General features: G+C 59.8%; 83 protein-coding genes and 1 tRNA gene (1 of these 84 running past the window's edge). 16 read left to right on the top strand and 68 right to left on the bottom strand.

The window, feature by feature from the left end; all coding sequences use genetic code 11:
• The 13 genes from lnt to VMY05_12045 all read right to left on the bottom strand — a co-directional run.
• Window positions 1-1,244, bottom strand: the 5' portion of a protein-coding gene (gene lnt, locus VMY05_12105; protein HUV31816.1) for an apolipoprotein N-acyltransferase. It extends 280 nt beyond the left edge of the window; the window shows 1,244 of its 1,524 coding nt (coding positions 1-1,244); the start codon lies at window positions 1,242-1,244; its stop codon lies off the left edge, out of view.
• A 79-nt stretch (window positions 1,245-1,323) separates the two neighbouring features.
• Complete coding sequence (gene gpmI / locus VMY05_12100) at window positions 1,324-2,883, bottom strand: 2,3-bisphosphoglycerate-independent phosphoglycerate mutase (protein HUV31815.1); 1,560 nt, start codon at window positions 2,881-2,883, stop codon at window positions 1,324-1,326.
• The gene (purM, locus tag VMY05_12095) at window positions 2,880-3,935 is read right to left on the bottom strand and encodes a phosphoribosylformylglycinamidine cyclo-ligase (GenBank protein HUV31814.1); all 1,056 of its coding nucleotides are present in this window, start codon (window positions 3,933-3,935) and stop codon (window positions 2,880-2,882) included. The genes gpmI and purM overlap by 4 nt, the downstream gene beginning before the upstream one ends.
• Window positions 3,936-4,058: 123 nt before the next feature.
• Window positions 4,059-5,057 carry an RluA family pseudouridine synthase gene (locus VMY05_12090; GenBank protein HUV31813.1) on the bottom strand — a complete coding sequence of 333 codons (999 nt, stop codon included), beginning with the start codon at window positions 5,055-5,057 and terminating at the stop codon, window positions 4,059-4,061.
• Window positions 5,057-5,788 carry a pyridoxine 5'-phosphate synthase gene (locus VMY05_12085; protein ID HUV31812.1) on the bottom strand — a complete coding sequence of 244 codons (732 nt, stop codon included), beginning with the start codon at window positions 5,786-5,788 and terminating at the stop codon, window positions 5,057-5,059. The genes VMY05_12090 and VMY05_12085 overlap by 1 nt, the downstream gene beginning before the upstream one ends.
• Window positions 5,789-5,855: 67 nt before the next feature.
• Window positions 5,856-6,665, bottom strand: coding sequence for a 16S rRNA (adenine(1518)-N(6)/adenine(1519)-N(6))-dimethyltransferase RsmA (gene rsmA, locus VMY05_12080; GenBank protein ID HUV31811.1), 810 nt, complete (start codon window positions 6,663-6,665; stop codon window positions 5,856-5,858).
• Between the two features lie 3 nt (window positions 6,666-6,668).
• On the bottom strand, window positions 6,669-7,445 hold the full coding sequence (locus VMY05_12075) for a TatD family hydrolase (GenBank protein HUV31810.1): 777 nt from the start codon (window positions 7,443-7,445) through the stop codon (window positions 6,669-6,671).
• Window positions 7,445-9,370, bottom strand: a complete 1,926-nt coding sequence (gene metG / locus VMY05_12070) for a methionine--tRNA ligase (GenBank protein ID HUV31809.1) — start codon at window positions 9,368-9,370, stop codon at window positions 7,445-7,447. Before metG ends, VMY05_12075 begins: the two co-directional genes overlap by 1 nt.
• Window positions 9,371-9,391: 21 nt before the next feature.
• Window positions 9,392-10,312, bottom strand: coding sequence for a regulatory iron-sulfur-containing complex subunit RicT (ricT, locus tag VMY05_12065; protein HUV31808.1), 921 nt, complete (start codon window positions 10,310-10,312; stop codon window positions 9,392-9,394).
• A gap of 31 nt (window positions 10,313-10,343) precedes the next feature.
• Complete coding sequence (locus VMY05_12060; GenBank protein HUV31807.1) at window positions 10,344-11,474, bottom strand: hypothetical protein; 1,131 nt, start codon at window positions 11,472-11,474, stop codon at window positions 10,344-10,346.
• Window positions 11,461-12,633, bottom strand: coding sequence for a peptidoglycan DD-metalloendopeptidase family protein (locus tag VMY05_12055; protein HUV31806.1), 1,173 nt, complete (start codon window positions 12,631-12,633; stop codon window positions 11,461-11,463). Before VMY05_12055 ends, VMY05_12060 begins: the two co-directional genes overlap by 14 nt.
• Before the next feature lie 4 nt (window positions 12,634-12,637).
• Window positions 12,638-13,495 (bottom strand): permease-like cell division protein FtsX, encoded by an 858-nt coding sequence (locus VMY05_12050; GenBank protein HUV31805.1) that lies wholly within the window; start codon window positions 13,493-13,495, stop codon window positions 12,638-12,640.
• The gene (locus VMY05_12045) at window positions 13,492-14,157 is read right to left on the bottom strand and encodes an ATP-binding cassette domain-containing protein (protein HUV31804.1); all 666 of its coding nucleotides are present in this window, start codon (window positions 14,155-14,157) and stop codon (window positions 13,492-13,494) included. Before VMY05_12045 ends, VMY05_12050 begins: the two co-directional genes overlap by 4 nt.
• 140 nt (window positions 14,158-14,297) lie before the next feature.
• Here VMY05_12045 and VMY05_12040 point away from each other — a divergent pair, with 140 nt between their 5' ends.
• Complete coding sequence (locus VMY05_12040; protein HUV31803.1) at window positions 14,298-15,236, top strand: YCF48-related protein; 939 nt, start codon at window positions 14,298-14,300, stop codon at window positions 15,234-15,236.
• Window positions 15,237-15,362: 126 nt separating this feature from the next.
• Here VMY05_12040 and rho read toward each other — a convergent pair whose 3' ends face one another.
• From rho to gatC, 19 genes are all read right to left on the bottom strand, one after another.
• On the bottom strand, window positions 15,363-16,610 hold the full coding sequence (gene rho, locus VMY05_12035) for a transcription termination factor Rho (GenBank protein HUV31802.1): 1,248 nt from the start codon (window positions 16,608-16,610) through the stop codon (window positions 15,363-15,365).
• 57 nt (window positions 16,611-16,667) lie between these two features.
• Entirely contained in the window at window positions 16,668-17,024 is a 357-nt protein-coding gene (gene rsfS / locus VMY05_12030; GenBank protein ID HUV31801.1) for a ribosome silencing factor, read from the bottom strand.
• Window positions 17,025-17,026: 2 nt separating this feature from the next.
• Window positions 17,027-17,560, bottom strand: coding sequence for a LytR C-terminal domain-containing protein (locus VMY05_12025; protein ID HUV31800.1), 534 nt, complete (start codon window positions 17,558-17,560; stop codon window positions 17,027-17,029).
• Between the two features lie 70 nt (window positions 17,561-17,630).
• Window positions 17,631-18,107: a hypothetical protein gene (locus tag VMY05_12020; GenBank protein HUV31799.1), complete on the bottom strand. Its 477-nt coding sequence runs from the start codon at window positions 18,105-18,107 to the stop codon at window positions 17,631-17,633.
• Window positions 18,108-18,257: 150 nt separating this feature from the next.
• Window positions 18,258-19,016, bottom strand: a complete 759-nt coding sequence (locus VMY05_12015) for an NTP transferase domain-containing protein (protein HUV31798.1) — start codon at window positions 19,014-19,016, stop codon at window positions 18,258-18,260.
• A 44-nt stretch (window positions 19,017-19,060) separates the two neighbouring features.
• Entirely contained in the window at window positions 19,061-19,414 is a 354-nt protein-coding gene (gene panD, locus VMY05_12010; GenBank protein HUV31797.1) for an aspartate 1-decarboxylase, read from the bottom strand.
• Between the two features lie 145 nt (window positions 19,415-19,559).
• A complete protein-coding gene (locus VMY05_12005; GenBank protein HUV31796.1) occupies window positions 19,560-20,036 on the bottom strand; it encodes an NUDIX domain-containing protein in 477 nt (158 codons plus the stop codon).
• 87 nt (window positions 20,037-20,123) lie between these two features.
• A complete protein-coding gene (gene panC / locus VMY05_12000) occupies window positions 20,124-20,969 on the bottom strand; it encodes a pantoate--beta-alanine ligase (protein HUV31795.1) in 846 nt (281 codons plus the stop codon).
• A gap of 17 nt (window positions 20,970-20,986) precedes the next feature.
• Window positions 20,987-22,174 carry a hypothetical protein gene (locus VMY05_11995; GenBank protein ID HUV31794.1) on the bottom strand — a complete coding sequence of 396 codons (1,188 nt, stop codon included), beginning with the start codon at window positions 22,172-22,174 and terminating at the stop codon, window positions 20,987-20,989.
• 35 nt (window positions 22,175-22,209) lie between these two features.
• Window positions 22,210-23,205, bottom strand: a complete 996-nt coding sequence (locus tag VMY05_11990) for a GTPase (GenBank protein ID HUV31793.1) — start codon at window positions 23,203-23,205, stop codon at window positions 22,210-22,212.
• A gap of 74 nt (window positions 23,206-23,279) precedes the next feature.
• Window positions 23,280-24,434 (bottom strand): DegT/DnrJ/EryC1/StrS family aminotransferase, encoded by a 1,155-nt coding sequence (locus VMY05_11985; GenBank protein HUV31792.1) that lies wholly within the window; start codon window positions 24,432-24,434, stop codon window positions 23,280-23,282.
• Complete coding sequence (locus VMY05_11980) at window positions 24,424-25,482, bottom strand: glycosyltransferase family 4 protein (protein HUV31791.1); 1,059 nt, start codon at window positions 25,480-25,482, stop codon at window positions 24,424-24,426. Before VMY05_11980 ends, VMY05_11985 begins: the two co-directional genes overlap by 11 nt.
• 42 nt (window positions 25,483-25,524) lie before the next feature.
• Window positions 25,525-26,631, bottom strand: coding sequence for a DegT/DnrJ/EryC1/StrS family aminotransferase (locus VMY05_11975; GenBank protein ID HUV31790.1), 1,107 nt, complete (start codon window positions 26,629-26,631; stop codon window positions 25,525-25,527).
• Window positions 26,632-26,640: 9 nt separating this feature from the next.
• Window positions 26,641-27,399: an N-acetyltransferase gene (locus VMY05_11970; protein ID HUV31789.1), complete on the bottom strand. Its 759-nt coding sequence runs from the start codon at window positions 27,397-27,399 to the stop codon at window positions 26,641-26,643.
• 86 nt (window positions 27,400-27,485) lie between these two features.
• A complete protein-coding gene (locus tag VMY05_11965; GenBank protein HUV31788.1) occupies window positions 27,486-28,700 on the bottom strand; it encodes a Wzz/FepE/Etk N-terminal domain-containing protein in 1,215 nt (404 codons plus the stop codon).
• Window positions 28,697-30,037: an SLBB domain-containing protein gene (locus tag VMY05_11960; protein ID HUV31787.1), complete on the bottom strand. Its 1,341-nt coding sequence runs from the start codon at window positions 30,035-30,037 to the stop codon at window positions 28,697-28,699. The genes VMY05_11965 and VMY05_11960 overlap by 4 nt, the downstream gene beginning before the upstream one ends.
• Window positions 30,038-30,194: 157 nt before the next feature.
• The gene (locus VMY05_11955) at window positions 30,195-31,901 is read right to left on the bottom strand and encodes a CTP synthase (GenBank protein HUV31786.1); all 1,707 of its coding nucleotides are present in this window, start codon (window positions 31,899-31,901) and stop codon (window positions 30,195-30,197) included.
• 9 nt (window positions 31,902-31,910) lie between these two features.
• On the bottom strand, window positions 31,911-32,657 hold the full coding sequence (gene kdsB / locus VMY05_11950; GenBank protein HUV31785.1) for a 3-deoxy-manno-octulosonate cytidylyltransferase: 747 nt from the start codon (window positions 32,655-32,657) through the stop codon (window positions 31,911-31,913).
• The gene (gene gatC / locus VMY05_11945) at window positions 32,654-32,941 is read right to left on the bottom strand and encodes an Asp-tRNA(Asn)/Glu-tRNA(Gln) amidotransferase subunit GatC (protein HUV31784.1); all 288 of its coding nucleotides are present in this window, start codon (window positions 32,939-32,941) and stop codon (window positions 32,654-32,656) included. Before gatC ends, kdsB begins: the two co-directional genes overlap by 4 nt.
• Window positions 32,942-33,064: 123 nt before the next feature.
• On the opposite strand from gatC, the gene VMY05_11940 reads away from it, so the two are divergent.
• Genes VMY05_11940 through VMY05_11930 form a run of 3 tightly spaced genes read left to right on the top strand, consistent with a single transcriptional unit; the run spans window position 33,065 to window position 36,453 of the window.
• The gene (locus VMY05_11940) at window positions 33,065-34,465 is read left to right on the top strand and encodes a hypothetical protein (GenBank protein ID HUV31783.1); all 1,401 of its coding nucleotides are present in this window, start codon (window positions 33,065-33,067) and stop codon (window positions 34,463-34,465) included.
• A gap of 12 nt (window positions 34,466-34,477) precedes the next feature.
• Window positions 34,478-35,884 carry a sigma-54 dependent transcriptional regulator gene (locus VMY05_11935; protein ID HUV31782.1) on the top strand — a complete coding sequence of 469 codons (1,407 nt, stop codon included), beginning with the start codon at window positions 34,478-34,480 and terminating at the stop codon, window positions 35,882-35,884.
• A gap of 23 nt (window positions 35,885-35,907) precedes the next feature.
• Window positions 35,908-36,453 carry a GAF domain-containing protein gene (locus VMY05_11930; GenBank protein ID HUV31781.1) on the top strand — a complete coding sequence of 182 codons (546 nt, stop codon included), beginning with the start codon at window positions 35,908-35,910 and terminating at the stop codon, window positions 36,451-36,453.
• A gap of 12 nt (window positions 36,454-36,465) precedes the next feature.
• On the opposite strand, the gene mltG is transcribed toward VMY05_11930, so the two are convergent.
• Window positions 36,466-37,467, bottom strand: a complete 1,002-nt coding sequence (gene mltG / locus VMY05_11925) for an endolytic transglycosylase MltG (GenBank protein ID HUV31780.1) — start codon at window positions 37,465-37,467, stop codon at window positions 36,466-36,468.
• A 27-nt stretch (window positions 37,468-37,494) separates the two neighbouring features.
• Complete coding sequence (gene ruvX / locus VMY05_11920; GenBank protein ID HUV31779.1) at window positions 37,495-37,950, bottom strand: Holliday junction resolvase RuvX; 456 nt, start codon at window positions 37,948-37,950, stop codon at window positions 37,495-37,497.
• A 181-nt stretch (window positions 37,951-38,131) separates the two neighbouring features.
• Here ruvX and VMY05_11915 point away from each other — a divergent pair, with 181 nt between their 5' ends.
• Entirely contained in the window at window positions 38,132-38,938 is an 807-nt protein-coding gene (locus tag VMY05_11915; protein ID HUV31778.1) for a DUF4097 family beta strand repeat-containing protein, read from the top strand.
• Between the two features lie 76 nt (window positions 38,939-39,014).
• Here VMY05_11915 and VMY05_11910 read toward each other — a convergent pair whose 3' ends face one another.
• The 11 genes from VMY05_11910 to tilS form a co-directional block, all read right to left on the bottom strand.
• Entirely contained in the window at window positions 39,015-40,274 is a 1,260-nt protein-coding gene (locus VMY05_11910; GenBank protein HUV31777.1) for an asparagine synthetase B, read from the bottom strand.
• A 36-nt stretch (window positions 40,275-40,310) separates the two neighbouring features.
• Complete coding sequence (locus VMY05_11905; protein HUV31776.1) at window positions 40,311-41,675, bottom strand: replication-associated recombination protein A; 1,365 nt, start codon at window positions 41,673-41,675, stop codon at window positions 40,311-40,313.
• A gap of 141 nt (window positions 41,676-41,816) precedes the next feature.
• The gene (hemW, locus tag VMY05_11900) at window positions 41,817-42,956 is read right to left on the bottom strand and encodes a radical SAM family heme chaperone HemW (GenBank protein ID HUV31775.1); all 1,140 of its coding nucleotides are present in this window, start codon (window positions 42,954-42,956) and stop codon (window positions 41,817-41,819) included.
• Window positions 42,956-43,681 carry a signal peptidase I gene (lepB, locus tag VMY05_11895; GenBank protein ID HUV31774.1) on the bottom strand — a complete coding sequence of 242 codons (726 nt, stop codon included), beginning with the start codon at window positions 43,679-43,681 and terminating at the stop codon, window positions 42,956-42,958. The genes hemW and lepB overlap by 1 nt, the downstream gene beginning before the upstream one ends.
• 151 nt (window positions 43,682-43,832) lie before the next feature.
• Complete coding sequence (gene lepA, locus VMY05_11890; GenBank protein HUV31773.1) at window positions 43,833-45,638, bottom strand: translation elongation factor 4; 1,806 nt, start codon at window positions 45,636-45,638, stop codon at window positions 43,833-43,835.
• A 120-nt stretch (window positions 45,639-45,758) separates the two neighbouring features.
• Window positions 45,759-46,520 carry a diadenylate cyclase CdaA gene (cdaA, locus tag VMY05_11885; protein ID HUV31772.1) on the bottom strand — a complete coding sequence of 254 codons (762 nt, stop codon included), beginning with the start codon at window positions 46,518-46,520 and terminating at the stop codon, window positions 45,759-45,761.
• Window positions 46,517-47,398 (bottom strand): dihydropteroate synthase, encoded by an 882-nt coding sequence (gene folP, locus VMY05_11880; protein ID HUV31771.1) that lies wholly within the window; start codon window positions 47,396-47,398, stop codon window positions 46,517-46,519. The genes cdaA and folP overlap by 4 nt, the downstream gene beginning before the upstream one ends.
• Window positions 47,399-47,467: 69 nt before the next feature.
• The gene (folE, locus tag VMY05_11875) at window positions 47,468-48,034 is read right to left on the bottom strand and encodes a GTP cyclohydrolase I FolE (GenBank protein ID HUV31770.1); all 567 of its coding nucleotides are present in this window, start codon (window positions 48,032-48,034) and stop codon (window positions 47,468-47,470) included.
• 3 nt (window positions 48,035-48,037) lie between these two features.
• Entirely contained in the window at window positions 48,038-49,990 is a 1,953-nt protein-coding gene (gene ftsH, locus VMY05_11870) for an ATP-dependent zinc metalloprotease FtsH (GenBank protein ID HUV31769.1), read from the bottom strand.
• Between the two features lie 96 nt (window positions 49,991-50,086).
• Entirely contained in the window at window positions 50,087-50,629 is a 543-nt protein-coding gene (gene hpt, locus VMY05_11865) for a hypoxanthine phosphoribosyltransferase (protein HUV31768.1), read from the bottom strand.
• The gene (tilS, locus tag VMY05_11860) at window positions 50,595-51,998 is read right to left on the bottom strand and encodes a tRNA lysidine(34) synthetase TilS (GenBank protein ID HUV31767.1); all 1,404 of its coding nucleotides are present in this window, start codon (window positions 51,996-51,998) and stop codon (window positions 50,595-50,597) included. Before tilS ends, hpt begins: the two co-directional genes overlap by 35 nt.
• A gap of 204 nt (window positions 51,999-52,202) precedes the next feature.
• Here tilS and VMY05_11855 point away from each other — a divergent pair, with 204 nt between their 5' ends.
• The 3 genes from VMY05_11855 to VMY05_11845 all read left to right on the top strand — a co-directional run bounded on the left by VMY05_11855 (window position 52,203) and on the right by VMY05_11845 (window position 55,929).
• Window positions 52,203-52,745 (top strand): hypothetical protein, encoded by a 543-nt coding sequence (locus tag VMY05_11855; GenBank protein ID HUV31766.1) that lies wholly within the window; start codon window positions 52,203-52,205, stop codon window positions 52,743-52,745.
• A 176-nt stretch (window positions 52,746-52,921) separates the two neighbouring features.
• On the top strand, window positions 52,922-55,174 hold the full coding sequence (gene purL / locus VMY05_11850; protein HUV31765.1) for a phosphoribosylformylglycinamidine synthase subunit PurL: 2,253 nt from the start codon (window positions 52,922-52,924) through the stop codon (window positions 55,172-55,174).
• 35 nt (window positions 55,175-55,209) lie between these two features.
• Window positions 55,210-55,929 carry a UDP-2,3-diacylglucosamine diphosphatase gene (locus tag VMY05_11845; GenBank protein HUV31764.1) on the top strand — a complete coding sequence of 240 codons (720 nt, stop codon included), beginning with the start codon at window positions 55,210-55,212 and terminating at the stop codon, window positions 55,927-55,929.
• A gap of 18 nt (window positions 55,930-55,947) precedes the next feature.
• Here VMY05_11845 and VMY05_11840 read toward each other — a convergent pair whose 3' ends face one another.
• Window positions 55,948-56,925: a site-specific DNA-methyltransferase gene (locus VMY05_11840; protein ID HUV31763.1), complete on the bottom strand. Its 978-nt coding sequence runs from the start codon at window positions 56,923-56,925 to the stop codon at window positions 55,948-55,950.
• A 143-nt stretch (window positions 56,926-57,068) separates the two neighbouring features.
• Here VMY05_11840 and prxU point away from each other — a divergent pair, with 143 nt between their 5' ends.
• Window positions 57,069-57,773 carry a thioredoxin-dependent peroxiredoxin gene (gene prxU / locus VMY05_11835; GenBank protein ID HUV31762.1) on the top strand — a complete coding sequence of 235 codons (705 nt, stop codon included), beginning with the start codon at window positions 57,069-57,071 and terminating at the stop codon, window positions 57,771-57,773.
• 38 nt (window positions 57,774-57,811) lie between these two features.
• On the opposite strand, the gene VMY05_11830 is transcribed toward prxU, so the two are convergent.
• The 10 genes from VMY05_11830 to VMY05_11785 form a co-directional block, all read right to left on the bottom strand.
• The gene (locus VMY05_11830) at window positions 57,812-59,437 is read right to left on the bottom strand and encodes an aconitase/3-isopropylmalate dehydratase large subunit family protein (GenBank protein HUV31761.1); all 1,626 of its coding nucleotides are present in this window, start codon (window positions 59,435-59,437) and stop codon (window positions 57,812-57,814) included.
• Entirely contained in the window at window positions 59,434-59,922 is a 489-nt protein-coding gene (locus VMY05_11825; GenBank protein ID HUV31760.1) for an HIT domain-containing protein, read from the bottom strand. The genes VMY05_11830 and VMY05_11825 overlap by 4 nt, the downstream gene beginning before the upstream one ends.
• Before the next feature lie 318 nt (window positions 59,923-60,240).
• Complete coding sequence (locus VMY05_11820; protein ID HUV31759.1) at window positions 60,241-61,968, bottom strand: DUF885 domain-containing protein; 1,728 nt, start codon at window positions 61,966-61,968, stop codon at window positions 60,241-60,243.
• Between the two features lie 63 nt (window positions 61,969-62,031).
• Complete coding sequence (gene rlmD / locus VMY05_11815; protein ID HUV31758.1) at window positions 62,032-63,390, bottom strand: 23S rRNA (uracil(1939)-C(5))-methyltransferase RlmD; 1,359 nt, start codon at window positions 63,388-63,390, stop codon at window positions 62,032-62,034.
• On the bottom strand, window positions 63,390-64,307 hold the full coding sequence (locus VMY05_11810; protein HUV31757.1) for a cation diffusion facilitator family transporter: 918 nt from the start codon (window positions 64,305-64,307) through the stop codon (window positions 63,390-63,392). The genes rlmD and VMY05_11810 overlap by 1 nt, the downstream gene beginning before the upstream one ends.
• Window positions 64,308-64,395: 88 nt before the next feature.
• Window positions 64,396-65,064 (bottom strand): YqaA family protein, encoded by a 669-nt coding sequence (locus VMY05_11805; protein HUV31756.1) that lies wholly within the window; start codon window positions 65,062-65,064, stop codon window positions 64,396-64,398.
• A gap of 30 nt (window positions 65,065-65,094) precedes the next feature.
• Window positions 65,095-66,408, bottom strand: coding sequence for a hemolysin family protein (locus VMY05_11800; GenBank protein ID HUV31755.1), 1,314 nt, complete (start codon window positions 66,406-66,408; stop codon window positions 65,095-65,097).
• A 59-nt stretch (window positions 66,409-66,467) separates the two neighbouring features.
• Window positions 66,468-67,331, bottom strand: a complete 864-nt coding sequence (locus VMY05_11795; protein HUV31754.1) for a zinc metalloprotease HtpX — start codon at window positions 67,329-67,331, stop codon at window positions 66,468-66,470.
• A gap of 64 nt (window positions 67,332-67,395) precedes the next feature.
• Window positions 67,396-69,561, bottom strand: coding sequence for a cation:dicarboxylase symporter family transporter (locus VMY05_11790; GenBank protein HUV31753.1), 2,166 nt, complete (start codon window positions 69,559-69,561; stop codon window positions 67,396-67,398).
• Between the two features lie 371 nt (window positions 69,562-69,932).
• A complete protein-coding gene (locus VMY05_11785; GenBank protein HUV31752.1) occupies window positions 69,933-70,961 on the bottom strand; it encodes a potassium channel protein in 1,029 nt (342 codons plus the stop codon).
• 150 nt (window positions 70,962-71,111) lie between these two features.
• Here VMY05_11785 and VMY05_11780 point away from each other — a divergent pair, with 150 nt between their 5' ends.
• The 6 genes from VMY05_11780 to VMY05_11755 all read left to right on the top strand — a co-directional run bounded on the left by VMY05_11780 (window position 71,112) and on the right by VMY05_11755 (window position 80,871).
• Window positions 71,112-71,501, top strand: coding sequence for a VanZ family protein (locus VMY05_11780; GenBank protein ID HUV31751.1), 390 nt, complete (start codon window positions 71,112-71,114; stop codon window positions 71,499-71,501).
• A gap of 436 nt (window positions 71,502-71,937) precedes the next feature.
• A complete protein-coding gene (locus tag VMY05_11775) occupies window positions 71,938-77,103 on the top strand; it encodes a DUF4397 domain-containing protein (GenBank protein HUV31750.1) in 5,166 nt (1,721 codons plus the stop codon).
• Window positions 77,104-77,169: 66 nt separating this feature from the next.
• Window positions 77,170-78,234, top strand: coding sequence for a T9SS type A sorting domain-containing protein (locus tag VMY05_11770; protein ID HUV31749.1), 1,065 nt, complete (start codon window positions 77,170-77,172; stop codon window positions 78,232-78,234).
• 181 nt (window positions 78,235-78,415) lie between these two features.
• Entirely contained in the window at window positions 78,416-79,435 is a 1,020-nt protein-coding gene (locus VMY05_11765; GenBank protein ID HUV31748.1) for a protein phosphatase 2C domain-containing protein, read from the top strand.
• Window positions 79,436-79,501: 66 nt separating this feature from the next.
• Window positions 79,502-79,575, top strand: a tRNA-Arg gene (locus VMY05_11760).
• A gap of 441 nt (window positions 79,576-80,016) precedes the next feature.
• Window positions 80,017-80,871, top strand: coding sequence for a Dam family site-specific DNA-(adenine-N6)-methyltransferase (locus tag VMY05_11755; protein HUV31747.1), 855 nt, complete (start codon window positions 80,017-80,019; stop codon window positions 80,869-80,871).
• Here VMY05_11755 and VMY05_11750 read toward each other — a convergent pair whose 3' ends face one another.
• Window positions 80,872-81,438, bottom strand: coding sequence for a hypothetical protein (locus VMY05_11750; GenBank protein HUV31746.1), 567 nt, complete (start codon window positions 81,436-81,438; stop codon window positions 80,872-80,874).
• 333 nt (window positions 81,439-81,771) lie between these two features.
• On the opposite strand from VMY05_11750, the gene VMY05_11745 reads away from it, so the two are divergent.
• Window positions 81,772-82,764: a hypothetical protein gene (locus VMY05_11745; GenBank protein ID HUV31745.1), complete on the top strand. Its 993-nt coding sequence runs from the start codon at window positions 81,772-81,774 to the stop codon at window positions 82,762-82,764.
• A 173-nt stretch (window positions 82,765-82,937) separates the two neighbouring features.
• Here the strand turns inward: VMY05_11745 and VMY05_11740 are convergent, their stop codons facing one another.
• The 11 genes from VMY05_11740 to VMY05_11690 form a co-directional block, all read right to left on the bottom strand.
• Window positions 82,938-83,708, bottom strand: coding sequence for a fibrobacter succinogenes major paralogous domain-containing protein (locus VMY05_11740; GenBank protein ID HUV31744.1), 771 nt, complete (start codon window positions 83,706-83,708; stop codon window positions 82,938-82,940).
• 551 nt (window positions 83,709-84,259) lie between these two features.
• Window positions 84,260-85,609, bottom strand: coding sequence for a cohesin domain-containing protein (locus tag VMY05_11735; protein ID HUV31743.1), 1,350 nt, complete (start codon window positions 85,607-85,609; stop codon window positions 84,260-84,262).
• 93 nt (window positions 85,610-85,702) lie between these two features.
• Window positions 85,703-90,721 (bottom strand): cohesin domain-containing protein, encoded by a 5,019-nt coding sequence (locus tag VMY05_11730; GenBank protein ID HUV31742.1) that lies wholly within the window; start codon window positions 90,719-90,721, stop codon window positions 85,703-85,705.
• Window positions 90,722-91,920: 1,199 nt separating this feature from the next.
• On the bottom strand, window positions 91,921-92,442 hold the full coding sequence (locus VMY05_11725) for a fibronectin type III domain-containing protein (protein HUV31741.1): 522 nt from the start codon (window positions 92,440-92,442) through the stop codon (window positions 91,921-91,923).
• Window positions 92,443-92,771: 329 nt separating this feature from the next.
• Window positions 92,772-96,014: a M14 family zinc carboxypeptidase gene (locus VMY05_11720; protein ID HUV31740.1), complete on the bottom strand. Its 3,243-nt coding sequence runs from the start codon at window positions 96,012-96,014 to the stop codon at window positions 92,772-92,774.
• A 137-nt stretch (window positions 96,015-96,151) separates the two neighbouring features.
• The gene (locus VMY05_11715) at window positions 96,152-97,345 is read right to left on the bottom strand and encodes a diaminopropionate ammonia-lyase (protein HUV31739.1); all 1,194 of its coding nucleotides are present in this window, start codon (window positions 97,343-97,345) and stop codon (window positions 96,152-96,154) included.
• A gap of 225 nt (window positions 97,346-97,570) precedes the next feature.
• Entirely contained in the window at window positions 97,571-102,955 is a 5,385-nt protein-coding gene (locus VMY05_11710) for a dockerin type I domain-containing protein (GenBank protein HUV31738.1), read from the bottom strand.
• Window positions 102,956-103,632: 677 nt separating this feature from the next.
• Window positions 103,633-106,023 (bottom strand): C10 family peptidase, encoded by a 2,391-nt coding sequence (locus VMY05_11705; protein HUV31737.1) that lies wholly within the window; start codon window positions 106,021-106,023, stop codon window positions 103,633-103,635.
• Window positions 106,024-106,481: 458 nt separating this feature from the next.
• Entirely contained in the window at window positions 106,482-110,150 is a 3,669-nt protein-coding gene (locus VMY05_11700) for a hypothetical protein (protein ID HUV31736.1), read from the bottom strand.
• Window positions 110,151-111,874: 1,724 nt separating this feature from the next.
• Window positions 111,875-112,891 (bottom strand): peptidoglycan-binding domain-containing protein, encoded by a 1,017-nt coding sequence (locus tag VMY05_11695; protein ID HUV31735.1) that lies wholly within the window; start codon window positions 112,889-112,891, stop codon window positions 111,875-111,877.
• Between the two features lie 588 nt (window positions 112,892-113,479).
• The gene (locus tag VMY05_11690) at window positions 113,480-114,916 is read right to left on the bottom strand and encodes a catalase (protein HUV31734.1); all 1,437 of its coding nucleotides are present in this window, start codon (window positions 114,914-114,916) and stop codon (window positions 113,480-113,482) included.
• Between the last annotated feature and the right edge of the window lie 427 nt (window positions 114,917-115,343).

The following is a 115,343-nucleotide window of genomic DNA, read 5'->3' as shown; positions in this document are numbered from 1 at the left end:
AGGAGAATGCGCGAATGCATGTAGACGCCCACCGAGTGGCCGAACCAGGTGTCGTTGGTGATACCGACGATGAAGTCCGCGCCCTTGCGGATAGCCTCACGGGCGTAATTGGGGAATGTTGATTCGAAGCAGATCAGCACGGCGTAACGGGCGTCCGGTAGCTCGTACAGGACCAGCGAATCGCCGGGGTGGAAATCGGACCACCATTGCACGTCGTAGGTTTCGATGAACGTCAGGTACTTCGACAGGACCTCCCTGCGAAGAAACGGCAGGTAGCTCTGGTACGGTACCTGTTCGGAAAACGGCACCAGCCTCACCTTGTCATACCGGGCTTCCATGTAGCCTTCGGGATTGAACTGGTAGCAGGAGTTGTAGTGCCGCGGTTCACGGCCGACCATCGAGGCGCCCAGCGCCCCGACCAGATGATATGCTCCCGTGGCGCGGGCCGTGGCGCCGACCACCTGCCGGTCGCTCGGGCTGTGAGAGAGGTACGACGGCGCCGCCGTCTCCGGCCAGATGTAGAGCTTTACGGCGCTGTCACCGATCGACCGGGCAAGGGAATCATAAAGCTGAAGGCTGTAATCCTCGTTGGCCCTCGCCCATTTCTCATGCAGCGGCACCGACCCCTGCAGCACGGCAACCTTGAACGTGCCCGCGACCGGGTACGGCGGCATGACGGCCCAGCCGTAAGCCACCAGCAACAGGACGACCGCCCCCGATATCAAGCCGCACGTGATCCGCCGTTCGCCCGACAGCCCCCGGCGAAACACCTGCCACAGCAGGACGTTCACTGTCACGATGAGAAACGACAGGCCGTGCACTGATATGATCGAGACGATCTGCAACACGTACAGGTAGTCCGCCTGCGAATAACCCAGATCCGACCAGGGAAAGGCAAACTGCGAAAGCGTCCGGAAAAACTCCATGCCGACCCAGAGGAAAGGCAGAGCAATAGCTCCATAAAGCGGCCGCCGGTGGTGCAGGCGGTTGAAAATCACCAGCACGGCCGTATAGTAAAAGGAGACGATGACGACGGCAGCCGCGGTGCCGGGCGGAGTCACCAGCGCCACCCAGTACAGGGAGAAGGCATTGAAGATAAAGGCGAAGAAGTAGGCGGCGGTGAAGGCCGGTCGTCCCCTCAGTCGGGCGATTATCACTACGGGACGAACCAGCGAGAACCAGGCCAGGAATCCCAGGTGGCCGGGATAGAACGAGAGCGAAAGGAGAAAGGCCCAGACGGTCAGTTCGAAACGCCGCTTACGGATCTCAATGTCGGGCGGAACAAGGAGACGGGCTATATATCGAAAAAGACTCAGCAGACGACTAACCTCGCACGATTAATGACGTCCCGGTCATCTCCGTCGGTATGTCAATGCCGACGATGTCGAGTATGGTGGGAGCAATGTCGGCCAGGATCCCCTTCTCGCGAAGCCTGACCGGGTCCGGGCCGAATCGTTTCCGCAACTGCCCGGCGGGGTCGTACAGGATACAGGGCACCGGGTTGGTGGTGTGAGCCGTCCACGGCCCTCCGGTCTCAGGGTCAATCATCTGCTCGGCGTTGCCGTGGTCGGCCGTGATAATGGCCACACCGTTCTGGCGCTTCACCTCCTTGAGGAGCCGCCCCACTCCGGCGTCGACGGCTTCTACGGCTCTTTTGGCCGCCTCGAAGACGCCGGTATGACCGACCATGTCACAATTGGCGTAGTTGAGCAGCACGAACGCGTAATCGTTGGAACTCATTCTCCGAATGGCGTTGTCGGTTACCTCATCCAACGACATCTCCGGTTGCATGTCATATGTCGGTATCATGGGTGAGGCGATCATGTCCCGGTCTTCACCCTTGAACGGGGCTTCGACACCACCGTTGAAGAAGAAGGTGATGTGTGCGTATTTCTCCGTCTCGGCGGTGCGCAGTTGTCTCAGGCCGCGGTTGGACAGCACTTCCCCCAAAATGCTGCTGAGCGCCATGGAGTGAAAAGCCACCTTGGCCTCGTACATCCGCTTGTCGAAGTTGGTCATGGTGATCAGTTCGGCGTCGGGAATGCGGTAGTGGATATAGCCCTTAATCTCATGACCGCAGAGGAAATAGGCCAGTTGGCGCATCCGGTCGGCCCGGAAGTTGAACATGATCGCCACGTCACGGTCGTTCAGCCGGCCGACTTCCGGATTACCGTGGTCAATAACCAGCGGCACGATGAATTCATCCGTTACCTGCTTGGCGTACGAGGCCCGAATAGCCTCGACCGGATCTTCGAACTTCTCCCCCTGGCCATAGACAATCGCGCGGTATGCGCGGTCAGTTCGATCCCATCGCCGGTCGCGGTCCATTCCGTAGTAGCGCCCGCCGATGGTCGCCACTTTGCCGAGTCCGATTTCGCCGAACTTGCGCAGGACCTCGGCCATGTGGAACTGGCCCGACGTCGGCGGCGTATCACGACCGTCGGTGAAGGCGTGCAGAAAGACGTCACTGACGTTCTTCTGCCGGGCCAGTTCAACCAGGGCGTACAGGTGATTCAACGATGAATGCACGTTGCCGTCGGAGACAAGCCCGAACAAGTGCACGGCGCGGCCTTCCTCGGCGGCACGCTCCATGGCGGCGCTGAGAACGTCATTGCTGAAGAATTCGCCGGTCTCGATGGCCTTGTCGATGCGGGTTATGTCCTGATACACGATGCGCCCGCCGCCCAGGTTGAGATGCCCCACCTCGCTGTTGCCCATCTGCCCTTCCGGAAGGCCGACCGCCGGCCCTGAACCCTCGAGAACGGCGAACGGCGAGGACATGAGGAGTTCGTCGTATACCGGCGTATGCGCTGCGGCCACCGCGTTGTCAGGAGTGGCCTGACGCAGGCCCCAGCCGTCCATTATCACGAGCAGCACCATCATGGTTTCACCAGCCTGACCTTATCGTCACCGGTGACGATCCGGCCAATGGGGAAAGCGGTCGCTCCGGCGGCGAACACGGCCGCCTTAATCTTATCGGCATCCCGGGCGGCAGCCACAAGTATGAACCCGATGCCCATGTTGAACACGGAATACATTTCGTCAAGGGATACGTTGCCGGCCCGCATGAGAAACTCGAACACCGGCGGCACCGGCCAGCCGTCCCTGACGATCTCGGCCGACAGGCCGTCGGGGATAACCCGTCTCAGGTTGCCGGGAATGCCTCCGCCCGTGATGTGCGCCATGCCGTGAACGTCGACCAAATCCAGCAGGGGATGAATGACACCGGCGTAGCAGGTATGCACCTTCATGAGCGCCTCGGCCACGCTCGCGCCGAGTTCATCCACGACATCATCCGGTTTCAGGCCGGCAACGTCAAAGACGATCTTGCGAGCCAGGGTGTACCCGTTGGTGTGCAGACCGTTGGAGGGCAGGCCGATGCACACGTCTCCCTCGGCGATCGTCGCACCGCTGACGATCTTTTTCTCGTCCACCACGCCGACGATGAACCCGGCCAGGTCGTACTCGTTGAGCCGGTAGAAGCCGGGCATCTCCGCCGTCTCGCCGCCGAGCAGGGCCACGCCGTTGGCCTGGCAGCCCCGGCTGAGACCTTCAACCACCTTCGTAACTATGCTCGGCTCCAGCCTGCCGGTGGCGATGTAGTCAAGGAAGAACAAAGCCCGGGCACCGTGCACCAGAATATCGTTGACGCAATGGTTGACCAGATCCTCGCCGACCGTGTCGTGCCTGCCGGTCATGAAGGCCAGCTTCAGCTTGGTGCCCACGCCGTCGGCCGAGGAGACAAGAACCGGCGACGCAAGGCCGGCAAGGTCCGGTTTGAAGAAACCGCCGAAGGCGCCGATTTCCGAAAGGACCCCGGCCCCAAACGTCTTGCGCGCCAGCGCCTTTATCCTCTCGACGGCATCCTGACCGGCTTTCAGGTCAACTCCCGCCTTGGCGTAATCCAGTTTATCGTTGGCATGGGAATCAGACACAGGGCCAATGTATCCGCCCCGGACGGATATGTCAACAGCCGCTCGACGGGAGCGCCCGGAAAGTCGACTACGGAGACGGCGCATTCAACCGGGCGACAGTCCGGCCTATCGGCAAAGGCTGAATCAGCGCCCTCTTTCGTCGAGCAGGCGCAGAACGACCTGAATATCTTCCGGCGGTTCCGAATCGAACTGTAACGCTTCGCCGGTGGACGGGTGGACAAACTCCAGCCTCCGGGCGTGCAGCGCCTGGCGGCCAAGCAGGGACAGAATCTCCCTGGCCAGAGGTCGCTCCGGGCCGAAAATTCCTCGGTGCCATTTTTGCCGCCCCCCGTAATCCGGATCACCCAGAACCGGATGTCCGAGATGAGAAAAATGAACGCGAATCTGGTGAGTCCGCCCCGTTTGCAGCAGCACATCAAGGAGATCGTAGGAACGGAATCGCTCTGTCACCGTGTAACCAGTCACGGCCGGGCGGCTGTGCCGGTCGGTGACGGACATCTTCCTGCGGTCGCGGACGGAACGCCCCACCGGCAGATCAATAGTCCCGCTGTCCTTGCGCATATGGCCGCACACCACCGCCAGGTAGGTCCGCCTGAGCTCCCTTGACTGGATAGCCTGTTGCAGCGAGGCATAGGCGTGGTCGTTGCGGGCTACCACCAGCAGTCCCGACGTGTTCTTGTCCAGCCGGTGCACTATACCCGGACGATCCGCACCGGGGGCACCGGCCAGCCGGCCGAAATGGTAGGCCAGCGCGTTTGCCAGCGTTCCGGTATAATTCCCGGCTGCCGGATGTGTCACCAGGCCCGGCGGCTTGTTGACCACCAGGAGGTGTTCGTCTTCGAAGACAATGTCCAGCGGGATATTCTCGGGCACCAGCGTCGTGGGTTCCGGAGGGGGTACAGTCAACTCGACAACCTCTCCCCCCGTCAGCTTGTGCTTCTTGTCAACCGCCTGCCCGTTGACAGACACGCCGCCGTCTACAATAAGCTTCTGAATCCGTGTGCGGGAGAGCGCGAGATCGGGATGCTCAGCGAGGTACCGGTCAAGGCGCTGAGGACCTAATTCCCCCGGGACGACGATGCGCAGGCGCTCGCAATCCGGCGGGTTTGACGGGTAAGACATCACGCCGGCAGCGATCGCGGTCCGATCAGGCGGAGCATATCACGGACTGCCCGGTCGAACCCGCACAGAACGGCCCGTGAGACGATGGCATGACCCACCACGAAATCGTCGATCAGGTTTAGTTCGCGCAACGGTGACACGTTGTTATAGCCGACACCACGTGCGGCGTGAACGGGCAATCCGGCCTTAGCAGCAGCCTGAGCGGCCCGATCGATTCGGTCAAGCTCCTGCTGAGCCTCTTCGAGCGTCCGCGCCTGGGTGAAACCGCCGCAGTTTAGCATCACGACCGTGGCCCCCGCCCGGGCCGCTCCCCGCACGGCATCCGCATCCGGCTCGACGAAAAAGCAGACGCCGATACCGACCCCCTTGAGCCGAAGCGCAATGTCGCTGAAATCCACCATCGGGTTGTCGAAATCGATACCGGCCACCGGTGTGTCGGTGTCCGCGTAGTCGGCGACCAGGCTGACCATGGACGGCTTGACTTCGAGCGCCTTCTCGACGTTTTCATCCACCGGGGCCATTTCAATCGTCAGTCTGGTCTTCACGGCCTCGCGAAGCATGTACAGGTCACGATCACGGATGTACCTGCGATCGCGCCGAAGCTGGACCGCCAGGCCGTTCGCGCCCGCGAGTTCCGCCAGCACCGCCGCCTGCACCGGATCCGGCTCCATGAGCTTTCGGGCGTCGCGAAGAGCCCCCACCTGGTCAAGGCTTACCGTCAAGAGTGCCATCATGTCTCCCAGAGTGTCATCCCGGCCAACGAAACTTCGGTGCCGGCAGTACGGCACCACTACGAATCTACTCCACTGGCAGTATGTTATGCGCGACCAGATACCGAGTCAATTGCAAAAATTGGGCGATCGACAGTTCCTCGGCACGACAGGTAGCCGGCAGTGACAGGTCCGACAATACCTGCTTCGCGATCTCGGCAGAGCCGATGACGTCCGGCACCAGATTGTTTACGAGCAGCTTGCGCCTGTGCCCAAAGGAAGCCCGCACGACCCGACTCACCAGCGAAAGGTCGATATCGACGGTCGTGGCGATCGGCAGCAGCTCGATAACGGTGGACGAGACGCGCGGCACCGGCCTGAAGCTGTCGGGCGGAACGTCAAAACGGCGCTCCACCTTGAAATGAAGCTGCGTGCAGATCGCCAGGGGTGACCAGTCCCGCGTGTGCGGTCCGGCGGCTATACGCGCACCCAGTTCTCTCTGCACCATCAGGACGGCCCGGACCAGCCGCCGGCGATAGATAATACACCAGTCGAGCACGGGCGTGGTGATGTTGTACGGGAGGTTGCCGACCAGGGAAAACGTGGGCAGGGACGTCTCGTCCGGCTCGAAGGTGAGGAAATCCGCGTTGACGATCTCGACGTTGGGCAGACGCCCCACGAGCTTGTGAAGGTAGCCAATGAGATCGCGGTCGAATTCCACGGCGACCAGCCGGGCTCCGGTTTCGGCCAGGGGGCGGGTCAGCGCACCGCGTCCGGGGCCGACCTCGACCAGCCGCGTGTCCGGGCCGCACTGCAACAGATCAAGGATACTCTGGATTACGTGCGGCGATCTAAGAAAATGCTGGCCCAGTCGCTTCTTGGGACGATAAGCCGCCACCGCTTACCCCTCGAATGTCTCGCCAAGACGAAACAGTTTGCGGCACACCCGGTCAGTGACGCGCGCCACCTCCGTTCGGCTCACGTTCTGCAGTTCGGCCAGCTTCTCGCAAACGAACGAAACGTACGCGGGCTGATTCGGTTTGCCCCGGTACGGCTCAGGCGTCAGAAACGGTGAATCGGTTTCCATGATCATTCTGTCGAGCGGCACCTTGGCCGCCATCCGGGCCATACGCGAGTTTCTGTAGGTTATGGTGCCGCCCACGGATACCACGAACCCGAGGTCACATACGGTGCCGGCGTCCCGGGCGTCACCGGGGAAACAGTGAAAGACCCCCCCGGCCAGCCGCCCGGCATACTCACGGACGATTGCCACCGTCTCCGCGAAGGCGTTGCGCGTGTGAATGACTACGGGAAGGCGCAGTTCGGCCGCCAGCTCCAGCTGGCGGCGAAAAACCCGCTCCTGGACCGGACGGGGTGAGAGGTCGCGATAGTAATCGAGGCCGATCTCTCCGATGCCCACCACCTTTTCGGATTCCGACAGTTCCCTGAGTTCTGTCACGGTCTCGTCGTCGAACGTGCGGGCATCGTGCGGGTGGATACCGACGGTTGCGTACACCGACGTATGTTTCTCGGCAATCTGCACGGCGCGGCGGGACGAGTCCAGGTCGACGCCGATCGTGATCAGGGTATGCACGCCTGCCCTCTCGGCCTCGTCAATCACTGCGTCGCGGCGGCCGTCATATGCGTCAAAATCGAGATGACAGTGAGAATCGATCATCAACTGACCCTGGCGCCGGGCGGCAGGTCACTCTCAGGCACAATCAGCGCGAGACGCTCCCCCTTGGTGGCCGCCAGCAGCATCCCGTTCGATTCGATACCGCGGATGACCGCCGGCTTCAGGTTGGTGACGACGATGATCTTCATGCCCGTGATCTTGTCCGGACTGTAGAACTGGGCTATCCCGGCCACAATCTGCCGTTGCTCGTCACCAAGGTTGATCTGCAGTTTGAGCAGCCGGTCGGCGCCCTTGACCGGTTCGGCCTTCAGGACCTCGGCCACCTGCAACTCCAGCCGGGCAAACTCTGAAATGTCCACCAGGTTGTCCTGAGCCTGGTCGTCCGAGTTACCACGTGCGGCTTTCATGCCGTCCGCGACTCGCGCGTCAAGCCTCGGGAACACGGGTTTGTCAACCGACACCGCGGCGCCGGCCTGGAGCTCGAAGAACCGCTGCGCGTCCTCGAGGCTCAGCGTGCCGTCGTCCAGCGACAGGATTGCCCGAACCTCCTTCATCTTCCGGGGCATGATGGGGTACAGAATGATGGAGACAATTCGAATGACTTCGCAACACGCATAGAGAACACCGCCAAGCTGTTCCCGCTTGCCGTCGCGGGCGAGCACCCACGGAGCGGTGTCATTGAAGAACTTGTTGGCGGCCCGCACCAGGCTTATCCCCTCCGCGACGGCGTGACTCAGGCGGAAGTGCTTGATATGCTCGTAGGCGGCACCGGGGGCGCGCTCGGCCCGCTGCATCAGTTCATCGAGCCCGTCAATCTCCCGACATGGGCCGGGCAGCCGGCCGTCGAAATTCGCCGTAATCATCTTGCCCACGCGGGAGACGAGATTGCCCAGGTCGTTCGCCAGGTCGGCATTGTACTGGGTGACGAAGCGGCTGGCCTGAATATCGCCGTCGATGCCGAACGGGTACTGCGTCAGCAGCAGGTACCGCGTTCCGTCCGGGCCGAACCGGGCCGCCATGTCGTTGGGGTCGATGGTATTGCCGAGCGTCTTGGACATCCGGGTACCGTCGACGGTGAAGAACCCGTGAAGGAAAATGGTGTCGGGCAGCTTAAGGCCGACCGCCAGCAGCATGGCCGGCCAGTACAGGCAGTGGAACTTGAGGATATCCTTGGCCATCAGGTGAACAATCTCACTGTTGTTCCACCACTTGTCGAACGACTTTTCGTCGTCGGCATATCCGATGGCCGAGATGTAGTTGGACAGGGCATCCACCCAGACGTAGGCCACCTGGCTGGGATCAAACGATAGAGGGACACCCCATTTGACCCTCTCACGGGAAAGCGAGAAATCGGGCAGGCCCTGGTCGATCAGCCCCAGCACTTCGCGGCGGCGCTCTTCGGGAAGAATGCGCAGCTCGCCGGACTCGATCTTCTCGCGTATACTCTTGGCGAAGGCGGTGAGACGAAAGAAGTAGTTCTTTTCCCTGATTTTCTCGGGCGCACGCCCGTGATCGGGACACTTCCCGTCGACCAGTTCCTTCTCCGTTATGAACTTTTCACAGCCGGAGCAGTACAGACCTTCGTAGTAGCCGGAGTACACGACCTCCTGGCCGTCGTCGGTCCTGGCGTTCCGCATGGCGTCGAGTATTTTCCGAACGGCCTGCAAGTGACGCTCGGAGGTGGTACGAATGAAGTAGTCGCACTCGACGTCAAGATTCTTCCACGCGGACTTGAACGTTTCCACCGTTCGATCACAGAAGGCGATTTCCGACATTCCGGCGGCTTCGGCCGCCTCGGCAACGTTCGAGCCGTGCTCGTCGGTGCCGGTCAAAAAGAAAGCCTGGCGGCCGGCGAGGCGGTAAAAGCGCGCCAGAAGGTCCGCCGCAATCGAGGTGTACGCATGCCCGATATGCGGGCGATCATTGACGTAATAGATCGGAGTGGTTATGTAAATCGGCTTGGGCACGGTGCTGCTCCCGGATAGTCATCAACTGTTGACGTCTTCACTTTCGTCGAGTTCATCGGCACTAATGCCGCTTTCTTCAGCGTCGTCCCGATAGCGGCCCGTTGAACCGCCCCGGTCCGGACGAGCCGCCGGCGTCCCTTCCTCCTCGACGCCGAGGATATCGTCGGCACCCACGCGGAACTGCACACGTTCGTCATCGACTACCACGGCCTCATCGGTGAACACGTCGAGCCGGTCGATCGTGCCGGTACCCTTGCGCGACCTGATCCGCGTTCCCACGGACGGGAACATCTGCCTGACCGCGGCGTACTGCTCCGCCTCGTAGCGCAGGCAGCACAGCAGCCTTCCGCAGTTGCCGGAGATCTTGGCCGGGTTAAGCGAGAGATCCTGCTCGCGGGCGTGCTGGGTGGAAATCGGCGCAAATTCGCGGATATGGGAATTACAGCACTGCTGCAATCCGCAGATACCCAGGCCGCCGATCCGCCGCGCCTCGTCGCGGACGCCGATCTGGCGCAACTCGATGCGTGTTCTGTACCGCGCCGCCAGATCGCGCACCAGGGCTCTGAAGTCCACCCGGTGGTCGGCCGTGAAATAGAACGTGATCTTGCTGCCGTCAAACTGGTACTCCACATCGACAATCTTCATCGTCAGACCGTGCTTCTTGGCCAGCCTGACGATCTCCACCTTACATTCGACCTCCCGGCGCCGCAGGTCCTCGTGTCGCGCCCTGTCCTCCGGGCCTGCCGGACGAAGAATCGACCGCGGCCTTGCCGCCCCGGTGAAATTGATGTCAACCTCGATCTTTTTCGAAAGGACACCCACGTCTTCGCCCTGTTCCGCCTGTATAACGACCATGTCGGACGGTTTGAGCGAGTGGTAGTACGTGTTGTAGAAGTACTCTTTTCGCGATCCCTTGAACTCTATCAGATACAATTCCGCCATCGAGGTCCTTTTCCTTCGCGCCGGCTCCCGGTTAACCGGCTACCGGTATACGTGACTTGAGAGTAAGCACCAATGCGGCCAGCGCCGTTTGAATATGCACATTGAGGTACAGATCGGCAAGGGCATTTTTGACTGCGGCCGTCATGTGCACGGCAAGCTGCGTGCGTTCAAAGAAACGGGCGATCTTTATCAGTTCCGACGCGAAGTCAATATTGACCAACGCGTCGCCGTCGCCGGTAGCGGCGTAGTATGCACAGTCGCGAAGCAACGACTGCCAGAGCACGAGAAGCTCCTCTGCGGCGGAGCGATCATTCGGACTGATCAGTTTGGTCAACAGCGCGATGGCGGCCGGCCTGGTCTCCGTGAAAAGCGACCTGAACAAGAGAAAGCCGACCGCCCTGCGAGAACTGTCCGGCTCATCGGTATCATCGGTCATGGCAATGGCCTTACCGATGTTGCCCTGGGACAACCGCACGACCAGCCGGGCGCGATCCTCACGGGTGCCGTACTTCGACGCCAGATAGGCCACGGCGGCGGATTCGCTGATTCCGTCAAGGCGGACCTTCTGCGCCCGCGACTGAATGGTGGCCAGGAGCGTGTCCGGCCTGGTCGCCGTCAAAATGATCACCGTGTTGCTCGACGGCTCCTCGATGAGCTTGAGCAGGGCGTCCGCCGAGGAGGCTTTCATCTTCTCCATCCGATAAAACAGCACCACCCGGGTGATCCCCTCTCCCCCCTTGAGCGACAGCGCCTTCTTGATATCGCGCGCCATCCTGATGGGGATACTGGTCGGAGAGGGCGACAGGACTATCCTGAAGGGTTCCTCGCGCTTCTCCTGGAGCACCTCGCCGGTCAACTCAATCATCTCGTCGCTGCTCTTGTGCGAACGGATAGGCAGGGCGAAATAGAGCCCCTCGAAATTCAGTGCGAAAATGTTCCGGCAGTGTCGACACCGCGCGCAGGGGGTCACCAGCCCGGACTCGCCGTCACCGGCCGGTTCGAGGCAATTGAGAAGAGCCGCAAAGGAAACGGCAAGCGGCCAGTGGCCCAGCCCGTCGGGCCCGTAAAAAAGATAGGTGGAGGCGACCCGCCCCGCACTGAACGAACGCGACAGGATCGACCACGCCCTGGGTTGAATCTTTACGGGATCAAAGTGATTCAAAGCGAATCCACTTCACCGGATCCTGCGGCTCACTGCCTTTTCGGATCTCAAACTTCACCAGACCGTCACCGGCGGCAGTGCCAACGCTGGCCTGCCCCTGAACGTGCTGCCCCTGTGAGACCAGCACCGTGCCCAGGCCGGCATAGGTCGTGTAGTACTGATTATCGTGATTGATAATAACGAAATTTCCGTATCCGCGCAAATCACCGGCGTAGGCAACCGTCCCGGCGGCCACCGCCCGAACGGAATTACCCGGCCGGCCCCTGAGCGTGATCCCCGGTGAGAACGATCTCAGGCGTGACACCGGATCCACCGAGGCACCGAACTGGGCCACGATTCTCCCCCCGCAGGGTGGCGGAAGCTGCCCCTTGAGAGTGGCAAAAAGCGATCTGCCCGCCGACGCCTCGCCGCCGCTCACGGCCCGTTGCCGATCTCGTTCCAGGCGGGCAACGAGGGCTTCCATTTCCTCGGCCGCCTTTTGAAGGGTCAGGATTCGGTCCGCCTCCTCCCGGGATTTCCGCTGCAGGCGGTCAAGGTCACGCTGCTGCTTGCTCCGCTGGCTTTTTTCGAGCGCAACCGATGTCTCCTTGCTCTTTTTCAGCTTCGAGACAGTGCGGCTTCGCCCGCTCAACTCGGTCAACTCCCCGCTCGTCCGGGCCAGCAGAGTCTCGGCCTGAGTGACGTTCTGCGACTCAAACCCGGCCAGCGCCGTCAGGTAGACGACCTGACGGGCTTTTTCAAGCTCCGTGTTGGGAAGCTCGGGCAGAAGGGCGGTACGACCGGAAGCGGCAAAATAGAACTGACGCAGGCTGCCCAGGTAACGTCGGTGGAGGCGATCCAGCATGTTCTCCCGCTCCTGCAACTCCGCCTCGCCGCTCTGAATGTCGCTCTGAAGCTGACCCAGTTCAGAGTTGAGTCGACCGATGATCTTGCCATCCGAAGAAATCTTTTGATCGTACTCGGTGATCTTCCGCGAAACCTGTAACTGCTCGCCGTGCAGCGAGTCGAGCCGCTGTTGGCCGTTCTTGACCTCGGCCTTGATCTGCTCCATCTCGTTGCGCTGGAGGAGAATATCCCCCTTCTCGTGGTCCCCCCGGCCGGGTGCGGCCAGCAGACAGACGGCTGTCACAGCCAGAAAGATCGGCAGCAGCGTTTTCATGGTTTCACTTCAACAACTTTCGAACGCCCAGATACCCGCTCAGGCTCCCCAGCAGGGCGATGATCAGACAATAGATGACGACCTCGTCTCCGGCGGGAAACACCAGTTCAAACTGCGTGAAGACAACCTTCCCGCGTCCATAGAAGATTAGCGCCCATCCCGCGGCCGCCGAGAGACCGGCCAGCAGGAAACCTTCGAGCACAAAAGGAAACGCGATGAACAACCTGCCGGCCCCCAGCAGGAGCATCTGGCGGAATCCGACCGCTTTGGTCCGCGCCATCAGGCGGATGTTGTTGGCCGAACTTATCAGGGTCGTCAGGATAATCAGGGCACCCAGGGCCAGCCCGATCCTGAGGATAAGGGACCTGGTGGTTTCCGCTTTCTCCAGCCAATGGCGGCTGTACTGGATCTCACCGCTGCCGGTAAGACGGGCCAGTTCCGTTTCCAGGGTAGCCATGTCCTGCGTGTTCAGATACATCGGTTCTATGGTCAGGACAAACGAACGCGGCAGCGGGTTGGCGGAGTCGTAGCCCACCAACAGATCGATACCAACCAGTCGAGCCAGTTCATCGCGCGCGCTTTCCTTGGAAACGTAGTCCGCCGCGCTTACTTCCTCCAGAGACATTATCGACCGGCTCAGCCCGGTAATTGAAGAGTCAGCCACCCCCTCGTCGAGAAAAACCTCCATCCGAATCTCCGATAACAGGTCGCGGTAAAAGCGGTCGGAGGTCACGCTGGCGATCCAGAACAGGTCGAACAGGAGAAAGAGCAGCAGCAACGACAGAAGCGAGCCCAGCGCGGTGCCGGGATAACGCCTGAGATTCCGCGCCAGTTCGGTCAGTACGCGCGCGATCCGTGTCATACGAGCGCCCCGTCGGAAATCCGGTAATAGTCGGTATTGGGCATCTTCTGACCGGGAGTCTCTGACACCAGAATAACCATCGACCGTCCGGATACGGATACTCTGACCAGAAACTCGAAAACGCGCAGAAACGTTTTGGGATCAAGTCCCGCCGACGGTTCATCGATAATCATGAGCGGCTGGTTGGCCACCGACGCCCGTGCAAACTGCACCAGGGAGTTCTCGACTCGAGTCAGGGAGCCGGGCAGTTCGCCGGCCTGTTTGAGCAACGAGAACTCGGCCAGCATTTTGCGAAGCCGCTCCCGTTGAACCTTCTTGCGCTCTCCGGCTATGACCATCGGCAGGGTGATGTTTTCAGATACGGTAAGAGTGGGCGCCAGTCCGAACTGTCCACCAACGCCGCCGATCTGGCGCCGGACCCTCCTGATGAGACGGTTCTTCGCCGGCCGCAGTTCCCGGTCGAACAGCCTGACGGTGCCGCTTTCGGCGAAACGCAGGCCGATCAGGAGTTCAGCCAGGAGCGTCTTGCCGGCGCCGGCCGCGCCCGTAATGACCGCCGACCGTTCCGCCGGAAGCACGAAATTGAGGTCACGGAAAACCATGCCGCCGCGATCATTTCTGACAGCCACGTCGATCAACTCTACAAGAGGCGGTTTATCCATGATCAGCTGTTCACAACTATGGGTGCTCGATTGACTTCGATCTTCCCGACGTGTATCTTGGCGCCACGTTATACAAATCAAGAACTTCTGCCGGATTTGAGTGTAAGAAACCATGAGATTCAGGACAATCTAAAAACACCATGAAAACCACCGGTACCTTTATCCTCATCCTTTTCCTGGCCCGTTCCGCCGGGTTTGCCCAGGGCTGGGAGGCAGTCGAGTTCCCCCTCCGCGAAAACATCACCGGGGCGTCGTTCGTACATCCGGACACCGGCCATCTGGTCACCAACGGCGGCAAGCATGCGCGCACGTTCGACGCCGGCGCCACCTGGTGGGGCCTGCAGATAACCGCCGGTGAGCCGCTCGAGGACGTCTACTTTCTCGACGGCATGGCAGGCTACGTCTGCGGGCGCAAGGGGGCCATTCACATGACTCGTGACGGCGGAGAGCACTGGCAGAACATCTCCTGGCCGGATACGGCTGCGACCCTGGTCAGCATGTGCATGATGGACAAATGGACCGGCGTGACAACAGGGCTATATCCGACGAAAGACATTCCGTTCGGGGGAATTGCCCTGCGGACAACGGACGGCGGACACACCTGGAGACCGTTGAGCCTCTCGGGGCAGGCGTACGGGGACCTCTTGAACCTCCCGGGTGACGCCCTGTACTGCGCCTCCATGGGTTACCTGAACGTCAGCAGGGACAAGGGCAAGAGCTGGCAGTCCGAGAAAATCGGTGACGGCAGACCGGGACGCGCACTGGCGCTTTCGGGAAAGAACGGCGTTATGATCGGCAATCACGGAATGTGCGCCTACACCGAAGACAGCGCGAAAACCTGGCATCCCGTCGACCTCGGAGACGATGAACGCCACTTCACCTGCGTGGTCATGGTAAACGACACGGTCGGATACATCGGCGGGACCAAAACCAGCCTTTTCACGACTACCGACGGCGGGCACACGTGGCAGCAGGAACTGATGGCCAAGTCCTTCCACGTCCTTGACCTGACGCTTGTTGGAGACTGGCTGTGGGCGGTCGGCACCGAAGGCGGGATTATCCGCAAAAAAGTCAGGTAGCACGGGCGGGCAGCCCGGGCACCGCCGGTCGGGCACCGCGATCCCTCGCGAGACCGCCTGAGGGCACCAGGCGGCGGCAGAGTCAGTTTGCTCTGGGGCACCGGCCCGCAGGCCGTCGGGACCGGATCAATCCTTCATCGAGGCAAGGAACTTGGCGTTGTCCTTGGTCTTTCTCAGCCGGTCGATAAGGAACTCCATCGCTTCCATGGGATTCATTTCGGCCAGGAACTTGCGCAGGATCCAGACCTTGCTCAGCGTCTCTTCGGAAAGCAGCAACTCCTCTTTACGCGTGGAGGACCGATTGATGTCCATGGCCGGGAATATCCGCCGGTCAGCCAGCCGCCGATCGAGCACCATCTCCATGTTGCCGGTGCCCTTGAACTCTTCGAAAATCACCTCGTCCATCCTGGACCCGGTTTCGATAAGAGCCGTAGCGACGATCGTGAGCGAGCCGCCCTCCTCGATGTTGCGCGCCGCGCCGAAAAACCGCTTGGGCATGTGCAGGGCGTTGGAATCAACACCGCCGGAGAGGATCTTGCCGGAGTGCGGGACCACGGCGTTATGGGCTCGGGCCAGCCGGGTGATGGAATCAAGGAGAATAACGACGTCGTGCTTGTGCTCGGTAAGCCGCTTCGCCTTTTCCAGCACCATCTTGGCCACCTGAACGTGCCGCTCGGCGGGCTCATCGAAGGTCGACGAGATGACCTCACCGCGGACCGACCGCCGCATGTCCGTAACCTCCTCCGGGCGCTCGTCGATCAGCAGAACGATCAGCTTTACCTTCGAATGGTTCGTCGTGATAGCCTGGGCGATTTTCTGCAAAATGATCGTTTTGCCCGCCTTCGGCGGCGACGTGATAAGCGCCCTCTGACCCTTGCCGATCGGACACATGAGGTCGATTATCCGCGTCGTCAACTCCTCAGTGGCAGTCTCAGCAAGGAACTGATCCTCGGGATACAACGGAGTCAGGTTGTCAAAAAGCGTCTTGTGCTTGGCCACCTCGGGATCTTCAAAATTGACCGCCTCAATCTTCAGCAGGGCGAAGTACCGCTCGTTGTCCTTGGGCGGGCGCACCTGTCCGGAGACGGTGTCACCGGTGCGCAGGTCGAACCGCTTGATCTGCGACGGCGAGACGTAGATGTCGTCCTGACCGGGAAGGTAATTGTAGTCGGGCGACCGGAGAAAACCGTAGCCTTCATCCATTATCTCCAGCACGCCTTCGGCGAAGATCACCCCTTCCTGGTTGGAGGCACTCTCCATGACCTTGTAGATGAGCTCCGACTTGCGCAGCCCTGAGACACCCGGTATGTCCAGACCCTCGGCAATCTTGAGCAGTTCGGCAATGGTTTTGGATTTCAGTTCTGCAATCTCCATAAGCTCCCTCGCACGTTATGTCACTCCTTCGTTCATTATCCTCGTCAGGTCTTCCACTCACTCGTCGGTCAGCTGTTCCACCGGCGCGTCCCCCCAGAGCTTCTCGAGCGCGTAGAACTGCCGGGTGGGTTCATGGAAGACGTGCACGACCACGTCGATATAGTCAAGCAGAACCCAGTTGCCCTCTTTCATGCCCTCACGGTAGTGCGGTTTGAAGCCGGCTATGGCAAGCCCGTCGTAGATGGCTTTGGCGATGGCCTTGACCTGAACGTCCACCTCTCCGGAAGCAATGACAAAGTAATCGCATACAGACGAAAGGGTTTTGAGTTTGAGGATCCTGACGTCAAAGCCTTTTTTCTCAAGAGCCAGTCGGCCGGCCATGCGGGCAAGGGCAAGGGGGGACTGCTTTTTCAAGTCTAGTCTACAATCTCCTCTTCTGACAGTCCGGCCAGCGTCAGGCGCCCGTAATCCGTGCCCAGCACCAGCGTGACCGATACGTGATCACGGTTGTTCTCAAGTGGATGGTAGCGGACCTGCCCGGGGGGCAGGCCGAGCCTACGGGCAAGCAGGCCGGCCACTGTCAGGTCCTCCTGGCGCGAGACAACGATCGATTGGCCAATCTTGCGCAGGTCGAAGTTCTCGCGAGCCACCACTTCTATCTCAAGATCCGGATCGCCATACCCGTTGAGCCTCTCGGCAACGAGCGCAAGCACGCCCGGATCATCCGTACCGTTGACAATTTGCAGCCGCGCGGTGTACTTCGGCACCGGCATGGTCCCGGAGACACCCGTGCTCAGCCGTACACCGAACGATATCAGGTAGGCCGATGCCGCTATCAGGATTACGGCCAGAACCGCCTCGATCCGGTAGCGGCGGGCCAGGTCACGGAGGGTTTTTCCCGCTCGCAGGCAGCGGAACCGGAATTCAGTCAGCATTGCAGATACAAACATGCAAAAAACTACTGGCAGGATAACGAATTAGCAATTTCTTTTTATGCGAAAATACTTAGTCGATACAATTTCAGTATCGAGGCGCCAAACCGCGCCACGACTGTATCCCCGGGTGAAAATAGGGGGAGAAGAGCCCGCCATATCGCTGGACGGCCAGCGATAGTCGAAACTTCTCTGAAGGATGGAAATCAAGCGCGAATCCAGGCAGCAGAGTTGCGCTTCGGTCGCGCGACCCCCACAATGCTCCCGGGTCGTGGAGAATGCCGATATTAATCGACAGCGAGAGTGTGGGTGACAGTTCGTAGAACATCGAGGAATTAAGCATACCCAACGAGCCCGACGCGTTCCCGCCCGAGAAAAAGGATATGGAATAACTGTGCGACCACGACATGCGCGATGCATCCAGCAGCGAAAACGGCGTGGGGGAGGGTCGCTGGCCCAGGGGTTCTTCCGAAACCGCCTGCCTGACCTCGGCAACGTCAGCGTGCTGTGCCACGGCGGCACACGCAAAAGCCGACACCGCCAGTATTACAAGCGCTTTTCTCATAGTGCCATCATACCTCTATAATTTAATCTACGCCTGTGCAATCGTCCCGTCAACCCAAATTATAGGACGGCTTCTTCAATAGTATCGGATAGCTCCACGGTTGCCTATACATTGTAACGCCCGAGGGGCCGGTCGGGTTGAGAAAAATGTTCAGTCGGAGAGCCTGGCGTCGAAGATTCGGGCAAGATTTTGCAGTTCCTCGACGGAGTTGATGCCTTCCGCCTCGTCGGGATTGCTCACGGGCACTACATGTACCGCTAACCCTTTGTCGTGTAATATCTTAATTACGTCCGTCAAGTAGTATTCGCGCTGCACGTTGTCATTGCGGATCTCGTCCAGAGCTTCGAACAGCCTGCGGTTGTCAAAGCAGAAAATCCCCGTGTTTACTTCCCTGATGCTGCGAATGTCCTCGGAGGCATCCTTGTACTCGATGATCGCTTCCAGCCGGTCGCTGTCGCCGTGCCTGACAATCCGGCCGTACTGTTTGGGATCTGCCGGTATGGCCGAGAGGCACGTAGCGGTAGCATGGCAAGCCTCGTGCTGGTCCAACAGCCCCCGGATCGACCGGCCGGACAGGAAGGGCACATCACCAACGGTTACGAACGTGGTACCCTCGAAATCGCCGAGAAGCTCACCTGTCTTTTTCACCGCGTCGCCGGTCCCGAGCTGCCGCCGCTGCCAGACAAACTGGACCGGGTATCCGGCCAGAGCGGCCCTGACCTGCTCCCCCTCGTGTCCGATGACAACGATGATCCGGTCGAACTGCGTCTGTACCAGCGTGTCAAGTAAGATAGCGATCATCGGCCGACCTTTGATGGTGTGCAGGACCTTGGGAAGGTCGGACTTCATCCGTTTGCCTTTGCCTGCGGCCAGGACGACGGCGGCTTTCCTTGTCAGCGGGGCATTCATGAGAATTTTGCGGGCCGTGGTTCCCTGGACGTCGTCGGGTAAACTCAGCGGTCGGTCGGCTTATTATTCCCGTCGACGTGGACGATCACGGGCTTGAATCCGCTCGCTTCACTCTTGTCGACAAGCCCGTAGGCGATGATGATTACGAGGTCCCCCCTGTCCCCCTTGCGGGCAGCCGCTCCGTTCAGAGCTACCGTCCCGCTGCCGGGTTCCGCCTCCAGAACGTACGTCTCGAAACGCTCTCCATTGGTGACGTTGGCCACCAATACCTTCTCGTACGGTACAAGGTCCGCCCGTTTGATAAGGTCGGCATCGATGGAAATAGATCCGACGTAGTCCCGGTTACAATCAGTGATTGTCACCCGGTGGATTTTCGATTTGCAGACTGAGATAAGCATGTCGTTACGCTAACCCGTCACAAAGTCCAGAACACCAGCCGAATATAACACTTTCCGTGACCCCGTCAACCCCCGGCCGCGAGTCCGAACCGGATGTACCGTGTAACTCTAAACGCCCCACAGGGTTCCCACTCGGGAGCGATTTTCAGGGCCGGATCTCGACCCAGTTGCGGGCCGGATATATCTCCAGTTCCGCGCTGACATCCTCGACAGCCCTGGCCAGGTTCTTCCAACTCACCCGGAGTTTCGCACGCCTGGGCGGGAGCCACTCATACTCGCTGTTTTCAGGTGACAGCCTGACGGCCGAATCGGCAGGGACAACGGCTACGATCAGCGGCAATATCCAGATACGATCGAACTCCGGCTCGTAGAACTGTACAACGTACTCGGTGGCCCAGATGGCGGTCGGGCTCAGTCCGGTCTCTTCCTTGAGTTCGCGAACGACGACCTGCGCCACCTTCTCATCGCCCTGCTTGCCGCCGCTCAGAAATCCCCAGTACCCGCCGTAGGATTCGCGCTCCGCCCTCTTGAGCACCAGGAACTTCCAGCCGTCGGCGTCATTCCTGACGACGGCGACGTTTACTCCCGGTGAGTCTATGCCAATGTTCGCCTTTGACGTCATGCCTTGCTCCCGACGAGTGTCAATTCGCGGGTAATCTATACGAGAATGCAGAATCGTCAAGCGGAAAAAGCAGCAGGCGCGGCGCCGTCATATCAGTTTCATGTTGTCGATCAAGCGCACCCCGCGGACCCGCACGGCCAGCGAACAGATCGCGCCCCGACCAATCGTCCTGAGTGGCTCGAGGCTGGAAAAGTCGGTGAAGGCGATGTAATCAATCGCACCGGAAGGACAGGCGGCCGTTATCACGGCGCGCATTTCCTTTTCGATCAGACGGGCGGATGTCACGCCGCTTCTGACCAACTCGCGGGCCGACGTGAGCGCGTAGTACAGACACAGCGCCTCGCGCCGGCCGGCCTCGTCGAAATACCTGTTGCGGGAAGACATCGCCAGGCCGTCGCGTTCCCGCACGGTCGGCGCGATAATGTACTTGATCGGGTAGCCCAGGTCGCGCGTCATGCGACGGAGCACCACCGCCTGCTGGTAGTCCTTCATGCCGAACACGGCCACGTCGGGACGCGTGATATTGAACAGCTTGGCCACAATCGTAGTCACGCCTCTGAAGTGCGTCGGCCGCGAGGCTCCCTCCAGCGTCCGGGTCAGCTGGTCCACCGTCACCCAGGTCTGGTAATCGGCCGGGTAGATCTCCGAGGCTGCGGGGACAAAGACAATATCGCCGCCGGCGGCCCGGATCCTGCGCGGATCTCCCTTCTCATCGCGCGGGTATCGGCTCAGGTCGTCGCCGCGCTCAAACTGGGTCGGGTTGACAAAGATGGTGGTGATAACCACGTCGGCGGCCTTTTTCGCCCGCCGAATCAGCGAAAGGTGCCCCTCGTGCAAAGACCCCATGGTGGGCACCAGCCCGATAGTCCTGCCCTCGGCGGCCAGCCCTCGGGCGACTCGCTGCATTCGCTTGACGAAACGGATGGTTTGCATGAGGGGAAGCCTGAAACCTATGAGGGACTGCCGTTGTCCGACGTGCCGGGGTGCACGTCCGTTTCCACAACCTCGGGGTTGACGTGCTCATCCGTGAAGAAGAGCGGGTCTTCGTCGGCAATACTGTACTGGTCCTTGATGTACCGCAACGCCACGTACCCGCGAGCCTGCGCCGCCGCGACTATCGCCAGCAGGTACCCCGCCACGGTCGCGAAGACGAGAAACAGCATGACCGCCATCAGGTAGCTCACCGCCTGATCGGAACCGTCCCAGCGCCACCGAAGAACCGAAATGCCGAACGGGACTCCCGGGAAGACGTTGAGCAGCTCCCGAACGAGGTCTTCCCTGACCGGAAGGTGACCGAGGCCGGACCTGACCAGCCGCTCCAGGGCGTCGCCTCCGCCGAGCGAACTGGCCCAGACCATGAACTGCACCGCCCGGTAACAGAAATAGGCATAGAGGAAGCTGCACACCTTGGCCGCCACGAAAGAGTAGGCCGTGTACCCGGCCCAGCGGAAGGGTTGGCGGATGACAGTCGAGAAAGTCTCGAGGATGGCTGCAAACGTTTCACCCTCACGTTCGGCCGCCGCCACCGCCGGCAGAAGAAGGATGGTCAGCGTGAAGACGAAGATGATAAAAACCGAAAACAGGGCCACAATGAAGTTCGGCACGACAAACAGGAGCGTGTACAGCCACTGACCGATCAACGGAATGCGGCTGACCAGCCCGAGCAGGAAAAACAACAGGACAATAAAGGCCACGAAAAGGACGATGGTCAACTCGGACAGGAACAGTTGGCGGAAGCGGACCAGGGCAAAGCGAACGGCGCCCCGCGCCGAGAAAAACCGGTTACCGCGCACCGCTTCCACATTGATGGACGCTACCGCGAAAAAGCCGAGCATCAGCGCAAACAGCGACAGCGTAACGCCGACCAGGAAGCATATTCGTGCCGCCGGGCCGTTGAACGCAAAGTCAACGAACGGAAAGAGACCGTAGGCCGAGAATGCGATCCCCAGCGGCTCGCCGTCTATAAGAAAGGCCAGGTAGTAGAACAGGTCATAGACGAGCAGCGCCGCGACCAGAAAGACCGTCATGGAAAAAATCTGCTTGGCCGAGAGCGCCCGGGCGGGAGCCCAGAGGACATCGTGGAAGTTAAAACGCGGTGCCCGTTCCATCAGGGTAATTTTGGCCGCAGGTTCCGGCAATGTCAAGTCCTATTTGACCCATTGGATGCGACAGGTCAGATATGGAACTCGACTATATCTCCGTCGGAAAGCCGATAATCCCTGTGCACGCGCTGACCGTCGAATTTGCCGACACCCCAGACCTTGGCGAACTTCAGGCGCTGGGCAAAATCCTTGTGTATGCTCAGGGCGGCGTCCTCGACCGTTCCCCCTATCGGGAGTATAACCGGATTCACGAGTTCCGCCTCTTTGCCCACCTGCTTGGTGTAGATGCGGATGATGCCGAGCGCCTCAAACATCCCGCGACGCAGCGCCTGCAGGGACTCATCATCGATTATCGAAGTGGCGAACATGGCGAATCCCGGGAACCGACCGGCCAGAAACGCCCGCTTTTCCCCCGACTCGTCCTCGTAGGCCTTGTGAGCGATGAAAATCGTCTTCTTGGCACAGAAGCGGGGGTCTTCCGGCTGTTCCTCGACCCGCGGGCGAAGAAGTATGCGCTTCTCTTCCAGCTGTCGCAACACCGTGCTCAGATTGTCGTTCATGGCCGGATTAGAGAGGTCGCATACCAGGGCCACCAGGTCAGCGTTGCGCACCAGGTTGCTCATGTAGTTCTCATACAGATCGTGAGAAATGGGAGGAGTGTCAATCAACTGTATCTGAACCGTCTCAAACGTCATCATCGCGGCGAGCGGCTCGCGCGTCGCATACGGGTAATCCGTAACCAGCGGCGTGGCGTTGGTCAGAACGTCGACCAGGGAAGATTTGCCGCAGTTGGGCGGTCCGATCAACACGATCTGCCCGGCCCCCTCGCTGGGGATATAATCGTGCGCTGGCGCCTGATGCGCGCCGTGTTGTCTGTCCCCTCCTTCGATCTGCTTCTTCAGCTTGGCTATTTTGGCTTTCAGGTCGGCCTGGAGTTTGTCGGTGCCCTTGTGTTTGGGCATGATTTTCAACAACTCCTGGGCCAGCCTGAGCCTTTCCCTCGGGTCCTTCTCGGCACGGAACTCGCGCTCCAGCTCGTAATACTGTGGCGGAAGGTTTGCCGGCATAGACAATTTATACAAAATTTTGCCGGTGCAGACAACAGGCACCGGCAGATGCGGGTGAAGAATGCCCCGGCTTCCTACCGGGCGTGCGTCATCACGATTTCGGCGATGCTGTCGCAGATATAATCAACCTGCGCCATTTTCAATCCGGGGTACATCGGCAGCGACACCACGCAGCGCCCGGCCCGGGCCGCATTGGGCCACCGACGCTCACTCAGGCCGCGTCGCCGATAAAAGGAAAAGGCGAAAACCGGCCGGTAGTGCACGCCGCACTCTACGCCGCGCCGGGCCATCAGCGCGATGAATCGGTTGCGGTCGATGCTCAGACGAGACAGATGCAGCCGAATAATGAACAGATGCCAGGCGTGGCTCACCCAGGACACCGGTCGCGGCAGGGCCAGGTAGTCGCCTAAGGCGTCAAGATTTCTGACGTAGCGACCGGCAATAGCCGTCCGTCTGGCCTGGTTCCTGCCAAACTCCGCCATCTGCCCGAGTCCGATGGCTGCGTGCACGTCCGACAGATTGGCCTTGAACCCGAGATCGCTGACGTCGTACTCCCACCGCCGCTTCAACCGCCGTTGGTAGGCCCCGGCACTCAAGCCGTGCAGGGAAAGCAGCCTGATCCGCTCCACGAATGACTTCGAGCGCGAGGCCACCATGCCGCCCTCTCCGCAGGTGAGGTTCTTGGTGGCTTGAAAGGAGAAAACCACAGCATCAGCCAGCCTGGCCATGGACTTCCCACGGTAGACGGCACCGAAGGAGTGCGCCGAATCGGCCAGGAGAGAAACCGCATGCTGCCTGGCCAGGCGGCGAAGTTGCCTGTAATCGGCCGGGTAGCCTGCGATGTCCACCGGCAGAATACAGGCAGTGCGCTTTGATATTTTCCCGGCCACGTCCCGGGGATCGATATTGAGCGTTTCGGGGTCGATGTCTGCAAAGACCGGCGTGCCTCCGCTGCGCAGGATTGCCTCCACCGTGGCGATAAACGTGAACGGCGAGGTGATGACTTCTCTGCCCCCGACTCCGGCCGTCTTGAGACTCAGAGTCAATCCGGCCGTCGCCGAACTCAGCGCGGCCGTATACGGAACACCCAGGTATGACGCCGCCGCCTTTTCAAACTCCCTGACCTTGGGACCGGTTGTCAGCCATCCCGACGACAGCGTGTCAGTGACTTCCCTGATAGCCCTCCTGGAGAGGGTGAGATCGTAAAGCGGAATGCGCTCAGCTTTCATCGATTAACCGTTCATAAAGGGAGGACATCATGTCAAGCGATTTTTCCCAGGGATATTTTGCTCGCGCGAACTCGAAGGCGGCGCCACCCAGCCGCTGCCGCCGCTGAGCGTCCCGGGACAACTCGACTATCGCGAGGGCCAGCCGATCGACATCACCGGCGGGAACGAGAATACCGGTGTGGTCGTGGCGGACCACCTCGGGAACACCACCGACGTCGGACGCGATCACGGGACGACCGCAGGCTGCCGCCTCAAGCGCCGCAACGCCAAACGATTCCCTGCGAGACGGCATGACCATGAAATGGTGTCCTTCCAGAAACCGGCCCACTTCATCAGGCTCCAGGTGGCCGACAAAGCTCACCCGGTCCTCAAGATTGCAGGAGCGGACCAGCCGTTTGAGGTGCGGGGTCATACGGCCCGATCCGGCTATCGACAGGCGGACGTTCGGAATTTCGGTGACTACCTCTGCCATGGCCTTCAGGAGAATGTCCGGTCCCGAGACCCGACGGTGGGATTTCATAAAGCAGATTCGTATCGTATCATCGGCCGGAAACGCCGGAGGCTTCTCCCCCACCGTGACACCGAACGGGATGACCGTTATCTTCTCGGCAGCCTCCGGCACAAGATGGACGGCCCTTCGCTTGAGGTACTCACTGGTGGCGCTGATCCATGCCGCCCGGCGCAGCACTTTTCGGACCAACGGACGCAGGAACCAGCGGGGGGCACCTGCCTCCACGTCCGTGCCCCACACCGATACCAGTGTCGGCGCGTGCCGTGCGGCAAGACCCCAGAGACCGAACCCGGTCGCGTAATGAACGTGGACGAGATCAGGACCGAAGTCCCGGGCTTCCCGTGCCGCCGCGCCCGCGCACAACAGGTAAGAGCGCCTACCGGCGCGTCGATGAATGACGGTCTCGACGCCCGGTAGAGCTCGCCCGCCCAACGAGATGAGCTTCACCCGGAAACCGCGCGAGGCCATCCCTTCGACCCAGCGCCTCGTGTGAATCGATTCGGCCCATCCGAAGACAACTACTCGCCCTGCTGCCAAGAGTGATTCTCCCCCGATAACCGGGATTCCCGAAATGGTTGCCTAAGCCAGTGCCCGCCGCACGGCATCGATTACCTCGGACTGTTCCTCGGCCGTCAACTCCGGATAGATCGGCAGGGAGAAAACCTCCGAGGCGGCCCGGCTGGACACCGGAAACTCGTCCGGTTTGTATCCCAGCGAGGCAAAGCAGGTCTGGGCGTGAAAGGCCACCGGGTAGTAGACACAGTAGCCGATACCGGCTTTCTTGAGCGCCGCCACGACCTGATCCCGCCTGGTCGAGGCCAGTGTGTACTGGTTGTAGATGTGGAAAGTGGCATACTCCCTGACCGCGGGCGTCACCAGGTCCGGCACATCGGCAAACGCTTCGTCATACCGCCTCGCGTGCTCGCGACGTATCTGCGACCACTGGCGAAGGTACGGCAGTTTCACGAGCAGGACCGCCGCCTGCATTGTATCCAGCCGGGAGTTGTAGCCGATAAACTGGTGGTAGTATTTTGGGTTCTCTCCATGGGCGCGCAGCGACCGGCACAGCGTCTCATGTTCCGGCGTCTTCGTGACGATCATACCGGCATCGCCGTCCGCGCCGAGATTCTTGGTGGGATAGAACGAGAAGCAACCGAAATCCCCGATGGACCCGGCCGGACGCCCCTTGTACTCGGCACCAATCGCCTGTGCAGCGTCCTCGATCACCTTAAGGTCGTGCCTCGCGGCTACTTCCATGACGGCGTCCATGTCGGCCGGCTGGCCGAACAGGTGAACGGGGATGATGGCCCTGGTCCGATCCGTCACCACCTGCTCGATCAGCGTTACGTCAAGGTTGTACGTGTCCGGCTCAATGTCCACAAACACCGGAGTGGCGCCGACGCGCGCGATTACACTCGCCGTCGAGAAAAACGAAAAATCGGTCGTGATCACTTCATCACCGGGTCCCACACCCGCCGCCCGCAGGGCGATCATGAGGGCATCGGTCCCCGAGGCCACGCCGATTCCGTGGTCCACCTTGCACAAACGGGCGATTTCACTCTCCAGGTGCGTGACTTCCGGGCCAAGGATAAACCTGGAGTGCGCCAGCACGTCGAGCACCGCCCGGTCGAGTTCAGGCTTCAAGTATGAGTACTGCCTGGTCAGATCCAATAGAGGTACAGCCATAATCCTGCCTCAGTCCTCCCACCCCTGGTTTTCCAGCAACTGTTCAGCCGGCACATCGCGCAGCACCCTGGCCGGGATTCCGGCGACGATTCTTCCGGCCGGCGCGTCCTTCGTAACCACCGCCCCGGCCGCCACGAGACCATCTTCATGGACGGTCAGGCCGGGCAGGACGGTCACGTTGGTGCCGATACGACCCCCCTTACGGACCGTCACCCCCTTGAAATGCTTGAAGCGTCTCTCGGTGCGTCCGACAAAGTTGTCGTTGGACGTAGCGGCGCAGGGAGCGACAAACACCCGGTCGGCCAGTTCAGAGTAGGCCGTGATGTAGACGTTGGTTTCCAGCTTTACGTATCGTCCGATCTTACAGTGGTTCTCAATCGCCACGCCTCGGCCGACTATCGAGAAATCCCCAACCGTGACGTTTTCTCGAACGGTCGACAGGTCAGCAACCAGGACGTTCTTCCCGATCTCGCATCCCCGGTAGACAATGGCACCGGTACCGATTATACCGTTATCGCCGACCAGGGTTGGCGGCAATTCCCGATCCTCAGTGACCGCCGAGATAACGGCCCGCATCGGACGCTTACCGATCACGGCGCCGTCGTCGATGCGGACGTTGTTGCCGATGACCGTATCCTCGTGGATGACCACGTGGCTTCCGATCCGGCAGCCGGCGCCGATCGTGACGGCGTCCCCGATGTGGCAGAATTCACCACACCTGGTGTCAGGACCCAGGCTGGCGGTTGGTGATATAACGGACGTTTCCATTTGAAGACCTCATTTGCAGGTCCGGACCGACCATCGGTTGGTTACGCCGTCGCCACCGGCCGGGGACAGTTCCTGCGACCGCATGGTTACGGCGTCCGGTCCCTGGATGCTCGACGGACGCCGGGCAGCCACCCCAGGTAGGCATCGACAAACCGCAGCCCCCGCGCGTAATCATCGGGCCGGGTCTGCCGCAACCGTTCGAGGTAGGCCAGAAAGGACGCGAGCAGAAGGGCCAGAACGAACACCACGCCGGTGCTGCCCAACACGATCAAGGTCCGCTGCGGACGGCTGCGTATCTCCGGCACGGTCGCCCGGTCAAGGACGGATAGCGGCGTCGATTTGGCACTCTCCTGAATCTTGGCCTGTTCATACAGTTCCAGCAGCGCCTTGTGCACCGTCTCACTCACTTCGACGCGACCCAGGAGGGACTCATATGTTCCCCTCAGGCCCGGAATCGCAGCCAGGGGCAAGGAGAAGTAGGAGCTGTCACTGCCGCCGTATTCCAGCGTTTCGAGCTGGCGAACGATGCTGCGCCGGCGCTTCCTGAGGTCGACCAGTTGCGGGTTATCTGAGCCCAGCACCTCGTCGACCAGGCCGATCTCGATATCCACTCTTGCCAGTTCGACCTTCAACTCCGCCGCCTGATCGATCGCCAGCCGGGTTTGCTCATCGAAATCCAGCGCCCGGTTCTCGATCTGAAACTGCTCCAGCTCGCGCCGCGTTTCGTCCAGTTGTGTCCTGACCTCAGCCAGCCGGGCCTCGATGAATTCCCGGCTCCGCCGGGCGCGCTGAGAGACAATTCGCTGGTGCAGGGAGTTCAGTTCGTCGACAAAAGCGTTGGCGATGGTGGCGGCCGATTCGGGATCTCGATCCTCGACCCTAATGCCCACCAGACCTTCCTCGGTCACTCGGAAGCGGGCATGCCTGAGCAATTGCTCGTTCGCCTCGTACATACTTCCCGCCCCGTAGCGGGCCTTAAGGTCAAAGCGCTCAATAATGGCGGACGTAACGGCCCGGCTTTTGAGCAGCCGGGCGTACATGTCGGACGGCGTAACCATGACCGGTAACTCGATGCCGCCGGTAATTGAAGCGATGTCGGTCAGATTCTTCGACGCCGTAACCGGCGCCATCATTTCCCGGGACGGGAACACCAGCGCAGTAGCCTCGTACCACGCCGGGAGAAACAAGGACACGACAGCCGAGACAATCGCACCTGCGAGCACGAGCGTGATAATCAGGACGCGCCGGGCCGCCAGCACTTCGAGGAACAACCAGAGGTTGGTTGACGAATTCTGATTCACGGCCGATCCTCCGAACACCTGACCACCACTTCGTCGCCGTCCCGGACCGCCGACTGGAGAGAAATCCGGCCGGTCACTTCTGCGACGCGATCGAAAAGATGCACCGTGCAGAGTTCCGCCCGACCGGTGGTGCCGCCGGCGCTGCCGATGTAGTAGGAAGCGGCCTTGCCTGAACGATACTCGTACAACCCGGGATAGCGCACTTCTCCGCTCACTTTCACGTAGCCAAGCCGAACCGGGACGAAGACCGAGTCGGACGGCCTGAGCATAACGGCACCGGCATCGACATCAGCCTCCGCAGCCGGCGAAAGCGGGTAGCGCGCGGCTTCACGCCGGCTCCAAACGTCCGGTTCCGCCTTGCGGAAGATGGTCACGCGGGAGAGATTCGCCCGTTTTGCCGCGCCACCACCCAGGGTCAAAAGATCGGAGAGACTCATACCGTCACGGTACGGATACCGCCCGACCCTGGCCACGGCACCAACGAGTATGACATCCCCGGCTCGTGCCCCTGCCGAACCGGTCGGGACCATAATGAAATCGCCGGGGCGGATGCTGCCCGGCATCAGCGGATTTCGCCCGGAGTCATTGACAAGGTAACTGGAACCGACGTCGGCGTCGGCCAGCGGGCCGCCCGCCAGAGCCAGCAGTTGATCAAGGCTTTCGCCGCCGATAAGCTCGATTTCCCGAGGGTTGCTGACAGCCCCGAGCACGTGCACCACCGTCGTCGAACGGGGCGGGACGATAACGTGAAGACCGGCATACAGGCAGGGATCGGCTCCGGGATCACCCGTCATGACCGCTTGATCAAGATCGACGGGCACCTCCCGGCGCGGACTGACGAACCGAAGCCGTCTGGCTGAACCTCCGGGCGCGATGCCGCCGGCGGAGTCAATGATATCTGATACCCTTTGCGACAGGTACGCGCGGTACCGGCCCGGCCGGTTCACCGCTCCTGAGACCCGGATCACCACCGGATACGGATCGCTCACCGAGACAGCCGCCTCGCCGGTGTTATATACCCGCGCCATGGCCTGAGTCAAGAGGCCGCGCGCCTCACTCAGCGTGCGGTCCGCAAGATCTACCACGCCCAGATTCTGGTCAACGATCCGGCTCTCTGCATCAACCGCCAACTGCAGAGGGGGTAGCTGAGTGCCGATGAACGTCACTCGCAACAGTTCGCCCGGCCTGATTAAATACATGTCCGGGTCAATCGGCTCATCGTAGAACTGCTCACCCCGAGCCTGCCAGACAGTATCCCGCTCGAGTCTGGCTTCTGATTCGGTGCCCAGGTCAAAGGTCGGCCTCGTGACCAGGAGAAAAAGTGCAAGTGACAACATATGCATTTGCGGAACCGCCGCTTTCAGCCTTGAAACGGATTCGAACGATAACGAAAAGGCCGCGCGCTGTCAACAGGTAACACCGCTTCGTTCGCCTTGAATTGATTGCGCGGTAAGAAGATAGCCGCCAAGGACAATCGCCCCGACTGAATCTCTGTCATTGATCTAAACCGCCGGCTTCTTTGCGCGCAGCGGCGGACACGTCAGCGGAACGATCCCTCCCGGCTGATGCCCGCTGCTGTTTGCCTTCGCCGTGCATCACGGCGGCCCTGACGAATTCCCTGAACAGCGGATGTGGCTTGGTGGGCCGCGATTTCAACTCCGGGTGAAACTGCACGGCGACAAACCAGGGGTGACCCGGCACCTCGACTATCTCGACCAGGCGCGTGTCCGGAGACACGCCGGCGATCACCAAGCCGTTGTCCTCCAGCATCTCCCGGTAGGCGTTGTTAAGCTCATAGCGGTGGCGATGTCGCTCGGATATGTCTTTGGTGCCGTAAGCCTCCAGGGAACGGGTGCCGTCAGCGATGCGGCATGGGTACTTGCCGAGTCGCATGGTTCCACCAAGTTCGGCCACACCCTCCTGATCCGCCATCAGGTGAATCACCGGATGCTTCAGGTCACGGTAGAACTCGTAGCTGTGGGCGTCCTTCAGGTTGCAGACGTTCCGGGCGAATTCGATTACGGCGCACTGCATCCCGAGACAAATCCCAAGGAAGGGGATCCTCTTCTCCCTGACGTAGCGGATGGCCTCGATCTTGCCCTCCACTCCGCGCTCGCCGAAACCGCCCGGGATCAACAGGCCGTTGACATCGTGAAGGAACTTCTCCGCCCCGCCTTTCTTGATCTCCTCGGAACTGACCCAGACCAGGATGACCTCGGCCTCGCTGGCGACGCCGGCGTGAACGAAGGCCTCGATGATCGACTTGTAGGCATCCTTCAGATTCACGTACTTGCCGCAGATACCGATCTTGATCCGCCGGCGCGGATTCTTGATCTTCTCCACGATTCCTTCCCACTCCCTCAGGTCAGGTTCGGGAAGATCCCAACCGAAATGCCCCACGACGATGTCGTCGAGCTTCTGCTCGTGGAACTCCAGCGGCACCTCGTACACCGTCGACACGTCACGCGCGGCAATCACGGAACGAGCCGGCACCGAGCAGAACAGGCTGATCTTCTGACGGAGTGAGTCGGTAATCGACGTTGCCGAGCGGCACAGAAGTATGTTCGGTTGAATACCGATCTCGCGGAGCGCCTTGACCGAGTGCTGGGTCGGCTTGGTCTTGAACTCTCCGGCGGTCGGAATGTACGGGACCAGCGTCACGTGGACGTACAGGACGTTGCCGGTGCCCTCTTCCAGGCCGATTTGACGGATCGCCTCCAGAAACGGCAAAGATTCGATATCTCCCACCGTGCCGCCGATCTCCGCAATTATCACGTCCGGCCTGTCCGCCGACCGGCTGGGATTCCTGATCCGAACCTTTATTTCCTCCGTCACGTGAGGAATAACCTGGACCGTCGCTCCGAGGTAGTCGCCCCGGCGCTCCCGAGTAATGATAGTATGGTAGATCTGCCCGGTCGTGACGTTGTTCCCCTTCTCGAGCGACTGGTCGAGGAAACGTTCGTAGTGACCCAGGTCGAGATCGGTCTCGGAACCGTCGTCAAGAACAAACACTTCGCCGTGCTGAAAAGGATTCATGGTTCCCGGGTCAACGTTGAGATAGGGATCGAGCTTGATGTTCTGGACCTTCAGACCCCGCCGCTGCAGCAGAAGACCCAGCGAGGCAGCCGCAATCCCTTTGCCCAGCGACGAAACCACTCCGCCGGTGACGAAGACGTACTTGGTACTGCCGCTTTCAGACATACAGGATCCTTACTTATATAAGACAGTCAGCTTTTTCACGTCTTCCGGTCGATCCACCGATACGGAACGCATTGCGGTCTTGAACACCCGTATCCTGCCACCGCGCTCGAGGATCCGCAACTGCTCGAGCGATTCAGCCCTTTCAAGGGCCGTGCGCCTGGACCGGGCGAAAGCGCGCAGGGCCGCCCGCCTGAAGAAATAGACGCCGATATGCGCGTAGAACCCGAACTGCCCGGCCCGCCGGCGGCCATCGGCCCCCTGCAGATAGGGAAGCGGATATCGTGAGAACCACAGCGCCTCACCCGTTTCGGAGATAATTACCTTGACCAGGCCGGGATTGAACAACTCATCATCCGTCTCAATCCGCCGGGCCAGAGTCGCGACCGGGATCGCAGGATGTTCGTTCATCCGGTCAATGACCCGGTTCAGGACGGCGTGTTTCAAACCCAGATTGTCCGCCTGAACGTTGATGATCAGCTTTCCGCCCAGCACTTCCGCGACCTCGGCCACCCTGTCTGTGCCGGTCCGGTGCCGGGCTGAGGTTCTCATGACCTCGGCACCGAACGCCTCAGCCGCCTGATGTACCTCGCGATCGTCAGTGGCCACGACGAGGCGGTCGATCCGACTGCAACGACGAACCTCGCGCCAAACCCAGTAGAGAAGCGGCTTGCCCCGGAAAGGATAGAGCACCTTGCCGGAAAACCGCGTCGATCTCAATCGAGCCGGGATAACCGCCAGCACGCCCGGTTTTTTCATCCGATAACCCTGGGAACCCGGAAATACTCGCCGTCTTGATCCGGAGCACTGGCCAGCGCCTTCTCGCGCAGAAGAGACGGGCACACTTCGTCCTCGCGGTGCACGGGCCTCATACCGGCAGGCCGATCCTGCAACTCTATGCCCTCGGTGTCCACGGACCGGAGCTGATCGATGTATTCAAGGATAACTGAAAGCTCACGGCTGAACTGCGCGACCTCTTCCGGGGACAGATGAAGCCGCGCCAGGCGGGCTACGTGTTCCACCTGCTTACTTGAGATTGGCATGGATAAAGATATGGCCCCTGCCGATGGCCGTCAAGGTTAAATCAGGTTCGGTATTGCGAGACAATCTCCAAACATGCTAAAGAGCCGCCGGTATAGACCGATTATAGAAACAGGTGTCTCAATGTGAAACAGGAGCGCGAGATCGACATCAGCGGACCGCAATTGCACGCCGCGGCAACGTTGCCGCGGCGCGAAAACCAGAAACCGTCCGAGCCTGTATCTCAAGCCGGCCTGCCGGCTCGTATTGAAAGTCTGCTTCTGGGACTGCACCTCCGTGGCCGGCTGACGCCCGGCGACCGGGAGTTGCTCAACTGCCTTACCGACGAAACCTCCACGTGCTTCCTGTTCCATAACGGTCGTTTCTCGCATCCCGACGGCCTGAACGTCCTTCCACTCCGGGAGGCAGAGACTACGCTCAATTCAGGTTCCACGGCCACGTTCTGGCACCGAGTCCGCTCCGAGGAACCGTGGAGTGCCAGTGGATACCACGTTTACACGGCCGTTCTGGATCCCGCCGTGCCGAGCCCGATCGTGCTCGGCCTGGTGTGTTCTGAAGCCGCGCCTCGAGATCGCCGGTACCAGAGGCCTTTCGGTGACCTTGTTTTCCGGTTCCGGAAAGCCGGTATGCGTGCCGGCATGCTTATTCCCGGACTGGACGCAGCCCTTGCCGGGGCGACTCCGATCATGGTCGTCGACCGCGACTCCGGACAAGTAATGGCCGCCAACGAACCGCTTTGCAGTCTCCTGAAGCGAGTGGCCGCGCAACTGGTGGACATGGAGTACAGTGAACTCAAGCGCGACCTGTCCAGGGCCTTCCCCGACCTGTCGTTTCGGCTCGATAACATCGGCCACGGCTCCGTCAGCCTCACTCTGGTCTCGCTGCAGCGGCGCACGACGGATGCGGGTCAGCAGGACCGGTCCCTTTTCGATTTCTTTATCCACCGCATGCGCGGCAAGATAGCCGCAGTCACGTCCGCCGCGTGGCATCTGGACAGTCTGCACGTGGACCACCGATCCCGCGAGTTTTCCGATCTGCCTCGCATCGTCCGCACGGAAACGGCGGAACTCGACAGGTACCTGACCCGGATGAGTCTGCTGTCCGATTTTCAGAAACTGAAGAAGTGCCGGCTCGCGCCGGCAGACGAGCTGGAGCGGGCGGTGGGACTGGTAAGATCCCGGCTGGCACGGGAAAGCTCTATTGAAATAGCCACGCCGGCGGCACCGGCCACGGTCGTCGCCCCGGCGCAGGCGCTCACGTTTTTCTTTGAGGCCCTCATCCGCTCGCACCTTGGAGGAATGAGCCGCCCAACCCGGACGACCATCACCTGTTCCGGTTCGGCGGCCGTGCGCTCAATCACCATTTGCTGCGAGACAACCCCGATCGGACCGGGGAGCTCCCTTGAACCTCATTCGCACTGGAAGAAATTTACCACCCGCCTGGCGGACCTGATGAGTATCAGCGTGTCACACCAGGGCGGGGCCGGTGATCACAGGCTGGTAACCACGGCCGAGATCCCCTGCTGAAGAGCAAACGATATGGATTCCAAAACAGGCAACACCAATATCGAGATCCTGGTCATCGATGACGACGGTCCGCCGCGGAAGGCACTGGCCGGACTTCTCACCGGTCCGCACCACCGTGTCCACGAAGCCGTTTCGACGGCTGAAGGCACGAGCGTCGTCAAAGGGATAACGCCCGATGTCATTCTCGCCGGTATTCGCGGGCGCAGCGCCCCCGGGCCTGAGATAGTCAGAGAAATCAGGGAAAGCTATCCGGGCAGCGAGCTCATTCTGCTGGCGGCACCGGAATCGGTCGACGCCGCCGAGGACGCCGTCCGCGACGGAGCTTTTGGCTACCTCGTACAACCGTGTTCGGATGATCAGGTGCTGCTGACAGTACGAAAGGCCGTGCAGTTGAGGCTGATGCGGCGCGAACTCACGGTTCTTCGCGAACACGTGGCCATGTCATACGGCTTCGACAACATCATCGGCATCTCCAAACAGATTACGCAGTTGAAGGAGACAGCACGGCGCATCGCCGCGACCGACATCACCATTCTGATCACCGGGCCCTCGGGCACCGGCAAGGAACTGTTCGCGCGCGCCATCCACCACCACTCCGACCGCCGGGACAAGAGGTTCGTCACCGCAGACTGCGCGGCCATTCCCGAATCGCTGCTGGAGTCAGGGCTTTTCGGTTGCGTTGCGGGTTCTCACGCGTCGGCGAAACCCGGCAGGCCGGGATTGCTGGAGGAGGCCGACGGCGGAACGCTCTTTCTGGACGAGGTCGGTCGCATACCGGCATCGGTGCAGGCAAAGCTCCTGTGCTTCCTGTCCGATTCGGAAGTCCGCCCCCTCGGTGCGTCGACATCCAGGCGGGTTGACGTTCGCGTCGTGGCCGCAACCAGTCATGACCTAGCCAAAATGGTTGCCGACGGGGAGCTTCTCCAGGACCTGTACTACCGGCTGAGCGTCATACCGCTGAATCTTCCCACCCTGGCCGAACGGGCCGAGGATATCGAAATCCTCATCGACTACCTGGTGCGGAAGATCTGCCGGGAGACCGACAGGCAGCCGGTAGCCGTCAGCCGGCCGGCCGTTGACCGACTGAGGAGTCACACCTGGCCCGGCAACGTGCGCGAGCTGGAAAACACGCTCAGGCGAGGCATCGCCCTTTGCAGCGGCGGCGAACTGAGCGTTGACGATATCTCCTTCGTCTCCGCCGGTCGCGAACCGGCCGGTGAGGAACCGGGACCGGCGCGAAGGTCGCTCCACCTGAAAGGTCACCTGATGGACAGCAGCCAGCGATCCGTCATTGTCAATGCCCTTAACGACAACAACTGGAACTACACGAGGACCGCCACCGAACTCGGAATCGGCCGCACCACGCTCTGGCGCAAAATACGGAAGTACGATCTCAGGCGGGAACTGGTCAGCCACTGAACGCCGTCGGCGCGGGAGTCAAAATGATCGACAGTCGACACAGGCACGACCCCGACCGCATGTCGTCGAATCGCGGGGCCTCGTGGTCCGTGAACCTCGATGCCTGGCTTCCGGACAGGATTGACCTGCCGGACATGTTCGTCCTGGTTACCCGCAAGCTGCAGCAGATGTACCCCATCACGCGAGGGCTGTTAGCGGTTCGTGAGTCCGGCGGAACGAGGTTTATCGCCACGGCCAGCTTCAGCCCCAGGAGAACCCGCAAGAACCTCTCACTTCGCCTGCCGTCCGCGTCGTCGCTGTTCGAGAAAGTTGCCGAGGGAGGCGTGACATACACCGAAAGCTGCCGCGAGTTCTTCAGCGGTAACCCGTTTGAACGAAACCTCCTGCTCGGAGGTGACACCCGCTCTTTTGTCCTGCAGCCGCTCAAGCACGAGGGCACGGTCGTCGGCATCATCGGGTACAGTTCGGACGAGCCGACGGCCTTCACGCTGTTCGAAGACGGCCTGCTTGACCGGGTCGCCGCACGGTTTGCGGCCAGAATTACCGCGACAATTCCCACTTCTGCATAACGCCCGGTGCTTCTACTTCCCCCCCTGCTGTCGCATGGAACGCCGGATCTCGTTGCGCGCGTTTATATGTTCCCTGTTGGTACGCGAGAACCGGTGCCCTCCAGTACCGTCGGCGACAAAGTAGTAATAGTCGGTGCTGTCGGGATGGAGAGCCGCGCGCAACGACGCCAGGCCGGGAGAGTTGATGGGCGTGGGCGGCAGCCCCGGTCTGCGATAAGTGTTATACGGCGTGCTTGCGCGGAGGTCTTTCGTCGTCAGGGGCCGGTCAAGTCCCCCCAGGCCGTAGATTACCGTGGGATCGGCGTCGAGTTTCGTCCCTTGTCGCAGCCGGTTGTGGTAGACGGACGCGATCAGCGGCTTTTCCTCGTCCAGCCCGGCCTCGGCCTCGATTATCGAGGCCAGTATGACAATTTCATCCCGGCTCAGACCGTTGTGGACGGAATCGGACCAGATCGTATCGCACTGGGAACGGAACATCGCCACCATGTCCTGCACCATCTCCTGGGTCGTGCTGCCCCACGCAAAGAAGTACGTCTCGGGAAACAGGTAACCCTCGAGATACGGCAGGTCCAGCGAGGCGAGAAAGACCGAATCCCGGTTCAGGTCCAGCACTGCGGCCGAGTCCGCCTGCGCCTGATCAGCCAGGATCGAAGCGACTTTCCATATCGGCGCTCCCTCCGCGACAGTCACCCGGACCCGCAGAAAGTCGGCCCCGGCCAGCCGGTCAAGCACCGAACGGCAGGAATTGCCGCCCTTGAAGTCATACCGCCCCGGCGTCAGCCGGCGATCGACACCGCGCAGCCTGGCCGGATAACGCAGCATGATTCGTGACCGCACCACGCCCCGTTCGAGCAATCGCCCGGCCACCTCCGTGAAGTCGTCACCGGGTTCGATGACGATTGATACCGTTCTGTCGCCGAGGTCAACCGTTCCGTAATACGCATACAGGACGTATCCGGCGGCCGCGACCAGAAGAATCAGGATGACGAGCAGGCCACGCTTAACAACAGACATAGCACCGCTCCCGCCCGTGATGACAGCTCATGATTGCGACCTCCCATGGGACTGATCGGGTTGCTCATCGAGAAACCGCTGGAGAATCACAACAGCTGCAAGGCGATCAATCAGTTTCTTGTTCCTGCCGGCCTGTTTGCCGTGAGCGTGTATGATAGAAACGGCCTCGCGCGAACTGTGTCCTTCATCGACCCGGTAGATCGGACCGCCGTACTCGGCCGCAAGGCGCTTTATAAAGGCATCGACCTCGCGGCATTTGTCGCTTTTTTCCCCGGAGTCATGCAGCGGATAACCGAACACGAGGCCGTCCGGCGAGTATTCGCTGATCACTGCCGACAGCTTTTTCAGGGCATCGGCGGCTGATTTCACCTCAAGGGTTGTCAGCGGCGAGGCGATCAGACCGGTCGGGTCGCTCTTGGCCAGACCGATTCGACGCGCCCCGTAGTCGATGCCCAGGTATGTGCGGTTCTCCCGGCTCGCCATACCTGTAAACTAAGCACGTGAAATGTTCAAGTCAAAAAGAAACACCGGTCGCTCCGGCCCGGTGTCATCGGCAACCTTTCCGGCATCGACGCGTACTACCAACCAGAGCAGGAGGAACCCATGCGGACGGCACACCGCTCATCACGAAGCGCGGTGTGACTATCGCGAGGAGAAAAACTATATGAAATGTCTGTGCAAACTTTTCATCCCGCCGGCAGTAGTCGCCCTGGCCCTTGGCGTAAGCGCAGGGACAGGGGATGACGATCGGATTGTCAAGACGTACGAAGGCATAACGGCCATTGACCTGCAAACCGTCAGCGGCGACTGCATCGTAAAGAAGGGAAATACCGACCGTGTTGAGGTCGAACTGGAACACTCATACTCGCCGCGCGGATCCTTTGAGCCCACATTTCGTGAGCGCGGCGACGTGCTCAAACTAACCGAGGTGATGCGCAGATCCAACAGCGGCTCGTCAACCTGGGTGCTGACCGTGCCGGACGATACGCGCATCGAATTCTCCTCCGCCTCGGGAAACTTCACCGTGGAGAACCTGACCGGTGACTTCTCGGTCGGTGTCGCCTCCGGCGACATCGACATCAGGGATTGCGGGGGAGTTTTCGATCTCAGCACCGCGTCCGGTGATGTCGACGTTTCGAACGTATCCATTGCGGAACCCAGCTCATTTTCGTCGGCGTCGGGCAGCGTAAGAGTCAAACTCGCGGACACGCCCGAGTCCGACGTTTCCCTGGGCTCGGCCAGCGGAAGGGCAAGCCTGGACTACAACGGAAACCCGGTAAAAGGATACTTCGAGTTCGTCGCCAAGGTCCGCCATGGGCGAATCGTCTCTCCGTTCGATTTCGACGACGAAGAGACTTATCGGCGGCGGGGCGATCGTGACGAGTACGTCAGGAAGTCCTTCAGCCGGGGCGGCGATTCACCGGTGATTGAGATCAGGACCGCTTCAGGCAGGGCGACATTGAGAGAATAACGTACGCCCGGGCGTGCACCCGGGACCGGCAGATCAACGGTGAAGCCGGCGGCGATCCGCCCGCTTCGGCCGGAGGTTACGTCTTGCGTTCCTTCTGCTTGGCCGCGGGAAACAGCACGTTATTGAGGATCAGGCGGTAGCCGGGTGAATCCTTGTGCAACGACAGATCCGTCGGCGGGTCGTGCACCATATGCTGGTAGTCCTCGGGATCGTGCCCGGAGAGAAAAGTGAAAGTGCCTCGCCCGACGTTGCCGTGGATGTAGCGGACCTCATCGAAATTGTCCGGCTGAGCCAGGGCAATCACGTGCTTTTTCACCAGCGACTTTCTGAATCCCGTTACCTGCCCCATGAATCCGTTGATCGTACTGACGTGGTCCTGTGTCAGCATGGTGGGAACGGGATCGAGTTTGGCGGAGAATTCAAAGAGGAAGAAAAAATCCTGCTGCGGCGTCGGAAAACGGACCAGGCGGTCCGGGTAGGTATCGATATCGGACCGGCGGTAAACCATGGGATCAATAGAAACCTCAAAATTCTCAAAGGCGAAGGTCCTGCCGTAATCCAGCCGTGACTGACAGCCGGGATCGGGCGGGTCGCCATCGAACTCTCCCGGGACAATGTCCACACCGTCGGCGGCAAGGGCCATGTCCATCGTCTCCGGCGCGGAGCACATCGAGAACAGGAACCCCCCGCGACGCACGTAATCATAAATAGTCTTGGCGACGTCCCGTTTGAGGTGAGACACCTTATCGTAGCCGAGCTTGCGGGCCATCTCCTCGTTGGCCCGGACGTCCGCCTGGTACCATAGCTGGTTGCGGAAGGCAGCGTAGAACTTGCCGTACTGACCCGAGAAATCCTCGTGGTGGCAGTGCAGCCAGTCGTATTCCTCGAGAACGCCGGAGAGTACCTCTTCGTCCCAGACGATATCGTAGTCGATTTCGGCATACGTCAGCGCCAGCGTCACCGCGTCATCCCACGGCTGAAGCGAGGGCGGAGAGTAGACTGCAATCGAAGGCGCTTTCTCCAGTTCGACCCGCTCCATGTTCTCGACCTCGATTTGCCGGTAAATATCGGCCACCTGTCCCGAGGTCACCTTGATTGCCCTGACGCCCATGAGCAGGCAGACGTCTGACGCTTCGGGTGAGTAGTCGATGAGAAATGAACCGTTGCGGTAGTTGAGAAGCCACTCGGCCTTGTGTCCCTTCTCCAGCGACTTGTAAACCACCCCGTAGGCCTTGAGGTGATCGGTCTGGGAACTGTCCATGGGAACCAGGAGCGAAGCACCGCTGGCAACAAGCGGCAGGACCAGCAACCAGATGGCAACTTGAAACGTTCGCATATGCTACCTGTTAAACCCTCGGCCGAACGAGCCGGTTCAGCCTTTCTTCCTGCGCGGGGCCGCAGACGACTCCCCGGCCCGACGACGGAACTCGCGGAACTTCTTCAGATACTCACTGATCTTTGCCTCGCGCCCGGCCGCGCCCGGGTGATAGTACTGCCGTCCTGCCAGTTCTTCGGGAAAATACTCCTGGTCAGTCAGGGCGCCTTCGTATTCATGAGCGTACTTATAGCCCTTACCGTAGTTTAGGGCCTTCATCAACGCGGTCGGCGCGTTGCGAATCCACAGCGGCACCGGCAGCGATCCACTCGCGGCGGCATCTTCCCTGGCCCGGTCGAAAGCCGTGTAGACAGCGTTTGACTTCGGCGCACAGGCCAGGTAGACGACCAGCTCCGCAATCGCCAGATCGCCTTCAGGTGAGCCCAGGTAGTGATAGGTGTCGCGGACGCTGATAGCCAGAGTCAGGGCAAACGGGTCGGCCAGGCCCACGTCTTCGGCGGCAAAGCGCACCAGCCGCCGCACGATGTACAGCGGGTCCTCCCCGGATTCGAGCATCCTGGCCAGCCAGTACAAGCCGGCATCCGGGTCGCCTCCGCGAATTGTCTTGTGCAGCGCCGAGATGATATTGTAGTGCTCCTCGCCCCCCTTGTCGTAAAGCAGGGAAGTCTTCAGGCTGACCTGACTGACGGTTTCGGTCGTAATGGTACCGCCCTTACCCACGAACGCCGCGCTCGCTTCCAGCAGCGACAGCGCCCGCCGCGCGTCACCATCGGCCGCAGCGGCAATGGCGGTCAACGCATTCTCCTCGAGCGTCAGCTTCGTTGAGGCCAGACCTCTTTCACCGTCGGCCAGCGCCCGCCGGACAACACCGGCGATATCGTTCTCGGACAGCCGCTCGAGCACGTAGACCCGCATCCGCGACAACAGGGCGCTGTTGACTTCGAAGGACGGGTTTTCGGTCGTGGCGCCGACGAGAACGATGTCGCCCCGCTCGACGTACGGAAGAAAGGCGTCCTGCTGAGCTTTGTTGAAACGATGAATCTCATCGATGAAGACGTAGGTTCGCCGCCCCGACATCCGGTAGTAACTGCCCGCCTTGGTCAGCACTTCCTTGACCTCCTTGATGCCCGAGGCAACGGCGGAAAACGGCACGAACTGGCCTCTGGTCATATTCGCAAAAAGGCGCGCCAGGGTCGTCTTGCCCGATCCCGGCGGCCCCCAGAAGATGACCGACGGTACCTTGTCCTCCTCGATGGCCTTTCGCAGCGGCGTCCCGGGGCCGACAATTTTCTGCTGACCGACAAACTCGTCAAACGAACGCGGCCGGACGCGGTCAGCCAGCGGGGCTACGGAAGGACGATCCGCCTGAGTATCGGCCTTGTCTTCGTCAAAGAAATCCATACCGGGTCAATATAACAGGAAGTGCCTGGTGTACAATCACAAATGGCCGGCCGGGAAGGCGCTCCCGCCGTATGCCCACCGGCGCGACGGACGCCCCGACGGGTTCCCAACGGATTTCACATGGTGTCGCGCTGGCAGGGATCACCTGATCAGCCGGCGCGTGATTTCATCCGCGACCAGTATGCCATCGTCCGACAGCCGCAGACTGCCCCGGTCGGGAATGAGATGGCCGGATTCGACAAACATGTCATACTGAGTGCGATCGAGGCGTTCCTCCAGGGAGTGGCCGAACCGCTGCCTGAACCGCCGGCGATTGATCCCTCGCGCCGTGCGCAGGCTGAGCATGATCGTTTCGAGCATGCGCTGCTCCGTGCCCGATTCGTCCACTACCAGCGGGCGACGGCCGCGCGCCAGTGAATCGATATAATCCGTCACGCTGCGCCTGTTGGCAAACCGACGGCCCTGTATGAAAGAATGCGCCGACGGTCCCAGGCCCAGGTAATCGTCGCCGGTCCAGTATCGGAGATTGTGCTTGCACTCGCAGCCCGGTTTTGCAAACGAGGAGACCTCGTACCGTTCGTATCCGGCGTCTCGCAGGGTCTCCGTTACCGCCCGGTAATGCGCCGTGGTCAATTCGTCACCCGGCACCGTCAGTCTGCCCACGCGGACATCCTCCTGCAGGGGCGTTCCATCCTCAACGGTCAACTGGTAAAATGAGATATGCGGCGGGTCCAGATCGACAAGCTGGTCCAGATCGGCCGACAGCAGTTTGGACGTCTGGTGAGGAATGCCGAACAGGAGATCGACGCCGTAGTTCTCGAAGGCAAGCGTGTTGGCCAGGTAAATCGCCCTGTGACAGTCGTCGGGACTGTGCCTTCGATCCAGCAGATGCAACAGGCGAGGATTGAATGACTGAACGCCGAATGTCGGCCGGTTGACGCCCAGGTCCTTCAGGCCGGCCAGCAACTCCGGGATGACAAACTCAGGATTGTTCTCAAACGAGAACTCGACCTGCGGCGACACGTGAAACACTGACTTCACCTGCCGGAGCCATGTTCCGAACAACTCCAGGGAAGTCAGCGAAGGTGTTCCGCCGCCGACGTAAATAGTGGCCACCTCATGGTCGGACGTGCCGGACTGCACTGCAGCCAGTTCGGTCTCGATTCGCAACGCCTCGTAGAAGCGGCTCTCCAGGGCCGGATCATGCAATTCCTTGTAGAAGTCGCAGTAGAGACACCGGTTGTGACAAAATGGAAAGTGCAGGTAAAGGCCAAGCGACATTACAGCGCCGTAGCGAGCCGATCCCAGCGGATGTGAGTGGGGAAGCCCACCAGGATATGACCCATCCACTGCACGGCATCGATAATGTACGGAAACCCCCAGCCGGGGGGATCAGGATCCGGTTGCCAGGACCAGTACACGAAGACGGCTTTGCCCTTGATGTTTTCCTCCGGCACCCCGCCCCAGAAGCGGCTGTCGCGGCTGTCATCGCGATTATCGCCGACGACGAAGTAGTGCCCGGGCGGGACAGTATAGGGGCCGAAGTTGTCCCGGAACGACAGATCGCCCGGGATAATCCGCCTGTCGATGTGCTTGGAGAGCGGGGGAATCGCTGCAATCTCGCCGTCAACGTACAGCACCTTGTCCGCGATCTCGACCGTCCGGCCCGGCATCGCCACAATCCGCTTGATGAAATCCTTGTTCGGATTGTTGGGATACTTAAAGACGATGATGTCCCCGACCTTCGGCCCGCTACCGTACTGGTAGGCCAGCTTGTTGACAAAGATGTAATCGCCGACCTGCAGGGCGTCCTCCATCGACGCGGAATTGACGCGGTAGGCCGAGACAACGAAGATTCTCAGGAGGATCGCGGCCACCAGCGCAATTACGGCGGTCTCGACGTACTCCCGCCAGAGCGGCTTGCACTCCTTCTTCTGAAGGATTCTCCGAGTCTCGCGCTGAGTCTCGGCCTGCTTGATGTCCTGGATCAGGAAATCCTCTTCCATACCTTAAGGGTTATCGGTTTTCTCCCACATTTCTTTAACATACGGGAATCGCATCACGAGCTAAATATATGTGAGAATGACATATAGCGCAAAGAAGAAAGCCGCCGCACGCCGCGGCCGTGGATTCTGCCCGCCCCGGCCGGCACCGACTCTACCGTTCAACCTCAAGCGCCGCCAGGAACGCCTCCTGGGGAATCTCCACCCTGCCCACCTGTTTCATCCGCTTCTTGCCCTCTTTCTGTCTCTCCAGCAGCTTGCGCTTCCGGGTGACGTCTCCTCCGTAACACTTGGCAGTCACGTTTTTTCGAAGCGGCCGTATGGTGGAGCGGCTGATAATGCGGCTGCCTATCGCCGCCTGGATCACGACTTCGAACATCTGGCGCGGAATCAGCTTGCGGAGCTTCTCGCTGACGTTCATTCCCCAGCGGTACGCCTTTTCCCTGTGGACGATCACGGAAAGGGCGTCAACCGGGTCACCGTTGATCAGGATATCGAGCCTGGTCAGATCGGCCCGCTGGTAGTAGGGCAGCCCGTAATCAAAGGAGGCGTAACCGCGCGAAATGGATTTCAGCCGGTCGTAGAAATCAAAGATCACCTCCGCCAGCGGAAAGGCATAATGAATGCTGACGCGGCTGACGGAGAGGTACTCGGTGCTTTGGTACCGGCCGCGGCGTTCGGTGCCCAGACGCAGGATCGGCCCGATGTAGTCGGTCGGCGCGATGATCTGCGCATCGACGTACGGTTCCTCAATATGATCGATGTCACCGACGCGCGGCATCCTGGCCGGATTGTCGACCACGACCAGGTCGCCGCCGGTCGTGAGAACCCGATACTCAACGTTGGGCACGGTGTTGATGATGGCCTGGTCGTATTCGCGGGCCAGCCGCTCCGTGACAATCTCCATGTGCAGCAGACCGAGGAATCCCACCCGGAACCCGAATCCCAGCGCCGACGAAGTCTCGGGGGCGAAACTCAGCGACGAATCGTTGAGCTTGAGCTTTTCCAGGGCCTCTCTCAGGACGGAGAAATCTTCAGCCACGGCCGGGTACAGACCGGAGAAAACCATAGGCTTGACGTGGACAAACCCCTTAAGAGGCCCGCGGGCGGGGCGGGACGCGGTGGTTATGGTGTCGCCCACCCTGGTGTCGGAGACATCCTTGATCGAAGCGAAGAAATACCCCACCTCGCCGGCACGAAGCTCCGGCCGAGGGAACGCCGCCAGGCGCAGAAAGCCTACCTCGTCCACCTCGTGGATTCTGTTGTGTGAGAAAAACCGGATTCGGTCCCCTTTGCGCAGTACCCCGTTCACGACTTTCACGAACGGCATGGCGCCGCGGTAGCTGTCGAACACCGAGTCGAAGACCATCGCCTGAAGCGGCGCGTTGGGACTGCCGTAGGGAGGCGGAAAGACCGTAACAATGGCCGCAAGCAATTCATCCACACCGGTGCCCTCCTTGGCCGAACACAACAGGACCTCGTCCGGCCGGCAGCCCAGAAGCCCGACCAGTTCCGCTCTCACCTTCTCGGGATCGGCGTTCGGCAGATCGATCTTGTTGATGACCGGCAGGACTGCCAGATTGTTGTCCAGGGCCAGAAAAAGATTGGAAAGGGTCTGCGCTTCGATGCCCTGGGCGGCGTCAACCACCAAGATCGCCCCCTCGCACGCCGCCAGCGCCCGGCTGACCTCGTACGTGAAATCAACGTGACCGGGAGTGTCAATCAGGTTGAACTGGTAAAGGGTACCGTCTTCGGCGGCATAGTCCATCCTGATAGCATGGGCCTTGATGGTAATCCCGCGCTCCTGTTCGAGGTCCATCGAATCAAGCACCTGATCCCTCATCTGCCGTTGAGTGAGGGTGTGGGTTCGCTGCAGGAGCCTGTCGGCCAGCGTGGACTTGCCGTGGTCGATGTGCGCGATTATCGAGAAGTCCCTGATCCTGCTAATATCGTAGGTCATCGTAGGTCCACCCCCGCCTGCGGCCCGCCGACGGCAGGTCGGGCCCGGCTACGGGATTTCCGCTTTCGAAGTCAACGGGTAAGACTGTTTGGTTCGGCAAGACATTCGCAGGCACGGGGGTCACTTCTTGAGGTACGCGGTGAATACGTCCTTGAATTCAGCCTTGCTGATATTCGACTCGAGCATGCCCTCATGAGCTATTGATACCTGTGACGTCTCTTCCGAAACCACCACCACCACGGCGTCCGAAACCTCCGAAACGCCGATTGCAGCCTTGTGACGCATACCAAAGAGCTTGCGATAACGCGGGTTGGTCGTCAACGGCAGCGAAGCGGCGGCGGCCACAATGAAATCTCCGGAGATGATCACGGCTCCGTCATGAAGCGGCGTGTAGGGCGTGAACAACGTGACGAGCAGTTCCGAGGACAATTCCGCGTTCATCTCTTTGCCGGTTTCGGCGAAATTCCGCAGCCCGGTCCGTCGCTCGATAACGATCAACCCGCCGTAGCGCAACTCCGACAGCCTCAGGGCGGCCCGGGTTACCTCCACCAGTATCTTCTTGCGTTCAATGGTCACGAGCACGCGCAGCAGCCGGTTCTGACCGATGTGAGCCAAAGCCCCGCGCAGTTCCGGCTGGAACACGATCACCAGGACGATAAACCCCACCGTGGCCAGATTCGAAAACAGCCAGGTGAGCCCCTCCAGTTGGAACCAGTACGAGAAGAAGGCGATACCGGCTATCAGGGACAGGCCGATGATAATCTGTGCCGACCGAGTACCTTTGGTCAGCTTGAGGACCTGGTAAATGATGAAGGACACGATAAGGATATCGATGATATCCTTGAATCCAAACCTCAGGAAGTCATACTGCACGGCACTCACCGATTATCTCCAATAGCCTGAACCACCTTCAGCGCCACCACCGTCTGCCCGACATCGTGCACCCTGACAATATCGGCACCGTGAGCTACCGCGGCCAGAGCGCTCGCCACCGACCCGCCCAGGCGCTGGTCGGGCTCGCTGCCGGCCGGATGCAGCATCCCAAGGAACGATTTTCGCGACGTTCCCACGGCCAGCGGCAGCCCGTGACGCTTGAACCGGCCGAGATGCCTGAGTATATCCACGTTGTCGGACAACCGCTTGCCGAAGCCGATCCCGGGATCGAGAATAAGCCTGGCGGCGTCTATTCCGGATCGCCGGCAGTGCTCGATCCGCTCTTCGAAGAAGGCGTCGATCTCACGAACGCAGTCGACATAGACCGGGTCTTTCTGCATGTCCCTGGGTGTGCCGAGCATGTGCATCAGTATCACCGGCACGCCTTCGGCGGCCACGACCGCAGCCATCGCCGGGTCGAACCGCAGGGCCGAAACATCGTTTACGATATCGGCACCGGCCCGGATGGCGGCCCGGGCGGTCGAGGCGTGATAGCTGTCTACGGATATCGCTACCGGTGACTGTCGGCGCAGGGCTTCGATGACGGGGACGATGCGTGCCTGCTCCTGCTCATCACCGACCGGATCGGCGCCGGGGCGGGTTGATTCTCCGCCGACGTCGATGATGTCGGCACCCTGTCCGACCATCTCCAGGGCATGCCGGACGGCAACCTCCTTCCGCAGGTAGCGGCCGCCGTCGGAAAACGAGTCCGGGGTGACGTTAAGGACACCCATGACGAGCGGCCGGCTCAGAGGCAGTTCCCGGCCGCCGGCCAGCCCGATCGCGTCCGTGTATTCTTCTCGTCTGGTGATGTTCTCCCTCTGCATGTCGAAACACTGACTTATAGTAGCGCATTGGCGACGGAAAAAGCAAGAGGGAATCGCAGCCGCCGAGCGTCAGCCCTGACGCTCGATAAGGCTCAGCGCCTCGGCCCGGGTGGGAGCACGTCGCATCATGCCCCGGATGGCCGAGGTGACGATCTTGCTGCCGGGTTTCTTCAGACCCCGCATGGTCAGGCACAGGTGTTCCGCCTCCACCACGATCAGCACGCCCTTGGGCTGGACGGCCTCAATGATCGAATCAGCGATCTGGCTGGTCATGCGCTCCTGCACCTGCAGCCGGCGCGAGAGAATCTCCACCACCCTGACCATGTTGGAGAACCCGACCATCATGTCGGTCTGCGGGATGTACGCGATGTGGACTTTGCCGAAGAACGGCAGCAGGTGGTGTTCGCAGAGCGAAAAAAACGAGATGTCCTTCAGGATGATCATCTCGTCTTTGTTCTTGGTCGTATACTTCCGCAGCTCGACGGCCGGGTCCTGGTGCATCCCGGCCAGTACCTCTTCAAAGTATTCGGCGATTCGTTCGGGCGTCCTCAGGAGGCCTTCGCGGCCGGGATCCTCGCCCATGCCTTCCAGCATGAGGCGGGCGCCCTGGATGATCTTTTCGCGATTAAAACCCACCGGCTACTTGGTTGGAGTTGGCACTGATTCCGGTGTCGGTTCCGACTCGCCGGACGCCTTTCCAATTATCTCGTCGACCTCACGGCCGTCGATTATTTCCTTCTCGAGCAGGGCCGAGGCCAGTTTGTGCAGCTTATCCAGGTGCTCGGTCAGGATGCGCCGCGCTGTGTCTTCGGCGGTCACGATGAACCTCTTTATCTCCTGGTCGATTACGACCGAGGTTGCCTCGGAAAAGTGGTCGCGATGTCCGAATTCACGGCCTAAGAAGATGTGCTCTTCTGATTTGCCGAAGGTCACCGGGCCGACCTTATCGGACATTCCCCAGTTGCAGACCATCTTGCGCGCCAGCTTGGTGGCGCGCTCCAAGTCGTTGCCGGCACCGGTATCGAGCTGGTTGAACACCAGCAACTCGGCCACCCGGCCGCCCATCAGGACGGCCAGCGTAGCCTCGAGATAATCTCTGGAATGGGTGTGACGCTCGTCAACCGGCAGCGACTGGGTGACACCCAGGGCCAGGCCGCGAGGGATAATCGTCACCTTGTGAATCGGGTCAGCTTTCGGCAGGAACTTGGCCACCAGCGTGTGCCCCCCTTCATGGAAGGCGATGATTTTCTTTTCCTCCTCCGCGATAACCAGGGAGCGCCGTTCGGAACCCATCATCACCTTGTCCTTGGCGTTCTCGAAATCCTCCATCGTCACCTCGTCCTGGTCGTGCCGGGAGGCCAGCAGCGCCGCCTCGTTGACCATGTTGGCCAAGTCGGCTCCGGACATGCCGGGTGTCCCGCGGGCCAGCACCGAGGCATCGACACTGTCCGCGGTCTTGATCTTGTGCATATGGACCACGAGAATTCCTTCACGTCCCTTCACGTCCGGAGTGGGGACGACGATCTGCCGGTCAAAGCGACCCGGGCGAAGCAGGGCCGGGTCGAGCACGTCGGGCCGGTTGGTGGCGGCGATCAGAATCACACCCTCATTGGATTCAAACCCGTCCATCTCGACGAGAAGCTGGTTAAGGGTCTGTTCGCGTTCGTCGTGGCCGCCGCCGAGGCCGGCGCCACGGTGGCGTCCCACCGCATCTATCTCGTCGATGAAAATAATGCACGGAGCGTTCTTTTTCCCCTGGTCGAACAGGTCACGGACCCGGCTGGCGCCGACGCCGACAAACATCTCCACGAAATCGGAGCCGGACATTGAAAAGAACGGGACGTCTGCTTCACCGGCTACGGCCCGCGCCAGAAGCGTCTTGCCGGTTCCGGGAGGACCGAGCAACAGGGCACCTTTGGGGATCTTCCCCCCCAGCCTCTGGAACTTGCCGGGCTCCTTGAGAAACTCGATAATCTCCTTGAGTTCTTCCTTGGCCTCGTCAGCGCCGGCGACGTCGTTAAACGTAACCTTGGGCCGCTCATCGGTCAGTAGCTTGGCCTTACTCTTGCCGAAGGAGAACAGCCCCTTGGGACCGGCGCCCCCCTGCATCTGCCGCAGGAAAAAGAGCCAGATAAACACGAGCAGGATCCACGGGGCAATCGTGAGCAGCACCTGGTAGAAGTTGATACTCTCTTCTTCCGCGACGATCTTGGCGCCGCTCTTTTCCAGCCGGTTGACCAGGTCGTAGTTCAGGTCTGCAAACGGAATGCGCGAGTCAAAACCGCCGAAAGCCCGGTTGTTCCGGCTCGAGGCGAACACGCGCGGTTCCTTGAGCTTGCCCCGAACCCGTCGCTCGGTGAAAGTCACCTCGGCAACGTTGTTGCTCTCTATCTCCTGAACGAACTCCGAGTACGTGATCGTCGTAACGTCCTCTTTCGAGCCGGAATAGTAAGCGTAGACGATGAAGATCGTGGCGAAAAGGATCAGCCAGAATATGGTCGACCGTCCCGGACCCCGCCACCGAGGCGGTTCTTTCGACCTGTCACCACGTCCCGGGCCGGGGCCTGGCTTGCGATTTCCCTGATTGCTCAACGTTCGTTCCTTCCGTCCGGCGTCCTGGTTCCGGTTCTATTCGTTATACCCGAACAGCGCCCCGTAATTCACTATATCGGTAACTTCAATCATACCTTAGCCGTCGACGACGCGACCGATGAACGGAAGGTTCCGATATTGCTGAGCGTTATCCATCCCGTAGCCGATTACAAACTCGTTACCGATCGTAAACCCTTTGTACTTAATGCTCAGCTTCGTACGATGGGAAGCCGGTTTATCCAGCAGTGTAACAATCTCCACGGAGGCCGGTTCCTGCGATCGGATTCTCTCGAGAATGCGCGACACCGTTCGGCCGGTATCCACGACGCCTTCGACAAGCAGCACGTGACGGCCTTTCAGAACAACCGAAAGCGTACCGCCAAGCGTAAGCGTTTCACCACGGCGGGTCCCCTGCCGGTAGGAGGCGGCGTGTATGAACTCGAGCTCAATCGGTATCGTCACCTGTCGCATCAAATCAGCAACGAATACCGCGGCTCCCTTGAGCACACCCACGAGGACGGGCTGCTTCCCGGCGTAATCAGCCGATATCTGCGTCCCCAGTTGTTCTATGCGCCGGGCAATCCGGTCCTGATCGAGAAGGACCTCACACGGCCGCGGCCGCATTGTTTTTTCTGACATGGCACTCAACCGTAAGCACCTTTCTGGTTGTCTTGTCAATCTTTACCCGGTCGGCTATCTCGAATCCGACCAGCCAGATGATTCCGTCCCGGTCACACAACAACGGGACCTCGTCCCTAAGTACCCTCGGGACCTTCCTGTCCGTCAGGTAGTTGCTTACTTTCTTGCTGCCTCTCAGCCCGAGCGGTCGAAACCGGTCGCCCGGCCGGATACTTCTCAACACCAGAGGCGGCCTCACTTTGTCCCAGTCGACGGTCACTGACCGGGACTGCCGCGCGGCCCGAACCAACTCGGTGCCGCCATCGCTGACTCGGCTGCGAAACCGCACGCGCGGATATTCCAGCGGCACGCTTTTTCCCGGCGGCAAGGATTCACGAAAGCCGCGGGCAGCCTTTCTGTACAGCACCAGCCGGTCGTCCGTTTTGACCGCATGGAGACCGCCGGGCACGGACATGGCTTTGCGGTCCTCCTCGCACAGCCGGTCAAGCCGCCGTATCGTCTCCCGACCCGCGGTCAGCGACCGCGCCGAAAGTGCTTTGAGGCAACGTCTTAACAGCCTTTTACGGACCCACGTATCATAACCGCAAAAACGGGGTAAATCAAGGGCTAATTTCCCGCCCGGGGATACGTGAACGACCTTTCGGACCGCTTTTGTAACGAGAGGCTCGAGAAACTGCTCTTCGGAAGCAACAATCTCCGAAAGACCCAGCAACGCCGAGTCCGCCCGGGGGTTCACGCGGCGGCGAATCTCCGGCAGAAGACGGTTACGAATGTAATTGCGAGAGAACTCAAGGTCTCGATTGCTCAAATCCTCGCAATAGCTCTGCTTGATTCTCCTGAGGTAGGTTAAGATCTCCGCCCTCGTCAGGTCGTATAACGGGCGGATGATTTTGCCTCGGGCGGCCGGAATGCCGGCCAGTCCGCTGCGGCCGGTCCCGCGAAGCAGGCGGAACAGGACGGTCTCCACCCGGTCGTCAATCTGGTGACCCAGCGCGATGCGGTCATGGCCGTCCCGCTCGGCCAACTGTTCGAACACGCCGTAACGAAACTCCCGCGCCGTCTCTTCCAGACCCGTCCTGGAGGATTTTGCCAGGGCCGGCACGTCGCCGGCGACGATGGTCAGATCAATACGATATCGTTCGCAGAGTTTTTGACAGAACTCTTCCTCTTTTCGGGCGGCCCTCGGGCGGATCCGATGGTTGACGTACACGGCTGCCAGCGAGAGCCGCTGCTCCGTCCGCAATCGGAGCAGAAGGCGCAACAGGGCGACCGAGTCCGGCCCGCCGGAGAGGGCCACGAGAACAGAATCTCCCCGGCCGATCATGTGGTAGTCCCGGACGGTCCGTCTAACCTTTTGCAGAATCGTCATAACGTGTAATCTAACGGCATTATACGAGGGAGGGAACATAATTCTTGCGTCCCTTGAAGACCGGTGGAGCGTCGACCGCACCAAATCAAACCTTGACAAAACTGACCAGTTTAGTATAATTCTTGTAGCCCATCGCTTAAGACCCTACATCACCGAACCGTGCTGTCCGGTCCGTCCGGACAGTTGAATTTGAAGGAGGTACGGATGAGAATCGTGCTTATCCTGTTGACTGTGCTCTGTGCACAGGCCGTCGCCGGTTCGGCTCAATCACAGGTGGACCCATGGGTGGACGAATGCGGTACACTTGTCCACTCACTGGACTTTGTGCTGTTTCAACCGGCCGGGAGCTCTTCGAGGTATCACCTTGACGACTACGGCAGCTACACGGTTGGTGACAGCGTACGGGTGACCGGCCAGTTGAATTCGGTGTGCGATCTGGTCATCCTCTGGATGCAGGCGTCGGGCTGTATCGAAAGCAACACCATCGCCGACTGGGACTGCGGCGGCTGCTGTATCGGCACGAAGGGGAACATTGACGGCGACCCGGACGACTTGCAGGACATCGGGGACCTGACGGTCCTGATCGACTTCCTGTTCATATCTCACACTCCGCTTATCTGTCCGGAGGAGGCGGACTTCGACTCCGACGGCGTCGTGGACATCGGCGACCTGACGTGGTATATCCGTTGCATGTTTATGCTCCCGCCGGGCGGGTGCGAGTTCCCGCCGTGCCCCGTCTCCGATTGACCACGCCCCAGACGGTGCCGGAGCAAATACCGCGCGCTGAGGCCTTCCGCGTCTGAGGCTCTGTAGCTGAGCCGTCGGTCCCCCGGATGCTGAGCCGGGCCGACGGCAGGCGCACTCCCTTGTTGACCCCACCGACCGGCGGCCCTATATTCGGGCTTTCAGACAAGAGAGGTCCCATGGCGCAATCGTTCACCCAGCCGAAAGTCACGCCCGAACTGGTCAGAGATCACGGTCTTTCACCCGAAGAATACGAACGGATAAAGGAGATTCTCGGCCGCGATCCGAACTACACGGAGCTTGGTGTCTTCAGTGTCATGTGGTCGGAACACTGCTCGTACAAGAATTCCATCGCGTTGCTCAAGACCCTGCCCCGGGAGAGCGAGTCCGTTCTGGCGGGTGCCGGCGAGGAGAACGCCGGCGCCATCGACATCGGTGACGGCCTGGCGGTGGTGTTCAAGATAGAATCGCACAACCATCCGTCGGCCATCGAACCCTACCAGGGGGCGGCTACCGGCGTCGGCGGCATTCTCCGAGACATTTTCACCATGGGGGCCCGTCCCATTGCCGCTCTCAACTCGCTTCGTTTCGGCTCGCCCGAGAATCCGAGAGTGCGCTACCTGGTCGACGGGGTGGTGCGCGGGATCGGAGACTACGGCAATTCTTTCGGGGTACCCACCGTCGCCGGTGAGGTGTTCTTTGACGACGCATACACGGCCAATCCGCTGATCAACGCCATGGCCGTCGGCATTGTCAAGCACGGTGGTCTGGCCACGGCCACGGCGTCCGGCGAAGGCAACCCCGTCATGATCGTCGGTTCGAAAACCGGCCGCGACGGCATTCACGGCGCCACGTTCGCGTCGGAAGAACTCAGCGCGGCATCCCAGGAAAGACGCCCTGCCGTGCAGATAGGCGACCCCTTCACCGAGAAGCTGCTCCTGGAGGCCACTCTGGAAATCATCGAGCGCGACCTGATTGTCGGTATCCAGGACATGGGAGCCGCCGGCCTGACCTGCTCGTCCTCGGAAATGTCGGCCAAGGGCAAGGCCGGCGTTGAAATACACGTTGACCGCGTGCCGCTCCGCGAAACCGGCATGACGCCGTATGAAGTGCTTCTTTCGGAATCTCAGGAACGAATGCTGGTATGCGTCAAGAAAGGCAACGAGGACGAGGTTCGCCGCATATTCACCAAATGGGACCTGGATTCGACTATCATCGGCCACGTCACCTCGGACGGCCTGATGACCGTCAAGCTGGACGGCCGGATAGTCTCGCAGATACCGTCCGATTGCCTTGTCCTGGGCGGCGGGGCCCCGGTTTACCATCGCGAGACAAAACGACCGGCTTACATCGATGATCTGGCCTCTCTGGACCTCGACGACTGTTCTCTCGAACGCGACTGGGATGAGACCCTGCTGGCCATGCTTGCCTCTCCCAACCTCTGCCACAAGGGTTGGGTGTTCGACCAGTATGATTCCATGGTGCGCACCAACACCGTGGTCGGGCCGGGTTCCGATGCCGCGGTGCTGCGCCTGCGGAAGACCGACAAGGCGCTGGCCATGACGACCGACTGCAACGGTCGCTACTGTTACCTCAATCCGCGGCTGGGGGCCCGGATCGCGGTGGCCGAGGCCGCCCGCAACATCGTCTGCTCCGGGGGACGCCCGCTGGCCATCACCAACTGCCTGAATTTCGGCAACCCGTACAAGCCGGAAATTTACTACACTTTCGCCGAGGCGGTCCGGGGTATGGGTGAAGCCTGCCGCATTTTTGACACTCCCGTCACGGGCGGTAACGTGTCGTTTTACAACGAAGATCCGGAGCGAGCGGTATTCCCGACACCGGTAATCGGTATGATCGGGCTCGTCGAAAGCCGGTCGCATATCACCACGCAGTGGTTCAAAGATCCGGGTGACGTCATTGTACTGATCGGCGAGAACCGGGAGGACCTCGGGGCCTCGGAATACCTGCACACCGTCTGCGGCCAGACACGAGGTCCCGTCCCCTCTATCGATCTGCAGGCCGAAAGGAAGATGCAGGCAACGCTGCTTGCAGCCGTTCAGGCTGGGCTGGTCAAGTCGGCCCACGACGTCAGCGACGGCGGCCTGGCCGTCGCCCTGGCCGAATCCTGCATCTCAGACCGCGAGCATCCGGTCGGCGCCACGGTCGAACTGGACCGCTCACTGCGGGCCGACTGCCTGCTTTTTGGTGAAACGCAGTCCCGGGTTATACTGACCGTTGCCGCGGACAAGGCCGCGCGACTGCTGGCCCTGTTTGACGAGGCGGCCGTGGCGTGCTCCTGCATCGGGACGGTGGGCGGACAGCGCCTGAAAATCGCCGGGCTGATCGACCTGCCGCTGGCCGCCCTGGTGGAGGCATACTACGAGGCCATGCATCGCACCATGGAGAGGGTTGAACAGGTGACAGAGTGATTCAGGTCGCTTGATCGGGAGAACTGATCTCACCCATGCCGTTGTACATATTCTCCGACGCCCATCTCGGTTCGGCCTCGCCGGACAAGGAAGCCGAGAAAGTCGCCCGCATTGCCGCCCTGCTGGATATCGTGCGGCGTGACGGTGACCGGCTGGTCGTGCTCGGCGACCTCTTCGACTTCTGGTTCGAATACAAGCACGCCGTTCCGAAAGACCACTACGAAGTGCTGTTCATGCTGGATCAACTGATCCGGGCGGGCATCCAGGTCGATTACGTCAGCGGCAATCACGATTTCTGGATAGACGACTTCTTCGAAAAGCAACTGAAGATCCGCGTTCACCGGGACTTTCTTGACCTCGTGTACGGCGGCCGCCGCGTGCACCTGATCCACGGCGATGGCCTGGCCCCGGCTGATCGCGGCTATCGACTTCTCAAAAGGGTTCTTCGCAACCGGCTGAACATCTGGCTGTACCGCAAGCTCCCGCCCGACTGGGCATTCGGGCTGGCCGGGTTCGTTTCCGGTTCCTCGCGCGATTACACGGCCAGCCGCGATCACACTTTTGCACCGGACTACGAGGCCTACGCCAGAGACAAGATCGGTTCCGGTTTCGACGTCGTGGTGATAGGGCACCTCCACATCCCCGTGTACAGCACCATCGACAGCGGCACTTACGTCAACACGGGCGATTTCATCAACCACTTCAGCTACGCCAGGCTGGACGAGGAAGGCATAACGCTGGAATATCTGCCCTAGGTGCCTGGGGCACCGGGTTCAAACCGTCTCGACTCGATCCCGACGCGGGCCGGATTGGGCGCAGGCGGCCGCGATCTCCCGGGCGAACGGATCCTCCCGCTGCCAGCCGGTCTTGCCTGTCTGCCGGAAACGCTCCAGCCGGCGAATAGTGATCTCCGCGTACACCGGGTCAATGTCGCACGTTATACAACGTCGTCCCGTGCGTTCACCGGCCAGCAGGGTAGTTCCGGCGTGCGAGAAGAAATCGACCACGGCATCTCCCTCGGAGGACGAGGCCAGCAGTATTCGCTCGACCGCCTTTAGCGGTTTCTGAGCCGGACAACCGGGAACGTTTTCCTCCATGCGGTAGAACACCTGCTGGATGTCAACCCAGACGTTGCCGGGGCGGATAGTGCGGGACTTCGACCTCTCCAGGTTTTCTCTCATGCGCCCGTCGACTGTCTTGTAATACCCGCGCAGGATTTTCGGGATGTCCGTGTACTGAACGTGAAATTCCGGTTCGCCGAGAGTGTAGTAAAGGAGCTCCTGCCTGACGGCCATCCAGTTCCCGGCCGTTCCGTAGCCGCGCTGGTTTCGCATGGTAACAAGGGATCGCGAGACGAAATCCGTCCGTGCCATCATGTCCATAAACCGGGGCAGCGGCTGGAAGTGATTCTTCTGGTCGGCACCGACCCACACGTACAGGGCCGCGTTGTCGTCCAGCGCCCGCCGCGTGTTGGCCACCCATCGGCGGCAGAACCGGATATACTCTGCGACGGTGCGCCGTGGTCCCAGCGCGAGGTTGTACGGCGGGTCCTGAACGGCCAGTCTTGCCTTCGGATGGCCGCGCGCCAGTTTCCTGATGAACCCGGCATCGCCGCCATCCCCGCACCCCACGGTGTGGTGTCCCTGCGGATCATGCCAAATCTCACCTGCCCTGAGCCTGCAATACGGGAGCAACCTGTCCGCGTCGCCCTGCCCGCCGTGCTCGTTGCGCCTGCGCTGCCGCCGCTCCATTACACCATTCTACCAGCCTGCTCTCCGGCATCAACTAAAACTCGTTGACCGGCTTGTTGACTTGGCACCGATTTGTGCCCTACATTTGCACGTTCAATTCACCAGCGGCTGAATCAACACATATCTGCGAGAGAGGAAGAACCATGGCGGAAACTCTCGGGTGCGCCCGGCCCACCGGAACGCTGGTCGGACAGAGAACTGAGACGTCAAACCCTGAAGCAGTTACAAACAAGGAGGTCCCCGAAATGTCAGTACGCGTGGGACAAAAAGCACCGGACTTTGAAGCCCCGGCTTTCCACCAGGGAAAATTCACCACCGTCAAGCTGTCCGATTCGCTCGGACACTGGACGATGCTGTGTTTTTACCCCGGAGATTTCACGTTCGTCTGACCGACGGAATTAGCGACGGTCGCCGCTTCTCAGAAAACGCTGAACGGTCTGGACGCCAGGGTCCTGGCCTGCTCGGTGGACTCGACGTTCGTGCACAAGGTCTGGAATGCTGAAGAGTTGAGCAAAATGGTGGACGGTGGTTTTCCGTACCCCATGCTTTCCGACGCCGGCGGACACCTAGGACGCACTTACGGCGTCTATGACGAAAAGGCCGGTGTCAACATGCGCGGGCGCTTCATCATCGACCCCGACGGGGTCATCCAGGCGATGGAGATCCTCACGCCGCCGGTCGGGCGCAACATTGCAGAGACGATTCGCCAGTTGCAGGCCTTCCAGCACGTCAGAGAGACCAAGGGTGCCGAAGCTACTCCGGCTGAGTGGCTCCCCGGCAAACCCACGCTCAAGGTCGGCCCGAATCTCGTTGGAAAGGTGTGGGAGATCTGGAAACCGGCCGGTTAACCGCGGTCTGATCCGGATCAGCCGCCCGCGCCGTCGATCTACTTCATGTAGCGGGTGGGGTCGGTAATCTCGGCGTTGAGCGCCGAGGCGGCCAGGGTGGCTGCCGAACAAAGGTACAGCTCGGCCTCGTTCGACCCCAGGTGCCCGAGCAGGTGCGAATTGGTGGTAGCCAGGCAGCGCTCGCGTGGAGCCAGCAGAGCGTGCGGCATCCCCTGGCAGGGGCAATTGCTGGAACTCATTACGACCGCACCCGCCTCGGCCAGCACCCGAATCAACCCCTTCTTGAGAGCCTCGAGATACACCGATCGCGATCCGGGGATGACTATCATCCGGCAGTCCGCGTGCACCTGCTTGCCCTTGAGAATGTCAGCGGCCGCCCTGAGTTCGTCGAACCTTCCTGAGGCACACGAGCCCAGGATCACCTGGTGTACGGCCAGTCCCTCGAGTTCAGCCGCCGGCCTGACCCGCGCCGCGCCGCCCGGTCCGGCTACCTGCGGCAACAGTTGATCGACATTGATCTGGTACATCTCCTCGTACTCGGCATCCTTGTCAGGAATGACCGGCGTGGAACGACCGGCCGCCCGGCCGGCCAGGTATCGCCGGGTAGTGGCATCATAGGGGCACAGGGCCGCAACCGCGGCCATCTCGACGGAAAGGTTGGCCAGAGTGAACCGCTCGCTGATCGTCATCTGCGAGACCACTGATCCTGCATACTCGATCGCCTTCTCCTGCGCACCGGCACTGCCCAGACGACCAATGATCGACAGAACGATATCCTTGGCGTACACCCCTCTATAACGGCGACCGCCGACAATGATCTTGACCGTCGCCGGAACCTGCATGGCGTGTCCGCCGGTCGCCCATAACCCGGCCATGGCGGCATCATCGATATCGGCGGCAAAGGCTCCGAGACAGCCGTATGACAACGCCTGACCGCCGGTCCCCAGGGCCAGCAGACCGGGCAGGATATGCCCCTTTTCGACCACCACCTGATGGCTGGACCCGTCCTGCAGATCGTAAAAGTTCCTGATACCCTGACGCTTGACGAATTCGCGAACCGCCCTGTGATCGACCGCCCGATCACGATGACCGTCAGACTGGCCAAAACCGAGCGTGATTACAATCTTGTTAGGATTCCACACGTAGTCCACGCCGCGGGAGCGAAACGCCTTCAGCGCCCCCACCGAACTGCCGTGCAACACCGCTATATCCGGCTCCACGTCGAGCCATTCTCCCGCGGCCACATTCTCACGGCCCGCCGCCCGGGCCAGGATTTTCTGGGCCATGGTGCGTTTCCCGTAAAGCGAGGCGGCGTGGACGTTCAGCCGGGAGCCGGGGAAGTTTAACTCCAACTGTTCCAGCTTGAGAAAGGCCGGCTTCTCCCGAAACCCGTACCGCCGCCGCCAGTTGTAAAACGCGGCCTTGGATATGCCCAGCTCCAGCCCGGCTTTCTCATCGTCCCCGTACCGCTCCCAGAGGTTGCGGATCTCCTGTTCCGAAAACTTGGGCAGCGAGTACTTGGGGATATTCTTCTTGCGCCGCCAGTAAGCCACCAGGTACGCCGGTACGCCGCCCAGGCGTTCGCCGATTCTCTCATCGGTCTTGTACAGCTTCTGCAACTGCAGCAGCTCGGCCTTGGTCGGAATCTTGCGACGCCTTTTCATAGCCGGTCAAACTCCGCCCTGATTTTCTCATACACCAGTTCGAGAGGCACCGAGACGACGTGAGTCTTGCCGATCACGGGCATGAAATTCGTGTCGCCCGACCAACGGGGCACGACGTGCATGTGCAGGTGACCGGGAATCCCGGCGCCGGCGCAGCGACCGAGGTTCATGCCAAGATTGAGTGCATTGGGCTTGAGAGCTTTCTTGATTACCGCGACGGTCCTGCGCGTCAGATCGAAGAACTCCGTCGACTCCCGGGAGGTCAGGCGTTCCAGTTGGCCGATGTGGCGCTTTGGGACCACCATGGCGTGACCCGCATTGTACGGGAACTTGTTGAGGATGACAAAGGCCGTCTCGCCACGGTGAAGAATCAGGTTCTTAAATGAATCCTTCGCCTCGACGCGGTTGCAGAAAACACAGCCCTTCTCTTTTTCTGTAAGAATGAACGCCGATCGCCAGGGCGCCCAGAGCTTCTCATCCGCCATAGCGGTTAAGTATACGTCGGTTCGACGGCGCGCGAAAGCAAAATCCTGGCGCACCTGCTATCCCCGTACCGGAAAGACGGTTGCCGGTTCGCAGCCTGTTACAGTAGGTTTGGGCGGAACCCGATCATGCTCCGATGAGCCCAAGCGACTCAACCATAAGCTCTTACAATCGTGAATTGCCGGACCGCCCGAAGAAACTTCAGTCGATTGACCGCCAACAGGTACCAACAAATGTCTTCACGTCTCGGTTCGGACGCAGCCTGCTGCAGGAAATAAAGTGGCCGGGGCAGATATGCGGTGTGGTCGGACCGGCGCGGCCTACGGCACCGGTTCCAGGTTCATGATCTCCCACATCATCGCGGGAGGGATCGATCCCTCGGCCAGCAGGGCATCATAGAAGTCACGTTCGTCAAACGAGCCGGGATCGTTCGCCTCGGCGGCGGCTCGCAGCCGTTCGATCTCCGTCTTGCCCATCAGGTAGGACATCCATATGGTCGGCGTAAGAGTGTACTTGCGAATCGACGTGCGGATATATTCCTTTTCCGACTCCGTTTCGGCCTCGAGCACATCGGTCATCCAGTCGACGCACTCCTGGTAGGTGAACTGTTCGGTGTGCAGCTTGACATCGGCCACGATTCGGGCTGCACGAAAGACAATCCCTCCGAGTATCGCGAGCCACTGGGCCGGGTCTTCGTCCCCGTACAAACCGGCGTTGTACATCATTTCTTCACAGTAGAGGGCCCAGCCCTCGATCATCATGTAGTTGCGCTGCCACCGGCGGACCTCGCTTTCGTGGCGGCCGGCAATCTGCATCTGGAGATGATGGCCCGGGAACGCCTCATGCACCACCGATCCTTTGAAACCGCGCCGATGTACGTATCGGTACAGTGCCTCGAGTTGCTTGCGGTCCAGAGCCTCGGGGACGGGGCGAATGTAAAAGTACCCCTGCTGGCTGGTGTCGAAGGGACCCGCCGGCAGGTAGGCGATGCCGGGAATCATCGACCGCATGAACGGCGGCGTTTCGACAACTGAAACGTCCGCGATGTCCTCCGGCACGTTTAGGAGATCAGTCATCTGGACGAACAGCTTGATCTGGTTGGTTTCCCACTGATAGTAGTCGAGAACGTCCTGCCGGGTAAAGCTGGCCGGCACAAAAACGGAATCCTGGCCGTTCTGGTGGTACTGTTCCACGTACATTTCATATTCGTCGTAGGCACGCTTTGCCTCGTCGAGCAGCGCCTCCCCCACCCGCAACAGCGAGTCGGAGTCAATCGTCAAGAAATACTCATGGCTGAGCTTGTAATCGAAGTTCCCCTTCCCGATCGCGAAAGCCGTTCCCGAACCGGCCTCGAGCCGGGACACGAATTCCAGATAGTCGTTCATGGCCTCGCGGGCCTTGGTGGAGACCCGTGAGATCTCGTCGGCCCGGTCCGGAAAGGCGCTCATCAGTTGGGACGCCACCTGCCGGTAGAATTCCATCCCGGACTCGAGGGCTGTGGTAGCCGCGTCCACCCAGACTCGGGGAGGAGCTTTGACATTCTTCCGAGCCGTGCTGAAAAGCCCCGGCACCGCCTCCATCCGCGAGAGGATGGAATACAGCTTCTCGGACAGGGGAGCGTGCTGAGACAGCATAAGAAAGTACACGCCGTTGACCGCTTCTCCGACGTACAACTGGGGAGACTTCTTGTGCCATTCGATCTGTTTGAGATCCTGCAGTGCGATATCGACGTTGGACTTTATCAGTTTGTAATCGACCTGCTGCGCCGGCGTGAACCGGGTGTTGCGAAACCTGTACAGCTGTTGCTCATAGTCGTTGAGCTTTTTGATCATGCTCTTGACGGAGGAGGAGGAATAGTCGGCCAGGCGATGGTCGTACGAGTGGATACCCATTTCGGTGGCCCTCACGGGGTAGAACGACTGGAGAGTTTCCAGGATTTCGTGGGCCAACTGCTCGAACGTCTGATTCTTTCCGGCCGCCGGGCCCGGCGGAGTAACCGCCATCAAAACAACCGAAAGCGCCAGGCCGATGGTAAATCTGCGAAGCATGAATCCTCCTTGACCTTATGAATCGGCCAAAGTACCACATTTCCTTATGCCGTGCAAGTTGTCCTATCTACGATAAAAGAGGGCGACAAGTTCGATATGCTTGGTATGAGGGAACATATCTACGGGAACGACACGGGGCAGGCGGTATCCGGCATCGGCGATCAGCCGAGCGTCGCGGGCAAAGGTCGCCGGATTGCAGGAAATATACAGCAGCTTGGCGGGGGCCAGGGCCAGAATTCCCGCAAGAGCTTTCCGATGGAGGCCGGCCCGAGGCGGATCGACAACGACGATATTGTACGATTCCTGCCCAACGGCGCCCGAGGCCAGCACGTCTTTCACGCTGCCGTGAATGAAGGTAATATTGGCGATTGAATTGGCGGCCGCGTTCCGACGGGCAAGTTCTACCGCCTCACCGACCAGTTCCACTCCCACCGCCTCGCGGACCTGGCCGGCCAGGAGCATGCCGATAGTTCCCGTACCGCAGTACAGGTCGAGCAGCCGGTCGCCCGGCTCGGCGGCAAGCAGACGGGAGGCCGTCGTGAAAAGCGTCTCGGCCTGCGCCGTGTTGGTCTGGAAGAAGGTGCCGGCCTCGATCCGAAAGCGCAGACCGCCGATCTCTTCCTCAATGCAGCCGGGCCCGTAGAGAACGCTTTCAACCTCACCGGTCGCCACGTTCGACTTCTGACCGTTCTGATTATGCACGATGGTGGTGACCTCGGGGAACTCCCCGGTTAACGACGCGACGAGCCGCTGGCCGGCCGGGATGTCGCCATAATTGGTGACAATGTTGACCAGGACCTGGCCGGTGCGTTTGCCTTCACGGATCACCAGAAAGCGCATGAACCCGATGTGCCGCCGGACGTCATAGACGGATATCCCCTCGTCGGCTACAAAGCGCCGCACCCGGTCGACCAGGCGGTTCGAAAGCTGAGACTGCAGGTGACATTCGTGCAGGTCAAAAATCTCATCGAAACGGCCGCGCCGATGCAGCCCCAGCGTAAAGCCGCCGTCAGGCGTGGCGTGAAACGAGAACTCCATCTTGTTGCGGTAGTGAAAGAGGTCCGGCGAACCGACGGCATCGGCTACGTCTACCGAACCCAGGACGGCCAGCCGCTCCAGGCAGGCGACAACTTGTCGTTTCTTATAGTCGAGCTGATGATCGTAGGTAAGGTCCTGCCAAGCGCAGCCGCCGCATAGGCCAAAATGGGAGCACACCGGCGTGATGCGGGCGTCGCTCGCTCGCACCACTTCGTGCACGATCGCCTGGCTATAACGTGGTCTGGAGCGCACGATCTCGGCCAGCACGGTCTCCCCGGGAAGGCCGCCGTCGCAGAAGACAACCTTTCCGTTCAGATGCCCCACCGACCGCCCGTCGGAGGCGAGGTCCGCGATTTCCAGTTGGACAAGCTTTTTATCCGGCATTACTCGTGCTGATTGTTGTCGTGCCGACAGAGCAGTTCGGGCCGGGCGCATACGTCTCTTTCGATCTGTATGGTGCCATGCCCGATGCCGAAGCGCTCCTGCAGCATGCCACTGGTCTGCTCTATTATGCCCGGCCCCCGATGAAAATCCTCCTCGTTCAGGCAGACGTGACACGAGAGAGCTACCTCGTGTGACGAGAGGGACCAGATGTGCAGGTCGTGCACGTCGCGGACACAGGGAACGTTCAGGATTGCCCGGTGAACGGCGTCGAAGTCGATGCCCGGCGGCACCGCCTCCAGGAAGACCCACACCGCCTCCTTTATCACCAGGTACGAGGACCAGAGAATCATCAGGCCGATCAGCGCCGACAGGACGGCGTCTATCACCACCCACCCGGTCAGCTGGATGATCACGGCGCCGATCACGACGGCCACTGAGGACACCGTGTCGTAGGCCATGTGCAGAAAGGCGGTCCGCATGTTGAGCGACTTTCCCCTCTCCGACGAGAGGAACCAGACCGAAAAGACGTTGCCCAGCAGACCGACCACCGCAACGGTAACGAACAGCCCCGGATGGCTGATCGCCTGCGGACTGCGCAGGCGCCCGTAGGCCGCAATGAAGATGAAGACGGCGATAACGACCAGGGCCATGGCGGAGATCAACGCCGTCATGACCTCGAGGCGCTTGTAACCGTACGTGGAACGTTTGGTCGCCGGCAGCTCCGACCCCTTGACGCCAAGCCAGGCCAGAACAAGGGCGGCAACGTCAGACAGGTTGTGCACGGCATCGGCCAGGAGAGCCAGGTATCCCGTGAGCAGCCCGCCGACGAACTCGGCTGCCGTAATCCCGGTGTTAAGCAGGATCGTCCAGGCCAGCTTCCTGGCCGACAGGCCGGTAGGTGCATAATTGCGTTCCACAAATCAATATAGCGCCCCGCAACCGGCGACGGTACGTCAAAATCTCGGGTATGCTCTTTGCACTGAGGGGAAAGGCGCGACGGCGAGGTCAGTCGCCGCGCAGGAAGCCCAGCGACATGAATCCGAGCACCAGCAGGACAACGAAGGCGACCGCCAGGAGGTTGAAATACTTGTCGATGAAGCTCCGGATACGCTCGCCGTATTTATCGAACAGTATGCCGATCAGCCCGGCCACGATGAAGAAACGGAGCGACCGGCTGATGGCCGAAGCCGCAACAAATACGGCGAAACTCATTTTGAAAAAGCCGGCCGCGATGGTGAAGACCTTGTACGGCACCGGCGTAAAACCGGCAATACCAACCGCCCAGGCACCCACCCTCGCCCCCCAGATTTCCTTCTCGTTAAACCAGTACATAGCTGTTTGCAGCAACTGGTCGGCATCGACCCCCGACAGCCAGGCCGCCAGACTCAGCAGCTTGTGACCGATGAGATCAAAGGCGGCGAAGCCGATGAGGTAACCGAGCATGCCGCCGATCAGCGATCCGACCGAGCAGACCAGGGCAAACCGCGCCCATCTCTTATGGGCACCCATGCACAGGGCGATCAGGAGCGCATCGGGCGGCACCGGGAAAAAAGAGGCCTCGGCGGCTGAGAGAATGAAGAGCGCCGACTGGCCGTGGCGGGAAGTGCCCCAGCTTAACACCCAGTCGTACAGGCGGCGGCTCCACCTGAACGGCGCTTGCAGAACGGCTATCATCGTTGCGGTACCAGTCTCCCACCAAGGCGTCTAATTGTCCTTAGTATCGGCCACTTTTTCGAGTTTCAACCGGAGAATCCGGTTCTCATCCTTGGCCAGCACGGTCAGCCTGACATCGGCGATCTGAACGGACTCATGCTTGCCCGGGAAGCGGCCAACCGTATCAATAAACAACCCGGCCAGCGTCTCCGCCGCGTCCTCGGGCAGGCGGCTGTCAAGCACCTCGTTGATATCTCCCGGCCAGACCGTGCCGCTGGCATAGGCGATCGCGTCCGAGTGTTTCACTATCGGCGCGGCTTCAGCGTCGTACTCGTCGCGGATCTCGCCAACAAGCTCCTCCAGTATATCCTCGAGGGTGATAATACCGAAGGTGCCGCCGAACTCATCGAGCACCAAGGCGATATGGTTCTTGCCCTTCTGAAAATCTTTCAGCAGCGTGGGCAGCAGCATTGAATCCGGCACAAAGAGCGGTTTGCGCAATAACCGCCTGAGAGAAAAGCCCTCCGCCCTGGTATCCACGCCGATGAGATCCTTGGCGTAGATCACACCGATTACCTTGTCTATCGTGCCGTCAAAAACCGGGTACCGGCTGAACCCGTGTTTTACGATGGCCTTTACCATGGCTTCCGGATCAACGCCGATATCGAAGCCGACCACGTCGGCGCGCGGCTTCATGGCACGGCGAACCGTCGAATCAGAAAACTCGAACAGGGAACGAACGAACTCCTGCTCCGTCTGGTCGAAAACACCCGTCTCCTTACCTTCGACGAGCATCAGATTAATCTCGTCCTCGGTCACGCCTCTTTCCGTATGGGCTCGCCTGATCCCGAACAGGCGGACCAGGAGGACTGAGACCGTGGCCAGAAACCGGGAGAAAAACGACGTCAGTCGAACGAACACCGTGATAGGCCCGGAGACGTACCGGGCAAACCGTTCGGGAAAGGAGAGGGCCACGTACTTGGGCACGAGTTCCCCAAGTATGACCGAAAGGCCGGTAATGGCGAGAACGACCAGCACCACGGACAGCGGCTTGGCAGCCTGGCTAATGATTTCGATCGACGAAGCCGCAAGACACACTCTGAGCTTCTCGACGACAGTGACGCCGCTGAAAACTCCAAGCAGAGCCCCCACCAGCGTGATTCCCACCTGGACGGTGGCCAGGAAGCGCTCCGGATTCTGGTATAACCGAACCGCCCTGGTAGCCCCCATCTTGCCGCGCTGTGCTTTTTGCAGGAGTCTGCTTCTGCGACTGGCAATTACGGAGAATTCCGAGAGGGCAAAAAAACCGTTGGCCAGCACCAGGGCGAGAATGGCCAGCAGCTCTATTAACAGGCGACTATCCATTCCCGGCAAGCGCCTTTCGTTCGGGCAACGGGATGTCGGAGCCGTCGGCTGTCTCAGTGTCAGACATAGTACTGGTACGGTGCCTGCTGGGCCAATTCCTTAAGCCTGGCGATTCGCTTTTCCACCGGCGGGTGAGTCGAGAACATGACGGCCAATCCTCTGCCGGAAAGCGGGTTGGCAATCATCAAATGCGCCGTGGCGGGGCGCGCATCAAGGTTCAACCGAATCGGTGAGCGATGAAGCTTCTGCAGGGCCGAGGCCAGCCCCTCGTACTTGCCCGTAAGGCGGCCGCTTGCGGCGTCCGCTTTGTACTCCCGCTGTCGAGAGATGGCCATCTGCAGGACAAGAGCCGCCAGCGGCGCAACTATCGCGGTCACCAAAAGACCGATCCCGCCGCCGCGGTTGCCCTCGCGGCTGTAACCCCCGAAAATGGCACCGAACCTCGCAATCGATGCAAGAATGCCAATGGCACCGGCAAAGGTCGCCGCCACCGTCCCGATCAACATATCCCGGTTGCGGATATGGGCAAACTCGTGCCCGATTACACCTTCCAGTTCATCTTCGCTGAGCAGTTCCAGCAGACCCTCTGTAACGGCCACGGCTGCATGCTCGGGATTCCGGCCGGTGGCGAACGCGTTGGGAGCCCGGGTGGGAACCACGTATACGCGCGGCTCCGGCAGCGCGGCCTGCGTCACCACCCGCTTGACCACGCGCAGAAGGCGCGGTTGATCGCTTTCATGAACCCGGACGGCCCGATACATACGCAGGACCATCCGGTCAGAGTACCAGTAGGTGATGAAATTCATGGCGGCGGCGAGCAGAAAGGCCAAATACAGACCGTTTCGCCCCCCGATGAAGAAGCCTGCTGCCATGAACAGAACCATCAGCCCCGCCATGAGCATTGCAACCTTCAGTCCATTCATACGCTCACACGACCTCGTGCCATCTGACTACTGTACGATCCGCATGCCAACCTGGTTTTGCCGACTACCGGGTTTTCTTGCGTTTGGTTCTCCCGAATGAAGTCACTTCCTCACGGGAGAACTTGTCTTTTGCTTCCGGTATCTCTTCGTCCCCCGGCTCGGGCGGTTTGTGCCCGTTGCGGAATTTCTCACCGCGGCGCGATCTGGGTCGGCCATACTGGGCACCGGCCTCTTTCTCCTCACTTTCCGGCACGGCCGAACCGACCCCTTCGGGTATGGACGGCTGTTCCGTCTCACCGACGGTCTCACTCTCCGGGGCGGATGCCTCGGTCTCCTCCCGGTCCCCGGGAGGCCCGGCGGCCTCGCGTGACGATGTCTGCTCGTCGCCCGGCGGTTCCGGACTTGTCAGAGGCACCGGCTGCGTTTCCGGCTCGGCGTGCGATTCACCGCCCGTTTCAAAACCTTCGGAGCCTTCGATGTCATCCCGCTCGGAAACTCTTTTGAGTTCCCGGGCGATGGTTTCGGGGCTGAGCCTTCCGCTCCTGCCTGAACCGGTGTCGTCTGTCGGACCACGGTCCGGCTGCCGGCCGTGCGAGCCGGCTGATGCTCCGTGGGTGCGGTCACCCCGGTGACGGCCGCCGCGCGCCGAGCCTCTCTCCGGGCGGTCGCCGTGATCACGTGCGCCGGCGACTCTTGCATCCGCTTTATCGCCGGTCAATGGGCTGTCGGCGGGACCCGTGACGTCCATATCCAACTTCGGCGTGTGTACCGGCGACATATCAAACGGGGACCGGCTTTCCTGCCGGCTTGGCTTCTCCTGGGACGCCGGGGCCCGAGTTCCCGAGGCCACCCCGGGGGCCGTTTTGCCCGCCGGACGAGACCTTCCCCTGCGCTCCTCCGGGCGGTGCTCTCTGGCCCGCCGAGGCTCGCGTTGATCGGTCCTTCGGCGAACAGGGGCGGGTGCCTCGCCGCGTCCGCGACCGGCAGGTCGCCGCGGCCGCATGGGCGGGCGCTCCCTTTCACGGGTGTGCGTAACACGAGCCGTTTTGAACTCGAAGGACTCAGCGATAACGACCGCGACGACGGAATCGGACCAGACGTTCACCGCACCCCTGAGACGATCAACCAGCCAGTCGACCAGCAGCACCATGGCCAGGCCCGCGGCCGCTCCCGCCGGCAAGCCCAGGACGGAGATCTGCGTCAGAACGATGGCCGGTACGGCGTAAGGCAGGCCGACCTTCCCGACCGCCAGCAGCAGGGGCAGGATGACTATGCCGGCATACTGAAAAAGTGACAATTCGAACCCGGAGGCCTGGGCCAGAAAAACCGTCGCCACTACCGTGCACAACGCCGTGGCGCCAACGTTGAGCACGGGGCCCAACGGGGCCACGAGCGCGCCCGCCCGGCTGTCCAGGGTTTGCCTCGAGGCCAGGCCGAGGTGTGTGAACGGCAGCACGGCCAATGAGGAGGAAGCCCCGAACGAAGAGACAACGGCCGGTGCCATAGAACCGAACAGCCTGATTACAGGCTGTTTTCCGAACAGCTTAGCTGTCAGAGGGAGGATTATCACGGCCAGAATCAGCAGAGCCAGCACGACGGCCAGCAGATAACCCGCGGCCGCCTGGACAATCATGTTTATGGCCGGTTGTGACTGCCCGCTGCCCGGGAGCAGGCTGGCCATCGAGATACGCGTCACCTCGTCCCTGGCTATCATTGAGCCCACCAGGGAGAACATGCCGAGCGGTGCTGCATACAGGAGTCCTCGCAGCACTTTGGTCAGCGCCTGATCGGCCTGACCCAGGAAATTGGTCATCGTCCTGGCCCTGCTGCCAAAGGCGCTCAGGGCACTGCCGAAGAGCAGGCTGAACACCACCAGGCCGATGTAACTCCAGGCCGGCAGATGCAGAACCCCCGCCGGGGACCAATCCCGGTACAGATCACTAAAGACCCTCGCCGCGCCCTCACCGGGGCGAAGAACCTCAACCGTGGCCAGCCCGATGCCGGCCGCCACAAGGCCAATAACGGCGAAATACAAAATGGCTTTGCCCGTGACCGCGGATACTTTCTGCCGATTCCCCATCTGAAATACGCGAACCACTATAGTCGTCAGCAGCAGCGGCAGGATTGCCACCGTAAGAGCGTCGATAAACAGGTCGCCCAGGAAGCCTATTGCCTCCATAAACCGCGGCACCCATACCCCGAGCAGGCCGCCGAGAACTACTCCAACCAAGATTCCCGGCACTACCCATCTGTTTGTTTTTCCTGACATTCCAGTCTCATATGTTGCGGTCCGCCCAAAAATACTCAGACCGGCCACTGGGGACGGACCAATACTCGTCTTTGCTTACCTATCTACTACAACAGTCCTGCAGATACATTTCTCGGGCCGGTTGTTCGGATTTAGTATTTGTCCCTTACCACCAGCGCCGCTCTGACGGCATGAAGCCGGCGGATCGATTCAAAAACAGCCTAACTATATAACATAGACCCCGCCCGGCCCGACGGCAAGGCCTTTTTGCCCCCGCCCACGTAACTGACGGCAGAATTGGCATATCAGCAGGCTAACCGACCGCGCTGGAAAGGCTTACTTGCACAGAAACATCAGCCGCGCAAGTCGCGGCTCAACCTCTCCAGGTGCTCCGTGTGGCCCAGCAGCACGAGCACGTCACCCGCGTTCAGAACCGTATCCGGACCCGGATTCACGCTCATCTTCTGTCCGCGCTGCCTTATCCCGATGATCGTGACCCCGTACTCCTTCTTCAGTGAAGACTCCATCAATGAGCGGCCGGACAGTTCCGACTCCTCCGGAATCACGAGTTCCTCAACGAGCAGCCCCTCATCACCCAGCGCGGTCATTTGCATGAAGTCCACGACGTTGGGCTGCAAGGCGGCCTTGGCCATGCGCATGCCGCCGAGTATGTGCGGTATGACGACGCTGTCCGCACCGGCCCGCTTGAGCTTCTTCTCCCCTTCCTCGAAGTCGGCCCGCGCAATGATGTTCAGATCGGGTTGCATCTGTCGTGCGGTGAGAGTCAGGTAAACGTTCTGAGCTTCGTTCGGCAGGGTCGATATGAGCGTGCGCGCCCGCGCAATTGACGCCGCCGTCAGAACGTCCTCGTCGGTGGCATCCCCCTGCACGAACAGGTGGCCGTCCGAAACGAGTTGCGCGATTCCGCCGGGATGGTTCTCGAGAACAACGAACGGCACCCGCTTAAGGGCAAACTCCCTGGCCACCTGCCGGCCGACCCGGCCGTAACCGGCGATGATAAAGTGACCGGACAGCTTCCTGAGCTTGGCTTCCATTTTCCTCCTCACGACCAGTTCCTTGAACTGCCCTTCGAGCACAAGTTGAGCGATGAAGGACACCGTTGCCCCGGCCACAATGACGCCTACAAAGATGAGACCTATGGCAAACAGCTTCCCCGCCGGATGCAACGGGCTTACCTCACCGAAACCGACCGTCGAGAGAGTGATAACGGTCATATAGAGAGCATCCAGCGGCTGCATCCGCTCCAGCACGACAAACCCCAGGGACCCGCTCACTACCAGCACGAGCCCGGTCACGGCGGCCAGGCCCAGTTTGCGCAAGGGGCTAAGTCCGCCGGCAATATCGTACTGCGACCCATTCATATCCGAAGTGCTACTTAACAGGAATCGCGCCCGGCAACCACTTAAAAACTTAGCCGTCGGCGGCCGGTGCAACGCAGTGTTTTGAGCTTGACTCCGGGACTCGCCAGCCTTAGGGATACCCTGGAATATCACGCCAGCACGGGATGCGTAATGCTCAGAAAGTTTGTCCTGTACCATTCTCCGGCCATACTGTGTGCCGGAGCCATTATCGTGCTGTCCTCGATTCGGAATCTGCCCGCGCCGGAACTCGAAGTCGTCGCCGTGGACAAGATTGCGCATTTCCTCGAATACGCAGTCTTTGCCTTTCTCCTGTACCGATCGTTTTCCCATCTCGGCTCGGCCGTTACGGCCGGTCCGGCCGCCCTGCTGGCCCTGCTGGTGGCCGCCGCCTTTGCATCCCTGGACGAGTACTACCAGCAGTTCATACCGGGCCGGTCTGCCGACCCGTACGACCTGGTCGCGGACCTGCTCGGGACGGTGGTTGTCCTGGCTTATCTGTTTCTCCGGCAACGAGCTACCACCCCCCGCTCCAGTCCGTAGCTGTGCGCATTTAGTACAAGCCTGAGCCCGCATAAAGCCTTGACAACGGCGGAGAATCCCGTATATTCAGCGTGGTTGATAAGGGGAAAAAGCAAGACTTGCACCGTTTACTGCAAAGCCTCTTCTACTCCCTTTTCTTGGTCTAACATAACCGGCGCAGGCTGTGCGCGGGCATGGTTGAATAACGCTGGAGGATAATCTGTTGATCAAGCGAGACCCGGGAGGACCGGCAAGCCTTCGCAGGCAGGAAATACCGGTCTCGGTGTCGCGGCGTTCCCCGCGTCCGGTTCCTGACGGGTGTCGCTGTTACTCGTGCGGGACGGCCCACTACCGCCTGGGCAGGCCGTTCGCCTCACTTCGGTGCCAATCCACCACGTGAAGAAATATAGATGTTAGAAATAGAAACTGTAAGATCTATAAGAAGGAGTAGAGCCGAATGAAACGAGTAGTAGCATTTATCGGTCTGTTTACGGTGCTTCTCTCGTCCGGTCTGGCTTATGGTCAGACCACCGAAGTGACGCTCGATGCCGTGACCGGCCTTCACGGTCCCGACACCCTGCTGGCGGGAGAGGAACACTGGTTCGCATTTCGTTTCACCAGCCTAAACAGTTGGACCAACTACAACATCACCAACGGCTGGCGCGTCTTTTCAGATGATGGTGCGCAGTGGACATACCCTTACGCGGACACCACTTACGACACTACTATCAGCCTGATTTCGTACCCTCCTCCGGTCACTGAGACTATCGTCGACACCATTATCGCTCAGTCCAAGGTCGATCCGGCTTTCAAGGCCATGTTCGATCAGTTCTTTATCAATGAGTTTAACCTCGGCGGTATGGATGTGGACACCATCGGCATCGGTGGCGTTGCTCTGTCCGAAGACGGAGGTCTCCCTGACAATTCCAGCAACGTGGGCTTCTTTATACCGATCCAGAGCCGGAAGGCGGACCACGGAAAGCATATCTGCATCGATTCGTCCTGGTACGAACCCGGCGGCACCTGGAAATGGGCACCGCTGACCAAGTTATTCCCTCAGATTGCCCCGGACTGGTCGGGCCAGCAGTGCTATACCGTGTTCGACCCGGATTACGTGCCCCCGAAAATACTGGAGGTCAGCACCGCCGTGCTGGATTTCAGCGCGGTCGAGGGCGGCGCGGATCCGGCCGGCAAGTCGTTTGACGTCTCCGAGGCCGGCGACGCGATCATCCCCTATACCGCGACCAAGACGGAAGCCTGGGTTGGTCTGACGAACGCGTCCGGGTCGACCCCCGCGACGGTGACCGTTGACATAGACATCACCGGCCTGGCACCGGGACTCTATAAGGATACGGTCGTCGTATCTTCGGCAGAGGCGGACAACCCACCGCAAAAAGTGGCCATCAACCTCGATGTGACACCGTCACTCAAATACCTCCAGGTGTCAAAGGATACGTTGAAGTTCACGGCCATTGCCGGCGACGCCAATCCGCCGACTCAACCGGTGCTGGTAATCGAGCAAGGCGGGGCCACAATTGACTATGCCGCCACGACGACCGCCTCATGGATAACCGTGGACCAGACGGGCCCGACGACACCGAGCGTGGTCACCATCGGAGTTGATGCCTCCGGCCTTTCGGCGGCCACAGAGCCGTACGAAGACTCCGTCAAGGTGGAAGGTCCGGCGGAGAACTCTCCGCTGTGGGTTCACGTGCTTTTGACCGTTGAAGCACCCCAGTTTGCGCGGCTGCAGCTTATTCACAACGCGGCCGATCCGCCGGCCGCCACAGGATTAGACCTGTACGTCAATGACAACCTTGTCACCGCGAGCTTCGCCTTCCGAAGCGCTACTCCGTTTATCGACGTCCGCGCCGGGATCGAGATCAACCTCGAGTTGAATGCGGGACCCCTTTCGGTGTTCAGCTACCCCGTTACGCTCACTCCGGACGTGGCATACGTGGCGGTCTTCAACGGTGTTGTGCCGCCGGCTACCGGATTCCTGCCGAACCCGGACGGCCGTGATATCACGCTTACCGTGTTCACTAAGGACAACGCCCGGGAAATCGGCAGCATTACCGGAGTGACCGACCTGTTCGTGCTGCACGGTATCACGGACGCGCCGACCGTGGACATCCTGGTACGCGACGGCGTGCCGCTGGTCGAGGACCTGGCCTACGGCGACATGACCGATTACCTGAACGTGGGGAGCTCCAATTACATACTTGACATTACCCCCGGCGATGACAACGCAACCGTGCTGGCCTCCTACGAGGCCGACCTGACCGGTCTCGGCGGCGGCGCGGCAGTGGTTTTCGCCTCCGGTTTCACCGATCCTGAGCAGAACAACGACGGCCCGTCGGCCGGCCTGTTCGCGGCCCTGCCGAACGGTACCGTCATCGAATTCCCGCAACTCATCGAGTTTGTTGTTGATCCGGACACCGTCAGAGTCAGCACTCAGGAAGAGATCCCACCGCCGGTGCCGCAGTCATTCGACGTGGCGGTCACTGACGGCAGTGAGGTGGTGTTCGACATCTCGACGGCCGATTCCTGGATCGTCCTGCCCGATGTCACGCAGTACACAACTCCGGCTAAGATCTACTTCAGCATCAACGTAACCGGAATGCCGCTTGGCGAGTACATCGGCTCCATCCTGGTCTCGGAAACGATCTTCGGGGGTGCGGCCGCTCCGGCCGGGGCCGACGACATCGAGCCCGTGACGGTGTACGTGAAGCTGACCATCGAGGACAGGCCGAAGGTGCTCGTGGCGCTTCCCAACTCACTCTCCTTTACGGCCAATGAAGGCGACGTGTCGGTGCCGACCCAGACGTTCGACGTCAGCGAGGAATTGGACGCCGCCATACCGTACGCCGCCGGCACGGATGCCTGGTGGATTGTCCTGACCGATGCCACCGGCACGACTCCCGGACAGGTCACGGTCGGAATCAACCTGATACTGGACGACGTGGAGCGCTACAAGGACGGTCTGGCCCCCGGGACGTTTCTCGACTCTGTCCGTGTAACTTCCACCGAGGCCGATGACACGGCCTGGGTAAAGGTCAGCCTCGAGATCACCCCGTGCCCCGAGCTGGTACTGGACGACGTGGAGCGCTACTTTGAGATCTTCGAGGATTCGACCGTGACCTTCAACGCCACGGTCAACCTGACCAGTTCCGGAGCGGAGTTGTACTGGAACGTCTTGTACCCGGGCTATTTCATCCTTCCCGAGAGCACCGGGACCACGCCGTCGGCCGTATCGTTGTCCTACAGCCGGATGTTCCCGGACGAGGGCGAATACGAAGATACGCTGACGTTCATGTCGGTGGTGGTGGGTGGCAGCACCTGCGCATCGGAAGCCAAGTTTATTGTGAAGGTCAAAGTCAGCCCTCCGCCGAGCGCCGATACGCTGATCGTGGAGAGCCGTTCGGTCCGTCCGGGCGGCAAGGTGACCGTTCCGGTCATTTTCACCAACGACTGTAACCTGTACGGTATGTCGGCCTGGCTGACCTGGCCGACCTTTGACACCGATCCGCCGATATTCCATCTGGATTCGATTTCATACGAGGAGTCGGTCCTGGGCGGGTTCGGCCTGGCGCAGACCTTCTCCAACGTCGAGGGCCTGGCCAACTTTTCGGCCGATGTCGGCACCGGCGCCCCGCTGGAGCCCGGTTCGCTGCGGAACTGGCTGAACCTTCACTTCTCCGTGTCCTGCGACGCACTGCCCGGTGACTACGCGCTTGAGTTTACATATCTGGATACCGGCCTGTACTTCCAGCGCAACTGCGGCGAGGGGATCGAGACGGAGATACCGGAAGTCATCAACGGTGCCATCACCGTTGACACCTCGGCCATATACTTCTGCGGCTGGGTGGTTAATTCGACGGACGGTTCGTCAATCGGAGGCGCCACCATCGAGATGTGGACCCCGGGCGAGTTCCCGTTCACGGTCCCGTTAAGATCAACGGCCTCGGGCGAAATAGGCTCGTTTGCCTTCTCTGACTTCACCGAGTGCCAGTTTGACCTCTGGGCCTACAAGGACGGGTATTACCCAAGCAAGGTCGAAGGCCTGAACTGCTCGACCGACAAAGGCGTGAAGATCGAACTGGATCCGACGGATGAACCGTTCGAGACACCGTTCTCCAACTTCTATTACTGCGGCGCCAATACGTACCTTGGCGGGGCGATGCCGGTCGGCTCGATCGTGGAGGTCCGCCTTGGCGACGGCCTGCTGGTCGGGCACGTGCCCGTCACCGTACAAGGCAGCTATGGTTCCATGCCGGTGTACGGGGCCACGCCCACCGGTGATCCCGGTGCCGAGGCAGGCGATACTCTTTACTTCTTCGTCAACGACATCGAGGCCGTCACTCCTAACGTGGTGACCTATCCTTTCGGGGATAAACTTGAGATCGAGGTCTGCCTGACGGTTGGCCTGACGGAGACCAAGGTGTGCGAACTGGTCGAGGGCTGGAACCTCGTCAGTTGGAACGTTGACACCGAGTCCGACGGCATAGGCGACGTCCTCGGCCCGTACTGGGACTCCATCGACGTCGTGATAGGCTTTGAGCAGGGCGGCCTGATCTTTGATCCGCTGCTGCCGATGTTCTCGACCCTCTGGGAGGTCGACCACCTGAGCGGCTACTGGATCAGGATTAAGGACGGCTCCTCGCTGACGCTGTCGATTGAGGGCTTCAAAGTAGCCACCAACGCGCCTATCGACGTGACCACCGGGTGGAACCTCGTCAGTTACCTGCCCGAAGAGAATCTCGCCCCGGCGACCGCGCTGGCCAACATTGTTGACAATATCGAGTTCGTCTACGGTTTCCCGACCGGCGGCGATATCGAGATCTGGGAGCCGGCAGGCGGTTACAACGGCCTGACGGCTATGGCTCCCTGCGCCGCTTATTGGGTGAAGGTTAACGACAACGCCACCCTGAGGTACCCGGGCGGTGACGTAACCGGTCCGTTCGCCACTCCCGGCGAGCAGCGCGGAAGCCGCGGCACCGTGGCGGCCAAAGCGCCGTCCGACATCCAACTGTCGACCAACTGGGTAAACCTGTACTCGCCCGACCTGAAGCTTGACGGCCGGACGGTCGGTACCGGCTCAGTGGTGACCGCGCACGCCGCTTCGGACGGCAGCAAGGTGGGCAGCTTCACGCTGGCCGCCGACGGCCACTTCGGCTTCATGCCGGTCTATGCGGGTGACGGCACTCCGCTGAACGCCGGACAGTCGTTCTACCTGGAAGTCAACGGCGTCGAGACGAAGGAGTTGTTCGAGTGGACGGGCAACGGTGCGCGTATCGAGGTCGTGAACCTGTCGGCCAAGGCCGGTTCCGACGGTCAGGTGCCGACAACATACTCGCTCGGCCAGAACTACCCGAACCCGTTCAACCCGGCTACGACGCTTACGTTCACCATGCCGGCGGCTGGCCAGGCCAAGCTCCAGGTGTTCAATATTCTCGGCGAGCTGATCGCCACCCCGTTTGACGGGCAGGCGGCATCCGGCGAGAATAGCGTCATTTGGGACGGCCGCGATACCAACGGCGAGACGGTGGCTTCAGGGGTTTACCTCTACCGCCTGACTGCCGATAACTACACTGAATCCAAGAAGATGCTGTTGCTGAAATAAAAGGCCTTAGGCGATGAACATCCGGCCGGAGTCCGCTCCGGCCGGATGGAGAAAAGTGGTGATAATGTGAGGAAACTGATAACAATAATTCTGTTCCCCGCGGTGCTGATTCTCGCGTTTTCAGGCGGTCTGCAGGCACAGGACATCCACCCGACTCCGTTCTTCACGGGCTTTGCCGATACGACCAACGCGTCGACTTACAACGGCAACCCGCTGGTCATCGGGTCGGTAATCCAGGCCTTTGACCAGTCCGGTGTTTACTGCGGCGTTGATTTCGTGCGCGAGGATACGTCCACCGGCGAGGGCATATTCGGGTATTTCCCGGTCTACGGCGACGATCCGAGAACGGAGACCCTCGATGAGGGAGCCGTGGGCGACGAGCAGATCATATTCAAGATCAACGGCAGGACCGCTACTGTTACCGCCGGTGACGACACGTGGTCGCAGAACGCGCTCAAGTCCGTCACGCTCACGGCGACGGGGACGATCATGCCGACGCTGTATCAGCCGGCCATTGACAGGGTCGTGGAGTGGGGCGACACCGTCAACGTTGTGGTGCGTATCAAGAACGACGGCAACGGCATCGATTTCTACGGCGTCACGCTGAGCATGTCCGTGCCCGACAGCGCTACCGGCCCGAGCCTGTTCCTGTGGGAAGCGACGGCTCCGGACACCGCCGTATACGCCGACTCCGGCGAGGTGGTGCCCGTTTCGTTCGACGTCCGCGTACCCATTTTCAACGCCTTTACGGTGGATACGGTCTATTACACGGTCTTCTCCCATCTCGACACGACGAAAAAGATCAGTGGCAGTATGAGCATCACCATGGCGCTGGTGGACGTCGACGAGCCGGAATCGGCCCTGCCGGGCGGGTTTACGCTCAATCAGAACTACCCGAACCCGTTCAACCCGACCACCACCATCCCGTTTACCCTGCCCATGCGCTCGCAGACCAGGTTGGAAATCTACAACGTGCTTGGCCGCCAGATTGACGTCCTGGACCTGGGCGCGCTCTCTGACGGACCCCACGAGGTCGCGTACGACGCTTCGCCCCTGGCCAGCGGAATCTACTTCTACCGCCTCGTGACCGAGTACGCGGTGCAGAGCAGGAAAATGATCCTTGTAAAATAGCTTCTCCTCTTATCACCAATGCCTTTCTGCCCCGGCCGACCCCGGCCGGGGCTTCTTTTTTTAGCCATTTTTTGTTGTGTCCATAAGGGGAGGTTGTCGATATTATGGCAAATTCAACCGTCGGTCTGCTGCCGGGTATGCGTACCGGCAGGGTGTGCCAGGCAAGGAATTCGGACAGGTAGTGAGTTTACTTCCCAAGTTACAGGTTGTCGGAAAGACTGACACGGGGCTGGTCCGCGCGGGCAACGAAGATTACCTCCACCTGGACAGCGCGAACAACGTCTATGCCGTCTGCGACGGCATGGGCGGCCACCAGGCCGGGGAGGTCGCCTCCATGACCGCCTCGGTAACCATCGAAAGGGCTTTCCGGAAGTTCCAAAAGCCGCTGCTTCAGGACGAGGCGCTCAAGCTCGACCGCACTCTGCCGGCCGGCGGCGACCTCCTGCTCAAGTCCATTCGCCTGGCCAACCGAAGTATCTTCAGCCGGTCCGTTGCCGATCCCGGGCTGTCCGGTATGGGCACAACCATCGTCGCGGTGGCGTTTGAGGCCGATGTCATGTCGGTGGCCCACGTCGGCGACAGCCGCGCCTACCGCCTGACCGACCGGGCGCTCGAGCCGCTCACCAGAGACCACTCCTGGCTGGTCGAAATGCAGAAGAGCCAGGAAATGTCGCAGGAAGAGGCCAGCTCGCTGGTCGCCAAAAACGTCATCACCCGGGCCCTCGGCGTCAGGGACACTGTCGAGGTCGACTACCGCCTGGTCAAGGTCCAGCCCGGAGAGGTGTTTATCCTCTGCTCCGACGGCCTGTGCGGGTTTGCCGATGACGACGAAATCTTCGAAACCGCCGACAAGGCCCGAAAAGACGGCCTGAGGCGTATAGCCGACGACCTCGTGCAGATGGCCAACGACCGGGGCGGCAGCGACAACGTCACCGTCGTCGTTATCAAGGTCGAGGAGATCAAGGAATCACCCATCCCCGAGGTCGAGGTCTTCACCCTCGGCACGGAGTCGCCCGAGGTACTTCAGGCCGAGGACATCTGGGTGGCCAAATTAAGGGAAGCCGAGAACGAGAACGAGGACGAGACCGACGTCGGGGGCAAGACCCGGGGCCGGAAAAGCCTCGCCCGGTGGTTGTTCGGCATCTTTGCGATCATTGTGGTGGTGGCGTCCCTGATTCTGTATTTCGTCTGGGCCGGTTGAACCGGGCTGCTTCAAAAGAGGTTGACAAGGGGCGGCTGATGTTCGTACTTAAAGTTCTGTAAGAATGCGCCCGTAGCTCAATTGGATAGAGCGTCTGACTACGGATCAGAAGGTTAGGGGTTCGATTCCTCTCGGGCGTATTTTCTTGTGGGCGGGGGCCACGCGCTGGGGCTAAGGTCACTTCGCGCAGGCCGCAATCATCCTAGGGGATCTTCATCATCGTTTATATCGTGTGGTGGCTGCTGAGCAACCACTGAAAGGGAGGGGAGTATGTTAAAGGATAGTTCTGGCTGGGACAAAGTAAAGAACCTTTGGACTGAAGTGTGGGAATGCGAAAACGGGTGCGGCCCGGCTATGACCGACCCTGACCATCCCGTGTGTGATCTGTGCAGAGACCGCCTTTCTCAGATGGAAGACCTGGTAGATTCCCTTTGGAAACGACGTAGTTAATGAGGCAACTACTCTTAGCCTGAGCCCGGCCAACAGCCTGAGCGTGTGACAGTATCACATATTGACAGAGTGGCCTTGACAGCATTTCTTGAAAATGCGACTTTAGATTATTAGTGTTAAGGACATTCTGGATGCAGCACTCGCTATTGCCAAGAACCAGACCGAAAGGCCAACTCCTAAAGTGGGTCGGTAACAAGTACAAGTACGCACACACGATCACGGCGTACTTCCCGGATGATTATAATCATTACCTTGAGCCTTTTCTTGGAATCGGCGCAGTCTTAGCCACAGTCGCGCCCACACGCGGAATAGCGGGCGATGTAATTACGCCGTTAGTAGAGTTCTGGAAGCTGGTGCAGAGGGCTCCGGAGTCGCTGATTTCCTACTACCGTGACACAATCACCCGCTTCAATGAGAATCGACAACAGGTTTACGACGACGTTAAGACCAGGTACAACGCCCATCCAAACCCCTTCGATATGATGGTCATAAGTCGAACTTGCTACGGTGGAGTGATGCGATTCACACGTGAGGGGCGTATTAGCACACCGATTGGTCCACATAAGCCGATCGCCCCAGAGACATTTGAGGCCCGGCTCCATGAATGGCGGGAGCGCGTCAAGCACACGAAATTCGTCAATCAGTCTTTCAGCAAGACCATGCAGTCAGCGGGGGAAGGCGACCTCATCTATTGCGACCCACCATACATTGACACACAGTCGATCCTTTACGGCGCACAGGATTTCAGCTTCTCTAAGTTGGTTGAGATGATTGCGGTGTGCAAGGCAAGAGGGGCGAAGATTGCACTCTCTATCGACGGTACGAAGAAGTCTGGGACCAAACGAATCGCGGTCGAGTGGCCTAAAGGCTTGTTTGAGCGCGAAGTCCTGCTGGACTGTGGTAGCTCAATGCTGCGTCGATTCCAGAATGGCGGTAGTTCTATGATAGGGGAAGACGTGCACGATAGGCTGCTGCTGACGTGGTAACTACCTCGGCCACTTGCTCACGATATCCGGCCAGTGGACCAGCACTTCACGACCGACGATAACCTCATCAACCAGCCCCATATGCATCGCATCGATCAAGCGACAGAGGTAAGACCGGCCACAATCCCACCAAGTAAAATAGTCGTCCACGAATAGATAGTGTTCGACGCGACGCGACGCGGCTTTTGCCGCTTCGTTGATTTCGTAACCATCCAACTCGGTCTCGTAAACACCATCCGCGACACGACTGCCGAAGGTCGTGGTCCCGTAATACTCCTTGACCTCCCAGACGGCGTGTGGGTCTTGCACTCCGGGGTAGGCACCGTCGAGTCGCCGCGACAGCGTCGCCACCAGCCTCCCCTTGGCATCCTTTATAGTCAACAGTCGACTGGGGTTATCGTCGAATACCGCCCCACCGAGCGTGGCCTCGGTCAGAATGTTGATAATGCAAGTGAAGTAGGCGTGATGGTGTTTGGTGCCCTTTTGCTTGTTTAACGGTAGGTGACACGTGGGCTTGTACTTGACCCTCAGTCGATAAAATAGCTCCTCCGCTATCTCTCGATTCATGAGCTGCTTCTCAACGTGCTTCTCAAGCACATCTGCTCTGTGGTTGAGATAGTGGGTCACACGTCGCACTATTGCGTCGTCAATTCCAAGCTTCTTCGAAAACTCATCAAGCTCGTTATACGTGTATCGCCTCAGAGATTTGACCTTGCCCTTTTTCGCACGATTGGAATAGCCAATCTGCTCCGACGCGTAACGGACGAGTGCCCAGAACGATGGCGTTTCATTCGCAAACTTGGGGTTGGGCTTCATAGCAGACAATATAGCCCCGCTTCTCCGGCAAAGCCAGAGCAAAATAGCCCAAAGTGTGTTTGACAAGCACCCCCGTGGCGAGTTATGCTGCTGCCATGTTACGCGGTATTCTTCAAGTACAAAGGAGAGGGAGGGTCCATGACTAGACTATCAATCTGCCTAATTCTGGCTGTCGTCTGTGCTACTGCGGCCTGTGACGCGACAGTTACTGTGGTCGTGAGAACGTACGATGGCCTTGTGGTAGCCGCAGACAGCCGTATCACTCTAACGGATAGCGCTGGGTCTCGCGTGGCCTCTGATTTTGGTGAAAAAGTCAAGCGAGTCGGTCGCTATGTCGCGGTGACCTTTAACGGGGCAGCTTATTTGTATGACACCGAGACGGATCTACGCAGCATTGGAAGTCTTGTCGATCAGTACAAGAATCAATCTGGTATTTCGGATTCGAGCCGCACCGATCCACATTCTGTGGTTCTGGGATTGGACTCGCTGCTCCTTGATCTATATGACAAACACCAGCGGAGTAATTATGCTCAGAAGACTCTCCAGATAAGAGTCTGTGGATACGACTCAACCGGGAAGCGTCCTATCTACCAGCTAACCTACCCAAATCTCCGTGAGGCATCTTCGAAGGAGCGCGAGTTCGACGTTTATGGTTCACTTGATACCATCTACGCTTCTGGAGTGCCATGTGCTTATGTGGGCGGCCAGATACACGTGTGGAGTCGATTGATAAAGGGATATGACCCACGGCTTCTGGAACACAAGTGGTTTCGAGAGGTTGAGGTTATCGTCACCGACAGTCTCGATTCTGCCGTTGTGGATACAACTGTTGAGCGAAAGCCCTTCAATCCGGACGACCTTCGGTACAATATTCGATATGACCTTATGACCCTGCAGGATGCCATCGATTTTGCCATTTTTATTGTTCGCGCTACTATCGAGGCGCAACGATTCGACCAGAATGCGACCCGGGGGGTGGGTGGTGTGATCGACATAGCGGTCATTACATCAGACGGTTTCAAATGGCTTCAGCGCAAACGGCTCCACGGAGAGGGTCCCTCTGAATTGATTCAATAGCCCCCATAGGGCAGCAACCCCAGGGCAGAACCCAAAGTGGTTCTGCCGGTTTCTCTTTCTGACGCTTTAAGCTGCACGGCGGAACCGCAGGGGTTCCGCCCTACAATTGTGGCGGGTTCGGAACCCGACCTGCGTTTTACGGCGGATTCAGAACGCAACCTGCATAAACTCAACTAATCCTTGACACACCGAACCGAAAAACCCTCTTTCTTAGATTCCGGGTCGCAACAGATATATGATTCATCGAACCACATGGCCCGGAACAATGCCCTGCCCTGTGGTACACCATCGTGCTCTTCAGTAGACCAGAAGAAAGAGCATTCATGCAAAGCGAGGAAGTCAGTCGTTGTGTCTCTGCCACCACTGGGCAGTGCCGTAAAACCACTCTCATTGGTAGCGCCCGTGTTGGGGCTGTGCCAATGCGTTGTATCAGCTTCTTTTAACTTGCCCCCTTCATCTGTTCCATGCCGGCCAATGGAATCGGCTGTGGCCGGGCTAATGCCGATTGACACCTCCAATTGCTGCCACTCCTCCTCCGTTGCCACATGCCAGCCCTTCGGCGCTATATTACGGCTGTCATTTACGGCATACCAGTTGTACAACCGCCCATAAACGGTGGCAATGGCGGTATCGTTGTTGTAGTTGCAATAAGCTCCCGTGGAAAGAGCAACCCAGGCGCCGTGGTCGGTCACATTGGGGATAGTGTCGCCATTGCGATAACGGGTTACCATCAGATTCTCCGTCATCCACACCTGTGATCCGATGGTTACTGTCTGGTATACATTGCCGTCGATGTCGGTGACAGTTGTCGGCAATTCGGATTCAGTTGCCTTATCATCTCCGCAGGATACCAGGAACACGGTAATGATAATGATCAGAGACATTAACCAGCCGAATAATGTCATCCGGAAAGGAACTGTTGAAGAACACTGTTGCGCTGCCATAAGTACCTCCTTTGAGAATGGCACACCATCGTCCCTCTCAAGGACACCGTTGTGAACTGTACGGTAGTATACGACGATTACGCGACAGTCCAAATCTTTTTTGTGCGCCTGAGAGCTCATGTTCGCATTGGAGTGCTTCATTCTCTTCTGATCCCGGGATTCTGTCAGGCCGGTCAAGGTATCCGTGAATAGCGAAGTGTCGGGTTTCTCACCCGCGTTCCGCGGCCTCGGAACCCGACCTACGTTCTGCGGCGGGTTCGGAGTCGGCCTGCGGTGATTAAAGAAGCCCGGTGATGCCAATAGCATCATCGGGCTCAAGATATATGAGGCACGTGCAACTGACAGGTTCTCCCCCCCTCTCAAAGGAAGCGGGACCGACAACCTGAGCACACCAAAGATCATCGGGTCACCTATGTGTCCAGCTACACGTGCCTTCCCCTATATATTCGTCAAGACCGTTTCGGCACTCCCAGCCTGCTTTGACGTCCCACCGGCCTGCGGCCCGGTTTCGTGGAACCGGTCAGTAACATCATCAACACGCCTCCCCGGCCCTACGGACAGGGCAGCAATTCACGGCCCATGAACAGATAACCGATAAGCAGGGTCAGATCGCCTATATCAACTGTTCCTTCGCAGTCACAATTCGCCGCCTCATAGGGAACCGGCTCCACGTGCGAGATGAACAGGAAACTTATCAGCGAGGTCAGGTCTGCGATGTCGACTATGCGGTCGTGATCCAGATCCGCCAGTTGATAGAACATGGCCGACCTGATGGATGTCGACCACGTGTTCAAGCCGAACTTGTTGACGGCGTTAACGCACCAGTAATCCCATTCGCCCAGGGGTACGTCGGCAGTGGATATCAGCAGTTGCGAAACGTCTTCCGTCGAGTCGACAATCACGGCTCCTGCCGGCACATCCGGATCAGGACCGAGGCAGAACTCGTAAGTGATCGAGTCGCCGGGGATAACGCTCAGGGCATCCTCCCAGTCGAAGAGAATATCGCCACTGCCGAAGATATCGAACAACACGTCGTTCTGGGGTGTCAGCAGGTCGAACTCTTCGGGCTCGACCAGGCCATACACGAACTCGAACGACTCCGAAGGCGGCGTCGAGGGCCGCTCATATCCATAGAGATTACCTTCAGCGCTCACGCGCCAGTAGTAGACCGCCTCGACCAGGTCATCCACCCAGAGCGTGAAGGTCGTATCGATCAGGTCGTCCAGAGTCGTGGTGCCCGACGGGTTAAAGGTCGGGGATGTCCCGTAATCAAGTGTGTACCGGACGGATTCGCCCGGGTACACGGATCGGGTACGGTTCCAGACGAGATCGAATTGGTCACCGGGGAAACCTGAGACGACGTGGCCGGATATGGGACTGACGAGGTTGAACTCATCCGGTGGGCAATTGATAAACACCGGCGCTCCCGCGGCCTCACTTTCGACCAGCACGTTGAGGATATCACGCGTCTCGTGACGGAACATTGACAGGTCTGCAAACCCGCTGTCAATGGCCTTGAGCCTGATCGTGGCTAGTAACCCGGGGCCGGATACATCGACACCGGCCCCGAGAATAAGTCCTTCGATCTGAAGGACCGTGTCACCGACGAGATAGTAGTTGAATACGGTAACGGCCCCACTGGACGGGAATAGAGGGCCTTCGGTGACAGAGACAGTATCCAGCCTGGTTGGATCGAAGTTAAGCCAGAAGACGAACAGCTTCAGGCTTGTTATATCGCTGTCAACTCGTAAGTCCAGCTCAAACTCGGTATCAACACCGGTGGTAATAAAAACTGTGTCGGGATCGAGAAATATTCTCTGCGCCCCGGCATCGGACGCCGCAGCCGTTGCGATAATGAAGACGGCCGCCACGGTCAGGTAAGATTTGCATTTGTCGGACATGGTTCCTCCAAACAACACATTTGCGGTGGGTATCGCGATTAACAAGGGAAAGGGGGGATGGTACCCCCTTCCCCTTTCTTACCCACCGAGGCACTATTTGAGCAGTACCATCTTCCGGGTAGCGGTGAAGGACCCCGCTGTCAACCTGTAGAGGTAGATCCCGGAACTCTGCTCGGAAGCATCCCAGGTGATAATCAGACGCCCGGCTTCCGAGAAACCTTCGAACACGCTCACCTGCTGGCCGAGTACGTTGTAGATGGTCAGTTCGTACTGGCAAGCCTCCTTGAGGCTCAGCTTGATGGTAGTGGTCGGGTTAAACGGATTCGGGTAGTTCTGCGAGAGCGCAAACTCCGACGGGAGCTCGACTCTGCTGGTTGTGCTGAAGCACATGACCGGCTGGTTGTTGTGCCAGTCACGCACGTCGAGCAATTGTTCTTCGACAGTTACCGGAGTTTCAACTGTGGCCCGGAAAGTTATCCGCACCAACTCCTGATCACCAAACTGGTAGTCTCCAAGGATGACGCTGCTGATATCAATCTCCGGAGCGGCCTTGTCATGATAGAAGAAGGACTGCTCCACGGATTCATAGGCTGCGCCTGGCTCGACTGAGACCAGTTCCAGGCTTGAGTGATCATACGTGAACACGAAGTGATAACCCATGATGCCGCTGACACCGCTGACTCTGATCGGCACGCTGAACTGTGTTCCAGCCTGCACGCGATCCGGCAAATCGGCGATGACGGTCGGCTGACCAATCACCAGCTTGTCCACTTCCATATCCGGATTACCTCGACCCGGCTCTGAGCCGCACCGGTAGTCTCGGTAGTTCAACGCGAAGATGACCAGGTCATTGAAGTCGATGTCGCCATCCGGAATCGGGTAACCGGTAGCACTGCCGTCGCTGGTCTCCTCGATATCCAGATACTCGTTGAAGTACGGACTGCCGGTACTGGTGTTATACGAGGCAGCCAGGGCACCGAATTCGAGACCGAAGTCAATGCACCCGTCCGGCAGCATGGTCGTGTCATCCGTGGCGAAGTCACCAAGGATATAGTTGGTCCCGGTCACCTGGTCGTTGGGAACAGTGGAAACGTTGCCGGAACTGTCCATCGACCAGATCGAGAAGGAATAGATATCCGGATGCGGACCCGGGAACGCGTACACCGTGTCGGCCACTTCAGCCTCAAAAATCCCCTCCATCAGTGTCTGCGGGTGTGGAGCCGTGTCGTTCGGATACAGGGGATAGTCGTTGGTGAAGTTATACCGGAGGATCGAGAGCTGCGCGTCGGCCACCGGCGACCAGGCAATGTTCAGGCTGCTGCCGGGCGTGCCGGTTGCCGCGCCGGGAGCGGATGGCCCCGTGACGTCGTACTTGATGCTCTCCCTGATCCAGGCAGGAGTAGTGTTCTGGGCGCTGTCCTTGAACAGTATCCAGATCTCACGGTCGCCCTCACCGAGGGCAGACAGCGTGCATGGGCTGCAGGACGCCGCCACCGTGATCCATCCCGTATTCCAGCTACCATTCTCATTTCTCAGGTACATCTGAACAACATCGCCGTCGCACGCGATGGAAACCGCCTCGTTATCGTACAGCGAGTTGGTGTAACCGGGAAGCGCGTACGGGTTGGTTGCCGGGTTCTGCTGGAGGACGAAGTCACCTGAGGGAGGACCCGTATCAAGGTAGATGCTTGCCGACGAAACCGTCTCGTTCTCGGCCAGGTCAATGGCTTTCACATAAATCGTGTGACCGCCATCCCCACCGGTGAGCGTGAAGGATTGAGTAACGCTGTTGAACGGATGAGTCCAGATGACAACACCGGTGGTGAAGGTCGGATCCTCTGAGAACTGGAACTCATACGGATTGATCTCGTCAGTCAGGGCATAAACAGAGACAACCGGGTTGTTGGTAATAGTAGCGCCGCCGTTTATGGTCAGGGCCAGGAAGTTCGGAGCGTTGAGGTCGAAGTGCATCCAGTTGGTAGCCCATTCCATCCAATTGTTCGCACAGTCTCGCGCTGCGACCCATCCGCGTATGGAACCGTAACCGCCTGTCAGGCCGGTGAAGGTGTACTCATAGGTGGTCGGGTCAACGTGTTCGACATAGGCGGTATATGTGGTACCGTCCTCGCCGAACTGGAGACTGTCGGCATCGCCGCCGGTAACGGTAAACACAATCGTGGCCTCGTTAGACCAGTAGGTGCTGGCGGAAGTCCGATCGGCGATGGTCCTGGTGACAATAGTTGGCAGGACACGGTCAATGACGATACTGGCTTCAATGATATTGCTCTTGTTTCCAACATCGTCCGTGATCCGCGCATACCGGGTGTACGTCCCGTCACCGACATCGGTCGGGGCCCAGGGCCAGCCGTAACATGAGACCGCGCTGTTATCGAAGGCGCCCCATGTGTACCAGCTGCCGGTGGTGTCCAGGCATGTTTCCAGGATCGCGTGATCGCTGCCGGTCCAGCAGACCTCCCAGTCCACCATCATCTTCTCCGAACAGACGTCACCCTCCTGATCCAACAGCGTGAAGTCAGTGAGTACAGGAGCCGTCTGGTCAAGCTCGATGGAGTCCAGAATCGGAGTCTGCATATTACCGGCGCGCTCCTTGCTGTTCATCCAGATGTAGTACCAACCGTCGCCGGATGACAGGTTTATGTCAAACGGCAGGCTCGGCGCCGCCCAGAGACCGGAGAAGCAGTCAGTGAGGTCGTCGATGTTCTCGCCGGGATCCATCGAGACGATATAGGCTATCTCAGCCGTCTGACTGCCATATGACAGTTCTGCGCCCGTGATGGCGAGAACGTCGTTGGCCGTCTTCAGGGGGCTGATGGCGAAGCTGAGCGTAGCCGGCGAAGTGTCAAGCTCGATCCAGTCGGACGCGACAGCTCCGCGGTTCCCGTAGACGTCGGTACCACGTACCTTGACCTCTTTGTTAGCGTCGCCGGTGGACAGGACGAAGTCGTCCGTGGCGACAAACGGGCGCATATCCCACAAGCCAATCACATCCTCACGGATCTCGTACTGGGCGATATCAGGATCGCCCGTGAGGTCCACAAGAATGGCAGTATTGTCGGTGAACGCGGCATTCGGCGCACAACCGTCGGCATCGTAGGCATCGACCGTCATTGTCGGCCCGGTGCGGTCAATCGTGAAGTAGTAGTACACCGAGTCGCGGTTACCCGACTGGTCGCGCACCAGAACATTCAGTGAGTTGGGACCGGCCGGAGCTGCCGTGAGAGGAATGTAGAATGAACCGGGCAGAAGGCCATAGACATCCGACGTGCCCGACACCGGGCCTATGGGAATGAAGCCACCCCCATCGTTCAACCGGTACCAGACATCCCAAAGGGCATAGTTATCGGTTACCGTGCCCTCGACGTACAGGTCGACATGCGGCCCGGGACCGGGTCCGCCCTCTGAATAGGTGCCGTCCCCGATTGGATCATTAGCCGTCACGGTGATCGCCGGAGGCGTGTTGTCCTCCACGACCAGACTTAGCGGCATGTTCCCGGTCGGGATCGGGTCGTTATTCGGATCACGATAGTCGGATAATATCGTGATGCTGGTGTTTCCCGTTGCGATGGCCTGGAACTGCAACAGAGTCAGCCGTGCATCGCCTAAGCCGGGCTCGGTGAAGTTGGTCGCGGCAAAGCTGATCGTGCCGGCCACCTCATCGACTGCGATCGGCGTGTAAAGTGCACCGGCAGCCGTGTTGCCCAGATAAGCCTCGTCATAAACGGCTGACCCATCGACGTAGTCCAGCACCGTCGGGTCGTAGTTCACCACGAAGCTATACGCCGCCAGGTGAACGCTGTCCAACTCCGCGCAGCCCGGGATGGTCCAGTCGACGTCCACGTCAAACGTGGTCCAGACTTCCATCGGCTGGGCTTCGACAGTGACCGCGCTGTTGTCGTACAGCCACGGGTTGGTGTCGGTTTCCATACCGCCGTCGAGATCGTAGTCGGGATACGCAAGGTTGGTGACCAGGTCTTCGAAGTAATTGCGTCTCCAGACGTTGGTTCCGTCACCACCGTCGTAACCCTCGACCCCGGCGTGGTTGAACAGGCAGTTCCAGCGAATGTCGTTATGGTCCCCGGTGGCGTAGATACCGTAATCGCAATTGGCGGTGCCGGCGCCACCGTTGTCGTAGCTGGTGTTGTCGTGGACCAGCATGGAACTGCAGTTATTAACCCAGATACCGCCATGGGGATCCGAGTTGCTGTTGTGCGGAGCCGTGGTGCCATACGAGCAGCCGGTGACTTCATTGTTCAGAATAGAGCCACCATTGGCACCGGTTACCAGGATACCCTCCCACATGACATTGGTCACCGTATTATGCTGGATGACCGGATTATTGAACGTTGCTCCCACGGGCCAGAACTGGATGCCGTAATCCACACAGCTGTCGACAACATTATCCTCCACGAGGAGATTATTCATGGTGCCTGCAGACGTGCCGCCAACGAACCACATGGCGTACTCTTCCATGTTGTGGACGTAGCAATGTCGCACAATGTTGTCATCCAGAGCGGTGGCGAACCAGTTACCGTAGCGGATACCCCACTCACCGTTCATTACCTCGACATACTCAATGACACAGTCACTGCCGTGCACCCAGATGCCGCCGCCCAACGTACTGGCCGTAGTGCCATCGTAGCCGTCAGCACCGTTGTCATCGAAGATGCAGTCGTATACGTGGAGCTCATTACAGCCACTGACGTAGGTACGGATACCGTACAGGTAGCTGACCACCGTAATCCCGGTAATGGTCAGATCAGTGGTTCCGTGAGGATCCAGCCAGGTCCCGGTCTGGAAGACAGGAGCCGTGAAAATTACGGTACTCTTGTCATCTCCCACGATCTCGCGAATCACACCGGGTTGGCTGTGGTCGATCCACACGCCCACGTCAGAGTAGGCACCGGGGCGGATCTCAATGCGGTGCTCACCGGCAAACGCCTGTGCGGTCGCTACGGCCTGGGCCAGTGTCGGGTAAGTGGTCGCCGGATCACCGTCGTCGTCCACGACGAACACTGTATACTGGGCCATAGCCGGCACCGCAAAAAGCACAGCAGCCGTCATGAACAGGACTATTTTGAAAGATCTACACATTCTCTCCTCCAAAAGAATTCCGCAAGGAATTCACTATAGATATAATCCAGTTTCCGTCCGGCACCCCTCGAATCGAGAGGTGCCGGACCTGAGTCAAAATTGAATACTTGTCGCCCAACCCACCTCCTTTCATGCAGATAGGGTGGGCAAGGCCGGTTCGGATGGGATGGAACTTTCCCCCTTGCGGAATAGGGACTGCTGGCATATTTTATGAAAAGCGGGTGGGGAGTGGTCTTTGAGTTCAACACGTTCCCAGGTTGGTTCTCTGACTACCCCTGCCTGCGCCTGATTTCATTATGACCATAGCCCTGTGGCCTTACCCAAACGCCCATTTCTGCTCGGCTCAGGTCTGTTTTTCTTGATACTGATAACTTGGTTTGACCCGCTGCACCTCCTTTCCTGTTATGCTCTGTTCCCACTCATGTCGTATCCGGAGATACGACATGGCGCAATAACCCCCTGACTAAGTTTTGCCATATGGAGTGATTGATGTAGCCCCAACAGCACCGACTTAACGCGCATCCATGTGCAGACGGCCCGGAAGCGACGATGTTACGCCACTCGGCCAACCGGCCGAGAGGGTTCCCAGTCATCACCTGTCTCCCAATGGAAGTCATGCAGCCAAGGCTGCGAACTCACACTGCAGGTACTACCGAAGTACTACTGCCACATCACCTGGCGTACTCAAGACGCCACACGAGACCTGATCTTGCGTGTCGGTGTGCTCTTGACTGGTGTGCTTATGTGTGCTAAAAGGGGCAGAGGACGTGCTGTGCCGAGAGGGCGCCCTCCCTCGCCGACCCCCGATGCTTAAATGTATACTTCACTGCCCATGCTGTGTCAAGCGAAAAATCCGTTCCGTCGGGATTCTCTCTCGCTGCTCAGTTATCACAAAGCGGCCCACACACCATGTCTGCCCCGCGACCGGATCCCCGCTGCCGGGCGGAGATGAGACCGGCCCGCAAGCGCAACCTACCCGGTTGTCCACCTATTACCTTGACCCCGAACACGTTAGGAAAGGACGAAGCACGCGCACCAGATGTGACACAATGAGTTGGAGAAGAGTATGGAAAGAGAATCGACAGAAACGCGATGGAAATTGTAGCATATTCTGTCAGCGGCAAGTTGGCGGAACCGCCAGGAGGTTCTGCCCTGCTACTGCTCACAGGACAGGCGATGGAAGCAGAGCGTCGTGCGCCCTAAGGGCACGGTGGCAGGTAGGGGTCACTGGTGAAGAGAACGCCTATCAACAGGGTCAGGTCGAAGATGTCCACCACGCCGTCAGGGTCGCCGTCGATGTTGGCCTCGGTCAGGCAGATGCAGGCCGATTCCCGCTCGATAAAGAGGTACCTGATGAGCGTGGTGAGGTCACCGATATCGATCTTCTCCTCGGGGTCGCAGTCGGCGTTGCCGACCTCGCCCACGCAGATGTCCGGCGGCGTGGTCCTGGCCACAACGTTCGACATCTCCGACCAATTCATGCGCTCATCGGCCGTCTTAAGCGCAATATAGTAGGTAGTGGCAGGCTCAAGGTTGGTAACGGTGACCCACTGGCGGGTCCCGGCCGGCTCCGGCGTTGGGACATACAGCGCCCGGGCGGCGGAAGCCCAGTTTGCCTCGGTCAGGTAAGAGGTGGAATAACGGATATCATACAGAGCGGCCGTCCCGACGTCGCCGTCATCGCCGGGAGCCGTCCAACTGAGCGTAACGCAGCGGGGCATGACGTCCTGGGCGGCCGGATAAGATACCGCCCAGAGAACCAGGAGTAATACCCACGGTGCGGCCCATAAACTTCTGAGCCTACCTAGATGCAATGTCAACCCATTCCCTGCGTCAAAATAGGATGGAAATAGTCGTGTTGCAACTTTTTTCTTAGGGAGCGGCTGTTTTTTTTCAGATGTGATGACGCCACGTTGCCGGGGTCCGGCAATTGGCTTGACAATCAGGCGTTATGGAAGGCAGAGGTCACACAGCGGGCAAAAAAGAAGGCCGGCCGGGGCAGCCCGACCGGCCGGATTCGCCCCGGCCTTTGAGAAGCCGGGAAGCGGCTTCACTGGCAGAAATACAGGGGGTCACCCGATATGAACAGGTAGCTGATCAGCCGGGTCAGGTCGCCGATATCCACCACTCCTGCAAAGTCGCCGTCGCAGTTGGCCTCATCCGGACAGCACAGCGGTTCCTCGCTGATAAAGAGATAGTCGATAAGCCTGGTCAGGTCGCCGATGTCGACGATGTCGTCGGGATCGCAGTCGACGTTGCCGGACATACGGTAACAGCAGGTGCCCAGATACCTCACGTAGCCGGTGCGGAAGTCGATAAGGCGGGTCGGGACGGCACCCAGCCAGCCGGCCAGGCACTCATCGCCGCATCCGCCGTAAGTCGGCTGACCGGTAATGTCCGTGGAGAAGAAATCGTACACGTTCCTGGAGACGGCCAGGCGTTCCAGGGTCAGCGAGGGAGTGATCGGGTCGAGGGTGCCGACGGCCAGCGTGTTGTCACCGCAGCGTTCCCAGACAAACTTAACGGTCATGACGAAGGCGGTGTCGGTTCTGAGAAGGTGGAACGTCAGCCATACGAGAGCGGCGCTGTCGGTCGACATCGTCTGGCTCTGACCGGGCTGACTCGAACCGCTAAAGCTCCAGGCCACGCCCGCAATTGTCGTTCTGGCGCTGTCGCCGATCACGCGGGTGCGATGCTCGAACCAGTTCCACTCGCTGTAATCCTCGTCCAGAGTGGCGTCAAGCAGTTCCAGATGACGGGTGGAGTACTCGAGATTGAACTGAAAGGCCAGAAAGGCCTCCGAGCCGCCATGGAAACGAACGGCGACACGCGCCGTGTCGGTCTCCGGTACGATCACGCTATCCACCACTATCTCGTACGTGGAGTCCTGATCCGGGAGCGCGATGGCGGCATCCTTAGACGCATACCACGGAAGTGCCCCCGGTTCATGTCTGAAGAGGCCTTCGTAGCAGGGCTCGACGTCGCCCATGACGATATCGGTCAGGGTGTAGAGATCGGCAGTCGAAAGGGTCGCGCCGTCGCAGTTGACGTCAAACTGTGCAATCTGAGTGGGCGGGTCTACCGCAAAAGCCGATAGTCCGCTCAGGAAATAGTGATTGGCCACGACCAGGTCGGCCACCGTGCTGGTAACGCCGTCCACGTCAAGGTCTCCGGCGAAGATAGTATCGCAGGAGTCACCCAGACCGTCAAGGTCACTGTCGGTCTGGTCAGGATTGAAGACGTCCGGGCAATTGTCGACCGGGCATTCGTTCTCGGGATGATCGGGATCGCCGAAACCGTCACCGTCGGAATCGAAGCAGACGGCGCCGCTGGTGACGATCGTACCGGCCAGGGGTGACGGAAGGCTCCACTGGTCCTCGGCATCCTGCGCCCGCAGCCGGTAGTAGTAGGTACCGACGGGTTTGTCCGAGAAATGATACGGGGTGTCAGATAGCGTGGACGATATGACGTTTCCCACCGCAAACTCAACGGCAGGGTATACGTCGTCAATATAGATGCCCTCTTCGGAGACGTAGCCGTCCGTCACGTATGAGAAACGAAAGTACACGTCCTGCCCGACAAAGGCCGCCAGGTCGAAGACGGCCTGGACCCAGCCGCTCGAGGAGCCGGTAATGCCGTGGCCCGCGTTGCTGCCGTAAGGATCATACGTTGTCGTCAGGTTGCCCGGGATGGTGATGAACTCCGCGCCGTCCGTGGAGACACCGACGTAGGCATAGTCCCAGTTGGTTTCAATATCGTACCACGTCCAGAACCTCAGCGTGTCGCCCGGCTGGACGGTGCACGGATACTTTGAACGAAGGTCGTTCAGGAGCAGGTTCCCGCGCGTGGAGTAAAAGCTCGCCCCAGGGGAGTGACTCCGCACGCCGGATATCTCAAACCCGTCGTCCTCCCAGCGCGCGAAATCGACGGCTTCGTCAAGAACCCGCTGGTAGCCCTGCAACTCGGTCAATTCGAACGCCACCGCCGGGTTCAGGGTGTCGGAGAACGTCCAGGCAACGTCATAACCCGCGCTGTCCACCGTTTCAGGCAGCACGATCTGCGGCGTCGCCGGAGCACGCAACCGGTAGACCGACCCGGCAACCCGCGTCAGGAACAGGTTCGGCTCGAGGTTTTCCTGCACCAACTCGGGAACACGGTACAACGGCGGCCAGAAACCGTCGTCATCGCCGCCCACCTCAATGGTCATGGAAAAGACCCTGTCCTTGGTCATCTGCTCTCCGTACCCCCAGTCGTCGCTGTCACCGTTAACCGGGTAGAAGGCCCAGCCGGGAAGGGCCGCGTAACCGTTATGCGCCTGAATGGAATCCGCCATGGCATCGAAAAGATCGTTATCCGGCGTAAGAAACTGGTCGTACGACCAGGGCCAGACGACAAGATTGGAGAAGGAGTGATAGTAGATGCTGATCACGAAGTGGCGGCTTTCGATGAAGTCCCTCATGTTCTGCGTCTCGGGTTCGGAGAACGGATCGCTGCCACGGTATATCTCATCGGATGTGTAGGGCGACGAGCCGATGTCGTCATAGCCCCAGTTATAGCCGAAATTCCGGTTGAGGTCCACCCCGTACGTACCGTCACCGTTGTAGCGACGGTTCTTGCGCCACATGCCGCCGCCGTCAGGCTCTATCACTTCATTGTGGTAGTAACCGTCGGGATTGATCACCAGGACGAACCAGATTTCGCGTTCGTCCACAAGGTCGGTCACCTCCGTGATCGACCCGTAGTTGTCCGTCAGGTAGTCCATGTAATACAGCAGAAGCTCCGGCGTGATTACCTCACGGGCATGAATGGCGCCCGAGAAAAAAATTTCCGGCTCGTCCTCGTCGACATCCGGATTGTCGGAGATCTTGACCGCCCACATGTCGCGCATTTCAATCGTTTTGCCGATACTCTGCCTCGCCGAAACGATACCCGGGTGGTCGGCGATTATCGCATCGAGAGCAGCGTAGACCTCGTCGAGCGTCTTATAGCCGCCCATGTCGGTCGGCCGCATGAACATGCGTGAGCGGTAGAACTGCGCCAGGTCCTCGTGGATGATCTCCGTCCGAAACCCGAGCGAGTCCAGGCGGGCCAGTTCGTCGGGATTGGTAATCACGTCAAAGTAGTCGTCACCACGGGTCGCGACGTCAAGGTGCAGCCCGAGCAGATCAACATACTGCTGCTTGGTGTCGAAATACACTCGCGCCTGCTGGTTGTTCAGGTTTCCGGCCCGTACAAGGGCGGCAAAGGCCAGCAGGAAGACGAGCAGGCAGACAAGGTGTGCTTTGCGGCGCATGAATCTCTCCTGAAGTGGCGGGTATGTACGCCTTTCAATATAACATGACTTCCCGGCATGGCAAGGTCGAAATGTCTCGACGCCCGCGCACGACTGAACCCCGCCTGGTGTAAGTTATCGGTGTTTACGGTGGGGAGTTAATCGACATTGACGACCTTGCGGAAATTGACCGGGTCGGTCGCGCCCTCGGTGTTGATGAGCAGAATGGTGCTGTCACTGCCGAGACCGAGCGCCTCGCGGGCGGGCGCCAGCGAAGCGGCTTCACAGAGCGCCAGCAGGGCGCCAAGACCGGCGGCGCCGGATTCGCCCGACTCGATGCGTTCGTCCGATCGACCCGGGTGGTAGAACGTCCGCATGGCCCGCTTGCTAAACCGATCCGGAATGGACATGAATACGTCCACGACCTGTTTCACCACCGGCCAGGCAACAAGCGAGGGCGTGCCGCAGTTCAGGCCCGCCATAATGGTGTCCCGACTGCCGGTGGTCGAGCGGACGTCGCCGGACGATGAACGAGCCGACGCCAACAGGCAGTCCGCCGCGGATGGTTCGACGTTCACCAGCCCGGGTCTGCGACCTGACCGGCCCCGGACGTTGTGCCACGCTGCCGCCGCCGCCAGGCTGCCGACGCCGGACTGAATGAAGACAACGTCTGTTTCCACGGCCGGACTTCCGGCAAGGCTCTCGTCGATTTCCCGGAACAACGTCGTGTAACCGGCCTGGACCCATGCGGGAATCTCCATGTAGCCGGGGTAGGCGGTGTCGGAGATTATCTGCCAGCCGTTGAGGTCGGCGTCAGCGGCCGCCTGTTTCACCGCGTCGTCATAATTGCCGTCCACGATGAAAACCTTTGCGTTTTCCTTCTCGATACTCTCCACTCTCGCGCGAACGCTGCCTCGGGGCATGTAGATGACCGCCCTCTGCCCTACCAATTTCGCGGTCCATGCCACCGCCCGGCCGTGGTTGCCGTCCGTAGCCGTACAAAAGGTGACAGAGTTCCCTCGCGCGGCCTGATCCCGCCGGAAAAAGTCAGCTATCTCGAACGGTTTTCCCGTGGCCGCCTCAGACCGGCGTTTCAGGAAGCGGTATATCGCGTACGACGCACCCAGCACCTTGAAGGCGGACAGCCCGAGGCGGTGCGATTCATCCTTGACGAGAACCCGTCTCAAGCCGAGCCGCCCGGCCAGGGTCGGCAGCGACAGCAACGGCGTCGGCGCATAGCCCGGAAGAGCCTGGTGAAACGGAAAGATGTCGCGGCTCTCGAAGGCCGAGACTATGTCCGAATCGAAGTCCGGTTCAGCGCGACGATGGGGATTGATCAAATAATCACACATAAGCTGGACGCCACCTGAAAGAGCGGTTCACGTACTGACGGCCACCTGCATTCTAACACCTTTCGGCCACGAGTACAAGAGCAGCGGCGACCGTCGACGACGACAGCCGGCTCCCCTCCACCGGTATACACCGGCCCGCCCATCATTAAAAAAACCCGGCCCCTTTTGCTAAGGGGCCGGGTCGGTTTCATTCGATGCGTGATCGCATCACGCGGTGCTGACCGCCTACAAGCAGTGCTCCGGAAGCGGATTCGGCGAGATGAACAGGTAGGCAATCAGCCCCGTCAGGTCGCCGATGTCTATAATCCCTGCCGCATCACCGTCAACATTCGCCTCCTCCGGGCAACACAGCGTCGGAATGGGCGGGATGAAGAGGTAACGGATCAGCGCCGTCAGGTCACCGATGTCGACGATTTCCGCCGCATCACAGTCGATGTTACCGGTGAGCTGGTAACAGCAGGTGATACGCGGATCGACACAGGTGCACTCGACCGGTTCAGGGCCTCCGAGGTACAGGTAAGTAGTCAGGAAGTCGATGTCAGCGTAGTTGACCAGGCAGTCACCGTTGGGATCGCCGTTGGCCTTCGGATTCGGATCAGGCCCGTCGTTCTCGAACAGATCCGTCAGGAAGGTGATGTCATCCGAGTTTATGACTCCGTCGGTGTTGGCGTCACCGGGCAACTGGCCGGCGCAGGTGTCAGCCGGGCAGATCACGATGGCATACTCCACCAGCGTCTGGAATTCTCCGGTCTGCAACGGACACATGGGCGTACCCGGATCAACCGCGTTCTGGTTGTAGAACGTAAGGATATCCGGCAACACCGTCGGATAGCCGTAGACCTCGAGCGCGGGCGGTGCAGCCATCGGGCACGGCATGAGCGGCGGGCCGACGTAGTACTTGTCGTGGTGAATCGTGCCGTGCGGAGCCGAAACGTACCAGGCATCGTTGTGCAGACTCGCCCCGTGGGAACTGCCGACCGGCGGTTCGCCCTCCTGCATGTTGTAGAACGGGTCGGATATGCAGATAGCCGGGTCGGTCCTGCAGACACCGGCCACCGTCACGTAGTGTCCGCCGAAGCGGCAGCACTGCCCCGGTTCCGGTGAGTCAAGCTGCCAGAATCCCAGCAGCAGGATCACGTCCTGGCTCATCAGGACCTGCTCCTGGATGTCGGGGTACGTCGGGTTGGGCACCAGAGTGATCGTATACTCCTGGTCCAGACCGTGCGCGATCAGCCAGTTATTGGCACCGTCTGCCAGGTCGTAAATGAACGTGCCCCACGGACCACCCATCAGATTGGTACTGCAGTACGCGGCCAGCGAGTCAATAAACGGCATCACGTTGTTGGTATCGTGATCGTCCCATCCGCCCGTCGGATCGTACGACGTTACCAACGGATAGCCGTCGTTGGCCGGCGGGTTGCCCGGACCGGGCCAGAAGGGTGTGGGATCGACCGGATCCGGCTCGAACTTCGAGTCAAACCACCAGAAGCAGTTGGCCAGGGCCACCGGGCCGCAGTGCGTCCATTTGCCGCCGGGCACATCCACCCAGGCATCCTGCTTCTGATCGAAGTCCGGCATACCGTTGGGCGCATAGTCCTCGTACGGCGACTTGTAGTAGTCACAGGTGTCGACCTCAGGCTCCATGTCCACGTACGTGGTCACGATGTCCGTCTGTGTGCCTTCGACGTGATACATCGTGACGGTGCCTGAATCCGGACCGTCAATCGCCATCAGCCCCAGGTTATCACATGAGTCAAGGACGCCGCTGCCATTGTCACCCCAGCCTGTGGCCATATACCGCGTGAGCGTGTGCGGGTAGACCTGCAACCAGTAGGTAAAGATGACAGGACTCCCGATGGGCGCGGCCATCGGGTTGCCGCACATGTAGTCCATGTACGTCGTATCCTCACCGAACGCGAGCTTGACCGTAAGCGTGACTTCCTCGACGTGCTTCCAGATGACCGAGTCCGGAATCTGCTGGCTCGCGAACTTAAGAGTGTCGCAGAAGCTGAGTATCTTATCACCGTTGTCCCGCCACTCCGCGACATACCAGAGATCGCAGTAGTTCGGCCAGAGTTCGTGCCAAACACGATCGGTCGGGTTACCGTCGGATGGCAGGTACCCGTCCAGATTGTGGTCATACTCGTCTCCCGGCGTCGGCAGCGGCGTGGTGATAATATCAGTTTGCACTTCATAGACAAGCAACCCTACCGGATCGCCTTGCATAGGAGTGATTACTACGTTGTCGCCGTAGTCCAGGTACCCGTTGCCATTATCAGTCCAGTCGGTGATCTTCCAGGGCGTACAGTAGATCGGCCACACCTCGTGCCACCAACTGCCGACCGGATCGGTGATGGGATCGATATTCGGGTTCGGATCGAGGGCTTCCAGATAGTAGATGACCGGACCGCCGGTAGGTTCATTCAGCCCGATCGTGGGCGTCACCTTCTCGACGTGCTCCCAGATCTTCATGCCAGTAGCCGTGTGCGTGAAATCGATCGTATCGCAGTAGCTCAGCACGCCGTCGCCGTTGTCCACCCAGCTGGTGAGCTGCCAGGGTTCGTTGAAGTTCGGCCACAGCTCATTCCAGTAGGTGCCGACGGGGTTCCCGTCACCGGGCTTGTAGCCGTCGATGTTGTGCTTCACCTTGCCAAGCGTCGGCTCAGGCGGTAAATCAACCGGGCAAATGACAACTGCATATTCAATGATGGCGTGGATCGGCGCGCCCGTCGGGTCCATCGGAGTCATGTCGTTAATATCGTTCATGCCGATAAACGGCACAACATTGACGGGATTGACGGGATAGCCCAGCAACTCCAGCTGGAACAGCGGCGGCACCATCATCATGCAATTGACCACGCCAACATCATACCTGTCGTGGTGTATGGTACCGTGCGGGCCGGAAACCAGCGCCGCGTCGTTGTGCAGGCTCGCCGCATGGGCCACGGCCTCGTTGTTGTCGAAGAACGGGTCGGAGATGCACAGTGCCGAGTCAATCACATCGGTGCACGTCCCGGCCACGGTCACGTAGTGGCCGCCGATGCGCTCGCAGTACGGCGGCTCGCCCGGGAACTCTTCGTAGAACCCGATCAGGAGAATCACATCCTGGCTTCTCAGGACCTCCTCCCGAATGTACTCGAAACCGTGGTCGGTAACGTCATCCACCGGGAAGACCTCAATGGTGAAGAGGGAAGTCAGGCCCGTCTTCGTGAGCCAGTCCCGCGCTCCCTGTTCGAGGTCAAAGATGTTCGTGCCGCTCCTGCCGGTTCCCGGCGGGTTGGTATTGCAGTACAGGGCCAGAGAATCAACGAACGGCATCACGTTGTTGGTGTCGTGGTCGTCCCAGGCGCCCTGCACCTCGTAGGACTGCACCAGCGAATAGCCGTCGTTGGGTGCCGGGTAGCCCGGGCCGGGATAGAACGGCGTGGGGTCCACCGGATCCGGCTCGAACTTGGAGTCGAACCACCAGAAGCAGTTGGCCAGGGCCACCGGACCGCAGTGTGACCAGCCTCCGGTCACCGGCGAAGTCCAGGCATCCTGTTTCTGGTCGAAGTCCGGCATGCCGACCGGCGCGTAGTCCTCGTACGGACCTTTGTAATATTCACACGTGTCCGCAGGCTCCTCGGGACACTCGCAGATATCGCAGTTTATCACCAGGAGGTACGGGCCGTGGGTCGCCTGCTCGGAAGTAATCTTAAGGTACAGCGTGGTCCCGGGCAGATAGCAGTTGCCGGGATCCTGGCAGTCGTACTGCGAGTCCTGACCCTCGGCGTCCGGGAAGGTGCCGTTGTGGTCGAGGTTTGAGAACAACTGCGTGGTGCAGTCATCCGCGTAGACCGTCAGGGCCGGGTTCAACCCGCCGCCATAGGCGTACTGGTTCGGCGTGTCGTCACCGAAGACGCGCACGTGCAGGCAGTAGCACGCATCCTCCGGCAAAGTGACCACCCACCAGTCCTCGTCGCCATCCGTGATATCCCCGCAGTAGGCGGTCTCACAGGCGGCATAGTCGGCGTCCGTGCACTGGTCGTTCGGCTCTGTCTCGTCTCCGCCGGCCGTCTTGCCGTCCGGCGGGTTGTCAATGCAGTCCCAATCGACGACGCTGCTGGTCACCTGAACGTCGGCACAGAACTCAGACGTATTGTTGGCCCCGTCCGTCGCGGTTGCCGTCACGAAATCACCCGCTGCCAGCGCAGTCGTCGAAAGAGTCCAGCCACCGCCGCCGTCCAACACGGCGTCGCCGAGGTATATTTCACCTTCACCGTAGCCGGTCGGGTCCAGCTGGGCCTTAAAGACCTCGACAGTGGTCATGCTCGCTTCGTACGTTCCGGTGATGGTGGTCGTACCGCCGGAAAAGGAGGCACCGGTGATCACCGGGAAATTCATCTCCTCGTTTCCCTTGTCATCGAGGTCCCCGGGATCGTTGAGCGTCACGCCGTCATTCTGCAGGTCGATCCCCAACCCACCGTTGTTGTGGATGGAGTTCTGGGTGATTTTATTCCCGTCACAGTTGGTGTTGTCGTACAGGTCTTCCCAGACGGCTACGCCATCGGTCCCGTTATAGGCGATCTCGTTGAGGTCAACGGTGTTAGATGGAGCGAAGCCGAACTGCCCGGGGCCGTACTCGCCGATGGCGACACCGTGCATGCCGTTGCCCAGCGGGTTGCGATTGACGTCAAGACCGATCAGGTTTCTAGTAATGGAGTTCGAGTGGCTATGAATCGGCGGGGCCGGATACTGCTCGTTCGAGTATCCCTGTATCCCGACACCGTCCCAGCCGTTGCCGGAGATGACGTTGTCCTGAATGAGGTTGTCATGGGCACCTTCGCACAAACAGACGCCTTCATGATCATTCTGAATGGCGCTGTTACCCCTGATGTCGGTTCCGATGTAGCAGTCGTGGACACTATTGAAGCCCACGTCACCGGGCTGTTTCGGACCCTCGATCCACACACCGTCGGACCAGTTCCCGGATATGAGACTGTAGTTGACAATATTCTGCACCGCAGTTCCACCGGGCTGGTTCAGGATATGGACCCCGGCCCACAAACTGCTGGTCGCCCGGCCATTACCCTTGTCCGCATACCCGGTCACATCAGTACCGATGAAACAGCCTTGGACTATGTTGGAGGAAGCTTCCATGATCCCTTCGATACGAATCCCGTCGTACTCGAAGGCTTCGATCCCAAGGGCTATGATGAGGTTGTTGTTCGACTGAACCCACAGACCGTGAGCGGGGCCGGCGTTGCTGCCGTTGATCACAATCTTCAGGACGACCGTCGACGGTGGGGTCGTCCCCAAACTGGCCCCGGTCTGGGTGAGGCCATTAATGGCTACACCGGCCGGGTCGGTCAGCGGCGGAAGCTGATTGATCGGGTAGATATAGTGCGGCCCGGTCCCCGGGATGGCAAAGTTGATCATATCGGACCCGGTAGTGCTGTTGGCCGAGTTGATGGCCCACCGCAGAGTCCCGGCCGTCCCGTCGTCAGCCGTACTCGTCACGGTAAACGTGGCGGTTGGCTCTGCTCTCTGCGGCTGCTGCGGATCGGCTGCCGTCCCCAACGCCAACAGCACGACCACGCAGAGAGCAATCAGTATTACTCTTGCTTTCATAATCCCTCCCCGGGATTCTGGTGTGTTATATAGTATGTCTTGCGGCCAGGCGTATGACTACACCAGCCTCATTCATATTCAGATAGCACGGCGCATGTAAGTAAAGTGAGCGCAAACCGGAAATAATATCGTCTGCCTGCTTGTTCACAATATATCGGTAGCCTCAAACCGTGTCAACACTTTTATTTTGCGGCACAAGGGAATACGGGCGCGAGCGCGTGCGCCGACTGTCGGTTACCACACTGGCTATACCTGCGCGCACCGGACCGGGAACAGCCAACACTTGCAGGCACCTGCACAGTGACTGGCACCTTCGTGTACCGCGCCCGGTCGCGTCCGGCACATGATCACACGACCGCTGAATCGGCCGTGGAGCGGAAGAGACTGATCGCGTGTATTCCCCCGTCCTGCCGTAACTTGCCGCCGCGCCACCACCGGCCAAGACAACGGCATCGTGCCACACCCGGCTGTCACGGATAGCCGCGACAGCGCTACCCGGGCGGCGTCAGCAATGGCTCGACCGCTCCTGCACCGCATGCGGCAAACCGGTCACCTTCCCGCATTCATGTGACGGAATTCACAAAGAACGCCCGGCGATGTGTGACAAGATCACTCATCGCCGGGCTGAGCCACAACTTGTCGCCGCCGGTCGGCGTCGGGACATCACTTCACGCGTGCTATGGGCACGGAGCCGGATCCGGGTTGGGTGAAATGAACAGGTAAGCGATCAATCCCGTCAGATCACCAATGTCCACAAGGCCAGCCGGGTCGCCATCGATGTTCGCCTCTTCCTCACAGCAAAGCGTGGGCGTCGGCGGAATGAACAGGTATCGAATCAATTCGGTTAGATCGCCGATATCGACAATCTCTTCCGGATCGCAGTCAATATTGCCGGTAAGGCCGCCGCAGCAGGAGCCGGTCACCTGCACGTCATCAATGTACCAGCCTTCCTCGACGGCGGCGCCGTCCGAGCCGAAGCGAAACATCAACTGCACCACGCCGGAGTAGGCTGCCAGGTCGAATTGGACCTGGCTCCAGTCGTGCGTGCCCGAGAAGCACGGAGTCCCCGGCTCAAAGGGGCTGGCCGGGTTGTCGATGATGGTGTATGGATACCCGCCGACGGGATCTACCTGCGTCCACTGGCCGTCGCCGGATGAGATCATCACTATGCTGCCATCCCAGGCGGTGGTCTCATCGCCGATCTCGGCATCGATCCAGTGCCAGAAGTCCAGAACCGGGTTCTGGGGAAGCAGGAACGGTGGTGTTATCAACCCTCCATCGGCGTTATTAGTGTACTCGACTGCTCCCATAGCACCCGCCTTGAAGGACGTGGTCGCGCTGTGGGACCGGTAGCTGTCCAGATGCCATTCGTCAACGTACGTGGGGATGACCGGCCAGTGCTCCCAGTAACCGGGTCCGCTTTCAAGATCGTCTTCAAACCCGGGGGTGTCCCCGATAAAGAGGTAAAGGGTGTCGGTACCGACGTAACCTCCGATAGCCGTCAACTCCATCTCCAGAACCGCTACGTGCGGGTCCGGGCACCCCGGGAGAATACCGACATAGTACTCCGTCGGCGCGGTAGCGCTGTCACCCCAGACAATGGCATCGGCAATGCCCAGAGAATCTACGCCGAACGTGATGTACGGGTCGTCGGTGCTAAGTTTGCCGGCCACGTAGTATGCATCCCACCCGCGATTGCGTACCGTGACCGTGAGCCGAGGGACCTCGTCCGGGTCGGCGTGGCCGTCCCCGTCGCCGGAGGCGTCATTGAGCGTGTAACCGACAAGTTCGAGCACCGGATCGATCTGGGGCACAATGTGAGTCAGCATCCACTCTATTTCGGCCGGACACAGCGATTCGGGTTCCCAACTGCAATACAGACTGTCGAGCACAAACCAGGTATTGAAACTTCCGCCCCAACCGTAGTTCATGTGGTACTCATACTGCCCGTACTGGTCCCGATAGCCGTCGCAGACAATGGAGTGCCTGCTGATGACGTATTGCGCCGGTCGACCGGCGTCGATCTCTTCCTGGATGAGGCCAAACCATCCGGCCAGATCGTAACCGGCGCGGAACTCCTGGCTGATGTCGGCACTGTACTTGAAGTAGGTCGGATACGCTATCAGTCCCCTGGAAACCGAGGCGCCGGAGCCGCAGTGCCCGTAATTCATGTTGAAGGCCACGCCTACCTCGTAGTTCAGTTCAGCCAGCGCCGCCTCCTGGGTCGGAGAGCAGCCGGTGCCGCAGCTATCCGGAATGTTCGCCCAGCCATACGAGTCCGAGAAATCCGCGGACAACTCCTGCCCCGGGGTCGAACCATTGCAGGAGAAGTCACCCTCCCAATAGTAAGAGTAGCTGCCGACCCCGATGGCTGGCCATTTCCAGAATTGCATGATCTGTGCCGCGGCGGTGGCCACGCACCCCACCACGCAGCGCCCCCCGTCCCCCATCGGGCAGTAGTCCCAGTAGGGATCGCTCTGATGCCACTTGGAAGTCAGCAGCGGACCAGCCTCGGCGGCGGGCTGCATCCGGGCAGTCGTTATTTGAGCCCTGTACTCCTCGGCGGGCAACGTAAGAACGTCCCACCGGGACCTCTGCTCGCGTCCGAACAGTGCGTCGCCCGTGGCGGGCTGCGGCGCCTCGAGACTGCCGAACCTGTCGGCATAGATGGCCAGGCGGTCCGACAACATTTCTCTGAGCAGCAGGAGAAAACCGCCCTCCTGTTTTTCGTCCAGGTCGGACTCGTCCGAGTAGGCCTTGACCGGTAACATTTCCTTGAGGACCGGTACCACCACGAATCCTCTCGGAGAGATGCTGTAGTACCTGGCCAGCAGGGTATCGCCGGAAGTTATCTCGTTAACGCCCACGATGCCGGGATTGGTCTCACCGGCCCAGACGCCTTTCTCGAGCACCATCTGTGTAAGCCAGTTCTGACAGACCTGTTCCATTTCCGCGACGGTGGCCAATTCCGCTTTGACCGCCGGTGCCGGGATCAGACAAACTGAAAATACCGCCGCCGATACAACGACGATTAGGCCCCTGAAGACTGCTTTGAAATCGCTCAGCATGTCGGTCGCCTCCCGTTGTGGCTAAGGTTATGTATGATTTGTTCGCGCCGAGAACCAATCCTCCCCTTCGGCCTGCCGACCATTGTCCCCATCAAAAACATACCCGGCCGCGATATCGTTGGCCATACTGCGGCCAGCAGTCGGGAGGAACATCCGGAGGTATGGAGACTCAGACGTCTGGAGTTTCGCCGCATAAACTGCCTCGTACTCGGTGAGGGGTACGCAGAAAGTATACTATCAATATACGGACATGGGCTGTTTTGTCAAGGTTTGAGCTCCGTCAGGCCGCAAAATCGACACCGACTGAAACCCCTCCACGGCCTGCACTGCTCGGGGACTTCGGCCCAAGTCCGGTGACCGAAGACATCTTGAAACGCTATCGCCGGCAGAAAAAAGACCGGCCACCCGCTGAGCGCGCGGGCGGCCGGTATGGTTTCGTTTATGTGTCGGCCGGTTCGTTACGGACAGGCGGCCGGTTCAGTATTGCTTATGAACAGATAGTCAATCAGCGCCGTCAGATCGCCGATGTCGACGACGCCGTCCCCGTCGCCGTCCGTGTTCGCCTCTTCCATGCACTCAGGCACGGTGTTGCTGATAAACAGGTAGTCAATCAGGGCCGTGACGTCGCCGATATCAATGGTTTCCTCGGGATCACCGTCCACGTTGCCGGTCAGGCCGATACAGCAGGTGGGAGCACAGGCCGGTCGCACATGATCGTTTACCCACTTCCGGGCCTTGTAGACGTTGTTCACAAGCTCGGTCGACGGGCCGTTCCGTACGCTCGTCACGACGGAGTAAATGAACAGCGTGTCGTCGGGACCGATCGTCTGGTTGTTAAAAAACGTCATGACGGCGTGCTGGTCGGCCCCGGTCATTTCGGCCGAGTAGCTGGGCTGCTGCATATTGGTATAGATCTCCTCGGGCACGAAGCCGCCGGTGGGATAGAGGAAGATCGAGTTCAGCGCCGTGTAGGCACCGTACGGCTGGGCCGAGGTGTCGATACAGGCGTCGTCATACCCAATACCGATCAGGGCCTGGCCGCCGAATCGCGCCTCGTTGCTCTGACAGCCGAAACCAAGTCCCTGCTGGTAGATCAGCCTGGCCGCAACGTCAAACCCGCCGAGGTTGTCGACTCCGGAGGCACTGGGGATGTCCCAATCGACGGCCTCACCGATGGCCAGCCCGCTGTGCTGCTGACCATCCCAGGAATACACCTTCAGGCACTGAATCACGAACGGGCAGCTGTCCGCCTGAGCGGGAGCATACCATGTCTTTTCCAACGCGATGGACAGGTCGGCCGTGACGAACGTTCCCGACTCGTACACCTGATACTCACCGGTCTGCACCGTCGGCACGGTCGGGTTGCCGTCAAGGGGCACGTTGAAGGTGCTCTTGCCGAACAGGAAGTAGTCCGCCACGTACTCCTGACCGGTGTACCGGGCGATGACCGGCGTGCCGTCGTACATGTACGCGAACTCGCAGTCGCCCTGGTCCGCGTAGTCCAGAGTGAGCGTAGGGCTTCCCTGGTTGCCGAAGTTGCCGCTGTTGGCCACGATCAGCGAAACGCAGGGAGTCGTAATGGTGTCGAAGGTTGTCTCGGTGATGAACTCGCAGGCGTCCCCGATACCGTCACCGTCGGTGTCCGTCTGGTTCGGATTGTACACGGTCGGACAGTTATCAAGCGGGCACGTAGCCAGCGGATAGCCGGGCGCCCCGAAACCGTCACGGTCGGAGTCAATGCAGTCGTCACAGGCGTCGCCGATCAGGTCACCATCGGCATCCGCCTGATCGGTGTTGGCCACGCTCGGGCAGTTGTCGCAGCCGTCCGGCACGTCGTCCCCGTCGGAGTCGGTCTCGTCGGCGCACGGGATGATGGTCTTGAACATGGAGCGGCCGTGCGTGGCGGCCACCAGCAGACGCGTTCGCGCGTTCATTTCCAGGTCGTGGACGCAGGTGACCGGCATGCCGGTGCCCAGCGGAGCCCAGGACCCGCCGAGATCATGAGTCACGAACACGCCGACGTCGCTGCCGACGTACAGCGTCTGGTTGTCGTGCGGATCGATGATGACGTCGTTAAGCGGCGCGTCCGGCAGGTTCGAACTGATGTCGGTCCAGCCCGAACCGTAATTGGCCGTCCGGAAAATGTGGGGCAATGTCGAACCGTTCGAGATATACCCCGAAAGCGTCACGTAGCAGACGGCCGCATCGTACGGGTCGACCGTCAGCCGCGTAACCCAGCGGTCGGGCAACACGCCGTCGATCCGCGTCCAGGAGGCCCCGTCGTTGGTGGTAACGTGCACCGTACCCACCCTTGACCCTGCGTACACTACCTGGCTGTCGCTGCGCGCCACTCCCATGGTCGTGATGTAGCGGGACGACAGGGCGGAACTGATAGCCGTCCAGTTCTCCGCGCCGTCAGCCGTCCGGTACACGCGATCGGTCCCGTAGTAGAGAATGTTCGGGTGGACGGGGTCCATCGCCACCGGCGTGTTCCAACCGTGCGGTTCGGTTCCGCTCGGGTCGATACCGTTCTGCGCCCAGCTGAAGCTGAATCCGCCGTCCGTGGACTTGGCCAGATTGCCGTTCTGCGATTCTACGTAGATTACGTTCGGGTTGGTGTAATCGACCAGGCAGTAGAAGCCGTCACCACCGTAGATTTCGTCCCAGTCGCCGGTGCTGCCGCTCATGGTGCGCATCGTGCCGTTATCCTGGGTGCCGCCGTAAATATGGTCCGGGTTGTTGTAGTCGACCGTCATGGCGTAGAACTGTGTGTTGGCCATGTTTCGGAACGTGGTCCAGGAATACCCACCGTTGTTCGTGTAGTTGACCCCGCCGTCACAACCGTTATACACGACGTCGGGATTCGTCGGCAGGATACACATGGCGTGGTGGTCGACGTGAGTGCCGCCCGAGGCGTTAAACCAGTTGGCCCCGCCGTCCTCGCTCTTCCACAGGCTCACTCCCAGCGAGTACACGATGTCCGGATATCCCGGGGCTACTCGAATCTGCCCGAAATACCACGCAAAACCGCCGTAAGTTCCATACAGCTCCCCGTCGTTCGTCCGCGTCCAGGCGACCCCCAGATTGGTGCTCTTGTATATCCCCAGCAGGTCCTGCGTGGCGCCATCGACGTGGATCGCGTACACCGTCTCCGACTGCGGGTCGAGCGACAGGCCTATGCGGCCGATATTGCCCGGCGCCGGAAGTCCGCCGGTGCCTGAGATCATCGTAAACGTGTCGCCGTGATCGGATGATTTCCATATCGCGCTCGTGGCGCCCGAGTACACAATGTACATGGCCGCGAACACCGTCCCCGTCGACGGATGCAGGGCCACGTCAACGCAGCCCGTCTGAGCATCGACAAACAGGATCTTTTCCCAGTTCGCGCCACCGTCCTGAGATCGGTACAGCCCCCGGTCCATGCTCGTGCCGGTGCCGAACACCTGGCCGAGCACAGCCACGTAGACCGTGTCCGGGTGCAACGGATCGATGACAATCCTGCCGATCAGGGCGCTGTTCGGCAGGCCCACCAGGTTCCACGTCGCCCCCCCGTCGAGACTCTTGTACACCCCCGTGCCCTCGTAGTCATCGATCGCCGCCGTCGGCTCGCCCGTACCCACGTAGATCACGTCCGGGTCCGACGGGTGAATCGCCACGGCGCCGATTGAAAACGTTCCCACGTCGTCGAATATGGCCGTCCAGTTTCCGCCCAGATCAGTCGATTTGTACACGCCGCCCGCCGCCGAACCGGCGTAAATAGTGTTCGGATCCGACGGGTGAACCGCAATCGAGGCTATTCGGCCCGGAATGTTGGTCGGTCCGGTCTCCTGCCACGTTACCGCGTCACCCCCCATAGCCCTGTACTCCCGGCGCGCTATCCGCGCCTCGTCCAGGGCCTCCAGGTACTGGTCCTGCGGAATCCGGTCGTAGGGATACGCTCGCTGCTCGTAGAACCACGTGTTTGGTCGGCGCAGCAGTTTCGGCCGTTTCCCATCTCGTTTGAACCGATAGAATTCCGCGTCCGCCCTGTCCAGCTCCCAGGGTGCTCGCTGGTTGAACGGCTCAAACCACAACAGCGCCGCTGCCACTATCGCGCCGAACAGACCGATTGCCATGAGTTTTCTCATTGGGTACACTCTCAGACTTTACAACAGTTAACGTTTAGAATTCGATACAAAAAAGAAAGACCAAGGTAAGTAAGGATTTCAGAGATCCACCTCTAACCTCGTTTCCACCCTGTAAGTATAGGTACTGCGGCGCGAATGTCAACGAAAAAAGTACTGATTTTGACCACGTTTAGACCCGGCCAGAGCCGGCCCTCTTCAAATACCGTACCACCGGCTGAAAAGCATCAAGAGCGGCGCTTCAGGTACACCGTTTCCGGATCGAAATCGATCGGCACGCCGGCGTCATTCGATTCACCAATATAAAGGCCCGGACAGTCTTGAAACTGTCCTGCCGGCGGCATTGCGTTTGACCGGCCAATCTGTTGCCCACATAGGCCCATCAGAAACGTTCAATACTCAAACTCTTCGATTTGCCGGACTATTCTCAATTAGACCTTGACACCAGACTGCTGAGAAGACATTGTATGACGGACTAAAGCAGCAGGGTTAACTCAGCCGGCCGACTCGGGCGGGAACGGCAGCCCCCGCCTGAAGCCGACATACTGTTCACACAGGCTCGTTGTGTTCTACAATTTTTCATTCCTAACCAATCCGGAAAGGGAAACAAGGCATTGTGCCCTCGAAATTCCAAACTTGCCCGCAGCGCTACTGTGGCCGTCCACCTACACTGTACCCAATCCGACGAATGTTGCCTGGCCTGGCCCAGGTGCTGCCCCTCCCGGCTGGCCAGCCGGCGGGGTTAACATTAGTGGTTTACATGTCGCCCGACCGCCTCATACACCGGTCGGCGGCGTTCTAACTGCCGGTGTACCGCCTCCCGGCCTGGCGGGCCCGCCACCCGTGTATGCGGTCTCGGTCTATAAGATCAGAAACCAAGCCATCGCCCCTTATATCGGCGGCCCGGCAGGTATCCTTCGAAACTCGTTACTGCTACGCATTCACAACCGGGTAGCCCCAGGGATCGTTGCAGCCGCGCCAGGTACATTCCATGCGTACTACCTCCCTTGGGAAACCCGTGGTGGGATGATATATATGACAATACCTAACCCACCGCTGGCGAGGTTCTTCTTCACCGCAAAACTTAGTGGTTGCTCTGTCTTCGCATCAGGACCACAGAACAACCCAACGTTGTATCACTGTGGCATAGACAGCGCGGCCCCCTTTGGGGTAATGGCAGGCGGCGGTCCGGGGGTGGCCGGGGTGGGGCTCGGGGTAACGTCGCAGATGATCTGGCACGCCCTTGTGCTTCACTACCGACCCGCTCCTGTTCCGATGCCACCTCCAGGTGACATACCTCAGGGGGTTGATAAAACCGATTATCAAGACGATGGAATTACTGTGGGCCCTGGCGTCCCCGCGCCATTTGTGGGAATAGGGCCCGCTCCATTAGGACCGTTAAGACCTACAACAGTGCGAGCGGATGCGTTGGAGCAAGCCCTTCGGGCAGCCCCTCCGGCAGGGTACGGCGATAATACTGCAACCGTGGAGCCCATGGGTGCCGTGTTCGGACGATGTGATGCCGCCAATAATTGGAGCTTTTATCTTCAGGAGTGGGCCTGGATCAGGTTTCGCCGCCGTAGGAAGGCATTCTGGACGCGGCGGCGGACGGGGGCTCTCTCGGTAAATACCATGGTGAATCGCCCGATTCAACTTACGCAGTTTTTCCCGCCGTCGGTGCCACCAGCCGCGCCTTTGCCGAGAGCCTGGGATATACATTTCCCCTATTAGCCGCCGCAGGCATCCACGAGAGCACGCCGGGTGGCGTCGTCGGGTTTGCCGGTCGGCGTCAGATCCTGCGATTCCTGGAAGTCACAGAGAGCACCCTGCAATTCTTCATCGAAATCAGGATCTTCCACAGAGTCGTCACCGAGGTACCCCAGATTGAGCAGCCGCTGGATCACACCCTGCCGGGTCGTGACGGGATCAATCATACCCATCATGAAGATTAGTTCGTGGCCGTCAATGCGCAGTACCACCTGTGTTGCATCGGGAGGCACCCAGTGGTCGATTTCGCCGTTGGGGCCGGTGGTTCCCTGGTAGGGGTCAGGTAGTTTTTCTACTTCCAGGGTGTATTTGGTATTCGCCATGGCCTTGCCGTCGATGACCAGATTGACCCTGAACTTGGAAGGCACCCCCTTTGTCTTCACGGTGTACCGTTTGCCTATCGCGGCTGCCTCCTCTTTCTGCCGTAAGGCCGGGATTTGTACGGTATCACCTTCAAACAGGATATTGGGGTCCTCGCGCAGTTCCCTTAGTTTCCGGTTGCCCTCATCCTGCCACAGGGCCTCGGGGAAGAAGCCGTAGAGAAAGGCAATGCTCTCGATGCATTCGCCCGGCTTGACCGTGTGCGTTTTCGGCCCTCTTGTATCCGCGGTGGAGATTTCTTTCCACTCCGTTTCGGTGCGGCCGGCCTCCGAGCCGCTGCCCACCTTGCCCGTTTCCACCAGCTCCCAGGCGTCCTTGTCGCGCCGGTACAGGCAGAAGCGCCATTTGCGCTTGAACTCCAGTGGTTCGAACCGGGCGATGCCGTCTCTGCCGGTGAAACCGGTGCTCTCCATGTCGTCATCACGCCTCAGAGCCACGGCCACGCCTTCCAGCGGCTGGTCGTCCTCCCCGACAACCGCGATTTCGATTGCAAGCTGCAGAACGATGTCCGACCTTTTCCCGCTCGCCGCACGAAGAGCCTCACGAGGCCCGCTCATGGCAATGTTCAGGTCCTGACGGTGTCGCGGCAGTGTCACCACTCGGTCTCCCATATGAACGGCGCAGTCCCCGGCAGGCATCGTGCAGCGTTGGGCACCGTTGCACGCCTCACGCGAAACAGCAGTACGTCACCCCTTTTGTCACAAGATCTGTTGATTCGTAATTCAGAGTAACAGTTGCCGAGGCTATGGATGTCGGACCCGGTTGCAAGACGATGGGTTCCCACTTCTTCGTATCCCCTGTGCTAAGACCACTTAGCCCACAATATACGCCCACCGTCACACCAGTCAATGGATTTACCGATGTCGTCATAGAGTTTTCGTACGTGCCTCGGGACCGGATGAGCCTCACGCGGCAGATAACCTTCTACTCCGGGTGTATGATGAAAAAGCCGCCTCACAATTCGGAGAAAATAGGTGAACATTGGTGTCATACCACGGAAATACATTTGCACCGTCCCGCACTCTGTCCTCCCACTTGAATGTGACCCCACCGATCAAACATTCCCGGAGGTTCTGCCGCTGGGCCGTGGCAAAGGGTTATTGTCATAAATACGGACATCATTACCACCTGGCGAAACACTTGCTTTCGCCGGAGGAGGCTGCTGCCTTCTTATCATTTTGAAACTAACGCCCCAGCGCTTTCCTGACACCTTCTGCGTAGGCTGGATCCGCTTTGGCGAAATGCTCAAGTTGTCGTTTGATGATCTCGTCCGGGACTCCATCCATCGCGCCGGCGACAGCCCGGTGAAGCCGGTTCTGCTCATCATCGGGCATCAGTCGGTACAAGTTGCCCGCCTGAGTGTAGTCGTCATTTCCTTCGCGATGATCGTACCGGTCCGCATCTCCGGAGAGCTTCAACGGCGGCTCCTTGAATCGAGGATCCTCGACGGGTCCGCCCTGGGTGTTCGGTTCGTAATTGACATCGCCCCCCCGGTTACCGTCGAAACGCATTGACCCGTCGCGGTGATACGTATTCGCTTCGCACCTGGGACTATTGACCGGCAAGCTCTCGTAGTTCACGCCCAGACGATAGCGATGGGCATCGGCATAAGAGAAGACGCGGAATTGGAGCATCTTGTCCGGACTGTGACTGACACCGGGGACTACGTTTGCAGGAGAGAAAGCGGCTTGCTCTACCTGTGCGAAGTAGTTCTCAGGATTCCGGTTCAGTTCCAGGACGCCGACGTCAATCAGGGGGAATTCGCCGTGCGGCCACACCTTGGTCAGGTCGAATGGGTTATAGGAAGTCTTCTCAGTTTGCTCTTCAGTCATCACTTGAACCTTGAGGTTCCACCTGGGGAAGTCACCTCTTTCGACAGCTGTAAACAGGTCCCGCTGGTGACTTTCCCTGTCCTTGGCGATGATAGCTTCAGATTCCTCGGCCGTGAGACACTGAATACCCTGCGCCGTCTTGAAGTGGAATTTGACCCAGGACCGCTCGTCCCTGTCGTTGATGAAGCTGTAGGTGTGACTGCCATAGCCGTTCACATGGCGGTAACTCCGCGGGATTCCCCGGTCAGAGAAGAGAATCGTAACCTGGTGTAAGCTCTCGGGCGACAGCGACCAGAAGTCCCACTGGGCAGTGTTGCTTCTCAAGTTGGTTTTCGGGTCTCGTTTCTGCGTGCGGATAAAGTCTGGAAACTTGTAGGGATCCCGGACAAAAAACACGGGCGTGTTGTTGCCAACCAAATCCCAATTCCCTTCCTCGGAGTAGAACTTGATAGCAAAGCCCCGTACATCACGTTCAGCATCGGCCGCGCCACGTTCACCCGCAACCGTCGAGAACCTGAGGAAGCAGTCGGTCTTCTTCCCGACTTTTGAGAAGATATTCGCCTTAGTGTACTCAGTGATGTCGTTGGTGATGGTTAGAGTACCAAAGGCACCCGAGCCCTTCGCATGAACGACACGTTCGGGAATACGCTCACGATTGAAATGAGCGTGCTTCTCAAACAACTGCCAATCCTGGACCAACAATGGGCCACGCGGTCCGGCGGTCAAAGAGTTCTGATTGTCACCAACTGGAATCCCAGCTGATGTCGTCAACTGCTTCTTCTTTTTCATCACTTCCTCCGGAGTTTATGTTCTACTGGTCCATGTGCAGTTTCAGCTTAAAGTGGACAGGAAGGGGGGGCTGGTCAAGAGGTGGTTTGCCAGATTGTCTTTGAAGAAGGCAGGGTGCTATGAGCCCCGGCACGAACGGGGCCCTGAAGCCGTTGTCAACAGGGAGGTTACGCTACCTCTAAATAATCCGGCGCAGAGGCAGGGATTCTCCACCGGGTGTTCTTGTAACCTGTTGGAGTGTGGTAAAATACGCCGTAACTGGCTTAACAGGATAGATTTAGGTTTCTTTGTTTCTTTTTGTCTGGTTTTGTCTGGTTGTGTCTCTTTTTGTCTCCCGTGGTCACAGGTTGGACACAGCGACCAGGGGCGCTAACGCAAGACAAAAAAGCCCGGCGGTGTAAGCACACCAAACACCGCCGGACCGATG

This window comes from Acidobacteriota bacterium (assembly GCA_035529075.1).
Classification (GTDB): domain Bacteria; phylum Zixibacteria; class MSB-5A5; order GN15; family FEB-12; genus DATKXK01.
Note: the sequence above shows the minus strand (reverse complement) of the source record. Positions and strands in the feature narration are given on the sequence as shown.

Coding starts and splice junctions, on each gene's coding strand:
- gpmI (HUV31815.1), bottom strand. CDS start 2,883: ATGATGGTGCTGCTCGTGATAATGGACGGCTGGGGCCTGCGTCAGGCC.
- VMY05_12090 (HUV31813.1), bottom strand. CDS start 5,057: ATGTCTTACCCGTCAAACCCGCCGGATTGCGAGCGCCTGCGCATCGTC.
- VMY05_12085 (HUV31812.1), bottom strand. CDS start 5,788: ATGGCACTCTTGACGGTAAGCCTTGACCAGGTGGGGGCTCTTCGCGAC.
- VMY05_12075 (HUV31810.1), bottom strand. CDS start 7,445: ATGATCGATTCTCACTGTCATCTCGATTTTGACGCATATGACGGCCGC.
- ricT (HUV31808.1), bottom strand. CDS start 10,312: ATGGCGGAATTGTATCTGATAGAGTTCAAGGGATCGCGAAAAGAGTAC.
- VMY05_12055 (HUV31806.1), bottom strand. CDS start 12,633: ATGAAAACGCTGCTGCCGATCTTTCTGGCTGTGACAGCCGTCTGTCTG.
- VMY05_12050 (HUV31805.1), bottom strand. CDS start 13,495: ATGACACGGATCGCGCGCGTACTGACCGAACTGGCGCGGAATCTCAGG.
- VMY05_12045 (HUV31804.1), bottom strand. CDS start 14,157: ATGGATAAACCGCCTCTTGTAGAGTTGATCGACGTGGCTGTCAGAAAT.
- VMY05_12040 (HUV31803.1), top strand. CDS start 14,298: ATGAAAACCACCGGTACCTTTATCCTCATCCTTTTCCTGGCCCGTTCC.
- rho (HUV31802.1), bottom strand. CDS start 16,610: ATGGAGATTGCAGAACTGAAATCCAAAACCATTGCCGAACTGCTCAAG.
- VMY05_12025 (HUV31800.1), bottom strand. CDS start 17,560: ATGTTTGTATCTGCAATGCTGACTGAATTCCGGTTCCGCTGCCTGCGA.
- VMY05_12020 (HUV31799.1), bottom strand. CDS start 18,107: ATGAGAAAAGCGCTTGTAATACTGGCGGTGTCGGCTTTTGCGTGTGCC.
- VMY05_12015 (HUV31798.1), bottom strand. CDS start 19,016: ATGAATGCCCCGCTGACAAGGAAAGCCGCCGTCGTCCTGGCCGCAGGC.
- panD (HUV31797.1), bottom strand. CDS start 19,414: ATGCTTATCTCAGTCTGCAAATCGAAAATCCACCGGGTGACAATCACT.
- VMY05_12005 (HUV31796.1), bottom strand. CDS start 20,036: ATGACGTCAAAGGCGAACATTGGCATAGACTCACCGGGAGTAAACGTC.
- panC (HUV31795.1), bottom strand. CDS start 20,969: ATGCAAACCATCCGTTTCGTCAAGCGAATGCAGCGAGTCGCCCGAGGG.
- VMY05_11990 (HUV31793.1), bottom strand. CDS start 23,205: ATGCCGGCAAACCTTCCGCCACAGTATTACGAGCTGGAGCGCGAGTTC.
- VMY05_11985 (HUV31792.1), bottom strand. CDS start 24,434: ATGAAAGCTGAGCGCATTCCGCTTTACGATCTCACCCTCTCCAGGAGG.
- VMY05_11975 (HUV31790.1), bottom strand. CDS start 26,631: ATGGCTGTACCTCTATTGGATCTGACCAGGCAGTACTCATACTTGAAG.
- VMY05_11970 (HUV31789.1), bottom strand. CDS start 27,399: ATGGAAACGTCCGTTATATCACCAACCGCCAGCCTGGGTCCTGACACC.
- VMY05_11960 (HUV31787.1), bottom strand. CDS start 30,037: ATGTTGTCACTTGCACTTTTTCTCCTGGTCACGAGGCCGACCTTTGAC.
- VMY05_11955 (HUV31786.1), bottom strand. CDS start 31,901: ATGTCTGAAAGCGGCAGTACCAAGTACGTCTTCGTCACCGGCGGAGTG.
- kdsB (HUV31785.1), bottom strand. CDS start 32,657: ATGAAAAAACCGGGCGTGCTGGCGGTTATCCCGGCTCGATTGAGATCG.
- gatC (HUV31784.1), bottom strand. CDS start 32,941: ATGCCAATCTCAAGTAAGCAGGTGGAACACGTAGCCCGCCTGGCGCGG.
- VMY05_11935 (HUV31782.1), top strand. CDS start 34,478: ATGGATTCCAAAACAGGCAACACCAATATCGAGATCCTGGTCATCGAT.
- VMY05_11930 (HUV31781.1), top strand. CDS start 35,908: ATGATCGACAGTCGACACAGGCACGACCCCGACCGCATGTCGTCGAAT.
- mltG (HUV31780.1), bottom strand. CDS start 37,467: ATGTCTGTTGTTAAGCGTGGCCTGCTCGTCATCCTGATTCTTCTGGTC.
- ruvX (HUV31779.1), bottom strand. CDS start 37,950: ATGGCGAGCCGGGAGAACCGCACATACCTGGGCATCGACTACGGGGCG.
- VMY05_11915 (HUV31778.1), top strand. CDS start 38,132: ATGAAATGTCTGTGCAAACTTTTCATCCCGCCGGCAGTAGTCGCCCTG.
- VMY05_11910 (HUV31777.1), bottom strand. CDS start 40,274: ATGCGAACGTTTCAAGTTGCCATCTGGTTGCTGGTCCTGCCGCTTGTT.
- VMY05_11905 (HUV31776.1), bottom strand. CDS start 41,675: ATGGATTTCTTTGACGAAGACAAGGCCGATACTCAGGCGGATCGTCCT.
- hemW (HUV31775.1), bottom strand. CDS start 42,956: ATGTCGCTTGGCCTTTACCTGCACTTTCCATTTTGTCACAACCGGTGT.
- lepB (HUV31774.1), bottom strand. CDS start 43,681: ATGGAAGAGGATTTCCTGATCCAGGACATCAAGCAGGCCGAGACTCAG.
- lepA (HUV31773.1), bottom strand. CDS start 45,638: ATGACCTACGATATTAGCAGGATCAGGGACTTCTCGATAATCGCGCAC.
- folP (HUV31771.1), bottom strand. CDS start 47,398: ATGCAGAGGGAGAACATCACCAGACGAGAAGAATACACGGACGCGATC.
- hpt (HUV31768.1), bottom strand. CDS start 50,629: ATGTCAGAAAAAACAATGCGGCCGCGGCCGTGTGAGGTCCTTCTCGAT.
- tilS (HUV31767.1), bottom strand. CDS start 51,998: ATGACGATTCTGCAAAAGGTTAGACGGACCGTCCGGGACTACCACATG.
- VMY05_11855 (HUV31766.1), top strand. CDS start 52,203: ATGAGAATCGTGCTTATCCTGTTGACTGTGCTCTGTGCACAGGCCGTC.
- purL (HUV31765.1), top strand. CDS start 52,922: ATGGCGCAATCGTTCACCCAGCCGAAAGTCACGCCCGAACTGGTCAGA.
- VMY05_11845 (HUV31764.1), top strand. CDS start 55,210: ATGCCGTTGTACATATTCTCCGACGCCCATCTCGGTTCGGCCTCGCCG.
- VMY05_11840 (HUV31763.1), bottom strand. CDS start 56,925: ATGGAGCGGCGGCAGCGCAGGCGCAACGAGCACGGCGGGCAGGGCGAC.
- VMY05_11830 (HUV31761.1), bottom strand. CDS start 59,437: ATGAAAAGGCGTCGCAAGATTCCGACCAAGGCCGAGCTGCTGCAGTTG.
- VMY05_11825 (HUV31760.1), bottom strand. CDS start 59,922: ATGGCGGATGAGAAGCTCTGGGCGCCCTGGCGATCGGCGTTCATTCTT.
- VMY05_11820 (HUV31759.1), bottom strand. CDS start 61,968: ATGCTTCGCAGATTTACCATCGGCCTGGCGCTTTCGGTTGTTTTGATG.
- rlmD (HUV31758.1), bottom strand. CDS start 63,390: ATGCCGGATAAAAAGCTTGTCCAACTGGAAATCGCGGACCTCGCCTCC.
- VMY05_11805 (HUV31756.1), bottom strand. CDS start 65,064: ATGATAGCCGTTCTGCAAGCGCCGTTCAGGTGGAGCCGCCGCCTGTAC.
- VMY05_11800 (HUV31755.1), bottom strand. CDS start 66,408: ATGGATAGTCGCCTGTTAATAGAGCTGCTGGCCATTCTCGCCCTGGTG.
- VMY05_11795 (HUV31754.1), bottom strand. CDS start 67,331: ATGAATGGACTGAAGGTTGCAATGCTCATGGCGGGGCTGATGGTTCTG.
- VMY05_11785 (HUV31752.1), bottom strand. CDS start 70,961: ATGAATGGGTCGCAGTACGATATTGCCGGCGGACTTAGCCCCTTGCGC.
- VMY05_11780 (HUV31751.1), top strand. CDS start 71,112: ATGCTCAGAAAGTTTGTCCTGTACCATTCTCCGGCCATACTGTGTGCC.
- VMY05_11775 (HUV31750.1), top strand. CDS start 71,938: ATGAAACGAGTAGTAGCATTTATCGGTCTGTTTACGGTGCTTCTCTCG.
- VMY05_11755 (HUV31747.1), top strand. CDS start 80,017: ATGCAGCACTCGCTATTGCCAAGAACCAGACCGAAAGGCCAACTCCTA.
- VMY05_11750 (HUV31746.1), bottom strand. CDS start 81,438: ATGAATCGAGAGATAGCGGAGGAGCTATTTTATCGACTGAGGGTCAAG.
- VMY05_11745 (HUV31745.1), top strand. CDS start 81,772: ATGCTGCTGCCATGTTACGCGGTATTCTTCAAGTACAAAGGAGAGGGA.
- VMY05_11740 (HUV31744.1), bottom strand. CDS start 83,708: ATGGCAGCGCAACAGTGTTCTTCAACAGTTCCTTTCCGGATGACATTA.
- VMY05_11735 (HUV31743.1), bottom strand. CDS start 85,609: ATGTCCGACAAATGCAAATCTTACCTGACCGTGGCGGCCGTCTTCATT.
- VMY05_11730 (HUV31742.1), bottom strand. CDS start 90,721: ATGTGTAGATCTTTCAAAATAGTCCTGTTCATGACGGCTGCTGTGCTT.
- VMY05_11725 (HUV31741.1), bottom strand. CDS start 92,442: ATGCCCCGCTGCGTTACGCTCAGTTGGACGGCTCCCGGCGATGACGGC.
- VMY05_11720 (HUV31740.1), bottom strand. CDS start 96,014: ATGCGCCGCAAAGCACACCTTGTCTGCCTGCTCGTCTTCCTGCTGGCC.
- VMY05_11715 (HUV31739.1), bottom strand. CDS start 97,345: ATGTGTGATTATTTGATCAATCCCCATCGTCGCGCTGAACCGGACTTC.
- VMY05_11710 (HUV31738.1), bottom strand. CDS start 102,955: ATGAAAGCAAGAGTAATACTGATTGCTCTCTGCGTGGTCGTGCTGTTG.
- VMY05_11705 (HUV31737.1), bottom strand. CDS start 106,023: ATGCTGAGCGATTTCAAAGCAGTCTTCAGGGGCCTAATCGTCGTTGTA.
- VMY05_11700 (HUV31736.1), bottom strand. CDS start 110,150: ATGAGAAAACTCATGGCAATCGGTCTGTTCGGCGCGATAGTGGCAGCG.
- VMY05_11690 (HUV31734.1), bottom strand. CDS start 114,916: ATGAAAAAGAAGAAGCAGTTGACGACATCAGCTGGGATTCCAGTTGGT.